Here is a 113,419-nt window from a genome sequence, read left to right on the forward strand (position 1 = left end):
GCCGCGCCGGAACTCCAGCACGCCGGCGACGAACTGCGCGAGCCCGCCGTAGAACAGGGCGAGCGGCAGGACGACGGCGGACAGGGCCGCGTTCGCGACCAGTCCCGAGTTGAAGAGGCTGAGCACGAAGGTGGTGAGAGCGAACGCGGCCAGCCCGAGGGGGCCCGGGTTCGCGAGCCGCGGCGCGGCCGCGGCGGGGGCGGCCGCGGCGTCGGGGACGTCGGGGACGGTCACCGGCGGCGCGGCGGGGGCGGCCAGGGTGGAGCTAGGCATGGCTGTGTGCACTTTCGGTGGGGGGTATACCGAATATATCGGACCTTCGGGGTGGTTTAGACCACCCCGAAGCCCCCCGCCCGCGCCTCACACGTACCGCTTCAGCTCCCGCCGCGCCAGCGAGCGCTGGTGCACCTCGTCCGGACCGTCCGCCAGCCGCAGCGTCCGCGCCGCCGCCCACAGCTCGGCCAGCGGGAAGTCCTGGCTCACCCCGCCCGCACCGTGCAACTGGACGGCCTGGTCCAGGATCGACACCACCGCGCGCGGGGTCGCGATCTTGATGGCCTGGATCTCCGTGTGCGCGCCCCGGTTGCCCGCCGTGTCCATCAGCCAGGCCGTCTTCAGCACCAGCAGCCGCAGCTGCTCCACCGTGACCCGGGCGTCCGCGATCCAGTTCTGCACCACTCCCTGGGCGGCCAGCGGCTTGCCGAAGGCCGTCCGCTCCACCGCCCGGCGGCACATCAGCTCGATGGCCCGCTCCGCCATGCCGATCAGCCGCATGCAGTGGTGGATCCGGCCCGGCCCGAGGCGTGCCTGGGCGATGGCGAAGCCGGTGCCCTCCTCGCCGATCAGGTACGAGGCCGGGACCCGGGCCCCGTCGAACACCACCTCGGCATGGCCGCCGTGGTCGTGGTCCTCGTACCCGTACACGGTCATGGCCCGGCGCACCTCGACCCCCGGGGTGTCGCGCGGGACCAGGATCATCGACTGCTGGCGGCGCGGATCGGCGCCCTGCGGGTCGGTCTTGCCCATCACGATGAAGACCGCGCAGTCCGGGTTCATCGCGCCCGAGATGAACCACTTGCGCCCGGTGACCACGTACGCGTCGCCCGCACGCTCGATCCGCGTCTCCACGTTGGTCGCGTCCGAGGAGGCCACCTCGGGCTCGGTCATCGCGAACGCGGAGCGGATCTCCCCGGACAGCAGCGGCTCCAGCCAGCGCTTCTTCTGCTCCTCGTCGCCGAACTGGGCGAGCAGCTCCATGTTCCCGGTGTCCGGCGCCGCGCAGTTCGTCGCCATCGGAGCCAGGTGCGGACTGCGGCCGGTGATCTCGGCGAGCGGCGCGTACTGGAGGTTGGTCAGCCCGGCGCCGTACGCGGCGTCGGGCAGGAAGAGGTTCCACAGGCCCTGACGGCGCGCCTCGGCCTTCAGTTCACCGAAGACGGCCGGGGTGTCCCAGGGCGAGGCCAGCCGCGCGCGCTGCTCGGCGGCGACGGGCTCCGCCGGGTACACGTACTGCTCCATGAACGCGAGCAGCCGCTCGCGGAGTTCCTCGGTCCGGGCGTCGAATGCGAAGTCCATGGGGTGAGTGCCTCAGCCTTTCCGGAGGTCCTGAAGGGTGGTCAGTCCGTGCTCGATGAAGACCGGGACCAGCTCGCCGATCCGGTCGAAGCCCGCGCCGACGGTCTGCCCGAGCGTGTAGCGGTAGTGGATGCCTTCGAGGATCACCGCGAGCTTGAACCAGGCGAAGGCCGTGTACCAGGCGATGGCCCCGGTGTCCCGCCCGGACCGGGCGGCGTACCGCTCGATCAGCTCCGCGGGCGTCGGATGCCCGGGCGCCCCGCTCGTCGTGCTGACCGCGGACTCGGCCAGCCCCAGGTCCGAGCTGTACATCACCAGCAGCCCGAGGTCGGTCAGCGGATCGCCGAGCGTGGACATCTCCCAGTCCAGCACCGCCCGGATCGTGTCGTCCGGCCCGCCGATCAGCACGTTGTCCAGCCGGAAGTCGCCGTGCACCACGGTCGGTGCGGGCGACGCGGGCAGCGCCCGGCCCAGCGCGCCGTGCAACTCGTCGATCCCGGCCAGCTCCCGGCCGCGCGAGGCGGCCAGCTGCTTGCCCCAGCGCCGCACCTGCCGGTCGAGGAACCCCTCCGGCCGGCCGAAGTCGCCCAGGCCCACCGCCTGCGGGTCCACCGCGTGCAGCTCGACCAGGGTGTCGACCAGCCCCAGCACCGCCCGCCGGGTCCGCTCCGGCCCGAGCGCCGCCAGCTCGCCGGCCGTCCGGTACGGCACGCCGTCCACGTGGTCCATGACGTAGAACGGCGCCCCGAGCACGGAGTCGTCCTCGCACAGCAGCACCGTCCCGGGCACCGGCACGGCCGTGCCGTGCAGCGCCGCGATGACGCGGTGCTCGCGCCGCATGTCGTGCGCGGTCGCCAGGACGTGGCCGAGCGGCGGCCGCCGCACCACCCAGCGCGAGACGCCGTCGGTGACCTCGTACGTGAGGTTCGAGCGGCCCCCCTCGATCAGGCGGCCGCGCAGCGCCCCGGCGACGAGTCCCGGCCGCGCGGCGTCGAGATGGCCGCGCAGCCGCTCCAGATCGAGGCCCCGGGGGCCGGCCGAGGGAGCGGCCGAAGCGTGGGACATGGTGCGCACCTCCGTACGGAGTTGACGGTGTCGGACGGAACGATGCCATCATGCCGACCAGTCGGTATGCCGTCCAGAGCGCGAGCCGAATGAACCCCTTCCGCCCCGCGATGTCACCTGGCTCCCCGGCCGGGCCTGCGGGCGGCCGGTCAGGCGTGACAGAGGATCGGGGTCCCGCCGTTCATCACCGTCATGTCCCGCAGCACGCCGAGGATGTCCAGCGGACCGCCCTCGGGCTCGCCGGCCAGTTCCGCGTACGCCCGGTGCACGTTGGCCACCAGCCGCTCGCTCTCCCGCCAGGCCGCGAACTCGCCCAGGTCGGCCCGGCGCGCCGTCTCCAGCGGGGTCAGCCCCTGCTCCCGTCCCTCGCGCGCCAGCTCGGCGACGTACCGCAGGTACCGCTCGGTGTCCTCGTAGGCCGAGGGGTCGGTCAGCGGCCCGTGGCCCGGTACGACGGTCTCCGCGTCCAGCGCGCGCAGCACCTCCAGCGCCCGCAGCGAGCCGGCCAGCGAGCCCATCGCCAGGAACGGGGTCCCCCCGGCGAAGACCAGGTCGCCGGTGAACACCACCCGCTGCCGCGGCAGCCACACGATCGAGTCCCCGATGGTGTGGGCCGCGCCCGGATGCAGGACCCGCACCTCCGTCCCGCCGACGTGCACCGTGACGCGGTCGCCGTAGGTGAGGTCGGGAGCGGTGATCTCCACCGCGCCGAAGTCCGTCTCGGGCCAGATCGCCTCCAACTGGTGCCCGGCGGCGAGCTGCTCGACCCGCGCGTTCTCGTGCGCCAGGATCAGCGCCCCCGGCGCGAAGACCGCGTTGCCGTAGGTGTGGTCGCCGTGGTGGTGGGTGTTGACCACGGTGCGCGGGAGCGGCGCCCCCGCAGCCACGACCGCGTCGCGCAGGGCGAGCGCCCGCCGTTCGGTGGCGGCGGTGTCCACCAGGAGGGTCCGGCCGCCGTCGGTCACGAAGCCGGCGTTGTTCAGGCACCAGCCGCCGTCCGGCTGTATGTACGCGTACACCCCGGGCGCGGGCTGGACGAGGTACGGCTCGGTGATGGTCATGTGCGTGCTCCCCGGGAGGCTCTGACAGGCGGTCAGCATCCTGCCAGGCGCCGCCACGCCGGGGGAGGGCGGGGTGCCGCCGTCCGGGGTCGGGCGGGGCCGTCCGGCCGGCGCGCCGTCAGTGGTCGTCGTAGTGGCCGTCGTGCGCCGCGTGGCGGTGGCCGTCGTGCACGTAGTCCACGTGGTCGCCGTGCGGTACCGCTTCGTGCCCGCAGTCCGCGCCGTGCTCGTGCGCGTGGCCCTCGTGGGCGGCGTGGCCCGCGGGCTCGCACTCGTCCCAGTGCCCGGCGTGCTCCCGGTGCAGGTGGCCGTCGTGCGCGTAGTCGACGTGGTCGCCGTGCGGCACCGCCCGGTGGCCGCAGTCGGCGCCGTGCGCGTGGGTGTGCGTCGCGTGTTCGTGGTGCAGGGTCGTCATGGCGCCGAGGCTAGACCGGATGCCCCGGAATCAACCGTCATCGTCCGCAGTGTCCCGAGAGCGAACGAAAGCCCGATGATCACACCGAAGCCGAAGCCGAAGCCGAAGCCGAAGCCGAAGCCGAAGCCGAAGCCGAAGCCGAAGCCGAAGCCCGCCCCGCCACGGTCCGCCGGCTCCCGCTCAGAGCACCGACGGCAGCGTGAGCGCGGCCATCGCGAAGACCGCCAAGGCCACCGTGCAGGCCACCACCGCCACCGCCGCCCGCGGCGCGAGACCGGGCGGACGGGCCGTCGCCAGCGAGCGCATCCGCCGGTGCGCCACCCACAGGAACGCCACCCAGACCAGCACGATCGCCGCCGCCCAGACCGCCCCGCCCACCCCGGACGGGTCCGCCGCCGTGCCGGAGCCGCGCCACGCCTGGCGCAGTCCCAGCACCGACGCCACCGAACAGGCCAGTGTCGTGCGCCGCCAGGCCAGCCGGGTGCGCTCGGGCTGGAGCCCGGCGTCGCGGGCCGCCCGGTGAGCGCTCACCGCCCCCGCGTCCAGCCCAGCAGGACGACCGCCGTCATCGTCACCGCGACCAGCCCCACCCCCGCCGTCAGCACCACCGGGAACCGCGACAGCGGCAGGTCCTCGCCCCGCCGCATCGCCCGCTCGCACCGCACCCAGTGGTTGACCGCCCGCACCGCGCAGGCCGCCCCCACCGCGAGGAGCGCCACGGCCATCCCGACCCGCACCGCCCACCGCAGGTCCGGCAGGAACTGGTCCACCGCGAAACCGCCGCCCACCAGGGCCAGCGCGGTCCTGATCCAGGCCAGGAAGGTGCGCTCGTTGGCCAGCGAGAAGCGGTAGTCGGGGGTCTCGCCCTCGTCCCTCAGCCGCGAGGGCGCGAACCAGAGGCGCACGTCCTTGACGAAGTCGATCACGTGCCCAATCTACCGGCCCGCACCCCGCACCCCCCGGAAGCCCTGCCTCCACCCGTGCTCCGACGACCGCCGCGCCTCCTACAGCCGCTACGCCCCCGACGGCCGCCGCGCCCGGTACGCCTCCAGCCGCCGGTACGCCTCCAGCCCGTCCGGCACCCACGGCCAGGCGCCCTCCGCCACCCGCCGCGCCAGCTCCTCCCGGGGGAGCCAGGCGTGCCAGGCCACCTCCGAGGGCTGCGGGTCGACCGGCAGCTCGCACCGCACCTCGTGCACGTACGACCACCAGGCCCCGCCCGGCCCCTCGTAGAGGAACTTGAAGAGCGGCTCCGGCTGCGGCAGCCCCCGCACCCCCAGCTCCTCCTCGGCCTCCCGCAGCGCCGCGCCCGCGTAGTCCTCGCCCGCACCGAGCACCCCGCCCACGAACATGTCGTAGTGCGCGGGGAAGACCAGCTTCGTCGCGGTCCGCCGGTGCACGAAGATCCGCCCGGCCGCGTCCCGGGCCCGCACGAACACGCAGCGGTGGATCAGCCCCCGCGCGTACACCTCGCCGCGCGGGGCGCGTCCCGTCACCCGGTCGTCCCGGTCCACCACGTCCAGCACTTCATCAGCGGCACTCACACGGTTCATCCAACCACCCCTGTTGACGGGTTACCGGTCCGTAGCCAAGGATCGCCCCACCACCGACGGAGGACGGGTTTCCCATGACGTACGACGCAGACGTGATCGTGATCGGGGCCGGGCTCGCGGGCCTGGCGGCCACCGCCGAGCTCGTCGACGCCGGCCGCAAGGTCATCCTGCTCGACCAGGAGCCCGAACAGTCCATCGGCGGCCAGGCGCACTGGTCGTTCGGCGGCCTGTTCTTCGCGGACTCGCCCGAGCAGCGCCGCATGCGGATCAAGGACAGCCACGACCTCGCCCTCCAGGACTGGCTCGGCACCGCCGGGTTCGACCGCACCGAGGACGCCTGGCCGCGCCGCTGGGCCGAGGCGTACGTCGACTTCGCGGCCGGCGAGAAGCGGTCCTGGCTGCACGCGCAGGGCGTCCGCTTCTTCCCCGTCGTCGGCTGGGCGGAACGCGGCGGCTACGACGCCGGCGGCCACGGCAACTCCGTCCCCCGCTTCCACATCACCTGGGGCACCGGGCCCGGGCTCGTCGAGCCCTTCGAGCGGCGCGTGCGCGCCGGGGCCGCCCGCGGCCTCGTCCGGTTCGCCTTCCGCCACCGGGTCACCGGCCTCTCCCGTACGGCTGGCGCCCTGGACACCGTCACGGGCGAGGTCCTGGAACCCTCCGGCGCCGTACGGGGCTCCGCGAGCAGCCGTACGGCCACCGGCTCCTTCTCCCTGCGGGCCCAGGCGGTGATCGTGACCAGCGGCGGCATCGGCGGCAACCACGACCTCGTGCGCGCCCAGTGGCCGCAGCGCCTCGGCACCCCGCCGCAGCGGCTGCTGTCCGGGGTCCCGGCGCACGTGGACGGCCTGATGCTCGGCATCGCCGAGGCCGCCGGCGCCAGCCACATCAACAAGGACCGGATGTGGCACTACACCGAGGGCATCGAGAACTGGAACCCGATCTGGTCCCGGCACGGCATCCGCATCCTGCCCGGACCGTCCTCGCTCTGGCTGGACGCGACGGGCCGCCGGCTGCCCGTACCGCTCTTCCCCGGGTTCGACACCCTCGGCACCCTCGACCACATCATGCGGACCGGCCACGACCACACCTGGTTCGTGCTCAACCAGCGCATCATCGGCAAGGAGTTCGGGCTCTCCGGCTCCGAGCAGAACCCGGACCTCACCGGCAAGTCGGTCCGGCAGGTCGTCGACCGGGCGCGCCAGGCCGTGCCCGGCCCGGTCAAGGCCTTCATGGACCGCGGCGCGGACTTCGTCGTCGAGCGCGACCTGTCCGCCCTGGTGCGCGGGATGAACGCGGTGACCGAGGAGGACCTGCTCGACGAGGCCGTCGTGCGCGAGCAGGTCGTGGCCCGGGACCGGGAGATCGCCAACCCGTTCGGCAAGGACCTCCAGGTGATGGCGATCCACGGCGCCCGCAGGTACCTCGGCGACCGGCTGATCCGCACGGCCGCCCCGCACCGCATCCTGGACCCGGCGGCCGGCCCGCTGATCGCCGTCCGGCTGTCGATCCTGACCCGCAAGTCGCTCGGCGGCCTGGAGACCGACCTCTCCTCGCGGGTCCTCGCGGCCGACGGCGAACCGCTGCCCGGCCTGTACGCGGCGGGCGAGGCGGCCGGCTTCGGCGGCGGCGGGGTCCACGGCTACCGCGCCCTGGAGGGCACCTTCCTCGGCGGCTGCCTCTTCTCGGGCCGGGCGGCGGGCCGCGCCGCCGCGACGGCGGTCGCCTGACGCCGGTCGCCCGGGGGCGGTCGCCCCGAGGCCAGGCCCACCCGGCCCCGGCCCCGGCCGGAGGTCCTCGTGCGAGGAGCGTCATTCGGCCACCGACGCCCACCGCCCGTCCCCGGCGGACGCCCGCTCCGGGTCCGCCCCGGCCGGCCGCGGACCCGTACGCCGGCCACCTCCCGAGCCACCGCCGGACCCCCTGCCCGGCCCTGCGGGGCGGAGCGCCGCACCGCCCCGGACACCCGGCCGCCCCCGGCCCCCGCACGCGGCGGGCAGACCTTCCGGCGAGGCCTTCGCGCCGCTCAGCGCGGCCCCGGACACCAGGGCGCACACCGGTGCGCAGCGGTCCCGGCGGGGCGGGGGAGTGCGTCGCGGGCCGTCGTGGCGCGCCCCCGGCGGACCGGAACGCCGACCTCCCCGAACCGTCACAACCCTCCCAACTCACACCGCGCTCAAACCAGTTGGAATGCGCCACGCAGTGGACTGGACCTTGACTCGGAGCTGTGCATACCGCTTTGCTGTCGGTGATCAAAGGTTCGCTCACCGGCACGATCTTCCGGTCCGCGGACCGTACCGGGCACGTGCACCGTGCACGTTTTCCGGCCACCGACCCGCCCGGCCCCGCTCCGCCCGCACCACCCCGTCCGACCCTTGCCCGACCCCCGTCCGACCAGCCCGGGGCCACCCCCGGCCCACCCGCTCCGACCGCCCGCGTCCTGTCCTGGAGGGAACCCCGCGGATGTCCCCGCCTCCGCCGCCCCTCGGCCGCGCCCGCAAGCGGGACGCCCAGCTCTTCGACCCGGCACTGTGCGACGCCGAACTCGTCGACGTCCGGGCCCGGTTCAGTCAGGGCCGCTGGTCCAAGGCCCGCTCCCTCCTCGTCGGCACCGGCGACGACTGGGACCGCCGCGGCCACCGCGTCGTCGTCCTCGCCGAGACCCCGGCCGCCACCGCCTGGTCGCGCGAATGGCTGCTCGCCGAACCGGAGAGCCCCGACGCCGCCACCCTCCTCGCCTGCGCCACCGTCTTCGCCGCGCTGCGCCGCAAGGCCGCGCCCGCCGCCGCCGAGGAGGCCTGTCGCCGGGCCGCCGCCCTGCTGCCCGCCGACCCCACCCCCTGGCTCGGGCTGCTCATGCTCTCGCGCGCCTTCGGCACCGAAGAGGAGTTCAGCCGCCACTTCGACCAGGTCCGGGCCCGCCACCGCGAACACCACCACGCCCACCACCTGATGGTGGCCCGGCTGGCCGAGCGCACCCCCGCCTCCGGCCAGGACCCGCTGCACGAGGTCTACGACTTCGCCGCCTGGGCCGCCGAGGAGTCCCCGGCCGACTCCCCGCTCGCCGTCCTCCCCGTCATCGCGCACGCCGAGCGCTACCGCGTGCTCGCCGCCGTCCACGGACACGGCCCCGGCCGCGCCGCCGACCACTGGTCCGGCCGCCGGGCCCGGCAGGTCCTGCGCTCCGCCTTCGACTGGTGGCTGGAGTGGGAACGCGAGGACCACCCCCGCAACCGGGTCGACCTCAACTTCCTCGCCCACGCCAAACTCTGCGAGGGCCGCCCCGCCGAGGCCGCCGCCCTCTTCCACCGGATCGGCAGCCACGCCACCCCCGCCCCGTGGTCCTACCCCGACGTCGACCCGCACAAGGCCTTCCTCGCCGCCCGCAGCGCCGCGCTCGGCACCGCCTGAGCCGCGGCCGCGCGCCGGCCCCGCTCCGGCCCGCACGGCCCCGCCCCGCTCCCGAAGCCGCAGACACCCCCGACCCGAAAGGACCCGCCATGCCCACGGGCAGATCCACCACGCTCCAGCAACCGGCCGAGATCCGCACGTACAAGGGACAGGACCGCGCCCTGCGCGCCGACCGCCTCGGCACCGCCGGCCTGCTGCTCTCCGTACTCGCCGCCAGCGCGCCCCTGATGGTCGTCGCCGGAGTCATGCCCACCACCTTCGGCGTCATGGGCATCGTGGGTCAGCCGCTGCTCTTCGTGATCCTCGGCATCGTCCTCGCCCTCTTCAGCATCGGCTACGCCGAGATGAGCCGGCACGTCCACAACGCCGGCGCCTTCTACGCGTACATCGCCCGAGGCCTCGGCCCCACCGCCGGCGCCGGTGCCGCGCTCGTCGCCCTCGTCGCGTACAGCGCCATGCAGGTCGGCGTCTTCGGCATCCTCGGCTTCGAGATCTCCGGACTGTTCGCCACCTACCTGGACATCGAACTGGCCTGGTGGATACCGGCCCTGCTCGCCGTCGCCGCCACCGGCGCCCTCGGCTGGCTCAAGATCGACCTCAACGCGAAGGTGCTCGGCGTCCTCCTCCTGATCGAATGCGCCCTCGTCGTCGTCTTCGACGTCGCCGCCCTCGGCAAGCCCGGCCCCGAGGGCCTCTCGCTCCAGGCGTTCAACCCCGAGGCCCTCGGCGGCGCCGGCCTCGGCACCGCCCTGTGCTTCTGCATCGCCGCCTTCGTCGGCTTCGAGCAGTCCCCGGTCTACGCCGAGGAGACCAGCAGGCCGCACATCGTCGTGTCGCGCGTGATGTTCCTCGCCGTCGGCTTCGTCGCCCTCTTCTTCGCCTTCAGCTCCTGGGCCCTCACCGTCGCCACCGGCCCGTCCGCGGTGGTCGCGACCTCCGCCGAAGCCGGGCCCGGCCTGCTCTTCCAGCTCACCCAGGACCGCCTCGGCGCCACCTTCACCGACGTCCTGCACGTCCTGTTCGTGACCGGCATGTTCGCGGCCATGCTCAGCTTCCACAACGTCGTCGCCCGCTACGCCTTCGCCATGGGCCGCGAGGGCCTGCTCCCGGCCTCCCTCGGCCGGACCAACCCCGGCACCGGCGCCCCCGGCACCGGCTCCCTGCTGCAGACCGGCGTCGCCGCCCTCGTCGTGATCGCCTTCGCCGTCACCGACGACGAGCCCGCCGGCGACCCCACCACCCCCGTGCTCCACCTGTTCACCTGGATGGGCAGCGTCGGCGCCCTCGGCGTGACCCTCCTCATGGCCGCCGCCTCCTTCGCCGTCATCGCCTTCTTCGTCCGCCGCGGCACCGCCGGCGCCCAGGTCTGGCGGCTCGTCGCGGCCGGCGCCGCCGGCCTGGCCCTGCTCGGCATCGCCGGCTACACCGTCAAGGACTTCGGCGTCCTGGTCGGCGCCGCCGAGGGCTCCGCCCTCAGCTGGGTCCTTCCCGGCATCATCGCCGCCGCCGCCCTGACCGGCCTGGCGTACGGAGAGGTGCTGCGCCGCCGCCGCCCCGAGGTGCACGCCCGCATCGGCCTGGGGAACGAGGCCTTCCGCCTCGACCAGGCCGCCGGCGCCAACCCCGACGACTGACCTCTCTTTCCAGCCTCAGCTAAGCCCCCGACGCCTCTTTCCAAGGTCGTCGGGGGCTTCGCTGCGCATGGAGGCGATTTTGGCGGGTAACGGGGGCCCATGGTCTCCTGGTGCGACCAAAACGCCCGGACCGCCGCACAGGGGACACCACCGACCTCCCCGCGCCCGGTCCGGACCTGCCTGCCCGATCCACGAAGGCGAAGTCATAGATGAGTGACCGCACCTTGGCCGGGGCCCCCGCCCCGGTGTCCACCCCGCATGTCGACGCCGGCGACGCGGGGTACAGCAAGGACCTCAAGCCCCGCCACATCAACATGATCGCGATCGGCGGGGCGATCGGCACGGGCCTCTTCCTCGGAGCCGGCGGCCGCCTCGCCGGAGCCGGCCCCTCCCTCGCGATCGCCTACGCGGTGTGCGGTGTCTTCGCCTTCTTCGTCGTCCGGGCCCTCGGCGAGCTCGTCCTCTACCGGCCCTCCTCCGGCGCCTTCGTCTCCTACGCCCGCGAGTTCATGGGGGAGAAGGGCGCCTACACGGCCGGCTGGCTCTACTTCCTGAACTGGTCCACCACCACCGTCGCCGACATCACCGCCGCCGCGACCTACGCCCACTTCTGGTCGCTGTTCACCGACGTCCCCCAGTGGGTCCTCGCCTTCATCGCCCTGGCCGTCGTCCTCACCGCGAACCTGATCTCCGTGAAGTACTTCGGCGAGATGGAGTTCTGGTTCTCCCTGGTCAAGGTCACCGCCCTGGTCGTCTTCCTGGCCGTCGGCATCTGGCTCGTGGCCACCGGCCACCCGATCGACGGCCACACCCCGGGCCTGTCCTCCGTCACGGACAGCGGCGGCCTCTTCCCCGTCGGCGTCCTGCCGATGCTCCTGGTGATCCAGGGCGTGGTCTTCGCGTACGCCTCCGTCGAGCTCTGCGGCGTCGCCGCGGGCGAGACCGAGAACCCCGAGAAGATCATGCCCAAGGCCATCAACTCGATCATGTGGCGCGTGGGCGTCTTCTACGTCGGCTCCGTCGTCATGCTGGCCCTGCTGCTCCCGTACACGGAGTACTCCGCCGACCAGAGCCCCTTCGTCACCGTCTTCGACAAGCTCGGCGTTCCCGGCGCCGCCGGCATCATGAACCTCGTCGTCCTGACGGCGGCCCTCTCCAGCCTGAACTCCGGCCTCTACTCCACCGGCCGCATCCTGCGCTCGATGTCCCTCGCCGGATCCGCCCCGAAGTTCACCGGCGTCATGAACAAGGGCAAGGTCCCCTACGGCGGCGTCCTGTTCACCGCCGCCTTCGGCGTCGCGGGCGTCGGCCTCAACTACTTCATGGCGGAGGAGGCCTTCGAGATCGTCCTGAACTTCGCCTCGCTCGGCATCCTCGGCACCTGGGCCATGGTCATGCTCTGCTCCCTCCACTTCTGGCGCCGCGCCCGGCAGGGCCGCGTCGAGCGCCCCGCCTACCGCCTGCCCTGGGCCCCCTACACCCAGCTCGTGACGCTCGCCTTCCTCGTCACGGTCCTGGTCCTCATGTGGTCCGACGGCGGAGTGGGCCGCACCACGGTCATGTTCGTCCCGGTCATCGCCGCGGCCCTGGTCGGCGGCTGGTTCCTGGTCCGCCGCCGGGTCGCCGCCCTTGCGGCCCCGCGCCCCTGACCGACCCGGGCCGACGAGACGAAAGGAGGACCCCGCCGAAGCGGGGTCCTCCTCGTTCCGCCCCGGTGTCCAGGGGGTCGAACGATCCGGTGCGACCACTGCCGCGGGTCCGACTTCGAGCAGTGCCGCATGCGCGAGCCGGGCCGCCACAGCCCGGAAAAGCAGAAAACCCCACGTGAAGTGGGGTCTCAGCTGGTGTCCGAGGGGGGACTTGAACCCCCACGCCCGATAAAGGGCACTAGCACCTCAAGCTAGCGCGTCTGCCATTCCGCCACCCGGACAAGGTGTCTGTCTCGCGTCCCTCGCGGGCCGTTCCGACGTGGAAAACATTACCAAACAATCCGGGGTCCTCGATCACACCCCCGGCGGCCGGGGAGCGCCCTTGGGCGAAGCGGCCTTGAGCGGGAGGATGGGAAGCGTTCGGTACTGATCAGTGGGAGGAACAGCGTGAGCGAAACGAGCGCGGGCAGGACCGTCTCGGGCCAGGACGAGGTCGTCGACCTCTGCCGGGATCTCATCCGGATCGACACCAGCAACTACGGGGACCACTCGGGCCCCGGCGAACGCAAGGCCGCCGAGTGGGTCGCCGAGAAGCTCGCGGAGGTCGGGCTGGAGCCCCAGATCTTCGAATCGCACAAGGGGCGCGCCTCCACGGTGGCGCGGATCGAGGGGGAGGACCCGTCCCGCCCCGCCCTGCTGATCCACGGGCACACCGACGTGGTCCCGGCCAACGCCGCCGACTGGACCTACGACCCCTTCGCCGGTGAGATCGCCGACGGCTGCCTCTGGGGCCGCGGCGCCGTCGACATGAAGGACATGGACGCGATGACGCTCGCCGTCGTCCGCGACCGCATGCGCAGCGGCCGCAAGCCCCCGCGCGACATCGTGCTCGCCTTCCTCGCCGACGAGGAGGCCGGCGGAATCTACGGGGCCCGGCACCTCGTCGACAACCACCCCGAGCTCTTCGAGGGCGTCACCGAGGCCATCGGCGAGGTCGGCGGCTTCTCCTTCACCGTCAACGAGAACCTGCGCCTCTACCTGGTGGAGACCGCGCAGAAGGGCATGCACTGGATGCGGCTCACGGTGGAGGGCACCGCGGGCCACGGCTCCATGACCAACAACGACAACGCCATCACGGAGCTGTGCGAGGCCGTGGGCCGGCTCGGCCGCCACCAGTGGCCGGTGCGGGTGACCAAGACCGTACGGTCGTTCCTGGACGAGCTCTCGGACGCGCTCGGGACCCCGCTGGACCCGGACAACATGGACGCCACCCTCGCCAAGCTCGGCGGCATCGCCAAGATGGTCGGCGCGACGCTCCGCAACTCCGCCGCCCCGACGATGCTCGGCGCCGGCTACAAGGTCAACGTCATCCCCGGCCAGGCGACGGCCCACGTGGACGGGCGCTTCCTGCCCGGCTACGAGGACGAGTTCTTCGCCGACCTCGACCGGATCCTCGGACCGCGGGTGAAGCGCGAGGACGTGCACGCGGACAAGGCGCTGGAGACGGACTTCGACGGGAAGCTCGTCGACGCCATGCAGGGCGCGCTGCGGGCCGAGGACCCCATCGCGCGGGCGGTCCCGTACATGCTCTCGGGCGGCACGGACGCGAAGTCCTTCGACGACCTCGGCATCCGCTGCTTCGGCTTCGCACCGCTCCAGCTCCCGCCGGAGCTGGACTTCGCCGGCATGTTCCACGGCGTGGACGAGCGGGTGCCGGTGGAGGGGCTCAAGTTCGGCGTGCGGGTCCTGGACCGTTTCATCGACCAGGCCTAACGCCCGGAAATCGGGAAGGTGTGCGCATACCACTGAGAAGAGTGAATGCGCTCATACGCTCGTAGCCCCGGTGATCCCTCCTCGTTACAGGTGGTGCGGTCCGCGGCTGGGACCGCATTGCCTACTAGGAGGAACAATGATCAAGAAGGTTGTGGCCGCTGCGGCTGCCACTGGTGGCCTGGTTCTCGCGGGTGCGGGTCTGGCCGTCGCCGACGCGGGTGCACAGGGTGCGGCCATCGGCTCCCCCGGTGTCCTGTCCGGCAACGTCATCCAGGTCCCCGTCCACGTTCCCGTGAACGTGTGCGGCAACACGATCTCCGTGATCGGCCTGCTGAACCCGTCCTTCGGCAACACCTGCGTCAACGCCTGACGCGTCTGAAGTCTTTGGCCCCGGAGTGCGTTCCTGCGCTCCGGGGCCGCCGGGCTTTCCGGCCCGGCCCACCGAACTTCGGCATGCCGGGCGGGGGAGCCTGAATGACCCGGCCGCCGACGTTTTCACCCGAAAACGTACACAGCAGGGGACGATCAACGATGCGACGACCGGCACAGGTCACCAGGAAGACCCTGATCACCATGGCGGCCGCGGGAGGTGTCCTCGCCCTGGGCGGGGGCTACGCGCACGCGGACGCCGGCGCCTCGGGACAGGCCGCGAACTCGCCCGGGCTGCTGTCCGGGAACCAGCTCCAGGCACCCGTGGACGTTCCGGTGAACGCCTGCGGCAACAGCGTGAACGTGGTGGGGCTCCTGAACCCGGCCTTCGGCAACCGCTGCACCAACGCCTCGACCGCCAAGCCGAACCACCCCGGCCAGCCGGGACACCCCGGTACCCCCGGCCAGCCGGGACACCCGGGCAACCCCGGCACCCCGGGCAACCCCGGCACCCCGGGCAACCCCGGTACCCCGGGACATCCCGGTACCCCGGGACACCCGGGCAACCCCGGCACCCCGGGACACCCGGGCAACCCCGGTACCCCGGGGGGTCACAACCCGGGTACGCCCGGTGGTCACAACCCCGGTACGCCCGGAACCGGCACCCCCGGGGGGCAGACGCCCGGCATCCCCGGTACGGGTACCCCCGGCACCCCCGGTACGGGCACCGTCACCCCGGTCACGCACCCCGGCACGGGCGCCGGCAAGCCGTCCGGCGGGACCGCCGGGCTCGCCGCCACCGGTGCGGGTGACGTCCTCACCGCCGGCCTCCCGCTCGCCGGCGGCCTGCTGCTGGCCGGCACCGTGCTCTACCGACGGGCCCGCAGCGCCGCCTGACGGCCGCGTCCGGCGCGGGCCCCGCCCCCGGGGCCCGCGCCGTCCACCTCACCAGGTCGCGCGTACCTGGCGGATGATCCGCCGGCGCAACCGCACCCGGCGGCTGCCGTCCCGGTGCAGGGTCAGGCGGTCGAGTTCCCAGTTCCCGTACTCGGCATGATCGGTCAGCAGGCGGGTCGCTTCCTTCCGAGGAACCCCGCGGGGCACGTACACGTCGATGAATTCGTATTCCGGCATCGCATCTATTGTGCGGGCAGAGCCCCGCTACGGATAGCGTCTGCCCTATGTCTGATGCCGCTCTGCCCACTGTTGCCGAGGTACGCGCCGCCGCCGAGGCGGTCAAGGCCGCGCTCGACCGCCACCTCGCCGCGGTCGAGCGCAGGACCGGGGACGAGGATCCCGACGTCTACGCCGCGTTCAACGAACTCGCCGCCGCCGCCGAGGAGTACGACGAACTCCTCTACGACCGGTACGACGAGGTCACCCCCTTCGAGATCCCCACGCCCGACGACGGCGTGCCGTACACCGGCCCCGCCGAGCCCGCCGCCTTCAGCGTGCTCATCCGCCGGGACTACGCCGTCGTCGAGCCGCCGCGACTGATCGCCCAGGCCGAGCGTGTCGCCGCCCACGACCGGGACGCCGACCTGCTCCACGACGGCGGGACCGCCGGAGCGCTCGGGGTGCTCTTCGGCGAGTACGAGCCCGACGAGATCGCCTCCCGCTACAAGGAGTTCGGCTTGGAGGAGGGCGACTCCACCCTCTGGATCGCGGCCTCCGAGGAGGCTCCGGAGCCGGGGGAGTGGCTCGATTCGCCGTTCGGGCACACCGGCCCGGAGGACGTGCTGCACCGCTTCGACGTCAGCGCCGTCTTCGACGAGGAGACCGACGGGTTCGACGAGGACGAGGACGGAGAAGAGGGCGAGGACGAGGTCGAGGGCGCCCGTCCGGGCCTGACCCCCGCCTAGGTTGTCCGGGCCGTCTCCTCCCGCACCGCACACCGCGGCTCCCGCCCGTCACGGGCGGGAGCCGCGCCGTGCTCCCGGACGCGCTACTCGGGCCGGGGGCGGGCCTGCGCCGCCAGGGCCGTCAGCAGGCCCGTCAGCCGGGTCGTACGGGGCTTCGGCAGCCCCTCCGCCACCGCGCGCGGCAGGGCCTGGTCCACGCCGTGCACCACGGACAGGTGCCGTTCGGCGCGGCCGAACGCCGTGTACACCCAGTCCCGCGACAGGGCCTGCGCCGCGTCACCGGGCAGCACGACCACGACCGCCGGCCAGCGGGCACCCGCGGCCTGGTGGGCGGTCACCGCCCAGCCGTGCCGCACCTGTGCCTCCACCAGCTCCTGCGGCACGACCACCGGCGCACCCGCGCGGTCCAGGTGCAGTCCCTGCGCGTCGGCCGACACCACCCGGGCCGGCAGGGCGCGACCGGGCGAGGGGACGTGGACGACCCGGTCGCCGGGGTCGAAGCCGCCGAACCGGCCGGGGCCCGGGTTCAGCCGCTCCTTCAGGGCGCTGTTCAGCGCCCGTGTCCCGGCCGCGCCGCCGTGGCCCGGGGTGATCACCTGCACGTCGTCCGCCGGTACGCCGAAGGCCCGCGGCACGGACTCGGCGACCAGCTGCACCGTGCGGTGCACGGCCTCGCCGGCGTCGCGCACGGGGACGATCACGACTTCCTTGCCGGGGGCGTCGACCTGGAGCAGCTCCCCGATCCCCACCCCCGAGACCAGCTCGCCCAGGGGGCCCGGGTCGGGCACGCGGGAGGCCAGCCGCGGGCAGGTGCCGGCCGCCAGCACGTCGCCGAACACCCGGCCCGCCCCGGCCGACCCCAGCACGCCCGGGTCGCCGGACAGGACCAGCCGGGCCCCGTCCGGGACCGACTCGACCAGTGCCGCCGCCGTCTCCACGTCCAACTGCGGCGCGTCCAGCACCACGAGCAGGTCCAGGGCGAACTGCCCGTCGGCGTCCCGCCCCGGCCCCTCCGCCCCCGACAGCAGCCCCGCCACGGTCACGGAGGGGGGTCCGGCCGGGGCGTGCGCGGCCAGGCAGGCGCGCAGGCCCAGCCGCCGGGCGGCCGCCAGCAGGGCCAGCGGTTCGGCGCGGGCCGCCTCGCCGCCGGTGTGGGCGACCAGGCCGTTGCCCGCGACCGCCCGGATCAGGTCGGCGCCCGGACCCGTCGCGGCCGCGGACCAGTCGGCCGGGTCGCCGGCGGAGCCGTCGAAGGTGCTGGCGATGCGGGCCAGGCCGTCGGCCAGGCTCTCCTCGGCCATCGCGGGCCCCTCCAGCCCCACGAGCACCCGTACCGGCTGCTCGGCGTCCTCCTCGGCCGGAGGCGGGCCCAGCGGCTCGTGGAACACCAACACCGAGCCCTCGGCGACGCTCCGCTCCACTGCGGCCGCGCCGTCCGTCACGCCGTACTGCGCCAGCGCCTTCTCCAGGACCGGGACCTCCAGCGCGGTGTGCCCCTTCAGCCCCGCCTGCACCAGCAGCCACCCCACCAGGGCGTGGGTGCGGCGCTCGTCGTCGGGGCCGGCGCCAGAGTCCAGCAGGGCCCGCGCGAAGCCGTCCGCCTGGGCGGGGCGGACCGAGGGGACCGCCAAGAGGCGCCAGGGGTCCTCCGCGAGCTCCTCGGCGGCGGCCTCGCCGAGCGCGGCCGCGGCCGGCGCGGCGAGGGCCTCGGGGGCGCCGCCGCGGGCCAGCACGGCCCGTACGCCGTCCACCGCGTCGGCGGAGGGGGCGGGGACGTCCGTCCGGGGCGCGTGCGCCGGAGTGCGCTGCTGCGGGGGAGCGGCGGCCGCCCGGCGGGGCTCGGCGGGCGCCTCGTCGAAGTAGGGCGAGGGCGCCTCGGCCCCGCCCTCCACGGCCCGTACGGCGGCCAGCAGGTCGGCGGCCTTCCCACTGAGCTTCGCCCCCGCCTCGACGGGCCCGGCCCGCTCGGCCTTGCGCCGCGCGATGCGCTCGCGCTCGATCTTCTGGGCGGCCAGCTCGGCCTGCGCCTCGCTCAACCCCGGCGCGGCCCCGCCGGCCGCCGCGTCACCGGTCGCCGCCGGGGTGCCCGCGTCCTCGGACGCGTCCGCCTCCGGCCCGGCCTCCGGAGCCTGCGCCCCCGCGTCGTCCGCCTCCGCGTCCGCCGACGCGTCCGCGGCGTCCGCCTCCGCGGGTGCCGCGCCCGTGACGGCCGTCCCCGAGGCGTCCTCGCCGCTCTCGCCGTCCTCGGCGGTCTCCGTCGGGGGTGTCGCGGGCGGGGTGTCCGGCGCGGTGGCCGTGGCCGATTCCTGCCCGGCGGGGGCCCCGGCTGCCGTGTGACCCTCCGGGCCGACGGTGCCGTCGGCGGGCTCCTCGGGGGTGTCCGTGGCGGGGTCCGTGCTCACAGCGTGCTCCAGTCCTGGTCGGGATAGCGGTGCACGGGCGCCGAAACATCGTCCAACGCCCGGCAGATCTCCTCGGGAAGACTAAGGGCCTCCACCGACAGCGCCGCCGCGAGCTGCTCCGCCGTGCGCGCGCCGACCACCGGTGCGACCACCCCCGGCCGGTCCCGCAGCCAGGCCAGCGCGACCTGGAGCGGGGTCACCGCGAGCCCCTGGGCCGCGGTCACCACCGCGTCCACGATCCGCCCGGACGCCTCGTCCAGGTACGGCTCCACCAGCACGGCCAGGGACGCCGACGCCGCCCGGGAATCGGCCGGGGTGCCGTCCCGGTACTTGCCCGTCAGCACCCCGCGGCCCAGCGGTGAGGACGGCAGCAGGCCGATCCCGAGGTCCAGGGCGGCCGGCAGGACCTCCCGCTCCACGCCCCGCTGGAGCAGCGAGTACTCCATGTGCGCCGACGCGATCCTGGTGCGCGCACCGGGGGCCGCGAGCTGCCAGGTCGCCGCCTTCGCGAGCTGCCAGCCGCAGAAGCCCGCCACCCCCGCGTACCGGGCCCGGCCGCTGCTGACGGCCAGGTCCAGCGCCTGCAGCGTCTCCTCCAGGGGCGTCGCCGGGTCGAAGGCGTGCAGCTGCCACAGGTCCACGTAGTCGGTGCCCAGCCGGTCCAACGAGGCGTCGAGCGCCGCGAGCAGGTGGCCGCGCGAGCCGTCGAAGCGCCGGTCCGGATCGGGGACGCTCCCGGCCTTGGTGGCGATCACCAGGTCCCGGCGGGGGACGAGCCCGCCGATCAGCTGCCCGAGCAGGTACTCCGCCTCCCCGCCGCCGTACACGTCGGCGGTGTCGACGAGCGTGCCGCCCGCTTCCCAGAAGGTCTTCATCTGCGCGGCGGCCGCTTCCTCGCCGGTGTCCCGGCCCCAGGTCAGGGTGCCGAGGCCGATCCGGGAGACGCGCAGTCCGGTGCGGCCGAGATGCCTCTGCTCCATGAGCGCTGAGACTACTGGGGCCCTGCCCCGGACGGGCTTGGCGCGCTAGAGTCCCCCGCAGACCCACGTTACTCATCGGTACAACGGCAATCCGTAAGGGGACGACATGCGGCTCGGCATCAATCTCGGCTACTGGGGTGCGGGCATGGACGCCGACAACCTCGCCGTCGCCCAGGAGGCCGACCGCCTCGGCTACGACGTCTGCTGGGCCGCGGAGGCCTACGGCTCCGACGCCCCGACCGTGCTCGCCTGGGTCGCCGCCCAGACCGAGCGCATCGACGTCGGCTCGGCGATCCTCCAGATCCCGGCCCGCCAGCCCGCGATGACGGCCATGACGGCGGCCACCCTGGACTCCCTCACCAAGGGCCGCTTCCGGCTCGGCCTCGGCGTCTCCGGCCCGCAGGTCTCCGAGGGCTGGTACGGCGTCACGTTCGACAAGCCGCTCGCGCGGACCCGCGAGTACGTGGAGATCGTCCGCAAGGCGATGACCCGCGAGCGGCTCTCCTACGAGGGCGAGCACTGGACCCTGCCGCTGCCCGGCGGCCCGGGCAAGCCGCTCAAGCTCACCGTGCACCCCGAGCGCGAGCACATCCCGCTCTACATCGCCGCCATCGGGCCGAAGAACCTGGAGCAGACCGGCGAGATCGCCGACGGGGCCCTCCTCATCTTCCCGGCCGCCGCACACCTGGAGGCCACCGCGCTCACCCACATCCGGGCGGGCCGCGCGAAGGCCGGACTCACCATGGACGGCTTCGACGTCTGCCCCACCGTGCCGCTGGCCGTCGGTGAGGACGTGCCCGCGCTCGCCGACATGTTCCGCCCGTACACCGCGCTGTACGTCGGCGGCATGGGCAGCCGCAAGCAGAACTTCTACAACCGGCTGGCCCAGCGGATGGGCTACGAGAAGGAGGCCGCCGAGATCCAGGACAAGTACCTGGCCGGCGACAAGACCGGCGCGGCCGCGGCCGTCCCGCACTCGCTGATCGACTCGACCACCCTGCTCGGCCCCGTCGAGCGGATCGCCGACGGGATGCGGGCCTACGCGGAGGCCGGGGTCACCACCCTCACGCTGGCCCCGGCCGGCTTCACCCGCGAGGAGCGCCTCGCCGCGCTGCGCGCCGGCACCGAAGCCCTGGAGCTCGCCGGTCTCGCCTGACGGGCCCGGCGGAAGTCTGCGGCCGTGGTGGGGGCTCGGGGGTCTTCCCCGCCACGGCCGACACCGCCAACAACGCCCGAGGCGCCCACCGGGTTACGCCCGCGGGCCCGGCCCGCGGGTTCGTTCATTCGGACGAGCCCGGCCGCTCCTCGGTTGCCCGCCCCGGTGAGCGGCGGTTGACTCGGTGCATGCTCTCTGCCCGCAGCCTGTTCCAGGAGATCGTCGACCACGACGACTCCTTCCAGCTGTTCTGCTCCATCGCCGCCAGCGGGGAGTCCCAGGGCGGCTGGGAGAACGCGCGGATCGCGGCCCTGGTACCGGACGGCATGCGCGACCTCGCACCCAAGATCACCCGGCACGGCGCCGACGAGGACAAGCACGGGCGGATCTTCAACGCCCTGCTGCGCAAGCGCGGACTGGCGCCCGTCCCCGTGCCCCCCGAGACCGACTACACGATGCTGCTGGAGCGGCGCGGCATCGGGCTGGCGCACGACAAGCTGCGCCGCGAGGAGCGGCTCACCGAGCGGGACGTCCTCGTCTACCTCGCCCACAGCCGGGTCACCGAACAGCGGGCCGCCGACCAGATGGCCCTGCTGGTGCGCCACTTCGGCGACCACCCCGAGGTCGGCAGGGCCGTCCGCATGATCTGCAACGACGAGGACAACCACCTCGCCTACTGCCACGAGGAACTGCTGCGCCTGGCCCGGGCCGGCCACGGGCCGGCCATCCGGGGCGTGCTGCGCGAGAGCGCGCTCGCCGAGATCGCCGTCCACCGCGACGTCAGCCTCGCCGTCATGGGCCGCATGGGACGCCTGCTGCGCTGGCCCGCGCCGAAGGCGGCCGCGCTCGCCGCGGGCATCCGCGCGGTCCACGCCCACGAGCGGTTCGCCGGCTGGCACCGGATGGTGGACCTGCGCGAGCCGCAGCGCCGCGACGCACTGGGCGGCCCGCCGGTGACCGCGCCCGAGTTCGCGTAGCCGGCGGACGGGCCCGCCCTACAGCCAGCCGCGCCGCTTGAACAGCCGGTGCAGGCCCAGGCACACGCCGACCATCAGCGCGACCACCGCCGGATAGCCCCAGGTCCAGGTCAGCTCGGGCATGTGGTCGAAGTTCATCCCGTAGATCCCGGCCAGCATCGTCGGGACCGCGGCCATCGCCGCCCACGCCGAGATCTTGCGCATGTCGTCGTTCTGCCGGACGCCCATCTGCGCCAGGTGCGCGGACAGCGCGTCCGACAGCAGCCGGTCCAGCCCCTCGATGTACTCGTTCGCCTTCGTCAGGTGGTCGGCCACGTCGCGGAAGAACGGCCGGGCGTGCTCGTGCACGAAGGGCACGTTGCCGAAGGCCAGCCGGTCCATGGGCTGGAGCAGCGGGCTCGTCGCCCGGCGGAACTCCAGCACCTGCCGTTTGAAGGCGTAGATCCGCGAGGCCGTGTTCTTGCTGTCCGGGGTGTTCGGGGCGAAGACCTCGGCCTCCAGCTCCTCCAGGTCCGCCTGGAGCTCGGCCGCCACCTCGATGTACTCGTCCACCACGGCGTCGGACACCGCGTACAGCACCGCCGTCGGACCGTGCCGCAGCACGTCGGGCTCGTGCTCCAGCCGGCGCCGCACCGCGGCCAGCGGCGACTCCTCGCCGTGCCGGACGGTGACCACGAACGAGTCGCCCATGAACACCATCAGCTCGCCGGTGGTGACCGTGTCGCGGTCGTCGTCGTACCGCACCGGCTTCAGGACGACGAACAGGGAGTCGTCGTACACCTCCAGCTTCGGGCGCTGGTGCGCGGTCAGCGCGTCCTCCACGGCCAGCGGGTGGAGCCCGAACTCGCGCCGGACGTGGTCGAACTCGGCCTCGCTCGGCTCGTGCATGCCGACCCAGAGGAAGGCGTCGCCGGTGGCCCGCGCCTCGGCCAGGGCCTCCGAGAAGTCCTCGGGCGCCTCGGAGCGCCGGCCGTCCCGGTACATCGCGCAGTCCACAATCACGGGGGCATTGTCGCCCGCCACCGGCCCGCCCGCACACCGGCGCCACCGCTTAGGCTTGCGCCATGGCCACGCTGATCCTCGTACGACACGGGCGGTCCACCGCCAACACCGCAGGGCTGCTCGCCGGATGGACGCCGGGAGTGGCGCTCGACGAGCGCGGCGCCGAGCAGGCCGCCGCGCTGCCCGGACGGCTGGCGGGGGTGCCGCTCGCCGCCGTCGTCACCAGCCCGCTCCAGCGCTGCCGGGAGACCCTCGCACCGCTGCTGGCGGCCCGGCCGGAGCTGGAGCCGCACACCGACGAGCGGATCGGCGAGTGCCACTACGGCGACTGGTCCGGCCGCAAGCTCTCCGAGCTCTCCGACGAACCCCTGATGAAGATCGTCCAGCAGCACCCCTCGGCCGCCGCCTTCCCCGGAGGCGAGTCCATGCGGGCGATGCAGTCCCGCGCCGTGGAAGCCGTCCGGGAGTGGAACGCGCGGATCGAGGAGGAGCACGGCCCCGAGGCCGTGTTCCTGATGTGCTCGCACGGCGACATCATCAAGTCCGTCGTGGCCGACGCTCTCGGCATGCACCTCGACCTCTTCCAGCGCATCCACGTCGACCCGTGCTCCGTCACCGCCGTCCGCTACACCCCGACCCGCCCCTTCGTCGTCCGCCTCGGCGACACCGGGGACCTCGGCGCGCTCGCCCCGCGCCCCGCCTCGCCGGACGCCGGGACCTCCCCGGCCGGGGACAAAGGCACCGAAGGCGCCGGGAACGCCGTCGTGGGGGGCGGCGCGGGCGCGGCGTGATCCAACGGCGCAGTAGGGTGGACGGGCACCACGCGCCGATCTGCCCCCGCCGCCGACACTTGGAGACTGGACGTGCCCCGTCAGGTGTTCCTCTACGACCCGCCGGACCGCTTCGTGGCCGGCACGGTCGGTCTGCCGGGACGCCGTACGTTCTTCCTGCAGGCCTCCTCCGGTCCCCGGGTCACCAGCGTCTCCCTGGAGAAGACCCAGGTGGCGGCGCTGGCCGAGCGGATGGACGAGCTGCTGGACGAGGTCGTACGGCGCACCGGCGGCAACGCCCCGGTCCCGGCCGTGGCCCCGACCGAGGCGGCCGACACCGCGCCCCTGGACGTCCCGGTCGACGAGGAGTTCCGCGTCGGCACCATGGCCCTGGCCTGGGACGGCGAGGAGCAGCGGATGATCGTCGAGGCGCAGGCCCTGGTCGAGCTGGAGGCCGGCTCGGACGAGGACCTCGCCGAGGCGGAGGAGCGGCTGCTCCAGGACGAGGAGAACGGGCCGCCGATGCTGCGCGTGCGCCTCAGCGGCGCCCAGGCCCGGGCCTTCGCCAAGCGGGCCCTGGACGTGGTCAACGCGGGCCGCCCGCCGTGCCCCCTGTGCAGTCTGCCGCTGGACCCCGAGGGCCACGTCTGCCCCCGCCAGAACGGCTACCGGCGCCAGGCGTGAGCACCACGGGGGAACGCGAGGAACTGCTCGCCCGGGGCGAACTGACCGTCGTCGGACAGATCCGCGAGGCGTCCAACGCGGTCCTGCTGTGCACCGTCACCCATGCGGGGGTGAGCGCGGACTGCGTGTACAAGCCGGTCAAGGGCGAGCGGCCGCTGTGGGACTTCCCCGACGGGAACCTCGCCCGGCGCGAGGTCGCCGCCTACCTGGTCTCCGAGGCCACCGGCTGGGGGCTCGTACCGGAGACCGTGCTGCGCGACGGCCCGTACGGCGAGGGCATGGTGCAGCGCTGGATCGAGTCGGCGGCGCCGGAGGGCGACGGCGACGACGCCCCCGAGGGCGGGCTGCTGGCCCTGGTCGAGGGCGAGGAGGCGGGGGAGGGCTGGAAGCCCGTCGCCCTGGCCGAGGTCGGCGAGGGCCGCACCGCGCTGCTCGTGCACGCCGACGACCCGCGGCTGCGCCGGATGGCGGTGCTCGACGCGGTGATCAACAACGGCGACCGCAAGGGCGGCCACCTGCTGCCCGCCCCGGACGGCCGCCTCTACGGCATCGACCACGGGGTGACCTTCCACACCGAGGACAAACTGCGCACCCTGCTGTGGGGCTGGGCGGGGGAGCCGCTGACGGACGAGGCGCGCGAGGTGCTCGCCTCGCTGGCGGCCGGCCTGGCCGACGGGGCGCCGCTGGCCACCCGGCTGGCCGAACTGGTCACGGCGGTCGAGCTGATGGCCGTACGCGACCGGGTGGCCCAATTGCTGCGCACCGGGACGCATCCGGAGCCCTCGGGGCAGTGGCCGTCGATCCCGTGGCCACCGGTCTGAACCGGCCAGTCGGCATACGCATAGAACCGGCCAGACCGCAAGAGTGCCGATCAGGACAACAGTGCAGGTCCGGTTCGTTTCCGGAACACCTGTCCGGTTAGGCTCGAACCATGCATGCCTGGCCCGCTTCCGAGGTCCCCGCCCTGCCTGGCAAGGGCCGCGACCTCAAGATCCACGACACCGCGACCCGGGGGACGATCACCCTCGCCCCCGGTCCCGTCGCCCGTATCTACGTCTGCGGCATCACGCCGTACGACGCGACCCACATCGGTCACGCGGCGACCTACAACGCGTTCGACCTCGTACAGCGCGTGTGGCTCGACACCAAGCGGCAGGTTCACTACGTCCAGAACGTCACGGACGTGGACGACCCGCTCCTGGAGCGGGCCCAGCGCGACGGCCAGGACTGGACCGAACTGGCGGAGCGCGAGACCGCGCTCTTCCGCGAGGACATGACCGCCCTGCGCATGCTGCCGCCGCAGCACTACATCGGTGCCGTCGAGGCCATACCCGGCATCGTGCCGCTCGTCGAGCGGCTGCGGGACGCGGGGGCCGCGTACGAGCTGGACGGGGACGTCTACTTCTCCGTCGAGTCGGACCCCCACTTCGGCGGGGTCTCGCACCTCGACGCCGAGGCGATGCGGCTGCTGTCCGCCGAACGCGGCGGCGACCCGGACCGGCCGGGCAAGAAGAATCCGCTCGACCCGATGCTGTGGATGGCCGCCCGCCCGGGCGAGCCGAGCTGGGACGGCGGCTCGCTGGGCCGCGGCCGGCCCGGCTGGCACATCGAGTGCGTCGCCATCGCCCTGGACCACCTGGGCATGGGCTTCGACATCCAGGGCGGGGGCTCCGACCTGGCCTTCCCGCACCACGAGATGGGCGCCTCGCACGCGCAGGCGCTGACCGGCGAGTTCCCGATGGCCAAGGCGTACGTCCACGCCGGCATGGTGGGCCTGGACGGCGAGAAGATGTCGAAGTCCCGGGGCAACCTGGTCTTCGTGTCCGCGCTGCGGCGCGCCGGGGTCGACCCGGCGGCGATCCGCCTGGCCCTGCTGTCGCGGCACTACCGCGCCGACTGGGAGTGGACGGACGCCGTGCTCGCGGAGGCGGTGGCCCGCCTGGAGCGCTGGCGCGCGGCCGTGTCCCGGCCGGACGGGCTGCCCGCGGACGCCCTGGTCGAGGAGGTCCGCGAGGCCCTGGCGAACGACCTGGACGCCCCCGCCGCGCTCGCGGCCGTCGACCGCTGGGCGGAGCTCCAGCTGGCCTCGGGCGGAGACGACGCGTCGGCTCCGGGTCTGGTCTCCCGGACGGTGGACGCCCTGCTGGGCGTCGCCCTGTAGCCCGGCCGCGGCCCCTCCGGGGCCCGTGCCCGGAACGCCGGTGGGGCGGTGACCGCGTATCACGCGGTCACCGCCCCACCGGCGTTCCCGCCCTCCCGGGCCGGACCCGAAAGAGACGGCCTAGGCCTCCGGCGGCCCCGGCTCCGGCGGAGCGTCCTCCGGCGGGCTCGCGGCCGGCGGCGGGGGCTCCTCCCCGGCGACCTCCGGCTTGCGCTTCGGGGCGCGCGGCAGCCCGCCGGACGGGTCCCGCAGGTACGAGGCGTCACCCGGCTCGGCCGCGGCGGACGGGTCCCGCCGCCGCAGATACCGTTCGAACTCCCGTGCGATCGCGTCGCCGGACGCCTCGGGGAGGTCGGCGGTGTCCCGCGCCTCCTCCAGCGTCTGGACGTACTCCGCCACCTCGCTGTCCTCGGCCGCCAGTTGGTCCACGCCCAGTTGCCAGGCCCGCGCGTCCTCGGGCAGCTCGCCCAGCGGAATGCGCAGGTCGATCAGGTCCTCCAACCGGTTCAGCAGGGCCAGCGTCGCCTTCGGGTTGGGCGGCTGCGACACGTAGTGCGGCACCGCCGCCCACAGCGACACCGCCGGCACGCCCGCGTGCGTACAGGCCTCCTGGAGGATGCCCACGATGCCCGTCGGGCCCTCGTACTTCGTCTCCTCCAGGTCCATCGTCCGCGCCAGGTCCGCGTCCGAGGTGACCCCGCTCACCGGCACCGGCCGGGTGTGCGGGGTGTCCCCGAGCAGCGCGCCCAGGATGACCACCATCTCCACGCCCAGTTCGTGCGCGAAGCCGAGGATCTCGTTGCAGAACGACCGCCACCGCATGGACGGTTCGATCCCGCGCACCAGCACCAGGTCGCGCGGCTTCGCGCCGCCGATCCGGACCACCGACAGCCGGGTCGTCGGCCAGGTGATCTTCCGTACCCCGTTGTCCAGCCAGACCGTCGGCCGGTTGACCTGGAAGTCGTAGTAGTCCTCGGCGTCGAGTGCCGCGAAGACCTCGCCCTTCCACTCCCGGTCCAGGTGTGCGACCGCCCCGGAGGCGGCGTCACCCGCGTCGTTCCAGCCCTCGAACGCGGCCACCATGACCGGGTCGATCAGCTCGGGCACGCCCTCAAGCTCGATCACCCAGGTCTCCTTCCGAAGTTCCCTTGCGTACGTGGGCCAGCCTAAGCCTTGAGGGGACGTCGGCCACAGCCCACGACGGAGGGGCGGTTCCCCTCGGAACCGCCCCTCTTCCCCACCTGCGCGGGAGCTATGCCTTGCCGCCCAGCATCTCCTCGACGCGGGCCCGCACGGCCGCGTCGTCCAGACCGCGGATCGTCACCGTGGTACGGCGCCGCAGCACGTCGTCGACCGTCTCGGCCCACTCGTTGTCCCGGGCGTAGGCGACCTGCGCCCAGATCTCCGGGCCGTCCGGGTGGATCCGCTCGGCCAGCGCCGGGTCCTCGTTGGCGAGGCGGGCGATGTCGAAGGCCAGCGAACCGTAGTGCGAGGCCAGGTGGCGCGCGGTCAGCGGGTCCATCCGGGTGCCGGGCTCGCGGTCCACGAGCAGCCGGTGCGCGACCGCGTTCGGGTTCGCGACACCGGGCAGCGCGATCCGGCGGACCAGGGACTTGACCGGCTCCATGTCCTCGGTCAGCGGGCTGCCGGGGAGCTTGGCCAGCTTGTCCATGACCACCCGGCCGATGTGGCGGTAGGTGGTCCACTTGCCGCCGGCCACCGACAGCATGCCGCCGGCGCCCTCGGAGACGACCGTCTCGCGCTTGGCCTTCTCCACGCCGCCGGGGCCGCCGGGCAGCACCCGCAGGCCCGCGAAGGCGTAGGTCATCAGGGAGCGGTCCAGGTCGGCGTCCTTCACCGAGAAGGCCGCCTCGTCCAGGATCTGCTCGATGTCGGACTCGGTGGCGCGCACGTCGCCCGGGTCGCCCTCGTACACCTCGTCGGTGGTGCCGAGCAGCAGCTGGTCCTCCCAGGGGAGGGCGAAGGTGATGCGGTACTTGTCGATCGGGGTGGCCATGGCGGCCTTCCACGGCGACGTGCGCTTCATGACGATGTGCGCGCCCTTGGAGAGGCGGATCGACGGCAGTGCGTGCTTGTCCTCCATGCGCCGCAGGTGGTCCACCCACGGGCCGGTGGCGTTGAGCACGACGCGCGCGTCGACACCGAACTCGGTCCCGTCGAGACGGTCCTTGAGCTCGGCGCCGGAGACCCGGCCGCGCGTCATGCGCAGGCCGGTGACCTCGGCGTGGTTGAGGACGACCGCGCCCGACTCGACGGCCGCGCGGACCGTCATGACGGCGACGCGGGAGTCGTTCATCTGGTGGTCGTAGTAGACCGCGACGGCCTTGAGGTTGTCCGTCTTCAGGCCCGGGTTGTCGGCGACGGCGCGGGCCGGCGATATCACCTTGCCCATGCCGTCGCCGAAGGCCGAGAGGGCGGAGTAGGCGAAGACGCCCGCACCCAGCTTGGCCGCGCCGACCGGGCCGCCCTTGTAGACCGGCAGGTAGAAGGTGAGCGGGTTGACCAGGTGCGGGGCCACGTCCTTGGCCAGCACCCGGCGCTCGTGGTGGTTCTCGGCGACCAGCTTGACCGCGCCGGTCTGCAGGTAGCGCAGACCGCCGTGGACCAGCTTGGAGGAGGCGGAGGAGGTGGCGCCGGCGAAGTCGCCGGCGTCCACCATGGCGACCCGCAGCCCCGACTGCGCGGCGTGCCAGGCCACCGAGGTGCCCAGGATTCCACCGCCGATGACCAGCAGGTCGTACGTGGCCTTCGCCAGCTGCTCACGGGTCTCGGCGCGGCTCGCGTTCGAACCGGCGGTCGGGTGCGCGCCCAGTGCGGGGACGCTCTGCGGGCTGCTCATGTCGTTGACTCCTACTTGCTCGTCGCTTGCGCCGGCCGTGCGGTCAGCTGGCGTCTTCGTCGTCGACCCAGCCCATGGACCGCTCGACGGCCTTGAGCCAGCTCTTGTACTCGCGGTCCCGCTGTTCGGCGGACATCCGCGGGGTCCACTCCGCCGCGCGGCGCCAGTTGGCGCGCAGGGCGTCGGTGTCGGGCCAGAAGCCGACGGCCAGGCCGGCGGCGTAGGCGGCGCCGAGGCAGGTGGTCTCGGCGACCATCGGGCGCACCACGGGGGCGTCCAGGAAGTCCGAGAGCGTCTGCATCAGCAGGTTGTTGGAGGTCATGCCGCCGTCGACCTTGAGGGCGGCGAGCTCGACGCCCGAGTCCTTGGTCATGGCGTCGGTGATCTCGCGGGTCTGCCAGGCGGTGGCCTCCAGGACGGCACGGGCGATGTGCGCCTTGGTGACGTACCGGGTGAGGCCGGCGATCACACCGCGGGCGTCGGAGCGCCAGTACGGGGCGAAGAGGCCGGAGAAGGCGGGCACGAAGTACGCGCCGCCGTTGTCCTCGACCGAGGAGGCCAGCGTCTCGATCTCGGCCGCGGACTTGATCAGGCCCATCTGGTCGCGCATCCACTGGACGAGCGAGCCGGTGACCGCGATGGACCCCTCCAGCGCGTAGACCGGCTTCTGGTCGCCGATCCGGTAGCCGACGGTGGTCAGCAGGCCGCTGTAGGAGTTGATGATCTGGTCACCGGTGTTCATCAGCATGAAGGTGCCGGTGCCGTACGTGGACTTCGCCTCGCCCTCGGCGAAACAGGTCTGGCCGAAGAGCGCGGCCTGCTGGTCGCCGAGGGCCGAGGCGACCGGGACGCCGGCGAGGACGCCGTCCTTGACGTGCCCGTAGACCTCGGCGGAGGACTTGATCTCCGGGAGGACGTTGGTCGGGACGCCCATGGACTCGGCGATGCGCTCGTCCCAGGCCAGGTTGTGCAGGTTCATCAGCATGGTGCGCGAGGCGTTGGTGACGTCGGTGACGTGCACCCCGCCCTCGGCGCCGCCGGTGAGGTTCCAGATGACCCAGGAGTCCATGGTGCCGAAGAGGATGTCGCCCGCCTCGGCGCGCTCGCGCAGGCCCTCGACGTTGTCGAGCAGCCAGCGGGCCTTCGGGCCGGCGAAGTAGCTCGCCAGCGGCAGGCCGGTCTCGCGGCGGAAGCGGTCCTGGCCGACGTTGCGGCCGAGCTCCTTGCACAGGGCGTCGGTACGGGTGTCCTGCCACACGAGCGCGTTGTGCACGGGCTCACCGGTGTGGCGGTCCCACATCACGGTGGTCTCGCGCTGGTTGGTGATGCCGACGGCCTTGACGTCGGCGGCGGTGATCTCGGCCTTGGCGATGGCCCCGGCGACGACCTCCTGGACGTTGGTCCAGATCTCGGTGGCGTCGTGCTCGACCCAGCCCGGCTTCGGGAAGATCTGCTCGTGCTCCTTCTGGTCGACGGCGACGATGCGGCCGTCGCGGTCGAAGACGATGCAGCGGGAGGAGGTGGTGCCCTGGTCGATCGCGGCGATGAAGGGGCCGGTGCTGCTGGTCATGTGGCTGCTCCTGGCAGGTCTCTGAGTAGGCGAATCAGGGGGCGGTGCGGATCTTGCGATACGTGCCGGTGCTGATCAGGCGAACGCGATGTTGTACAGACCACCGGCGAGGGCGGCACCGGCGAGCGGGCCGACCACCGGGATCCAGGAGTATCCCCAGTCGGAGCCGCCCTTGTGCGGAAGCGGCAGCAGGGAGTGGACGATGCGGGGGCCGAGGTCGCGGACCGGGTTGATGGCGTAGCCGGTCGGACCGCCGAGCGAGAGGCCGATGCCGACGACCACGAACGAGGTGATCAGGACGCCGATGACGCCCAGGCCCTTGCCGTCGTCCTGGAGCCCCTGGGTCAGGATGGCCAGGACCAGGACGAAGGTGCCGATGATCTCGGTGACGAGGTTCTGGACGGTGTTGCGGATCTCGGGGCCGGTGGAGAAGATCCCGAGCACCGGGCCCGCCGTGTCGTGCGGGTGCGGGTCCTCCGGGCCGAGCGTGGCGTCGCGGATGTGCTCCGGGTCGGCGAGGTGGGCCCGGAACTGGCCGTAGTACGTCGCCCACATCAGGACCGCGCCCAGCATGGCGCCGAGCAGCTGGCCCGCGAAGTAGACCGGCACGTCCCCCCACGCGCCGGTCTTGACGGCTATGCCGACGGTGACGGCCGGGTTGAGGTGCGCGCCGGAGAGCGGTGCGGAGACGTACGCGGCGATCATGACGGCGAAACCCCAGCCGAAGGCGATCACGAGCCAGCCCGCGTTGCGGGCCTTGGAGCTCTTCAGCGTGACGGCGGCGCAGACGCCACCGCCGAGCAGGGTGAGCAGGGCGGTACCGATGGTCTCGCCGATGAAGATGTCGGAGCTGGACACCCGCGACTCCTTTGTCATACGTCCAGGGGTGGGCGGACACCGGGTCCCGCCGGTGGGTCCGCGCACTCGGTGAGTGCTGCACCGATCCGTGGTCTTGCCACACCCTAACGCGTATTGCCGTTAGGTGTTCGACAATGCCGACCGGTGAACGGCAGTTTTCCGCCCGGAGGAAGAAGGCGTCAAGGGGTGGCCAGGCCACAATGTCGGATCGTTACCACTCGGTACGATCGCCCAAATCTGGCCATCCGATGGCCGGGATATGACGAAAAATGGGCAGGGAGCGGTCAGGCTCCGGCCCGAAAGGCCGTGAAGGGGCCCGGAAGGGCCTAGAACCGGCCTGCGCCGAGATCGCGTGAAACGGCCCGCGCGCAGTCCCGCACGGACGCCACGAGCGTGCCGCGCGGCTCCCGGGACTCCCCGCAGACCCGCTCCACGGCGCCCGCGACCGCCACCGCGCCGACCGGCATCCGGCGCCGGTCGTGGATGGGGGCGGCGACGGAGGCGACGCCGTCCCAGGTCTCCTCGACGTCGGACGCCCAGCCGCGCGCCCGGGTCAGGGCGAGGACCTCCTCGAAGCCGGCGGCGTCGGTCACCGTCCGCGGCGTGAACGCCTCCCGCTCCACCTCCACCACCTGGGTGTGCGCGACCGGGTCGTACGCCGACAGCACCTTGCCCAGCGCGGTCGAGTGCAGCGGCTGCATCGCCCCGACCTCCAGCACCTGGCGGCTGTCGTCCGGCCGGAACACGTGGTGCATGATCAGCACCCCGCTCTTGTGCAGCACGCCCACGTAGACGCTCTCGCCGCTGGCCCGGGCCAAATCGTCCGTCCAGACCAGGGCGCGGGCGCGCAGCTCGTGCACGTCGAGGTAGCTGTTGCCCAGGCGCAGCAGCTCCGCGCCGAGCTGGTAGCGGCCGGAGGCCGGGTCCTGCTCCACGAAGCCCTCGGCCTGCAGGGTGCGCAGGATGCCGTGCGCCGTCCCCTTGGCCAGGCCGAGGGAGGAGGCCACGTCCGACAGGCCCAGCCGGCGTTCCCCGCCGGCCAGGAGCCGCAGCATCGCAGCGGCTCGTTCGAGCGACTGGATGTTCCGTGCCATCGCGCAGCCTCCTGCTGACCTTGCCGTCATTGCTGACCGTGCAAATGTGGTTCGACAATGCTGAACAGTATCGGTCGATGCCGACCTTTTGCATGGTTGGCCTGCTGTTCGCCGCGATGCGGCCCGGAACACCCCCGGCAGACTCCCCGACACAGAATGCAGTCCGCCACATGGGACAAGCCCACCGGGGCCGGGTGCGCCCGGTTACCCTGACCGCGTGCACCCTGGACGCAGAGGGGGTGCAAAGCCGACAGCCGTCGCATCCCAGGGAGCTGAACCATGGCCTCGTTGCCGAATCCGCCCGCTGACACCCAGACCCGGGCCGATGCCCTTCGGGAGGCGCTGGCCACTCGGGTGGTGGTCGCCGACGGGGCGATGGGGACGATGTTGCAGGAGCAGGATCCGACGTTGGAGGACTTCCAGCAGTTGGAGGGCTGCAACGAGGTGTTGAACGTGACGCGGCCGGACATCGTGCGCACGGTCCACGAGGCGTATTTCTCGGTGGGTGTGGACTGTGTGGAGACGAACACGTTCGGTGCGAATTTCGCGGCGTTGGCGGAGTATGACATTCCGGAGCGGAATTTCGAGCTGTCGCAGGCGGGTGCGCGGATCGCGCGGGAGGTTGCGGACGAGTTCACGGTGTCGACGGGGCGGCAGCGGTGGGTGCTGGGGTCGATGGGTCCGGGGACGAAGCTGCCGACGTTGGGCCATATCGGCTACGCGAGGATCCGTGATGCGTATCAGGTCAATGCGGAGGGTCTGATCGCGGGTGGTGCGGATGCGCTGCTGGTGGAGACGACGCAGGACTTGTTGCAGACGAAGTCGTCGATTGTCGGTGCGCATCGGGCGATGGCGGCGTTGGGTGTGTCGGTGCCGTTGATCTGCTCGGTGACGGTGGAGACGACGGGCACGATGTTGTTGGGGTCGGAGATCGGTGCGGCGTTGACGGCGTTGGAGCCGTTGGGCATCGACATGATCGGTTTGAACTGTGCGACGGGTCCGGCGGAGATGAGCGAGCATCTGCGCTATCTGGCGCGCAATGCCCGCATCCCGCTCTCGTGCATGCCCAATGCCGGCCTGCCGGTCCTGACGAAGGACGGGGCGCATTATCCGCTGGGTGCTCCGGAGCTCGCGGACGCCCAGGAGGGTTTCGTCCGGGAGTACGGGCTGTCGCTGGTCGGCGGGTGTTGCGGTACGACGCCGGAGCACTTGCGGCAGGTGGTGGAGCGGGTGCGGGGCAAGGAGATCGTGTCGCGGTCGCCGCAGCCGGAGCCGGGTGCCGCCTCCCTGTACCAGACGGTGCCGTTCCGGCAGGACACCTCGTACATGGCGATCGGTGAGCGGACGAACGCGAACGGGTCGAAGAAGTTCCGCGAGGCGATGTTGGAGGCCCGCTGGGACGACTGTGTGGAGATGGTGCGCGACCAGATCCGTGAGGGCGCGCACATGCTCGACCTGTGCGTGGACTACGTGGGCCGTGACGGTGTCGCGGACATGACCGAACTCGCCGGCCGGTTCGCGACCGCCTCCACCCTGCCCATCGTGCTGGACTCCACCGAGGTCCCGGTCATCCAGGCGGGTCTGGAGAAGTTGGGCGGCCGGGCGGTCATCAACTCGGTGAACTATGAGGACGGGGACGGTCCGGAGTCGCGTTTCGCGAAGGTGACGTCGCTGGCGCGGGAGCACGGTGCCGCGTTGATCGCGTTGACGATCGACGAGGAGGGGCAGGCGCGGAGCGTCGAGCACAAGGTGGCGATCGCGCAGCGGTTGATCGGGGACCTGACGGGGAACTGGGGGATCCGCGAGTCGGACATCCTCATCGACACGTTGACGTTCACGATCTGCACGGGGCAGGAGGAGTCCCGCAAGGACGGGATCGCGACGATCGAGGCGATCCGTGAACTGAAGCGGCGTCACCCGGACGTGCAGACGACCCTGGGCCTGTCGAACATCTCGTTCGGTCTGAACCCCGCCGCCCGCATCCTCCTGAACTCCGTCTTCCTCGACGAGTGTGTGAAGGCGGGTCTGGATTCGGCGATCGTCCATGCGAGCAAGATCCTGCCGATCGCCCGTTTCGACGAGGAGCAGGTGACCACCGCTCTGGATCTGATCTACGACCGGCGTGCGGAGGGCTACGACCCGCTGCAGAAGCTGATGGCCCTGTTCGAGGGTGTGAACACGAAGTCGTTGAAGGCCGGCCGGGCCGAGGAACTCCTCGCCCTGCCCCTGGAGGAGCGGTTGCGGCGGCGGATCATCGACGGGGAGAAGAACGGTCTGGACGCGGACCTGGCGGAGGCGTTGGAGACGCGTCCGGCGCTGGACATCGTCAACGACACCCTGCTGGAGGGGATGAAGGTCGTCGGTGAGTTGTTCGGTTCGGGTCAGATGCAGTTGCCGTTCGTGCTGCAGTCCGCCGAGGTGATGAAGACCGCGGTGGCCTATCTGGAGCCGCACATGGAGAAGACGGACGCGGACGGGAAGGGCACGATCGTGCTGGCCACGGTCCGTGGCGACGTCCATGACATCGGCAAGAACCTCGTCGACATCATCCTGACGAACAACGGCTACAACGTGGTCAACATCGGCATCAAGCAGCCGGTCTCGGCGATCCTGGAAGCGGCGCAGGAGCACCGGGCGGACGTGATCGGCATGTCCGGCCTCCTGGTCAAGTCGACCGTGATCATGAAGGAGAACCTCCAGGAGCTCAACCAGCGCAAGCTGGCCGCCGACTACCCCGTCATCCTCGGCGGCGCCGCCCTCACCCGCGCCTACGTCGAACAGGACCTCCACGAAATCTACGAAGGCGAAGTCCGCTACGCCCGCGACGCCTTCGAAGGCCTGCGCCTCATGGACGCCCTCATCGCCGTGAAGCGCGGCGTCCCGGGCGCCACGCTGCCCGAGCTCAAGCAGCGCCGCGTCGCCAAGCGCGCCGCCCCCGCCCTCCAGGTGGAGGAGCCGGAGGAGCCCGGCGGCCGCTCGGACACCGCCGTCGACAACCCGGTGCCCACTCCGCCGTTCTGGGGCACCCGCGTCGTCAAGGGCATCCCGCTCAAGGACTACGCCTCCTGGCTCGACGAAGGCGCCCTCTTCAAGGGCCAGTGGGGCCTCAAGCAGGCCCGTGCGGGCGGGGCGACGTACGAGGAGCTCGTCGAGAGCGAGGGCCGTCCGCGCCTGCGCGGTCTCCTGGACAAGCTGCACACGGAGAACCTGCTGGAGGCGGCCGTGGTCTACGGCTACTTCCCGTGCGTGTCCAAGGACGAGGACCTGATCATCCTCGACGAGCAGGGCAACGAGCGGACCCGCTTCACCTTCCCCCGCCAGCGCCGCGGCCGCCGCCTGTGCCTCGCCGACTTCTTCCGCCCCGAGGAATCCGGCGAAACCGATGTCGTCGGCCTCCAGGTCGTCACCGTCGGCTCGAAGATCGGCGAAGCCACCGCCAGACTCTTCGAGGCCGACGCCTACCGCGAGTACCTGGAGCTCCACGGCCTCTCCGTCCAGCTCGCCGAGGCCATGGCCGAGTACTGGCACGCCCGCGTCCGCTCCGAGCTCGGCTTCGCCGGCGAGGACCCCGCCCAGGTCGAGGACATGTTCGACCTCAAGTACCGCGGCGCCCGCTTCTCCCTCGGCTACGGAGCCTGCCCCGACCTGGAGGACCGCGCCAAGATCGCCGACCTCCTCCAGCCCGAGCGGATCGGCGTCCACCTCTCCGAGGAGTTCCAGCTCCACCCCGAACAGTCCACCGACGCCATCGTCATCCACCACCCCGAAGCGAAGTACTTCAACGCACGCTGACGCGGTCCGTCGTACACTTGTCGGTCCCAACAGGCCGGTCGCCTGTTCCCCGGGTCACACGCCCGAGGGAAGAGGTGACCGGCCTTCTTGTCCCTACCGAGAGGCTCGCGCATGACGAGTACCGTTCCCACCGCCGTCGCCCGTACGGCCGACGGCTCGGCCCTCCAGGCGGTGCTGCTCGACATGGACGGCACCCTCGTCGACACGGAGGGCTTCTGGTGGGAGATCGAAGCCGAGATCTTCCGCGAGCTCGGCCACCTGCTCGACGACTCCTGGCGCGACGTGGTCGTCGGCGGCCCCATGAGCCGCAGCGCGGCCTTCCTCATCGAGTCCACCGGCGCCGCCATCGAGCTCGCCGAGCTCAGCGTCCTGCTCAACGAGCGCTTCGAGGCGCGCATCGCCGACCAGGTGCCGCTCATGCCCGGCGCGGAGCGGCTGCTGTCCGAGCTGGCCCGGCACAACGTGCCCACCGCCCTGGTCTCCGCCTCCCACCGCCGGGTCATCGACCAGGTCCTGCTCACGCTCGGTCGCGACCGCTTCACGATGACCGTGGCCGGCGACGAGGTGCCGCGCACCAAGCCGCACCCCGATCCCTACCTGTTCGCCGCCCGGTCGCTCGGAGCCCATCCCTCGCGGTGCGCGGTCATCGAGGACACCGCCACCGGAGTGGCCGCCGCCGAGGCCGCCGGCTGCCGCGTCGTGGCCATCCCCTCGGTCGGCCTCATCGCGCCCGCGCCCGGGCGCACCGTCGTCCGCTCATTGGAGGACGTGGACCTGGCGTTCCTGCGCTCCCTGATCACCCCCATGAACTGAGCGCACACAGCGCCGCACGCTCCGTACCGAACGGAAAGCCGTGAGACCGAGGTCTCACGGAAGGATCTTCCGTTGCACGCCCCGGAGGCTGAAATTCCATCCCTCTCGGGGCAGTTGTTCCGGGTGACGTTCATCACCCGCGAAAGGCCCGGTGTCCCCGTCCCGGGCCCCCGCCGCCTTCCCTTGTGTCCGGATTGATCAGCTCCTGACCGAATCCGCGGCGACTGCGGCATGAACAGCCGGTCCGCTCCCATCACGGTGCGATTACGTCCCAAGTCCGGCCAGTTCCAGCCATCCCGCCCGGGGCCACTAGTGTCGACGCGGGCACTGCGCCGCACCTCAGCCGTCCCCGGCACGACACCCCTGTGCCGGGACCGCGTGGACCGATCGTCACTACACCGGCCCGATCGTTCCGCCCTGAACGGGCGACCGCCGCGCCGTGCCCCCCACACCGCTTTGAACCCGTGCCGGTCACAGGGAGTAACTCCAGCATGAACCGCAAGACCATGGTGCTGACGGCCGCGGCCGGACTGCTCACCCCCGCGCTCACCGCATGCGGCAGCGCGAGCGGCGGAGGAGCAGGCTCCGGAGCGATCGTCGTCGGGACCACCGACCGGTTCGAGGCGGCCGACTTCGCCCCGGCACCGTTCGACCCGGCCCACGCCTACGACGCCGGAGCCTGGAACGTCCTGCGCCAGACCGTGCAGACCCTGATGCACACCCCGCGCGGCGGCGGCCAGCCCGTCCCCGAGGCCGCCTCCGACTGCCGCTTCACCGACACCGGCAACGAGAGCTACCGCTGCACCCTGCGCCCGGGCCTGCAGTTCGCCGGCGGCGACCCGCTCACCGCCAAGGACGTCAAGTTCTCCATCGACCGGGTCCTCGCCATCAAGGACGAGAACGGCCCCTCGTCCCTGCTCTCCACCCTCGACACCGTCGAGGCCAAGGGCGCCGACACCGTCGTCTTCCACCTGAAGACCGCCGACGCGACCTTCCCGTACAAGCTCTCCACCCCCGCCGCGGGCATCGTCAGCGAGAAGCACTACGCCGCCCGCGGCCTGCGCTCCGGCTTCGAGATCGACGGCTCGGGCCCGTACACCATGAAGCCCGAGGTCAAGAACAACCAGCTGGTCCGCGCGGTCTTCACCAGGAACCCCCGCTACAAGGGCGACCTGAAGCTCCAGAACGACAAGGTCGAGCTCCGCACCTTCGCGGACTCCGCCGCCATGGGCCGGGCCCTCACCGACGGCTCCGTCCAGATGGTCTCCCGCACCCTGTCGCCCGCCCAGATCACCGAGTTCGCCGACAAGCCGCCCAAGGGCGTCAAGCTGGTCCCGCTGCCCGGCCTGGAGATCCGCTACCTCGGCTTCAACACCAACGCGCCCGTCGTGAAGGAGAAGGCCGTACGCCAGGCCCTCGCCGCCGCGGTCGACCGCAACGCGGTCATCTCCAAGGTCTACGGCAAGGCGGTCACGCCCCTCTACTCGCTGGTCCCCGCCTCCGTCCCGGGCCACGTCAACTCCTTCTTCAGCAAGTACGGCGAGGCCAACACCGCCAAGGCCCAGGGCCTGCTGAAGGACGCCGGCATCAAGACCCCGGTGAAGCTCACCCTGAACTACACCAAGGACCACTACGGCGACGGCACCGCGGCCGAGTTCGAAGCCCTCAAGACCCAGCTGAACGCGACCCAGCTCTTCGACGTCACCGTCCAGGGCAGCGACTGGGCCGACTTCCGCCCCGCGCAGAAGAGGGGCGACCACGCGGCCTACGGCCTCGGCTGGTTCCCCGACTACCCGGACGCCGACAACTTCCTCGCCCCGTTCCTGGAGCAGGACAACTTCCTGGGCACGCCGTACGCCAACGCCGGGGTCCGCACCAGGCTCATCCCCGAGTCCAGACGGGCGGTCGACCGCGGCGTCGCCCTCCCCGCGATCACGGAGATGCAGGACATCGTCGCCGAGGACGTGCCCGTCCTGCCCCTGTGGCAGGGCAAGCAGTACGTCGCCGCACGCGACGGGATCACCGGAGCGGAGTGGTCGGTCAACGCCATCTCCGACCTCCAGCTGTGGGAGCTCGGCCGGGGCGTCAGCGGCTGAGACCGGCAGGAACCCGGCGGCGGGCGTCGCAGGCCGGAGCAACGCACCAGTTCGACTGTGAAGGATTCGCGTGATGAGACGTAACCAGTGGTTGGCGGCCCCGCTCGGCGCGGCCACCGCCGCCGCGCTGCTCAGCGGTTGCGGTGCGGCCGACGGCTCCAACGCCGGCAGCGGCAAGGGCGTGGTCATGGGCATATCCGACAAGGTCAAGGCCACCGACCCCGCGTCCGGCTACGACCCCGGCTCCTGGCTGCTCTTCAACAACGTCTACCAGTCGCTGCTCAGCTTCCCCAAGGGCGGCACCACGCCCGAGCCCGACGCCGCGCAGTCCTGCGCCTTCGAGGGCGCCGACAGCAAGGTGTACAAGTGCACCCTGCGCAGCGGCCTGAAGTTCAGCAACGGCAACAGCCTCACCTCGAAGGACGTCAAGTACTCCTTCGACCGCACGCTGAAGATCAACGACGACGACGGCCCGGCCGTCATGCTCGCGTCGATCGCCGGCATCGACGCCCCCGACGACAAGACCGTCGTCTTCCGCCTGAAGACCTCCGACGCGACCTTCCCCAGCAAGATCGCCTCGGGCGCGGGCGCCATCGTCGACCACCGCGAGTACCCGGCGGACAAGCTGCGCACCGACGACAAGGCGATCGGCTCCGGCGTCTACAAGCTGGACTCCTTCAGCGACAAGAGCGCCTCCTTCTCGGTCAACCCGTCCTACAGCGGCAAGGCCAAGGCCAAGAACACCGGCGTCACCCTCAAGTTCTTCAACGGAGACCAGGCCGCCCTGAAGGCCGTCCTGGAGAGCGGCGACGTGGACTTCGCCTTCCGCGGACTCGCCGCCAAGGACATCGCCGGCCTCGCCGCGAGCAAGACCGGCGACAGCAAGGTCGACGTCGTCCAGGGCACCGGCGCCGAGGTCGAGCACATGGTCTTCAACGTGCACGACCCCGTCGTCGGCAAGCTCCCCGTCCGCAAGGCCATCGCGTACCTCGTGGACCGCGAGGCGCTCGTCAAGGACGTCTACGCCGGCACCGCCTCCCCGCTCTACTCGATCGTCCCGGCCGGCATCGCCGGACACACCACGCCGTTCTTCGACCGCTACGGCGGCACCCCCCAGCCGGAGAAGGCCAAGGCGGTGCTCAAGGCCGGCGGCGTCACGGGCAAGGTCAAGGTGACCCTGTACTCCACGCCGTCGCGCTACGGGCCCTCCACCGACCAGCAGTTCCAGGTCATCGCCAAGCAGCTCAACGACAGCGGGCTGTTCGAGGCCGACATGAAGTCCGTCGACTACGACCAGTACGAGAAGGACATCGCGGCCGGCAAGTACGGCATCTACATCAAGGGCTGGGTACCGGACTACCCGGACGCCGACAACTTCACCCAGCCGTTCTTCGGCCCGGGCAACGTGCTCCAGAACAACTACGAGAACAAGGAGATCAACGGGACGATCATCCCGTCGACCTCCGCCAAGGCCGACCGTACGGCGGCCAACGTGGACTACGACCGTCTCCAGGACATCGTCGCCGACGAGGTACCGCTGCTGCCCCTGTGGCAGGGCAAGCAGTACGCCGTCACCCGCGAGAACGTCAACGGCCTTCAGTGGTCCCTCGACGCCTCCACCGTGTTCCGCTTCTGGGAGATCAGCAAGGGCTGACGGGCACGCCCCGCACCACGCGCGACGGGCCGGCGACCGCACCACGCGGCCGCCGGCCCGTCGCCGTCCGATCCCTGCCGGGCGGGCCCGCCTACTGGGCCCCCGGCCGCACCAGGCCGCTCTCGTACGCGTACACCGCCGCCTGCACCCGGTCGCGCAGCCCCAGCTTCGTCAGCACGTGGCCCACGTGCGTCTTGACCGTGGTCTCGCTCACGAACAGGTCCGCGGCGATCTCGGCGTTCGACAGCCCCCGGGCCACCAGCTTCAACACCTCGACCTCGCGCTCCGTCAGCGTTCCCAACGCGTCCGGAACGCTGTCCTCACCCGACGGCAGGTGCCCCGCGTACTTGTCCAGCAGCCGCCGCGTGATGCTCGGCGCGAGCATCGCCTCGCCCGCCGCGACCACCCGGATCGCCTGCACCAGCTCGTTGGCCGGCGCGTCCTTCAGCAGGAACCCGCTCGCCCCCGCCCGCAGCGCCTCCACCACGTACTCGTCCAGATCGAACGTGGTCAGCACCAGCACCTTCGCCGGACCGTCCCGGCCCGGCCCGGTGATCTGCCGGGTCGCCTCGACCCCGTCCATCCGCGGCATCCGGATGTCCATCAGCACCACGTCGGGCTGGAGCGCCCGCACCTGGTCCAGCGCCTGGAGGCCGTCCCCCGCCTCACCCACCACCGCCAGTTCCTGCTCGGCCTCCAGGATCATCCGGAAACCGGTGCGCAGCAGTGGCTGGTCGTCGACCAGCAGGACGCGGATCGCCACGGGGTCTCCCTCGTATTCGTTCGGACGGCTCGGCGGACCCCGCCCATTCTGCCCTGGCCCCGGGATCAGCCCTCCGCCGGGCGCACCGCCCCCTCCCGCGCCACCGCCGCGCCGTCCGCCGGGCCGTCCTCCCCGCCGGCCGACCGCGCCGCGGGCACGGACAACGCCAGCGGGTACACCGGGGGAGTGCCGCCGAACTCCGGACACACCGCACGGTGATCGCACCAGCCGCAGAGCTTCGTCGGCCGAGGCCGCCAGTCACCCGTCTCCGTCGCCTCCCGGATGGCCTCCCACAGCGCGAGCAGCTTGCGCTCCACCCGCTCCAGGTCCTCCACCACCGGGTCGTACGTCAGCACGTCCCCACTGCCCAGGTACACCAGCTGCAGCCGGCGCGGCACCACCCGCTTGAGCCGCCACACCACCAGCGCGTAGAACTTCATCTGGAACAGCGCGCCCTCCGCGTACTGCGGCCGCGGCGCCTTGCCCGTCTTGTAGTCGACGATCCGCACCTCGCCCGTCGGCGCCACGTCCACCCGGTCGATGATCCCGCGCAGCCGCAGCCCCGACTCCAGCTCCGTCTCCACGAAGAACTCCCGCTCCACCGGCTCCAGCCGCGTCGGGTCCTCCAGCGTGAACCAGCGGTCCACCAGCGCCTCGGCCTCCGTCAGCCACTGCGCCAGCCCGGCCCCGCCGTCGTCCCGCGGGAACAGCTCCGACAGCTCCGGCTTCGACTCCAGCAGCCGCTCCCACTGCCCGGGGACCAAGGCCTTCGCCCGCGGCGCCGTCCGCTCCTGCGCCGGATGGTCGAAGAGCCGCTCCAGCACCGCATGCACCAGCGTCCCCCGGGTAGCCGCCGCACTGGGCTTCTCCGGCAACCTGTCGATCACCCGGAACCGGTACAGCAAGGGACACTGCATGAAATCGCCGGCCCGCGAAGGGGACAGCGAGGTGGGCGCCGCGGCCACCCGCACCGCGTCGGCATCGGCTGCGCCTGGCACGGCACCGGAGCTCGTCGTCATGCACGAAACCCTACGACCCGCCGCCGACAGCACGCGCATACCATCGACGCCAAGCCCCCTCGCACTGCATGATCGGAGCACCACCCCGCGCCCCGGCGCGACCACCACCCCACCGGACACACCGGACAGCACGCCCCCCGCACCCAGCCCGGGGGGACCCCCTGAACGAAGGACAGTCGTGGCAGACACCGACGAAACCGGCGAGCGCCGAGGCCGGCGCTCCGGACCGGGCGGCGGAATCCTCATGGGCCGCCCCTTCGGCGTACCCGTCTACGTCTCGCCCAGCTGGTTCCTCGTCGCCGCCCTCATCACCTGGGTCTTCGGCGACCAGCTCGACCGGATCCTGCCCGACCTCGGCCCCGTCCGCTACCTCGTCTCGCTCTTCTTCGCCATCGCCTTCTACGCCTCCGTCCTGGTCCACGAACTCGCGCACACCGTCGCCGCCCTGCGCTTCAAACTTCCCGTGCGCCGCATCCAGCTCCAGTTCTTCGGCGGAGTCTCCGAGATCGAGAAGGAGTCCGAGACCCCCGGCCGCGAATTCGTCCTCGCCTTCGTCGGCCCGCTGCTCTCGCTCGTCCTCGCCGGCGTCTTCTACCTCGGCATGAAGGCCGTCGACCCGGCCAGCGTCCCCGGCGTCCTCCTCGCCGGACTGATGATCTCCAACCTGCTCGTCGCCGCCTTCAACCTGCTCCCCGGCCTCCCCCTCGACGGCGGCCGCATGCTGCGCGCCGTCATCTGGGGCATCACCGGCAAGCCCATGGCCGGCACCGTCGCCGCCGCCTGGATCGGCCGCGGCCTCGCCGTCGCCGTCCTCCTCGGCCTCCCCCTCCTCACCCAGACCGGCGTCGTCGGCAACCGCCCCGAGTCCATCGGCGGCATGGACACCGTGATGGACGCCCTGCTCGCCGCCATCCTCGCCGCCATCATCTGGACCGGAGCCGGCAACAGCCTGCGCCTGGCCCGGCTGCGCGAACACCTCCCCGCCCTGCGCGCCCGCACCCTCACCCGCCGCGCCATCCCCGTCGAGAACGCCACCCCCCTCTCCGAGGCCCTCCGCCGCGCCAACGAGGCCGGGGCCCGCGCCCTCGTCGTCGTCGACGGACACGGCGACCCCCTCGCCATCGTCCGCGAGAGCGCCATCGCCTCCGTCCCCGAGCACCGCCGCCCCTGGATCGCGGTCAGCACCCTCGCCCAGGACCTCACCGACGGCATGAAGGTCTCCGCCGACCTCACCGGCGAGGAACTCCTCGAACACCTCCGCGCCACCCCCGCCAGCGAGTACCTCGTCCTGGAACCCGGCGGCGAGATCTACGGCGTCCTGTCCACCCTCGACGTCGAGAAGGCCTTCGTGAAGGCCATGGCGCGGCCCCAGTCCTGAAGCCAATACACTGGTCACATGTCCGAACCGACCGGTGCCGCCCGCCGACGCGGGCCCTTCGAGGTCGGGGACCAGGTTCAGCTCACCGACCCCAAGGGCCGCCACTACACGTTCACGCTCGAAGCCGGGAAGAATTTCCACACCCACAAGGGTTCCTTCCCGCACGACGAGCTGATCGGTGCTCCCGAGGGCAGTGTTGTCCGTACCACGGGCAACGTCGCGTACCTCGCGCTGCGTCCCCTGCTCCCCGACTATGTCCTGTCCATGCCCCGCGGTGCCGCCGTGGTCTACCCCAAGGACGCGGGCCAGATCCTGGCCTTCGCCGACATCTTCCCCGGCGCCCGCGTCGTGGAGGCAGGTGTGGGCTCCGGCTCCCTGAGCAGCTTCCTGCTGCGCGCCATCGGCGACCAGGGCATGCTCCACAGCTACGAGCGCCGCGCGGACTTCGCCGAGATCGCCACCGCCAACGTCGAGCGCTACTTCGGCGGCCCGCACCCGGCGTGGCAGCTGACCGTGGGCGACCTCCAGGACAACCTGTCCGACACGGACGTCGACCGCGTGATCCTCGACATGCTCGCCCCCTGGGAGTGCCTGGAGGCCGTCTCCAAGGCCCTGGTCCCCGGCGGCATCCTGTGCTGCTACGTGGCCACCACCACCCAGCTCGCCCGCACCGTCGAGTCCATCCGCGAGTTCGGCTGCTACGCCGAGCCGCAGCCGTGGGAATCGATGATCCGCAACTGGCACGTCGAGGGCCTCGCCGTCCGTCCGGACCACCGGATGATCGGCCACACCGGCTTCCTCGTCACCGCCCGCCGCCTCGCGGACGGCGTCGAGCCCCCGCTGCGCCGCCGCCGCCCCTCCAAGGGCGCGTACGGCGAGGACTACGACGGCCCCGGCAGCGACCGCTCCGCCTAGAGCGCCCCTCCGGCAGCCGGCCCGGCCGGTGCAACGCCTCAGCGCCGTGGCGCAGTTCCCCGAGCCGATCGGGAACTGCGCCACGGCGCCTTTTCGTTGTCACCACGAGGATCCGGTTCCGTCCGGACCCGGCCGTTCCACCCCCGTGTGAGGTGTGGCACGATGCTGGCTCCCCGTCACCCGTCGCACAGGAGACACCCCGCGTGCTGCACAGCCCCGCCGAGCTGACGCCCCCACCGGAAACCCTGGCGCACAGCCATGCCCGGGCCGTCCACTGGCTGGCCACGGCCACCGCCATGGCCGCGGTCGTCGCCCTCGCGGGACTCCTCCAGCCGGCCGCCGGCACCCCCGCCGCCGCGGCGGCCGCGGGCAGCGGCCCGGCCGCGGCGGACGGGCCGCGGGCCGCGGCCCCCGACGCGGCGGCGGTGACCTACCCGCTCGACTGCAAGGGCGCCCCGCAGACCGTCACGGCCACCGCCGAAGGCGACCTGGACGGCGACGGCCGCCCCGAGACCGTGGCGGCCGTGCGCTGCGACGCGGGCTCGGGCACTCCGCCGCACGCGCTCTACGTCCTCACCCGCGACCCCGCCGAGGGCGCCCGCCCCCGGGTCGTCGCCACCCTGCTCGAGGCCGCGCAGCGGCAGACCGCGACCGACCTCACCGTGCGCGACGGAGAGGTCACCGCGACCCTCCTCGGGTACTCCTCGCCCGAGGTGCCCCGCTACAGCCCCGACGTGAAGAAGCTCGCCAAGTGGCGCTGGACCGGCGGAAAATTCCGCCAGGAGCTGACGGACTCGGCCGCCATGCGTGTTTGAAGCGTCACTCGGCGTCGGGGCCGAACACTTCCACCCTGTCCGAAACGCGCCTTACGTGAATGCAGTCGCCCGGACATTCCTTCGCCGAGTCCACCACGTCCTGGAGCAGCGTCAGCGGAACCGGAGTCGTCGCCCCCGCCTCCTGCAGCAGCTCGTCGTCCCCGCTCTTCACGTACGCCAGACCGTCGATGTCCAGCTCGAACACCTCCGGCGCGTACTGCGCGCAGATGCCGTCCCCGGTGCAGAGGTCCTGGTCGATCCAGACCTCAAGCGGCTCGCCGGTCCCACCGGCGGTGCCCGTCGGAGCCTCGTGCTGCACGGTCATATCTCCTGCCGTTCCCTGCGCTGAGTGATCCATCCCGGTCACAAGTCGCAGCAAGTCGCGCGAGCTCGGACGGGTGTTGAACACTTCGACCTTACAACCGGCTGCTTCCCGAGTTTGATGGGTGGGTATTTCCTTGGCGTGAGGGAGTACGCAAGGGTGAAGATCGGACACACCTCTACCGTCTTTGTGATCTAGGGGTTTCAATCACCACCAGCCCAGGTAGGGTCAGGAAGCGTCCAGCTCCCCTTGGAGGAGGTGAGGACCGTGGCAGCCCACGACGACGACATCAACCGCGGCATCCGGCCCGGGCGAGGGTCTGAAGACCCCGCTGGCCAGGTTGCCTTTCTCGAGCAGGAAATCGCCGTCCTGCGACGTAAGCTCGCCGACTCTCCGCGACACACGAGGATTCTCGAAGAGCGGATCGTCGAGTTGCAGACGAATCTGGCCGGCGTCTCCGCACAAAACGAACGACTGGCGAACACGCTCCGTGAGGCCCGCGACCAGATCGTGGCCCTCAAGGAGGAAGTCGACCGGCTCGCGCAGCCGCCGGCCGGCTTCGGTGTCTTCCTGCAGGCGAACGAGGACGGCACCGTCGACATCTTCACGGGGGGCCGCAAGCTCCGCGTGAACGTCAGCCCCAGCGTCGAACCGGAAGAGCTCCGGCGCGGCCAGGAGGTCATGCTCAACGAGGCCCTCAACGTGGTCGAGGCCATGGCGTACGAGCGGGCCGGGGACATCGTCACCCTCAAGGAGATCCTGGAGGACGGCGAGCGCGCCCTGGTGGTCGGGCACACCGACGAGGAAAGGGTGGTGAGGCTCGCCGAGCCGCTCCTGGACGTCACCATCCGCCCCGGCGACTCCCTGCTGCTCGAACCCCGCTCCGGCTACGTCTACGAGATCGTCCCGAAGAGCGAGGTCGAGGACCTCGTCCTCGAAGAGGTCCCGGACATCGACTACGACAAGATCGGCGGCCTGGGCGACCAGATCGAACTGATCCGCGACGCCGTCGAGCTCCCCTACCTCTACCCGGACCTCTTCAAGGAGCACGAACTGCGGCCCCCCAAGGGCATCCTGCTCTACGGCCCTCCCGGCTGCGGCAAGACGCTCATCGCCAAGGCCGTGGCCAACTCCCTTGCCAAGAAGGTCGCCGAGGTGACCGGCCAGCCCGCCGGGAAGTCCTACTTCCTGAACATCAAGGGCCCCGAGCTCCTCAACAAGTACGTCGGCGAGACCGAGCGGCACATCCGCCTCGTCTTCCAGCGTGCCCGGGAGAAGGCGAGCGAGGGCACCCCCGTCATCGTCTTCTTCGACGAGATGGAATCCCTCTTCCGCACCCGCGGATCCGGTGTCAGCTCGGACGTGGAGAACACCATCGTCCCCCAGCTGCTCGCCGAGATCGACGGTGTGGAGGGCCTGGAGAACGTCATCGTCATCGGCGCCTCCAACCGCGAGGACATGATCGACCCGGCCATCCTGCGCCCCGGCCGCCTCGACGTGAAGATCAAGATCGAGCGTCCCGGCGCCGAGGCCGCGAAGGACATCTTCGCGAAGTACCTCAAGGCCTCGCTGCCCCTGCACACGGACGACCTGTCCGAGCACCAGGGCTCCACGGCCGAGACCGTCCACGGCATGATCCAGACCGTCGTCGAGCAGATGTACGCCGAAACCGAGGAGAACCGCTTCCTCGAGGTCACGTACGCCAACGGCGACAAGGAAGTCCTCTACTTCAAGGACTTCAACTCGGGCGCGATGATCCAGAACATCGTGGACCGGGCCAAGAAGATGGCCATCAAGGCCTTCCTGGAACACGACCAGAAGGGCCTGCGGGTCGCCCACCTGCTCCAGGCCTGCGTGGACGAGTTCAAGGAGAACGAGGACCTGCCCAACACCACCAACCCGGACGACTGGGCCCGCATCTCCGGAAAGAAGGGCGAGCGGATCGTATTCATCCGCACGCTCGTCACCGGAAAGCAGGGTGCGGACACCGGGCGCTCCATCGACACGGTGGCGAACACCGGCCAGTACCTCTGATCGAGCGGAGAGGCTGCGGATGCCCCTCCGGGCATCCGCAGCCGACTGCTTTACCGACTGCTTTTCAGCCGGTGACAAGGTAAAGCCAAAGACGGAAATGATCTCCCCACGAGCGCTCAGTGGTTCTAGGCTCATCCGTACCGCCGGACGCGCAGTGCGGGGACGGGCACCGCACAGACACACGCACCGGAGCACCAGCGGTACTTGAGCGCCGCTCCCGAAGGGGGGCGCCGCCGGGCAAGGAGGGCCGCATGACCGTACGGCGAGTAATGGGGATCGAGACGGAGTACGGGATCTCCGTCCCCGGGCACCCGAACGCCAATGCCATGCTCACCTCGTCCCAGATCGTCAACGCCTACGCGGCGGCGATGCACCGGGCGCGACGCGCCCGCTGGGACTTCGAGGAGGAGAATCCGCTGCGGGACGCCCGCGGCTTCGACCTCGCCCGCGAGGCCGCAGACAACAGCCAGCTGACCGACGAGGACATCGGCCTCGCCAACGTGATCCTCACCAACGGCGCCCGGCTCTACGTGGACCACGCCCACCCCGAGTACAGCTCGCCCGAGATCACCAACCCGCTCGACGCCGTGCTCTGGGACAAGGCCGGCGAGCGGATCATGGCCGAGGCGGCCGTACGGGCGGCCCAGCTGCCCGGCGCCCAGCCGATCCACCTCTACAAGAACAACACCGACAACAAGGGCGCCTCCTACGGCACGCACGAGAACTACCTGATGAAGCGGGAGACCCCCTTCTCGGACATCGTGCGCCACCTCACGCCCTTCTTCGTCTCCCGCCAGGTGGTCACCGGCGCGGGACGCGTGGGCATCGGCCAGGACGGCCGCGAGCACGGCTTCCAGATCAGCCAGCGCGCGGACTACTTCGAGGTCGAGGTGGGCCTGGAGACCACCCTCAAGCGGCCCATCATCAACACCCGCGACGAGCCCCACTCCGACGCCGAGAAGTACCGCCGGCTCCACGTGATCATCGGCGACGCCAACCTCTCCGAGATCTCCACCTACCTCAAGCTCGGCACGACGGCGCTGGTCCTGTCCATGATCGAGGACGGGTTCATCAACGTCGACCTGGCCGTGGACCAGCCCGTCCGCACCCTGCACCAGGTCTCCCACGACCCCGACCTCGGTCACCTGATCACCCTGCGCAGCGGGCGCACCCTGACCGCGGTGCAGCTCCAGATGGAGTACTTCGAGCTGGCCAGGAAGTACGTCGAGGAGCGGTTCGGGTCGGACGTGGACGAGCAGACCGCGGACGTGCTCACCCGCTGGGAGGACGTGCTGGGCCGGCTGGAGACCGATCCGATGAGCCTGTCCGGCGAACTGGACTGGATCGCGAAGCGGGAGCTGCTGGAGGGCTACCGGCGCCGGGACGGCCTGGAGTGGGACGCGGCCCGGCTGCACCTGGTGGACCTCCAGTACGCGGACGTGCGCCCCGAGAAGGGCCTGTACAACCGTCTGGTGGCCCGCGGCAAGATGAAGCGGCTGCTGGACGAGCCGGCGGTCGAGCGGGCCCGGAGCAAGCCGCCGGAGGACACCCGGGCCTATTTCCGCGGCCGCTGCCTGGAGCAGTACGCGGACGACGTGGCGGCGGCCTCGTGGGACTCGGTGATCTTCGACCTGCCGGGCCACGACTCGCTCCAGCGGGTCCCCACGCTGGAGCCGCTGCGCGGTACGCGGGCCCACGTGAAGGAGCTGCTGGACCGGTGCCGCACGGCGGAGGAGCTGGTGCAGGTGCTTTCGGGCCGCTGAACGCGGCTGAAAGGGCCCCGGTCCGGGAATCATCAGGAAAACCGGACTTGCGAAAGTGCGGGGACGAATGCCGAGCCTCCTTGTAGGGTCCGGCGTAGGGTCTGATCTTGAGGGATCCCGATCCGGGATCTCTCGTTGTGAGCGTGCGAACCGAGCGGGGTGAGGTAGACATGGCGACCAAGGACACCGGCGGCGGACAGCAGAAGGCGACGCGCTCGACCGAGGAGGTCGAGGAGGCGGCGGTCGAGGAATCGACCGACCTCAAGGAGCGCCAGGAGAAGCTCTCCGACGACGTCGACTCCGTACTCGACGAAATTGACGACGTCCTTGAGGAAAACGCCGAGGACTTCGTTCGAAGCTTCGTGCAAAAGGGCGGTCAGTAGCCTTCGGCACCGAACGGTCGCACGGGGCGGACCGCCGCGACCGCCGCGACCGTACGGCCGCGCGTTGCCGCGAGCGTCGGATTCCACCCGGGGCGGAAGGTTCCGCCCCGGGTGGGCCGGACCGGAAGGCCGCGGACTGCGGCTCCGTCGTGACGGGGTCGAGCCGCGCGCGGCCGGGCCCGGAACGCGACCGCTCCGTACGAAGGGCGGGCGGGCCCTCGAACGCGCCGCGGCGCGACGAGACGACCGCGCGCCGGACGGACCCCGACGTACCCGTCCCAAGGCTCCGGCCGTACAGGTGGATCACCGCCACGAGGCGGGTAGGGTCCGGGCGTACGGTGCTTCAACTGCAATGCGGCCATCGGCACGTCGGGAGACGATCCCGGCGCTCTGCGGCGGGCCGTCTCATACCTGGAGGGACACGCGTGGAAGCCAACAATCTTGGCACGGGGCGTCTACCGGCAGCCTTCCTGACGCCGGGGTCGTCGTCGTTCATGGACTTCCTGGGCGCGCACTCGCCCGACATGCTCCCGGGCAACCGCAAGCTGCCCGAGGGCGTCGTCGAGGCGCCGCACGGGACGACCATCGTGGCCGCCACCTTCCCCGGCGGGGTCGTGCTCGCCGGTGACCGGCGGGCGACCATGGGCAACATGATCGCGCAGCGGGACATCGAGAAGGTGTTCCCGGCCGACGAGTACTCCGCCGTGGGCATCGCCGGCACGGCCGGCCTGGCCGTGGAGATGGTCAAGCTGTTCCAGCTGGAGCTGGAGCACTTCGAGAAGGTGGAGGGGGCGACCCTTTCGCTGGAGGGCAAGGCGAACCGCCTGTCCACCATGATCCGGAGCAATCTGGGCATGGCGATGCAGGGCCTGGCCGTCGTCCCGCTCTTCGCGGGGTACGACGAGGCGAAGGAGAAGGGCCGGATCTTCTCCTACGACGTGACCGGCGGCCGCTCCGAGGAGCACGGCTACGCGGCCACCGGTTCCGGTTCGATCTTCGCCCGGGGCTCCATGAAGAAGCTCTACCGTCCCGACCTGACGGAGGAGCAGGCCACCACCCTGGTCGTGCAGGCGCTGTACGACGCCGCCGACGACGACTCGGCGACCGGCGGCCCGGACCTGTACCGGCACATCTACCCCATCGTCACCGTCATCACCGACGAGGGCTTCCGCAGGCTGACCGACGCGCAGTCGCAGGAACTGGCCCGTACGGTCACCAACCGCCGCCTGGAGCAGCCGGACGGCCCGCGCGCCGCCCTGCTCTGACCATCCGCCGCCCCGTAGGAGCCCAGAAGAAAGGGACGGACAGCCGGTGTCGACTCCGTTCTATGTGTCACCCCAGCAGGCCATGGCCGACCGGGCGGAATACGCCCGGAAGGGCATCGCGCGAGGTCGCAGCCTTGTCGTGCTGCAGTACGCCGACGGCATCGTGTTCGTCGGCGAGAACCCGTCCCGCGCGCTGCACAAGTTCAGCGAGATCTACGACCGGATCGGCTTCGCGGCCGCCGGCAAGTACAACGAGTACGAGAACCTGCGGATCGGGGGTGTGCGCTACGCGGACCTGCGCGGGTACACCTACGACCGCGACGACGTGACGGCCCGCGGGTTGGCGAACGTCTACGCCCAGACGCTGGGCACCATCTTCTCCTCGGCCGGCGAGAAGCCGTACGAGGTGGAGCTGGTGGTGGCGGAGGTCGGGGCGACCGCCGCGGGCGACCAGATCTACCGGCTGCCGCACGACGGGTCGATCGTGGACGAGCACGGTTCGGTCGCGGTCGGCGGGAACGCGGAGCAGATCAGCACCTTCCTCGACCAGCGGCACCAGGACGGGATGACCCTGGCCGAGGCGCTGAAGCTGGCGGTGCAGGCGCTGTCGAGCCAGGCGAACGGCGCGGAGAAGGCGATTCCGGTCGAGCGGCTGGAGGTGGCGGTGCTGGACCGGACGCGTGCGCAGCAGCGGAAGTTCAAGCGCATCCGGGGCCGGCAGCTGGCCCGGCTGCTGGAGGCGGACGTTCCGGCGGCCGCGCAGGCGGACGCGGTGTCGAACGACGAGGCGCCGGAGGACGACGCCGAGTAGGACCGCGGCGGCCGTACGGGCCCCGGTCCGCCCTTTCGGGGGCGGGCCGGGGCTCCGTCGTGTCCGGAGGGGCGGGGCGGTCAGGCGGTGGTGGGGGCGGGGCCGGAGGACTCGCGGACGACGAGGCGCACGGGGATGTCGGGGGCGTCCCAGGGGGCGCCGTCGAGGACGGCGAGGAGGGCGGACATGCCCTGTTCGCCGACCTGTTCGGCGGGGAGGTGCACGGTGGTGAGCTCGGGTTCCACGGCCGTGGCCAGGGCGAGGTCGTCGAAGCCGGTGACGGAGAGGTCCTCGGGGACGCGCAGGCCGAGGCGGCGGGCGGCCTTGCAGGCGCCGGCGGCGAGGATGTCGTCGTCGCAGATGACGGCGGTGGGCCGGTCCCGGGGGGCCGCCAGGGCGGCCTCCATGGCCGTACGGGCGCCGTTCACGGTGAGGGGGGCCCGTACGGTGCGCAGCCCGGCGGAGGGGCCCAGGAGGGCGCTGAGGGCCTCGGCGCGGACGTCGAAGGTCCAGGAGTCGACGGCGGAGGCGAGGTGCAGGAAGCGCCGGTGGCCGTGGGCGAGGAGGTGTGCGGTGACCTGGCGCATGCCGTCGGCCATGGCGAGGTTGACGTGGGCGGCCGCGGCGCCGGAGGCGGGGTCGCTGTCGAGCATGACGAGGGGCAGTCCGTCGCCGCCGAGGGCGTCGAGGGCGTCGGCGGCCATGGAGGAGGCGATGACGCCGTCGAGGGCCGCGCGGGCGGAGGCGAAGGGGTCGCGGGCGGGGCCGGTGCCGTCGGGGGAGGGGTAGAGGACGACGCCGAAGCCGTGGGCGGCGGCGACGCGGGCGGCGCCGGTGTAGACGCGGGCGAAGAACTCGTTGGTGAGGGCGGGGACGACGAGGAGGGCGGTGCGGGTGGAGCCGAGGCGCAGGTTGCGGGCGGCGAGGTTCGGCCGGTAGCCGAGGGCGGCGGCGGCCTCGCGGACGAGTCCGGCGGTGCGTTCGGAGACGCGGCCGCGCCACTTGTCGCCGAGCACGAGGGAGACGGTGGCCTGGGAGACCCCGGCGGCGGTGGCCACGTCCCGGCTGGTGGGTCTCGTCACGCGGTGCTCCCGGGGTGCTGGTCGGCGGGGGTGGAGGGGGCGCGGCGGCGGTCCGGGGGCGGGGCCCGTCTGGACTGCCGGTCGGTGGCCATGGTACGTATGACCCGTCGAGTTATACGTATTACTCCGGCAGGGGCCGGGCGGAAAGGGGCGGACATGGCCGCGGGATACGCGGAGCTGCTCAGGACCCGGCACGCCGCGAGGCTGCTGGTGGGCACGCTCTTGGGCCGGCTGCCGAACGCCGTGGCCCCCATCGCCATCGTGCTGTTCACCCGCGCCGAGGGGGGCAGCTACAGCCTGGCGGGCGCGCTGGCGGCCGTGTACGGCGTGGGCAACGCGGTGGGTCAGCCGTTGCTGGGCCGGGCCGTGGACCTGTTCGGGCAGCCGCGCGTGCAGCTGCCCGCGGCCGTGGTCTCGGCGCTCGCCATGGTGTGGCTGGCCGCCGCCGGCACCGGGTCCGCGCCCGCCGCGTACACCGCGGTGGCCCTGGCCGGGCTCTGCACGCCGCCGCTGGAGGGCGGGTTGCGCGCCCTGTGGCCCGGCGTGCTGGGCGGCAAGGAGGACCGGGTGCACGCCGCGTACGCGATGGACGCGGTGGCCCAGGAGGTCATGTTCACCGTGGGGCCGCTGCTGGTGACGCTGTGCGCGGCGCTGTGGGACCCGGCCGCGGCCCTGCTGGTGATCAACGCCATAGGCGTGCTGGGCGCGCTGTCGGTCGTGGTCAGCGAGCCCTCGCGGACCTGGACCTCGGAGCCCCGGGAGGCGCACTGGCTGGGCGCCCTGCGCTCGCGCGGGCTGCTGGCGCTGCTCGGCGCCTTCTTCTTCGTGGGCACGGCCCTGGGCTCCATCACGGTGGCGGGCGTGGCCTACGCCGACGACCACGGCGACCAGGCGGTGTACGGCTGGCTGATGGCCGCCCTGGGCCTGGGCGCCCTGATCGGCGGGGTCTGCTACGGCGCGCGCCGGTGGGGCGGTACGCCGGAGGGGCGGCTGCGGCTGCTGGTCGCGCTGCTGGCCGTCTGCTACCTGCCGCTGATGCTGACGCCGGGACCCGTCGCGATGGCGGGGCTGGCGGCGCTGGCGGGCGTGTTCCTGGCGCCCTCGCTCGCCTGCGCGTTCATCGTGGTGGACCGGCACGCTCCGGTCGGCACCGTGACGGAGGCGTTCTCCTGGCTGGTGACCTTCTTCGGGGTGGGCGCGGCGATCGGTACGGGCGCGGCCGGGCCCGCGGTGGAGCTGGGCGGTACGGCGGCGGGCTTCGCGGTGGCCGGTGCGGCCGGCGCCGCCGCGCTGCTGGTCCTGACGCTCACTCAGCGGGCGCTGGCGGCCCCGGCCCGCGGCGCGGCGGCGGCGCCCGCGCCCGAGGGGGCGTCAGAGGCCGCCCCGGAGCCGGGATCCGGGGTCCGTCCGGCGGGCTGAGGGGAGGGCGGTGCGGCGGGTGTGCGGGGGACTCATCCGAAAATGATCGAAACGGCGGCGGCGAACCCGGTTTCAGAAGAGTGCTGGAGGCGTAATGTTCAGTCATGGACCGCCGCATTTTCGGGCTGGAGAACGAGTACGGCGTCACGTGCACGTTCAGGGGACAGCGCCGACTGTCTCCTGACGAAGTGGCGCGCTACCTCTTCCGCCGTGTTGTGTCATGGGGCCGCAGCAGCAATGTCTTCCTGCGGAACGGCGCCCGCCTGTACCTCGATGTGGGTTCGCATCCGGAATACGCCACACCGGAATGCGACAACCTGACCGAACTGGTCACCCACGACAAGGCCGGCGAGCGCATTCTCGAAGGACTGCTCGTCGACGCCGAACGCCGCCTGCACGAGGAGGGAATCGCGGGCGACGTCTATCTCTTCAAGAACAACACCGACTCGGCGGGCAATTCGTACGGCTGCCACGAGAACTACCTGGTGGCCCGGCACGGAGAATTCTCCCGCCTGGCGGACATCCTCATTCCGTTCCTCGTCACGCGGCAGCTGATCTGCGGCGCGGGCAAGGTGCTGCAGACGCCGCGGGGCGCGGTCTACTGCGTGAGCCAGCGGGCCGAGCACATCTGGGAGGGCGTCAGCTCCGCGACGACCCGCTCCCGGCCGATCATCAACACCCGGGACGAGCCGCACGCCGACGCCGAGCGCTACCGCCGGCTGCACGTGATCGTCGGGGACTCGAACATGTCCGAGACGACCATGCTGCTCAAGGTCGGGGCGACCGACCTGGTGCTGCGCATGATCGAGGCGGGCACGGTGATGCGGGACCTGACCCTGGAGAACCCGATCCGGGCCATCCGCGAGGTCAGCCACGACATCACGGGCCAGCGCAAGGTGCGCCTGGCCAGCGGCCGCGAGGCCTCCGCGCTGGAGATCCAGCGCGAGTACTACGACAAGGCGGTGGACTTCGCCGAGCGCCGGGGCATCCGCACCGGCGTCGTGGACCAGGTGCTGGAGCTGTGGGGCCGGACCCTCGACGCCATCGAGGCGGAGGACCTGGACCGGATCGGGACCGAGATCGACTGGGTCATGAAGTACCAGCTGATCGAGCGGTACCGGGCCAAGCACAACATGACCATGTCGAACCCGCGGGTCGCCCAGATAGACCTCGCCTACCACGACATCCACCGCCGGCGCGGGCTCTACTACCTGCTGGAGCGCAAGGGGCAGGCCGCGCGGATCTGCAACGACCTCAAGATCTTCGAGGGCAAGTCGGTGCCCCCGCAGACCACGCGGGCCCGGCTGCGCGGCGACTTCATCCGCCGGGCGCAGGAGCAGCGCCGGGACTTCACGGTCGACTGGGTGCACCTGAAGCTGAACGACCAGGCCCAGCGGACGGTGCTGTGCAAGGACCCGTTCCGGTCGGTGGACGACCGGGTGGAGAAGCTGATCGCCGGGATGTAGTACCACGGTGTGACATCGCGCTGATCTTGTCCGGGGCCCCGTACTCATCTCGTACGGGGCCCCGCGCACGCCTTAGAGTGGCGGCGACCGCCTTGTCGTCTGAGATCTGAGGAACACGTGCGCCGACTTGCCGGCCTGCTGGTCGTACCCCTTCTGCTGCTGTCGACAGCGGCCTGTGGCGATGACAGCGGCTCCGACTCCACCCAGATGAAGAACGGGGTGCCCGCGATCACGAAGGGCGCCAAGTTCGGGGAGACGCCCTCCCTGTCCCAGGGGAAGGGCACGCCGCCCAAGGAGCTGAAGGTGGAGACCATCAGCGAGGGCAGCGGCCCGGCGCTGAAGAAGGGCGACATCGCCCAGGTCAACTACCTCGGCCAGGTGTGGGACGGCAAGGAGCCGTTCGACCAGAGCTTCGGCAAGGGCGCGCCCTTCGACGTGACCATCGGCGCCGGCGCGGTCATCAAGGGCTGGGACCAGGGCCTGGAGGGCCAGAAGGTCGGCAGCCGCGTCGAGCTCGTCATCCCGCCGGAGCTCGGCTACGGCGCCCAGGGCTCGGGCGAGAAGATCAAGCCGAACGCCACGCTGGTCTTCGTCGTGGACATCGTCAAGGCCGCCAGCGTCCCGGTCTCGGCCACGGGCAAGGAAGTCGCCCAGGACAACAAGGGCCTGCCCAAGGTCGGCACCAACACGGACGGCAAGGAAGTCGCCGTCACCGTCCCGAAGGACACCGCCGAGCCCGCCAAGCTGGTCTCCAACTACATCCTGGAGGGTGACGGGGCGGCGGTGACGGACAAGAACAACGTCGTCGTCAAGTTCAACGGCAAGACGTGGAAGGACGACAAGACCTTCGAAAGCACGTACGCCACCGACACGACCGTCACGTGGCCGATGGAGCAGCTGTCCGTCAAGGGCCTGAAGGACGGACTGGTCGGCAAGAAGGTCGGCAGCCGCATCCTGCTGGTCATCCCGCCGGACATGGGCTTCGGCGACAAGGAGCAGGGGTCCATCCCCGCCAAGTCGACGCTGGTCTTCAGCCTCGACATCCTCGCGGTGATGTAACACTGTTCCGGTTGACCGGTTCGTACGTATGAGGAGCAGTTCCGTGAGCGACAAGCTCGAAAAGCCCGAGATCGACTTCCCCGACTTCCCGGTCCCGGCCGACCTGGTGATCGAGGACATCTGGGAGGGCGAGGGCGCCGAGGCCAAGGCCGGCTCCCCGGTCTCCGTCCACTACGTGGGCGTGGCCTACTCCACGGGCGAGGAGTTCGACGCGTCCTGGGGCCGCGGCGCGCCGCTGCAGTTCCAGCTCGGTGTCGGCCAGGTCATCACCGGCTGGGACCGCGGTGTCCAGGGCATGAAGGTCGGCGGCCGCCGCAAGCTGGTCATCCCGGCCCACCTCGCCTACGGCGACCGCGGTGCGGGCGCCGCCATCAAGCCCGGCGAGACGCTGATCTTCGTGTGCGACCTGATGGCCGCCTGATCGCCGCTCGCGACAGCCGAGGGGCCCCCGCCGGACGGCGGGGGCCCCTCGCTTTTGTCCGCGCGCGCCGGGACGGTACGGTCAACGGTCACGAGGGTGTGTCGAGAGCGGGGGAACGGCGTCGATGGCGATTGCCAAGGCCGAGCGGCTGATGAATCTGGCGCTGTGTCTGCTGGGGACCCGCCGTCCGCTCAGCAAGCGCGAGCTGCGCGGCTCCATCGAGGCCTACATGGAAGCCGGCAACGACGAGTCCTTCAACCGCATGTTCGAGCGGGACAAGGACGACCTGCGGGAACTGGGCCTGGTCATCGAGACCGTGGAGAACCTGGACGGCGACACCGGCTACCTGGCCCGCCGCGACAGCAACCGGCTCCCCGCCGTCTCCCTGGACGCGGAGGAGGCCGCCGCCCTGGGCCTGGCCGCCAAGGTCTGGCAGCAGGCCCGCCTCGCGGGAGCCGCCAGCGGCGCCCTGCAGAAGCTGCGCGCGGGCGGCATGCCGGAGGCCGGCGACCCGTACGCGGGCCAGCACAGCGCCATCGAGCCGCGCATCCCGGTCCACGAGGCGGCCTTCGAGCCGCTGATGCTGGCCTGCCGGGACCGCCGTCCGGTGACCTTCGACTACCGCAAGTCCAACGCCGCCCGCCCCGAGGCCCGCCAGGTCGAGCCCTGGGCCCTGGAGTGCTGGCGCGGCCACTGGTACCTGGCCGGCTACGACCGGGACCGCGGGGCGGAGCGGGTGTTCCGGCTCTCCCGGATCACCGGCAAGGTCCGCTCCAAGGCCGCGAAGTACACCGCCGAGGTGCCCGACGTGGTGACCGTGCGGGAGACCGTCGCGAGCTGGGCCGGGGAGGGCGGGGACCGCTCCGCGCTGATCCGGCTGCGCGCCGGGGCCGGCTATCCGCTGCGGGCCAGGGCCACCGCCGTGCGCGAGGGCGCCGACGGCTGGGACGAGCTGGAGATCCCGTACGGGCACGGGCTGGACGCCTGGCTGGTGGAGTTCGGCCCCGACGTGGTCGTCGTGGAGCCCGCCGACCTCCGGGCCGACGTGGTGGACCGGCTCCGCGCCGTCGCCCAGGGCTGACCCGGCCGCCGCCGGACCCGCCGCCGCACGCACCAACCGCAACCGCGCCGTACCGCGCGCGTGCCCTGAGGGGGAGACGTACCAGCATGGCAGCCAACGCCATCGACCAGACCCGCCGGATGCTGTCCCTGGTGACCTACCTGCGCGAGCGCCCCGGAGCGCACGTCGCCGACGTCGCCCGCGCCTTCGGCATCACCGAGGACGAGCTCATCTCCGACCTCGACGTCCTCCCCATGTGCGGCACCAGCTTCCGCGGCGGGGACCTGCTCGACATCGACACCGACGGCGAGCGCATCTGGTGGCGCAACCCCGACGCCTCCGGCGAGTCCACCGCCGAGCCGCTGCGGCTCGCCGCCGACGAGGCCACCGCCCTGCTGGTCGCCGCGCGCGCCGTGGCCACCCTGCCGGGACTGCGCGAGAGCGACCGGGACGCCCTGCTGCGGGCCACCGCCAAGCTGGAGGCGGCCGCAGGCGAGGCCGCCGGGGCCAGCGCCCGCCTGTCGGTGACCTTCGAGTCCGAGGGCGGGGTCTTCGCCGACGTCGACCGGGCCATCGCCGAGCGCCGCCGGGTGTGGCTGCGCTACTACTCGCCGGCGCGCGACGAGCTCACCGAGCGCACGGTGGACCCGATCCGGCTCTTCGCGGTGGGCCACACCTACCTGGAGGGCTGGTGCCACCTCTCCGAGGCGCGGCGCACCTTCCGCCTCGACCGGGTCGCGGAGATCCGGCTGCTCGACGAGCGCTCCGACCCGCCCGCCATCGAACCGCGCGACCTGTCCGAGGGGCTCGTGCAGCCGGCCGCCGAGGATCCGGAGGTCGTCGTCGAGGTCGGCCCCGGCGGCCGCTGGGTCGCCGAGTACTACCCGCACGACAGCGCCGAGGAGCTGCCCGGCGGCGGACTGCGGATCACGCTGCGCAGCCCCGACCCGGCCTCGCTGCGGCGGCTCGCGCTGCGCCTCGGCCGGGAGGGCCGGATCGTCGCTCCCGCAGAACTGGCGGAGAGCGCGCGGAGCGCCGCTCGAGAAGCGCTCGCGGGGTACGGGGAACAGGTCTGAGGGGAGCAGCGGTCGATGTCGCTCATGTCCGGGTCCGTCGCGTTCAAGGCGGCCTGTCCTGATTGCCGGGGCCGCTTCGAGCTGGAGGCGGCCGCGCTGCGGCTGGCCATCGGGGGCAGCCGGCGGACCACGTTCTACTCGTTCACCTGTCCCGAATGCGGCGCCGCCGTCCGCAAACCGGCTGGTGAACGCATCGTGGAACTGCTCACCGGCGGTGGCGTGAGCACCCTGCGCAGCGTCTGACCGTTCCGTGGCCTAGGCTCTGGCCCATGCTGTGGCCGATGATCGCAATTGCCCTGGGTTTTCTGGGGATCGCCGTCCTGGGCGTCCTGGCGCTACGGGTGTACGTGGAGGTCCGGAGGCTGTCGGGCCAGGTCGCGCGGGCGAGTCGGCGGATCGCCGACGCCTCGCGGGACCTGGAGCGGGCGGCGGAGGACCTGGCCCGGACGGGCCGCACCGTCCGTCCGTAAGACGGCGGCCGACAACCGGGACGAACCGGGACGACAGGGGAGTGAACAAGCGCCCGGCACGCAAGCGGAGCGACCCCGGGGGATTGCCGGGCGTTTACCCCCGGGGGTTACGATCCTTGTCTGAGCGGTTACCGGATCGCGTCCGAGCCGTCCGGAGCCACCACAACCAGCCGTTTCGGTGAGAAGGAAGACACACATGATCGGCAATCTGAAGCCCCTTGAGATCCTTCTGATCATCGCTGTCATCGTGTTGCTGTTCGGTGCCAAGAAGCTCCCCGAGATGGCCCGCTCCCTCGGCAAGTCGGCCCGCATCCTCAAGAGCGAGGCCAAGGCCATGAAGAAGGACGGCGAGGCGGAGGACGCGGCGACCGCGGCCACCGTCGCGGACCAAGCCCCGCAGCAGCCCGTCGCCCCGCGCACCATCCAGGCCGCGCCCGGTGACGTCACCAGCTCCCGGCCCGTCTCCGAGCCGAACCACACCGCCAAGGGCTGACGCGCGCCGTACACGCCAGTCATCTGCAACGAGACAAGGGACGTGGGTTGCTCAAGTCTGCCCGCAAGCAGGAGAAAGCGGACAAGGACGCCGAAGGGCGGATGCCTCTTGTCGAGCACCTGCGTGAGCTGAGAAACCGTCTGCTGAAGTCGGTCCTGGCGATCCTCGTGATCACCATCGTCGCGGCCTTCTTCTACAAGGACCTCATCGACTTCATGCTGAAGCCGATGCTGGACTCCGTCGGCTGCACCGACGGGGTGGTCTCGCAGCGCAACGGCCGGCCCTGCGCCGACATGACCGTCAACGGCCTCATCGCGCCGTTCTCGATCGCCCTCAAGGTCTCGCTCACCGCCGGCGTGGTGCTGTCCGCGCCGGTGTGGCTCTACCAGCTGTGGGCCTTCACCGCCCCCGGGCTGCACAGCCACGAGAAGAAGTACGCGATGAGCTTCGTCGCGGTCGGAGCGCCGCTGTTCGGCGCCGGCGCGGTCCTCGCGTACAAGGTCCTCCCGCAGTCCGCGACCATCCTGCTCGAATTCACCCCCGAGCACGCGCGCAACCTGCTCCCCGTGGACGACTACCTCGACCTCGTCACGCGCATGGTCATCGTCTTCGGCCTCGCCTTCGAGCTGCCGCTGCTGCTGATCCTCCTGAACTTCACCGGCGTGCTCACCGCCAAGCGGCTGGCGAGCTGGTGGCGCGCCATGGTCCTCGGCATCACGATCTTCGCCGCGTTCGCCACGCCCACCGGCGACCCGCTCACCATGATGCTGCTGGCCGGCCCGATCGTGGCGCTCTACCTGATCGCCCTCGTCATCTGCCTCGCCAACGACCGCCGGCGCCGGCGCAACGACCCCGACGCGGCCCTCGACGACGACGAGGCCGCCGAACTGGACCTCACCCCGGCCCCGATCGGCGCGATGGACGCGGTCGCCCCGCCCGCCGCGCTGCCCGGCCAGGCGGACGGCGGACGGCAGCGGATCAACGGTTACGACGACGCCACCTGACAGGTACATTCCGGTGGGTGTCCTCCGAGATCACCCTCTTCGTGAATCCCACCGCCGGACGCGGCCGGGGCGCGCACGCCGCGCAGCCGGCCGCTTCCGCGCTCCGGGCCGCCGGGTTCTCCGTGCGGACCGTCGTCGGCGCGGACGGCCCGGACGCGCTGGCCCGGCTGCGCACCGCGGTCCGGGAGGGCGCCGGCGCGGTGGTGGCCGTCGGCGGTGACGGGCTGGTCTCACTGGCGCTGCAGGCCCTGGCCGGGACCGCGGTGCCCCTCGGTGTGGTCGCGGCGGGCACGGGCAACGACTTCGCGCGGGCCCTCGGACTGCCCGTACGGGATCCCGCCCGGGCGGGCCGGCTCGCCGCCGAGGCCCTCAAGGAGGGCCGGGTCCGGGAGGTCGACCTGGGCCGGGTGGCCGCGCCCTCGCGGGCCGCGGGGTCCCCGGGGACCTGGTACGGGACCGTGCTGTGCTCCGGCTTCGACGCGCGGGTCAACGACCGGGGCAACCGGATGCGGCTCCCCGTCGGCCGCTTCCGGTACGACCTGGCCCTCGTCGCCGAGCTGGCCGCCTTCCGGCCGCTGCCCTACCGGATCACCCTGGACGACGGGCCGGTGATCGAGACCGAGGCCGCGCTGGTCGCCGTCGGCAACGGCTCCTCGTACGGCGGCGGGATGCGCATCTGCGCGGACGCCGTCCCCGACGACGGGCTCTTCGACGTCACGGTGGTCGGCGACTGCGGCCGCGCCACCCTGCTGAGGGTCTTCCCCCGGGTCTACCGGGGGACCCATATCGGCCACCCGAAGGTGAGCGTCCACCGCGCCGCCAAGATCACCCTGGAGTCCCCGGACGCCACCGCGTACGCGGACGGCGAGCCGCTCGGGCCGCTGCCGGTGACCGCCGCGTGCGTGCCCGGCGCCCTGCGCCTCCTCGCATAAATGACCGAGACTGTTGTCGGAGGCGACGGGTAGGCTCGATCACAAGATGACCGAAGAACTCTCACCCGCCGAGCGGTACGCCGCTGCCCGGATCCGCGCCGCCGAAGAGGCCACCGCGCTGCACCCCTTCCGGGAGATGTACGCCTTCGACCTGGACCCCTTCCAGATCGAGGCCTGCCGGGCACTGGAGGCGGGCAAGGGCGTGCTGGTCGCCGCCCCCACCGGCTCCGGAAAGACCATCGTCGGCGAGTTCGCCGTGCACCTGGCGCTCCAGCAGGGCCGCAAGTGCTTCTACACGACGCCGATCAAGGCCCTCTCCAACCAGAAGTACGCCGACCTCGTCAAACGCCACGGCGCGGACAAGGTGGGCCTGCTGACCGGAGACAACAGCGTCAACGCCGACGCGCCGGTGGTCGTGATGACCACCGAGGTGCTCCGCAACATGCTCTACGCGGGCTCCCAGTCGTTGCGCGGCCTCGGCTACGTCGTGATGGACGAGGTGCACTACCTCTCCGACCGGTTCCGCGGAGCCGTCTGGGAAGAGGTGATCATCCACCTCCCCGCGTCGGTCACCCTGGTCTCGCTGTCGGCCACCGTCTCCAACGCCGAGGAGTTCGGCGACTGGCTGGACACCGTGCGCGGCGACACCGAGGTGATCGTCTCCGAGGAGCGGCCCGTCCCGCTGTGGCAGCACGTCATGGCCGGCCGCCGGATCTTCGACCTGTTCGAGGAGGAGTCCGACCACGGCGGCCGCGGCTCCGCCCGCCGCGAGGTCAACCCCGACCTGCTGCGCATGGCGCGGGAGGAGAACAGCCGCACGTACAGCCCCAAGGACCGGCGCCGCGGCAAGATGGTCCGCGAGGCCGACCGGGAGCGCGAGCGGCGCTCGCGCGGCCGGATCTGGACTCCCTCCCGGCCCGAGGTCATCGCCCGCCTGGACAACGACGGGCTGCTGCCCGCCATCAACTTCATCTTCAGCCGGGCCGGCTGCCAGGCCGCCGTCCAGCAGTGCCTGTACGCGGGCCTGCGGCTCAACGACGACTCCGCGCGCCTGCAGGTCCGCGAGATCGTCGAGGCGCGCACCGCCTCCATCCCCACCGAGGACCTGCACGTCCTGGGGTACTACGAGTGGCTCGAAGGACTGGAGCGGGGCATCGCCTCGCACCACGCGGGCATGCTGCCCACCTTCAAGGAGGTCGTGGAGGAGCTGTTCGTCCGCGGTCTGGTGAAGGCCGTCTTCGCCACCGAGACCCTGGCGCTGGGCATCAACATGCCCGCCCGCACGGTCATCCTGGAGAAGCTCGTCAAGTGGAACGGCGAGCAGCACGCCGACATCACCCCCGGCGAGTACACGCAGCTGACCGGCCGCGCCGGCCGGCGCGGCATCGACGTCGAGGGCCACGCGGTGGTGCTCTGGCAGCGCGGCATGGACCCGGTCGGGCTCGCCGGACTGGCCGGCACCCGCACCTATCCGCTGCGCTCCAGCTTCAAGCCCTCGTACAACATGGCCGTCAACCTGGTGAGCCAGTTCGGCCGGCACCGCTCGCGCGAACTGCTGGAGACCTCCTTCGCGCAGTTCCAGGCCGACCGCTCCGTCGTCGGGATCTCCCGGCAGGTGCAGCGCAACGAGGAGGGCCTGGAGGGCTACCAGGAGGGCATGACCTGCCACCTGGGGGACTTCGAGGAGTACGCGCAGCTGCGCCGCGACCTCAAGGACCGCGAGACCGACCTCGCCAAGCAGGGAGCGGCCCAGCGCCGGGCCCAGGCGGCCGGTTCGCTGGAGAAGCTGAAGCCCGGCGACATCATCCACGTCCCGACCGGCAAGTTCGCGGGGCTGGCCCTGGTCCTGGACCCGGGCGTGCCGGCCGGACGGGTCAACGGGCACCGCGGACACGAGTACACCGAGGGGCCGAGGCCGCTGGTGCTCACCGCCGAGCGGCAGGTCAAGCGGCTCGCCTCGATCGACTTCCCGGTCCCGGTGGAGGCGCTCGACCGGATGCGCATCCCCAAGACCTTCAACGCCCGCTCGCCGCAGTCCCGCCGGGACCTGGCCTCGCAACTGCGCACCAAGGCCGGGCACCTGACGCCCGACCGGCACAAGCGGGGGCGGGCCGCGGCCGCCGACGACCGCGAGATCACACGGCTGCGGGCGGCCCTGCGGGCGCACCCCTGCCACGGCTGCGACGAGCGCGAGGACCACGCCCGCTGGGCGGAGCGCTACCACCGGCTGAAGCGGGACACCCAGCAGCTGGAGCGGCGGATCGAGGGCCGGACGAACACCATCGCCCGCACCTTCGACCGCATCCACGCCCTGCTGACCGACCTGGACTACCTCCGCGAGGACGAGGTGACCGTGCACGGCAAGCGGCTCGCCCGGCTGTACGGCGAGCTCGACCTGCTGGCGTCGGAGTGCCTGCGCGAGGGCGTCTGGGAGGGGCTGAGCCCGGCCGAACTGGCCGCCTGCGTCTCGGCGCTGGTCTTCGAGGCGCGCCAGTCCGACGACGCGGTCGCCCCGAAGGTGCCGGGCGGGGCGGCGAAGGCGGCGCTGGGCGACATGGTGCGGATCTGGGGCCGGCTCGACGCGCTGGAGGAGGAGCACGGCATCAGCCAGACGGAGGGCGTCGGCCAGCGCGAGCCGGACCTCGGCTTCGCGTGGGCGGCCTACCAGTGGGCCGGTGACACGTCCCTGGACGAGGTGCTGCGGGAGGCGGAGATGCCGGCCGGCGACTTCGTGCGCTGGTGCAAGCAGGTCATCGACGTGCTCGGCCAGGTGGCCGCGGCGGCGCCCTCGGCCTCCGGGACCAGCGGGAGCACGGTGGCGCGAAATGCCCGTAAGGCCGTGGACGCCCTTCTTCGGGGCGTAGTGGCCTACAGCTCGGTCGGCTAGGCGCTTCTGGGGCTTCCTCCGAGAGCGGGGATGGCCGGATCTGATCTCTTGCCATGATCGGATCGGCGTGCGCTGTGCGACGATCGGGCCATGAGCGCGGGAGCGGACGAAGGTCCGAGACGGGTCGGCCGGCCGCGCGCCGACCGGCTGAGACGGCAGAGCGGGCGGCCGCCGCGCGAGGAACTCCTCTGCGCGGCGGCCGAACTGTTCACCGACCTGGGGTACGCGGCCACCACGACCCGGGCGGTCGCGGAGCGGGCCGGGATGCGCCAGGCCACGATGTACCACCACTTCGGCGGCAAGGAGGACCTCCTCGCCGAACTGCTGGAGTCCACGGTCGCGCCCTCGCTGGCGCTGGCCCGAGAGCTGCTCGCCGACACCGCCCGGCCCGCCGCGCGGCGGCTGTGGGAGCTGTGCCGCTCCGACGTCCTGCTGCTGTGCGGCGGACCGCACCACCTGGGCGCGCTCTACCTGCTGCCCGAGCCGGCCGGAGCGCGCTTCGCCCGCTTCCACCACATGCGCGGGGAACTGCGCGACGCCTACCGGGAGTTGCTGGCCGGTACCCGCGCCGGGGCCGAGCTGGCCGGGGACGGGGCCGGGCTGGCGCTCCGCAACGACCTGGTCTTCGGCCTGATCGAGGGCGTCATGCTGATCCACCGGGCCGCCCCCACCCGCCCGGTCCACGTCTTCGCCGAGGCCGCCGCGGACGCCGCGCTGCGGATCGCGGGGGTCCTGCCGGACGCGGCCTAGGGTGCGTCCCGGGGCGCGTCCTCCGGGGTGGTGCCCGACTCCCAGGACGGGCGGTCGTGCCAGGCGGCCAGGGTGCGGGCGCTCTCGAAGCGGTGGGCGGCGCCGGTGACCGGGTCGGTGAACTCCAGTACGCGGGCCAGTAGTTGCAGTGGCCTGCGGTAGTCGTCCGACGCCGGGTCGGTGACCCGGGGGTAGACCGGGTCGCCGAGGATCGGCAGGCCCAGGCCGTTCATGTGCACGCGCAGCTGGTGGGTCCGGCCGGTGCGGGGGGTCAGCCGGTAGCGGCCGAGGCCCCCGCGGACCCCGGTGAGTTCGACCAGGGTCTCGGCGTTGGGCTCGCCGGGCACCTCGACGGCGGCGATGACCCCGCGGGTCTTCTCGATCCGGCTGCGGACGGTGCGCGGCAGGGCGAGGGCCGGGTCGTGGGGCGCGAGCGCCTCGTACTCCTTGTGCACCCGGCGCTGCTGGAAGAGGAGCTGGTAGGCGCCGCGGTCGGCGGGCCGGACGCTGAACATGACCAGTCCCGCCGTCAGCCGGTCCAGCCGGTGCGCCGGGCTGAGGGCGGGCAGGCCGAGGTCCGCGCGGAGCCGGGCGAGGGCGGTCTGCGTGACGTGGCCGCCGCGCGGGGTGGTCGCCAGGAAGTGCGGCTTGTCCACGACCAGCAGGTGCGGGTCCCGGTACAGGACGCGGACCGGGAAGGGCACCTCCGGTTCGGCGGGCAGGTCGCGGTGGAACCACAGGTAGGCGCCGGGCTCGTACGGGTCCCGGGCCCGCAGCACCCGGCCGCCCTCGCCCAGGACCTCGCCGGCGGCCAGCAGCCGGGCCACGGCCGGGGCGCCGGGTCCGCCCGCGTAGTGCGCGGCGAGGTAGCCGCCGAGGTCCGTCCAGGCTCCGTCCGGGTCGGGCGGCAGGCGCAGCCGGACGGGGTCGATGCCCGAGCGCTGCGGGAGGGGGGCGGGGGGCGGCTGGGCTCTGCGTCTCATCGGCTCCAGGCTATGCCGGGCGGCTACCGCCGGGTGAACGTGCCCAGGTGGTCCGCGTCCAGGTACTCGACGCGCACCGAGCCGCCGGAGAAGGTGACGCCGGTGCGTCCGACCGCGTTCTCGCCGGTGGTCGGGAAGCTGAAGACGTCCCCGTCGTAGTGGGTGAGGGGGAAGCGCAGCGGCTTCGGGCCGAGGGCGAGGGTGAGGGCGCCCGAGGCGTCGGCCGTCACGGTCAGCGGGCCGTAGTACGGGTTGTCGTAGGTCCCGGTGTACGCGGCGCTGTCCCGGGCCGGCCGGGGGGAGGCGGGCGGCTTCGCGTAGTCGGTGGGGGAGCGGCCCGCCCCGTCCATCTGCGCGTACAGCGAGCCGGCCAGGGTCAGCCAGTCGGTGGAGGCCTTGCCGTGCTCCGCGACGTCGAAGAAGTCGAGGGCGACGGCGTCGGCGAGGCCGACCGGGGCGCCGTTGGTGAGGACGACGATGCCGAGGCGCTCCAGCGGGAGCAGGGTGGTGTTGGTGTTGGCGCCGAGGGAGAAGGCGCCGGAGTGGCTCAGCCGCAGCCGGCCCGCGTCGTCGTACGAGACGTTCCAGCCCAGCCCGTAGAAGCCGGCGCGGCCGGCGGGCGCGGAGGGGGGCTGGGAGACGATCTCCGGCACGTGGGTGCGGGCCAGGGTGTCGGCCGGGACGATCCGCTTGCCGTCGAGGGTGCCGCCGGAGAGCTGGAGGCGCATCCAACGGGACAGGTCGCGGGCGGTGGAGCTGACCCCGCCGGCCGGGGCCTGGGCGTCGGGGTCGCGGACGGAGCGGGGGCTCCAGGTGCCGTCGGGGTCGCGGACGTGGGTGGCGGCGCGGTCGGGGGCGTGCGCGAAGGCGGAGAACTCGGTGCTCGTGCGGGTCATGCCGGCGGGCCGGAAGAGGGTGTCCTCGCTGAGCTTCTGCCAGCTGGTGCCCTTGGCGCGGGCGACGGCCTCGGCGGCGGCGGTGAGACCGAAGTTGGTGTAGGCGTAGCTCGCGCGGAACGGGGCGAGGGGGACGTGGCGCAGGTGGTCGAGGATGTACGCCCGGTCGTAGCCGAGGTCTTCGAGGAGGTCGCCGGCGTGGTCGGGCAGGCCGCTGCGGTGGGAGAACAGGTCGGCCGTCGTGACGTGGTCGGTGACCCACGGGTCCTTCAGGGCGAACCCGGGCAGGGTGGTGCGGCGGTCCCACTGGTCGGGGGAGGTGAGGGCGCCGGCGACGACCGTGGAGGAGATCGGCTTGGAGAGGGAGGCCACCTGGAAGACGGTGTCGGGGTCGACGGCGGCGCTCTCGCCGACGCGGCGCACGCCGAAGCCCTTGAGGTGGACCACCTTGTCGTCGTGGACGACGGCCACGGAGACGCCCGGGACGCCGGTGCGGCGCATCATCTCCCGGACCGTTCCGTCGAGGCGGGCCACGGCCTGGGCCACCTGGGCCTCGGTGATCTGCGGCTTCGGGGCGGGTGGCGGGGCCGGGGCCGGGGCCGCCGATACGGTTGTCTCGGCCGTCGCCGCCGAGGTCGCTGCTGCCGTCAGCGTGAGCAGGAGGGCGGAGCCGGCCGCGCCGAGAACGCGGAGCGTGCGCATGGGGACAGTGTCCCGCCGTACGGGCGACCCCGCGCGCGGGAGCGTCACCCGTACGGGCCCGGTGCGGCGCCGTCGCGGGGCTCCGCACCGGGCCCCGCGCCTCCCACGCCGACGGGGCCGGGAGGGCACGGAGCCCCTCGCCGCAGGCGCCGGCGGGGCTGCTCGTGCCCGGGGCCCCGGCGGGGCCGGACGTCCCGGGGCCGGGAGTGGCCCCGCCGGGGTTCGGAGGGTCAGGCGGCCGCGGCGTGGTCCTGTTCGGCTTCCACCGCGGCGTTCCAGTCGCGCTTGATCGCGCGCCAGCCCTCGTCCGTCTCGCCCAGGCGCCAGTAGCCCGAGATCGACAGCCGCTCGCGCGCGACGCCCCGCTCCAGGCGGAGGTGGCGGCGCAGGTCCTTGACGAAGCCCGCTTCGCCGTGGACGAAGGCGTGCACGTCCTTGGACGGGAACTCCAGGGAGGTCACCGCCTCCACCAGGGCCTCGCCGACCGGCCGGCCGCCGCGGTGCAGCCAGACCGGGGCCACCCCGTCCGGGGTGGTGATCGGCTGCTCGTCGGCCGGGCCCTCGATCTCCAGGAACGCGTGCACCCGGGCCCCCGCCGGCATCCGCTCCATCGCCGCGGCGATGGCCGGCAGCGCGCTCTCGTCGCCCACCAGCAGGTGCCAGCCGGCCGTGCGGTCCGGGGCGTACGCGCCGCCCGGCCCGAGGAACCGTACGAGTTCACCCGGTCGGACGCGCGCGGCCCAGGGGCCGGCCAGACCCTCGTCGCCGTGGACGACGAAGTCGAGGGTCAGTTCGAGGCGGGCCCGGTCCCAGGCCCGTACGGTGTACGCCCGCTGCCGCGGCCACTGCGCGCGCGGGAAATCGGCGCGGATGCGGTCGAGGTCCCAGGGCGCCGGATAGGTGACGCCCTGGGGCGGGAACAGCAGTTTCACGTAATGGTCGGTGAACTCGCCCGCGCCGAATCCGGCCAGTCCGTCACCACCCAGCACGATGCGCACCATGTGCGGCGTGAGCCGCTCGGTGCGTACGACGACGGCGGTGCCGACTGCGCGGGCGCGTCCTTCTGCCACGGTGTCTCCCCTGACTCCCCTGAAACTTAGGATTACCTAAGTTAGCACCTCAGGGGCGGAGTGCGCTTCCCAGGCGCGACACGGCGCCTCCGAGGCCCCACCGATGGGCCAGCGCGTCGACCAGATCCGGCTGCGCCGGGGCCGTGGGAAGGGCGGGGTCGAAGGGGGGCAGAGGGACGTCCGAGGCGACCTGGACCACCTTCGGGGCCACCGCCAGATAGGGCCGTGACGCGTCCAGGCGCGTGCGCTGGGTGGGCGTCAGCTTCGACTTCGGGTCGTCGATCGCCGCGATGATCCCGGCCAGCGAGCCGTAGGCGTCGAGCAGCTTCGCCGCCGTCTTCTCGCCGATCCCGGGGACGCCCGGCAGGCCGTCGCTCGGGTCCCCGCGCAGCAGGGCCAGGTCGGCGTAGCCCGGCCCGTCGACGCCGTACTTCTCGCGCAACCAGGCCTCGTCCGTCACCTGGAGAGTGCCCACGCCCTTGAGCGGGTACAGCACCCGCCGCCGCTTCGCGTCGTCCACCAGCTGGTACAGGTCCCGGTCGCCGGTGACGATGTCCACCGGGCCGGTCGCCCGGGCCGTGAGCGTGCCGATCACGTCGTCCGCCTCGTACCCGGCGACCCCCACACGGGCGATCCCGAAGGCGTCCAGCGCCGCCTCGATGATCGGCACCTGCGGGGCGAGGGTGTCCGGCGTGTCCTCCACGTCGGGGCCGGTCGCGGTCTCCACGGCGACCCGGTGGGCCTTGTAGGAGGGGATCAGCTCCACCCGCCACCGCGGCCGCCAGTCCGCGTCCATGCAGGCCACCAGGTCGTCCGGGCGGTGGTCCTGGACCAGGCGGCCGATGAAGTCGAGCAGTCCGCGCACCGCGTTGACCGGGGTGCCGTCGGGGGCCTTCACCGAGTCCGGCACACCGAAGTAGGCGCGGTAGTAGAGGGAGGCGGTGTCCAGGAGCATCAGGCGTCGTGTCGTCACGGGGACGATGATGCCGCAACGCGGCCGGCCGCCGACGGCCCCCGGCCCCGCCCGCGCACCGCGGCCCGGGCCGTGGCCGCGCACCGGCTCCGGCGGGACTCCGGCGGTCCTCGACCGGGCCGTGGTCGGGTGGGGGATCGCGCCCGGTCCGCCGCCCTCCCGTACCGGGAGCGGACGGTGACCGGGCGGGTACGGGACATCACCGGTGAGGGGGCCAGTGCTCCCGTGCGCGCGAAACCGGAGGCGGTTGCTGCGTAAGGTGCTTACAGCACACCGATGTGCGACGGACATGGGGAGGGCAGCCCCGACATGAACCACAGGGACGGCACGGACGACAAGCCGCACGTGAAGGACGACAAGGACGACCACGGCAAGGACAAGGACGGCAAGGAGCCCCTCAGAGTGGGCGTGGCCGTGCGCAAGCGGCGCCGCGCGCTCCAGCTGACGCTCGCCGTCGTCTCGGCGCGCAGCGGCCTGTCCGTGCCCTTCCTGAGCCAGATAGAGAACGAGCGCGCCCGGCCCAGCATGCGCTCCCTGGAACGGGTCGCCGACGCCCTCGAAACCACCGCCGTCGAACTGCTGGCCGCCTCCGACACCGCCCGCACCGTGGACCTCGTACGGGCCGGCGACGCGTCCGCGATGACCCCGGTCGCCGGGGTCCGGGCCCTGGTGCGCGGCCACCACCAGCTGCACGCCCTGGAGTTCACCGGGGACCAGGACGCCGGGCGTGAGTACCAGCACCGCAACGACGAGCTGATGTACGTGGTCTCCGGCGCCTGCCAGGTGGAGGCGGAGGGGCGGGCGTACCGGCTGGAGAGCGGCGACGCGCTGTTCCTGTCGGGCGGCGTGCGCCACCGGTGGCGGGCCGTCACCGAGGACACCCGGTTCCTGGTCGTCGCGGTCGGCGAGCACATCCACGCGACCTCCGAGCCGCCGTCCCCCGGACGCTGAGCGGCGTGGGCGGGGCCGTGCGCCGGGTCGTCTCGCTGGTGCCGTCGCTGACCGAGGCGGTCGCCGTCAGCGCCCCCGGACTGCTCACCGGGGTGACGGACTGGTGCACGCACCCGGCCGACCTGGGCGCCGCGGTGCGGATCGGCGGGACGAAGAACCCGGACGTGCGGCGGATCGCGGAGCTGCGCCCCGACCTGGTCATCGCCAACGAGGAGGAGAACCGGGCCCCGGACCTCGCGGCGCTGCGCGCGGCCGGCCTGGAGGTGCTGGTCACCGAGGTGCGCGACCTCCCGCAGGCGCTGCGCGAACTCGACCGGGTGCTGGTGGGGGCGCTGGGCCTGGAGCGGCCGCAGTGGCTGGCGGACGCGGAGGCGGCCTGGGCCCGGGCGCAGCCGCTGGGTCCGCTGCGCGCGGTCGTGCCGATCTGGCGCCGGCCGTGGATGGTGCTGGGCCGGGACACCTTCGCCGGGGACCTGCTGGCCCGGCTGGGCGTCGTCAACGCGTACGCCGGGCACGCGGAGCGCTACCCGCGGGTGCCGGTGGCGGAGCTGGCCGGGAGCGGCTGCGACCTGGTGGTGCTCCCGGACGAGCCGTACCGCTTCACGGCCGCGGACGGCCCCGAGGCCTTCCCCGGGCTGCCCGCCGCGCTGGTCTCCGGCCGTCACCTCACCTGGTACGGCCCCTCGCTGGCCGAGGCGCCGGCGGTCCTGGCCGCGGCGCTGCGGGCCGCGTCCGCGGTCTAGGCGGTGCGCGGTGCGGCCAGGAGGCGGCCGGTGGACAGTCCGCGCAGGGTGTGGGCGGCGGCCAGGAGCCAGGCCGTCACCAGGGCCAGGAAGAGGGCCGCGGCCAGCCAGGCGAAGGCGGCGAGGCCGGTGTGGCGGGCCAGCCCGGCGGCGCCGGTGACGCAGGTGCCGACGGGGAAGGTCAGCGCCCACCAGGTCATCGCGAAACCCATGCCGCGGCGGGCGGCGCGCACCAGCATGGCGGCGGAGAGGGCCAGCCACAGCAGGGCGAAGCCCATCACCGGGACCCCGTACACGACGGCGAGGGCGCCGAGCGCGCCCGCGTAGGGGGCGCCGATCGACAGGGGCGCCATGTCGGCGAGCTGGTTCACGGCGGTGGTGGACTGGCCGAGGGGGCCCAGGACCAGGAACAGGGTCGGCGTGAGGAGCAGGGGGAGCGGGCCGTGCGCGATCAGCCGGCCGAAGACCAGGGGAAGCATCAGCAGGGTGGCCAGCAGGCTCAGGCCGAACAGCGCGTAGCAGGCCAGCAGCATCGCCTCGCGGGGCGCGCCGGGGGGCAGGTGCGGGATGAGCAGCGGGCCGAGGGCGGCGGAGACCATCGGGGCGACCAGGGGGAGCAGCCAGACGGGGGTGGCCTGCGCGGCCTCCACCTTGTGGCGGACCACCATCAGGTACGGGACCACGACGGCCATCAGCAGGCCGATCGCGGTGCCGGCGGTGAAGAGCACGGCGTCGACCGCGACGGCGGCGCGCTGGCCGACGAGGTCCCTGCCGACGAGGAGGGTGCCGCCGCCGACGGCCAGCAGGGCCATGGAGAGACAGCCGTAGAAGGGGGCGACCGCGGGGTCCAGGAGGTGGGCGCGGGCCTGGTCGCGGTGGTGGATCCAGTGGCCGGCGCGGGCCGCGAGCAGGACGGCGAGGGCGGCGGCGGACAGCGCCCACAGCAGCTGGCAGACCACGCGCTGGCCGGGGAGCTGGTAGGGGAGGGTCGCGCCGGCGTTGGCGATGATCGCCGTGCCCATCACGGAGGCGTACCAGTTCGGGCCGAGGTGCCGCAGGGCCTCGTGGGCCCGGGGAGCGGTCCGCTCGGCGGGGGCGGTGCGGGGGCCGGTTCCGCTTCCGGGGTGTGCGGCGGTGCGGAGGGCGGCGGGGGCGGCGGTGGTGACCATGGCTCCAGCCTGCTGCGGGGCCGGGCCGGGTGGCAGGGGGCATCTCCCTATGAGGCCATAAACTGATGTTATGGGTAATGAGGAGTGGGTTCCGCTGGCGCACCGGGTGCCCGACCTGGGCGCTCTGGAGCTGCTGCTCGCGGTCGCGCGGATCGGCAGCCTGAGCGGCGCGGCCCGCCGGCTGGGCATCACGCAGCCCGCGGCGAGCAGCCGCATCCGGGCGATGGAGACGCGCCTGGGCGTGGCCCTGGTGGACCGTTCGCCGCGCGGTTCGACGTTGACCGCCGAAGGCGCGCTGGTCACGGACTGGGCGCGGCGGGTGGTGGAGGCGGCGGAGGCCTTCGACGCGGGGGCGCAGGCGCTGCGCGGCCGGCGGGACTCGCGGCTGCGGGTGGCCGCCAGCATGACCATCGCGGAGTACCTGCTGCCGGGCTGGCTGATCGCGCTGCGCGGCCAGCGCCCGGACACGGCGGTGTCCCTGCACGCGGGGAACTCGGCGGTGGTCGCCCAGCGGGTGCTCGCGCACGAGGCGGACCTCGGCTTCGTGGAGGGACTGACCGTGCCGGAGGGGCTGGACTCCGCGGTGATAGCGCAGGACCGGCTCGTCGTGGCGGTGGCGCCCGGGCACCCGTGGGCCCGCCGTACCAAGGGTGTGGCCGCCGCGGAACTGGCCGCGGCCCCGCTGATCCTGCGCGAGCGCGGTTCGGGGACGCGGCAGGTGCTGGACGCGGCGCTGGCGGGCTGCGGCGGGCTGGCCGAGCCGCTGCTGGAACTGGCGTCGACCACGGCCGTGAAGGCGGCGGCGCTGAGCGGGGCCGGGCCGTGCGTGCTGTCGGAGCTGGCCGTGGTGGACGAACTGGCGGCGCGCCGGCTGGTGGAGGTCCCGGTGGCCGGGGCGCCGCTGGACCGCGCGCTGCGCGCCGTCTGGCCGGCGGGCTCGCGCCCGGCGGGCCCGGCCCGCGACCTCCTGTCGCTGACCCGCCGGCCGGCGGCGTAGCCCGCCTGTGCTGTCTCAGCCGTTCCTGCGGCCCCCGCGGCCCCTGCGGCCCCCGCGGCCCCTGCGGCCCCCGCCGTCCCTGCCGGACCGCGCCGGAAGCGCCGGGAGGGTCGGCCTACGCCACCGGGAGCGGGGTGCGCCGGGCGGCGCGGGTGGTGGCGGCGGCGACCAGGGCCGACATCACGCGGGTGTCCGTGTCCCGTTCGGGGTGCCACTGCACGCCCAGCACCCACCGGACCGGGTCGGCCAGTTCGACCGCCTCCACGGTGCCGTCGAGCGCCCGGGCCGAGACGACCAGCCCCCGGCCCAGCCGGTCCACCGCCTGGTGGTGGTAGGTCGGCACCTCGGCGTCCCGCGGGACCAGCGCCCCGTAGCGGGTGCCCGGGACGGGGCGGACCGGGTGGCTGCCCATGACGCCCGGCACGTCGACGTGGCCGTCGAGGTGCTGGGTGAGGGTGCCGCCCAGGGCCACGTTCAGGGCCTGCATGCCCCGGCAGACGCCGAGCAGCGGTACCTCCGCCGTCAGGGCGGCGCCGATCAGGGCGAGCTCCCAGTGGTCGCGGACCGTGGCGGGAGGGCCCGTACGGGGGTCGCGGGCGGCGCCGTAGTGGACGGGGTCGAGGTCCGGTCCGCCCGCGACGACCAGGCCGTCCACCCGGCCGAGCACCTCCGCGGCCCGCTCCGGCTCGTCCGGGGGCAGCAGGACGGCCGCGCCGCCCGCCGCCTGGACGAGTTCGTAGTACCCGGCGGGCACGAGGGCCGTCGGGACGTCCCACACCCCGTAGCGGGTGGAGTCCTCCACGTAGGTGCTGATGCCGATGAGCGGCCTGGGCACGTTCTCTCCCTCCGGTGCGGGCGGTGCGGTCGTACCGTACGAGGATCTCAGCCGCGCGCGAGTTCCGCCTCGGCTTCGGCCAGCGCCGCGAACTCCTCCTCGGGTGCGGACGCCACCAGGCGGCGGCGGCTGTAGAGGGCGAAGTAGCCGAGTGCGACGGCGTACACGGCCAGCGCGATGAAGGCCGCCTCCCGGTCCACCAGGAAGGTGGCGACCAGGGCCGAGAGGGCGAGGACGAAGGCCACCGAGGAGGTCAGGACGCCGCCGGGGGTGCGGTACGGGCGCTCCAGGTGGGGCTCGCGGCGGCGCAGCACGATGTGGGAGAGGGCCATCAGGGCGTACGAGATGGTCGCGCCGAACACCGCGATGTTGAGCATGCGCGCACCGTCGCCGGTCAGCGCGGCCAGCCCGAAGCCGATCGCGCCGGGGATGACGAGCCCGAGGTACGGGGCCTTGCGGCGCGAGGTCAGGGACAGGAAGCGCGGCAGGTAGCCGGCCCGGGAGAGGGCGAAGAGCTGGCGCGAACCGGCGTAGATGAGGGAGAAGAAGGAAGCCACCAGGCCGGCGAGGCCCGCGTAGTTCACGAACCGGCTCAGCGCCGTCGGGCCGTCCTCCCCCTCCAGGGCCACGACCAGCGGGTTGCCGGCGGACTTGATGGCGTCGGCGCCCTGCGCGCCGGTGGCGGCGAAGAACGTGATCAGGGCCAGCGCGGCGAGGACGGCCATGGAGATGGACAGCGCGCGGGGCATGGAGCGGACCGGGTCCTTGGCCTCCTCGGCCGCCAGCGGCACCCCCTCCACCCCGAGGAAGAACCACATGCCGAACGGGAAGGCGGCCCAGATGCCGAGGACGCCCAGCGGCAGCCAGGAGTTCGAGCCGAAGGCGCTCGCGTCGACCGGGATGTCGTCGAGGCCGCCGGCCTCGAAGCCGGTGAAGGCGCCCACCGCGAAGATCAGCAGGGCGGTGACGGCGATGGCGGTGACGACGAGGCTGAAGCGCAGGGCCTCGCCCACGCCCCAGAGGTGGACGCCGATGAAGACGACGAAGCAGCCCAGGTAGACCGGCCAGCCGGAGGTGAGGCCGAAGAGCCCGAGGGACTCGACGTAGTCGCCGATGAAGATCACGATCGCTGCCGGGGCCAGGATGTACTCGATGAGGATGGCCGTACCGGTGAGGAAGCCGCCCCAGGGGCCCAGCGCGCGCCGCGCGAAGCCGTAGCCGCCGCCCGCCGTGGGCAGGATGGTGGACAGCTCGGCGAGCGAGAAGACCAGACAGGCGTACATCGTGCCCATGAGGACCGTGGCGATCGCGAGGCCGCCGAACCCGCCCTTCGCCAGGCCGACGTTCCAGCCGGAGAAGTCGCCGGAGACGACGTACGCGACGCCCAGGCCGGTGAGCAGCAGCCAGCCGGCGCTGCCGCGGCGCAGGGTCCGGCGCTTCAGGTAGTCGTCGCCGTCGGGGGATCCGGGGGAGGGGGGTACGGCCGTCAGCCGTGCCCGATTGTCGTCGGCCATCGTGCGCTCCTGCCTCGGGGCAATGGTTGTGGGGCGTACCTTTGCTCCAGTCGAGTGGCCCGCGCAAGACCCCTGCGTGAAACGGACGTGACGAATCGCTCCGGGCGGCCGGTCGCCGGCCGGCGCCGGGACCGCGTTCAGGCCCGCGCCGGGCCCGCGCCGGGCCCGCGCCGGGCCCGCGCCGGGCCCGCGTCAGGCCAGGAAGCCGCGCAGCAGGGCCGCCGTGCCGCAGCAGTGCTCGCGCATCGTGGCGCGCGCACCGGCCGCGTCGCCCTCCAGCACCGACTCCACCAGGGCGGTGTGCTGCTGCTGCGAGTGCTCCAGGTTGCGCACCAGCAGCGGGATGCAGTCCAGCAGGTCGTTCACGGTGGCCCGGACCGCCGCGTACTGGGCCGTCAAGGTGGCCGATCCGGCCAGTTCGCACAGGGCCAGGTGGAAGAGGGTGTCCTGCCGGCGGTAGTCCCGCAGCGGCGCGTCGTGCGTCGCCGCCAGGGCGGCGAGCAGTCGTTCGGTGCCCTCCTCGGTCAGCCCGTGGGTGGCGCACAGCCCGGCCGCGCCCACCTCCAGCACCTCGCGGAAGCGCAGCGCGTCCTCGATGTCCACCCCCGCCACGCGCCGGCGCAGCTCCTCCTCGGCGCCGCCCGCCGGGGTGTCGCGGCGGGGCAGGACGAACGTTCCGCCGTAGCGGCCGCGCCGCGCCTCCACCAGCCCCTGGTCCTGGAGCACCTTCAGCACCTCGCGCAGGGTGACCCGGCTGATCCCCATCCGCTCCGCGAGCTCGCGCTCGGGCGGCAGCCGCTCCCCGCCGGCCACCAGGCCGAGCCGGACCACCTGGAGGATCTGCTCCAGGGCCTCCTCGAAGCCGTTGCCCGCCCGTACCTGCCGCAGCACGGGATTGAGCCGCGCGACGGCGTCACCCCCGCCCGCCGTGTCGGTCATCTTCCCGCCACCCCTTCCCAAGCAATGGTTCTATTCAATACCTTAGGCCCTCTCGGCTCACCGAAGGAGAGATTCCCGTGGTAGACCGCAAGCCGCCGCTCGCACCCGAGGAGCTCCGCGCCCTCGTCGCCAGCGGTGAGATCGACACAGTCGTCATGGCCTTCCCCGACATGCAGGGCCGCCTCCAGGGCAAGCGGTTCGCCGCCCGGTTCTTCCTCGACGAGGTCCTCGCGCACGGCACCGAGGGCTGCAACTACCTCCTCGCCGTCGACACCGACATGAACACCGTCGACGGCTACGAGATGTCCTCCTGGGACCGCGGCTACGGCGACTTCGCCATGCACCCCGACCTCGCCACCCTGCGCCGCGTGCCCTGGAACCCGGGCAGCGCCTTCCTCGTCGCCGACCTCGCCTGGAACGACGGCACGCCCGTCGTCGCCGCGCCCCGGCAGATCCTGCGCCGCCAGCTCGACCGCCTCGGCGAGCTCGGGTACACGGCGATGGTCGGCACCGAGCTGGAGTTCATGGTCTTCCAGGACACCTACGAGCAGGCCTGGAACGCCAACTACCGCGGCCTGACCCCCGCCAACCAGTACAACATCGACTACTCCGTCCTCGGAACCGGCCGCGTCGAACCCCTGCTGCGCCGCATCCGCAACGAGATGCAGGCCGCGGGCCTGACCGTCGAGTCGGCCAAGGGCGAGTGCAACCTCGGCCAGCACGAGATCGCCTTCCGCTACGACGAGGCGCTCACCACCTGCGACCAGCACGCCGTCTACAAGACCGGAGCGAAGGAGATCGCCGCCCAGGAGGGCGTCTCGCTCACGTTCATGGCCAAGTACGACGAGCGCGAGGGCAACTCCTGTCACATCCACCTCTCCCTCGGGGACTCCGACGGACACAACGCCATGGCCGGAGACGGGCCGGGCGGAATGTCACCGCTGATGCGGCACTTCCTGGCCGGCCAGCTGGCCGCACTGCGCGACTTCTCCCTTCTCTACGCCCCCAACATCAATTCGTACAAGCGTTTCCGGCCGGGATCCTTCGCGCCGACCGCGGTCGCCTGGGGCGTGGACAACCGGACCTGCGCCCTGCGGGTGGTCGGCCACGGCCGCTCGATGCGCTTCGAGAACCGCCTCCCCGGCGGCGACGTCAACCCCTACCTCGCCGTCGCCGGCCTGGTGGCCGCCGGGCTCTACGGGGTCGAGCACAAGCTGGAGCTGCCCGACGCCTGCGCGGGCAACGCCTACGCCGCCGACTACGCGCACGTCCCGACCACCCTGCGCGAGGCCGCCGAGCTGTGGGAGAACAGCGAGATCGCCCGGGCCGCCTTCGGCCCCGAAGTGGTCGCCCACTACCGGAACATGGCCCGCGTCGAGCTCGACGCCTACGACTCCGCCGTCACCGACTGGGAACTGCGCCGCTCCTTCGAACGCCTCTGACCCGACCGCACCGCACCGCGCGCACCGCCCGACCGCACCGCACCGCACCGCACCGCACCGCACCGAACCGAGAGTCTGCGAGGCACCCACGTGTCCGATGTGCTGGAAGTCCTGAATCCGGCCACCGAGGAAACCGTCGCCGTCGTCCCGGCCGCCACACGGGACGACGTCGACGCCGCCGTCGCCCGGGCCGCCGCCGCCCAGCGCTCCTGGGCCGCCGCGTCCCCCGCCGACCGGGCCCGGCTGCTGCGCCGCTTCGCCGCCGCCGTCGACGGCCACGTCGAGGAACTGGCCGCCCTGGAGGTCCGGGAGGCCGGCCACACCATCGGCAACGCCCGCTGGGAGGCCGGCAACGTGCGCGACCTCCTCGACTTCGCGGCCGGCGGCGTCGAACGGCTCTCCGGCCGCCAGATCCCCGTCGCCGGCGGCATCGACGTCACCTTCCTCGAACCCCTCGGTGTCATCGGCGTGATCGCCCCCTGGAACTTCCCCCTGCCGATCGCCGCCTGGGGCCTCGCCCCGGCCCTCGCCGCCGGCAACGCCGTCATCCTCAAGCCCGCCGAGACCACCCCGCTCACCGCCCTGCGCCTCGCCGCCATCGCCCTCGAAGCCGGCCTGCCCGAGCACCTCTTCCAGGTGCTCCCCGGCCGCGGCGCGGTCGCGGGCGACGCGCTCGTCGAACACCCCGGCGTGGCGAAGATCGTGTTCACCGGCTCCACCCGCGTCGGCAAGCAGATCATGGCCAAGTGCGCCGACCGGGTGAAGCGCGTCACCCTCGAACTCGGCGGCAAGAGCCCCAACATCGTCTTCGCCGACGCCGACCTCGAAGCCGCGGCCGCCGCCGCCCCCATGGCCTTCCTCGACAACACCGGCCAGGACTGCTGCGCCCGCACCCGCATCCTCGTCCAGCGCACCGTCCACGACCGGTTCCTCGACCTGCTCGCCCCCGCCGTCGAAGCCGTGGTCGTCGGCGACCCGGCCGACGAGAAGACCCAGATGGGGCCGCTGATCTCCCGGGCCCAGCGGGAACGCGTCCGCTCCTACGTCACCGACGACCTCACCACCGTCCGCGGCGCCGCACCGCAGGGCCCCGGCTTCTGGTACCCGCCCACCCTCGTCACCGACGTGGACCCGGCGGCGCCCGTCGCCGTCGAGGAGGTCTTCGGGCCCGTCGCCGTCCTTCTGCCCTTCGAGGACGAGGAGGACGCCGTACGCCTGGCCAACGCGACCGCGTACGGCCTCTCCGGTTCCCTGTGGACCCGCGACATCGGCCGCGCCCTGCGCGTCTCGCGGGCCGTGGCCGCGGGCAACCTGTCGGTGAACTCCCACTCCAGCGTCCGCTACTGGACCCCCTTCGGCGGCTACAAGCAGTCCGGACTCGGCCGCGAGCTCGGACCCGACGCCCTCACCGCTTTCACCGAGACCAAGAACGTCTTCATCAGCACGGAGGCCTGAACCACCATGACCGACCGCACCGAAGAGACCATCTGCCGCCGCCTCGTCGGCCGCACCGCCGTCATCACCGGAGCCGGCAGCGGCATCGGCCTGGCCACGGCCCGCCGGCTCGCCTCCGAAGGCGCCCACGTGGTCTGCGCCGACATCGACCCGGTCGCCGGCAAGGCCGCGGCCGAGGAGGTCGGCGGGCTCTTCGTCCAGGTGGACGTCACCGACAAGGACCAGGTCGACGCCCTCTTCAAGACGGCCCACGACACCTACGGCTCCGTCGACATCGCCTTCAACAACGCCGGCATCTCGCCCGCCGACGACGACTCGATCCTCCTCACCGAGCTCGACGCCTGGAAGCGCGTCCAGGACGTCAACCTCACCTCCGTCTACCTCTGCTGCAAGGCCGCCCTGCCCTACATGCGGGCCCAGAAGCGCGGCTCCATCATCAACACCGCCTCCTTCGTGGCCCTGATGGGCGCCGCGACCTCCCAGATCTCCTACACCGCCTCCAAGGGCGGCGTCCTTGCGATGTCCCGCGAACTCGGCGTGCAGTTCGCCCGCGAGGGCATCCGCGTCAACGCCCTGTGCCCCGGGCCGGTCAACACCCCGCTGCTGCGGGAGCTGTTCGCCAAGGACCCCGAGCGCGCCGCCCGCCGCCTCGTGCACATCCCCGTCGGCCGGTTCGCCGAGCCCACCGAGATCGCCGCCGCCGTCGCCTTCCTCGCCAGCGACGACTCCTCCTTCGTCAACGCCGCCGACTTCGTCGTCGACGGCGGCATCGCCGGCGCGTACGTGACCCCCCTGTAGGCCCTCTCCCCCCGATCGTGCCGGGCCCCCCGGCACCCCCCCCGCACCCTCCCGCCGGCCGGGCGTCGCACGACGCCCGGCCGACGCGTTCCCGTACCCCCACGCCCACAGGAACCACTACGACCAGCGGAAGGACCTGATCGCCACCCTGCGGAAGGCCGGCTTCGACGTCTGGATCACCTCCGCCTCACCGCAGCCGGTCGTCCGCGACGCCACCGCCCTGCGCCTCGTGCTCAACCGGAACGAGAACGAGGTGATGTGCCGGGCGTACGACGACAGCGACGGCGAGTGGATCGTGAACCCCATGTCCATCGAACCGAAACCGCGCAAGACCGACCCCTACCCCTGCTCCACCACCGGCCGCATCGGCCGCGACGGCGCGCCCGGCCCGGTCCGCCGGGACGACGCCGGCGTCATCCCCGACCAGGCCGACCGGGTCCACCCGCCCGCCCGACGCGACACCGCCGGGCAACGGCCTTGAACCTCCAGTGACTGGAGGCGGCAGAGTGGGGGACATGGACGCCACGACCCTCCACTCGATCGGGGAGCTCTCCCGGCGGACCGGCCTGTCCGTGCGGACCATCCGGTTCTACTCCGATGCGGGGGTGGTGGCGCCGACCACCCGCAGTCCCGCCGGCCACCGGCTCTACGACCCCGACGCACTGCTCCGTCTCGAACTCCTGCGCACCCTGCGCGAGCTGGGCATGGACCTGGCCACGATCCGACGGGTCCTCGACCGGGAGCTCGCGGTGGCGGACGTCGCCGCGGCGCACGCCGAGGCCCTGGACCTCCGGATCCGGGTCCTGCAACTGCGCCGGAGCGTCCTGCGCGTCGTGGCCGGCCGCGGATCCAGTACCGAGGAGGCCCAGCTCATGCACAGGCTCACACAGCTGACCGGCGCGCAACGCCGAGCTCTGATCGACGACTTCACGGACGGCACCTTCGGCACGGCGGACGCCGACCCGGCCGCGGCGGCCATGGTGCGCGCCGCCACCCCCGACCTCCCCGATGACCCGTCACCCGAGCAGGTCGCCGCGTGGGTGGAGCTCGCCGAGCTGGTCGGCGACGAGGACTTCCGCGCCCGGATGCGCCGGACGGCCGGGTACCGGGCCACCGGGCGCCCGCTCGGCATCGAGAGCGCCGTCGGCGGGGAACTGGCCGAGTTCACCCGCCGGACGGTGGCCGAGGCCATGGAGTCCGGCATCGACCCGCTCGGCGACCGGGGCCAAGCCGTCGTCGACGACCTCGTGCGGCGCTTCGCCGAGGTGCTCGCGCGCACCCCCGACACCGCGTTCCGGGACTGGATGGCCCGGCGGTTCGGCGAGGCGCACGACCCCCGGGTGGACCGGTACTGGCGGCTGGTGTGGATCGTCAACGGCTGGCAGACGGTGGCGGACCTGTACCCGGTGTACCCCTGGCTCGTCCGGGCCCTGCGCAACGACCGGGACGCCGGACCGCCGCGGTGAGCGCGGGGCCGGAACCCCACGGCCTGGGTCGTGGCGTCCGCCCGGAGGCCACGAACCCGACGACACTCCCTAGAGGAACGTGCGGCCCTCGCCCCGGTAGGTCGGGGCGGTGGCCGTCACCCGGTCGCCCTCGACCAGGTGCAGCGCGTCGAAGCGTTCGCACAGCTCGCCCGCCTTGGCGTGCCGGAACCACACCCGGTCCCCGATCAGCAGGTCGTCCGCCGGCGCGCCCAGCAGCGGGGTCTGCACCTCGCCCGCCCCCTCCTGCGGGTCGTAGCGCAGCCCCTGCGGCAGGTAGGGGACCGGCAGCCGGTCCGGGCCCGGGGCGCCCGACGCCGGGTAGCCGCCGCCCAGCACCGTCACGACCCCGACCCCGGGCCGCCGGACCACGGGCTGGGCGAACAGCGCCGCGGGCCGGCCCCGGAAGGAGGTGTAGTTGTCGAACAACCGCGGCACGTACAGACCGGAACCGGCGGCGATCTCCGTCACCGCCTCCTCGGCCGCGGTCTGCTGCACGCTGCCCGTCCCGCCGCCGTTGACGAACTCCAGGTCCGGCACCACCGCGCGGACCGCCCGTACCGCCTCCGCGCGCCGGGCCGCGAGCTCCCGGCGAGCCGCGCCCTGCATCAGCCGGATGGCCCGCGAGCGCAGCGGCCGCCCGGCCAGCGCGTCCCCGACCCCCGCGACGTGCCCCTCGTACCCCATCAGCCCCACCACCCGGAAGCCGGGCCGCGCCGACACCTGCCGGGCCAGCGCGGCCAACCGCTCCGGCTCGCGCAGCGGCGACCGGCGGGCACCCACCCGCACCCGGCCGCCGAACAGGTGCAGCGCCGTGTCCAGTTCCAAGCAGACCCGCACCTCCTCGGCGCCGCCCGCACGCGCCCCGTCGATCAGCTCCAGCTGGGCCGGATCGTCCACCATCACCGTCACCGCCGCCGCCAGCTTGGGATCGCCCGCCAGCTCGCCGAAACCGGCCCGGTCCGCCGACGGATAGGCCAGCAGGACGTCCTCGAAACCGGACCGGGCCAGCCACAGCGACTCGGCGAGGGTGTACGACATGATGCCGGCGAACCCCGGCCGGGCCAGCACCCGTTCCAGGAGCGCCCGGCACCGGACGGACTTGCTCGCGACCCGGACCGGCTTCCCGCCCGCGCGGCGCACCAGGTCGTCGGCGTTGGCGTCGAACGCGTCGAGGTCGACGACGGCCAGCGGCGCGTCGAGGTGCGCGGTCGCCCGGTCGTACCGGGCCCGGTCGGCAGCGGGGGAGTTCATGGGCGGCAGCTTGCCAGAACGCGCTACCCGTGGGTAGGGGGGAACGGCGGCCGCCCCGGAGAGCCCCGGCACCGGCGCGCGCCGGTGCCGGGCCCGGACGAGCCCGTAGAGTACGGGCAGGCAGCCGTACGGAACGGGGGGCGGAGCCGCCGGATGACCACGACGACACCGCGGACCGCGCTCCTCGGCGAGCCGGAACCGCCCCCGCAGCCGCCGGTCCGGCCGCGCCGCCGCCCCGGCCGCGTCCTCGCCGCCGCACTCTGCGCCCTGCTGGGCACCGGACTCACCGTCACGGCCGCCACCGGCGCCTGGAGCCAGTACCGCGCCGCGCACCGCCCGCTGCCCCCCGACGCCGCCTACCGCCAGGCCGGATCGCTGTGGCGGTCCACCCCCGTCGACACCCTCTTCCCGCCCGTCCTCACCGGCCCCGCCGCCGGCCCCGGCGGCGCGGACCGGAGCTGGACCCGGGTCGCCCTCGCACCCGACTCCGACTGCCCGGCCGCGCTCTCCGCCGAATGGCGGGCGGCGCTCGCCGCCACCGGCTGCACCCGCGTCCTGCGCGCCGCCTACACCGACGCCACCCGCTCCTCGCTGATCACGGTGGGCATGGTCTTCACCCCCGGCGACGCAGCCGCGATGGCCACGGCCGGCGCCCGCCTCGGCGTGCCGCCCGCCTACGGCTTCGCCGACGGCCACCGCGCGGCCTGGACCGCGTCCGTCCTGCCCGACGCCCCCGTCGTCGTCTACACCGTCTCAGCCTTCGCCGACGGCCGCACCGTCGACGCGCCCCGCCCCGCCGCCGAGGCCACGGCGAAGGACGCCACCGGCGCCGTGGCGCAGGCGGGCCTCGGCCACGAGGCCCGGGCCGTCGCCGACCGGTTCGCGGCCGCCCTGCGCGCCCTCGCCCGCCCGGTGGCCGCCCCCGACGCGCAGGCCACCGGATGAGCCGCCGCGACCGGCCCGTCCGCCGCCCCCGCCCCGCCGCACCCGTACCCGGGCCCGCACCCCGGCGGATCACCGGGCGCGCCGCGGCCGTGCTGGCCGCCGGGGCGCTCCTCGCGGTCGCCGCCGCGGCCCCCGCCGCCGCGGACGGCATCCGGGACCGCCAGTGGGGCCTGCTGACCCTGCGCGCCGAGGAGGCCTGGGGCACCACCCGGGGCGACGGGATCACCGTCGCCGTCCTCGACACGGGCGTCGACGACTCCCACCCCGACCTCGCCGGCCAGGTCCTCGCCGGCACCGACCTCATCGGCGCCGGCGCGGGCCGGGGCGACCGGGCCTGGGCCCGCCACGGCACCGCCATGGCCGGGATCATCGCCGGCCACGGGCACGGGCCCCAGCGCGGCCAGGGCGTTCTCGGCGTCGCACCGCAGGCCAGGATCCTGCCGGTCCGGGTGATCCTGGAGGAGGGCGACCCGGGCCGGGCCAAGGCCCGCGAGAGCAAGGGCGGCGCGCTCGCCGAGGGCATCCGCTGGGCGGCCGACCACGGCGCCGACGTGATCAACATGTCGCTCGGCGACGACAGCGACTCCGCCCACCACGAGGCGGGCGAGGACGAGGCCGTCCAGTACGCCCTCGCCAAGGGCGTGGTCGTCGTCGCCTCGGCGGGCAACGGCGGCGGATCGGGCGACCGCGTCTCCTACCCCGCCGCCTACCCCGGGGTGATCGCGGTCACCGCCGTCGACCGCCGGGGCCGCAAGGCGCCGTTCTCCACCCGCAACTGGTACGCCACCGTCAGCGCCCCCGGCGTGGACGTGGTCATCGCCGACCCGGACCGCTCCTACTACGAGGGCTGGGGCACCAGCGCGGCCGCCGCCTTCGTCTCCGGCGCGGTGGCCCTGATCCGGGCCGCGCATCCGGACCTCTCCCCGGCGCAGGTCAAGAAGCTGCTGGAGGACACCGCGGCGAACAGCCCGGAGGGCGGCCGCGACGACGCCCGCGGCCACGGCACCGTCGACACCGCGGCCGCCCTCCAGGCCGCAGAGTCACTGCGGCCCGAGCCGCCGGTGCCCGCGCCCGCCCCGGCCGGGCAGCCGTACTTCGGCCCGGGCCCGGAACCGGTCCGCCCGCCCGAGCGCGGCGCCCGGCTCGGTCCCCCGGAGGCCGCGGTCGGCGGGGCGGCGCTGCTCGCGCTGGCGGCCGTACTGGCCCGGCGCCCGCGCCGGGGCCCCAGGGGCGGGGACGGTGCAGCGTTCGAGCACAGTAGGGTCGGGTAACTGTGGCGAACATGGCGAACATGGCGAACAAGAACATTCCCGACCCCGGCTTCTCCGACGACGACGGCTCGGCCGATCCCCGGCTGACCGCGGCCCTGGCCGCCTGGTCCCGGGACCGCGGCGCCGAGCCCGAGGTGCTGGCCGCCCTGCGCGGCGCCCGCCTGCTGGTGCCGGTCGTCGCCGTCCTCGGCGAGGTCGAGACGGACCCGGAGACGGGCCTGCGGCGCGAGAAGACCAGCGACATGGCGGTCCCGACCCTGCGGGCGGGCGACCGGCGGGCCCTGCCCGCCTTCACCTCCACGGCCGCGCTGGCGCTCTGGGACCCGGCGGCCCGGCCGGTGGCGGTGCCCCTGCACCAGGCGCTGGCCGCCGTCGCGCACGAGAAGGCCGACACCCTGGTCCTGGACCTGGCCGGCCCGGTCACCTACCAGCTGACCGGCTCCGCCCTGCTGGCGCTGGCCGAAGGCCGCGCGGACGCCGGTCCGGCGGCCGACCCCGCCGTACGGGAGGCCGTACGGGCCGTCGTGGCCGCGGACGGCGCGGTGCTGCGGGCCCACCTCGGCCCGGCCGGCGCGGACGCCGACGGCACCCTCGCGGTGGTGCTGGCGGGCGGTCCGGCGCAGGCTCCCGCGACGGCCCGCCGGGTCGCCGAGGCCCTCGCGGCGGACGAGACGCTGCGGGCCCGGCTGGTGCGCGGGCTGGACCTGGCCGTCCTGCCCGAGGACGCCCCGGCGCCGTCCGGCGAGCCGCTGTTCAGCCGCTGACCGAACGCGGCAAGGGGAGCCGGCGGGACGTTTCCGCGGGCTCCCCCTCCTCCGTGCGTACCGGGATCAGCCGAAGACCGGCCCGGTGTACTTCTCGCCCGGGCCCTGACCCGGCTCGTCCGGGACGATCGAGGCCTCGCGGAAGGCGAGCTGGAGGGACTTCAGGCCGTCGCGCAGCGGGGCGGCGTGGAAGGAGCTGATCTCCGTGGCGCTCGCGGTCACCAGGCCGGCCAGGGCCGTGATCAGCTTGCGGGCCTCGTCGAGGTCCTTGTGCGGGGAGTCGGGCTTGTCCAGGCCCAGGTTGACCGCCGCGGCGCTCAGCAGGTGCACGGCCACCGTGGTGATCACCTCGACGGCGGGCACGTCCGCGATGTCGCGGGTCATGGCGTCGTAATCGGGGGCGCCGTCGGCAGCGGGGTCGAAGGAAGGTGTCGCGTCAGTCATGCGGCCCACGATATGCCGTGCGGCGGGCTTGCAACGCGGGTGCTAGTATGTACATCGACCGGCCGGACACAGCTGTGCCCGGCCCACAAGTGGAGGCTCCGTTCTCCCACCTGACCGCCCTCCGGGGCGTCGGGTCATCCGGTCAGGCGGTATCCATCGTTCCGTACGGACGATGGAAAGCTGCCCGAGTCTGCGCCCCGCGGTTCGCACGCGGCGGTGCTCCGGTTGTTTTGGAGCCCCTGCCTGTGCCCGGCGGGGCTTTTTTTCATTCTCCCGCCGCGGTAGGTCTGACGGAAATACACGTCAGCGGCTGTCTGCCAGGCAGCCGTGTGGTGCTACCGAGGAGGATCCATCAGCACCGAGCCCCGCATCAACGACCGGATTCGCGTTCCCGAGGTACGACTCGTCGGTCCCAGCGGCGAGCAGGTCGGCATCGTGCCGCTTGCCAAGGCGCTTGAGCTCGCGCAGGAGTACGACCTCGACCTGGTCGAGGTCGCGGCGTCCGCACGCCCGCCGGTCTGCAAGCTCATGGACTACGGCAAGTTCAAGTACGAGTCGGCCATGAAGGCCCGTGAGGCGCGCAAGAACCAGGCGCACACGGTCATCAAGGAAATGAAGCTCCGGCCGAAGATCGACCCGCACGACTATGACACCAAGAAGGGTCACGTCGTTCGGTTCCTCAAGCAGGGCGACAAGGTCAAGATCACGATCATGTTCCGCGGTCGCGAGCAGTCCCGGCCGGAACTCGGCTACCGACTGCTGCAGCGCCTGGCTTCGGACGTCGAGGACCTCGGGTTCATCGAGTCGAACCCGAAGCAGGACGGCCGAAACATGATCATGGTTCTCGGTCCGCACAAGAAGAAGACCGAGGCGATGGCCGAAGCCCGCGAGGCGCAGGCCGCCCGCAAGGCCGAGCGCCAGGGTGTCGCCCCGACCGACGACGAGGCTCCTTTCGAGGACGCTCCGGCCGAGGTCGAGGCCGCCGAGGCCACCGAGGCCGCCGCCGACGAGGCGCCTGCCGACGAGGCGAACGCCGAGGCCTGATTCCGAGGCAGCCCGTCTCGGATCACCGACACAACATGACGCTCCCCCGAGCCGGTCCGGAAGCGGACCGGTGGGAGCGCCACCGACGAGGAGATAACGGCGCTATGCCGAAGAACAAGACGCACAGCGGTTCCAAGAAGCGCTTCAAGATCACCGGCTCCGGCAAGGTGCTCCGTGAGCGCGCCGGCAAGCGCCACCTGCTCGAGCACAAGTCGTCCCGTGTCACCCGCCGCCTGACCGGCACCGCGGAGATGGCCCCCGGCGACGCCGCGAAGATCAAGAAGCTTCTCGGCAAGTGACGTCCTCCGCTCCCCCTCCGCGGGAGCGGGACGTCAAGACCGGGACCCCATCGAATTCGGGCCGCGTGAAGACAACCACGGCCCCGCTACAAGGAGTTAAAAAGTGGCACGCGTCAAGCGGGCAGTAAACGCCCACAAGAAGCGCCGGGCGATCCTCGAGGCGGCCTCCGGCTACCGCGGTCAGCGTTCGCGCCTGTACCGCAAGGCCAAGGAGCAGGTCACCCACTCGCTGGTCTACAACTTCAACGACCGCAAGAAGCGCAAGGGCGACTTCCGTCAGCTGTGGATCCAGCGCATCAACGCCGCTGCCCGCCAGAACGGCATGACGTACAACCGCCTCATCCAGGGTCTGAAGGCCGCCAACATCGAGGTGGACCGCAAGATCCTCGCGGAGCTGGCCGTCAACGACGCCAACGCGTTCGCCGCGCTCGTCGAGGTCGCGCAGAAGGCGCTCCCGGCCGACGTCAACGCCCCCAAGGCCGCTGCCTAAGGGCTAGCCGGCCGCCCCGCGCGGCCGGCCCCCACGGACCCGCAGGCGATTCGCCTGCGGGTCCGTGTGCTTTCCCCTTCCCGCCGCTTCCCGCCGCGCGGCACGCGCCGCACCGCACGCCGCCGCTCCCGGACCCGAGAGAGAACCGCAGACACCATGGGCACCCCCGCCGAGCTGATCTCCCCCCGTTCCCCGCGGGTGGCCGCCGCCAGGCGACTGGCGCGGCGCAACTTCCGCACCAAGGAGCGCCGGTTCATCGCCGAGGGCCCGCAGGCGGTCCGCGAGGCCGTCGAGCACCGCGGCTCCGGCGGCGGGACGACCCTGATCGAGCTGTTCGCGACCGTCGAGGCCGCCGAGCGCCACAGCGGGATCGTCGACGCGGCGCTGGCCGCGGGCGTCCGGGTGCACCACGCCTCCGACGAGGTGCTCGCCGAGGTCTCGCAGACCGTCACCCCGCAGGGGCTCGTCGGCGTCTGCCACTTCCTGGACTCGCCCTTCGAGGAGATCCTCGCGGCCCGGCCCCGGCTCGTCGCCGTCCTCGCCCACGTCCGCGACCCCGGGAACGCCGGCACCGTGCTGCGCTGCGCGGACGCGGCCGGCGCGGACGCTGTGGTGCTGACCGACGCCTCCGTCGACCTCTACAACCCCAAGTCCGTACGGGCCTCGGTCGGCTCCCTCTTCCACCTCCCGGTCGCCGTGGGCGTCCCGGTGGAGCAGGCCGTCGCGGGCTTGCGGGCGGCCGGCGTGCGGATCCTCGCGGCCGACGGGGCGGGCGAGGACGACCTCGACGCCGAACTGGACGCGGGCACCATGGGCACCCCCTCGGCCTGGGTCTTCGGCAACGAGGCCTGGGGCCTGCCGGAGGAGACCCGGGCCCTCGCCGACGCCGTCGTGCGCGTCCCGATCCACGGCAAGGCGGAGAGCCTGAACCTCGCCACGGCCGCCGCGGTGTGCCTGTACGCGTCCGCGCGAGCACAGCGGGCGCCCGGAGGGTGCCGCTCCGTGACCCCCAGCTAGTAATGTGGCGGCCCGGGGGCCCACGGCGCCGCTCGGAGATGTGGGGTACGGGGACATGACCGTCGGTACGAACAGCTCGCGCGGGGACGCGGACGCCGCGCCCGCGGCCGGGGAGCGGTTCCGGGCCGAGCCCGAGTCCCGGCCAGAGTCCGGATCCCGCCCCGAGTCCGCGTCCGGGTCCGGCGCCCGTACGCGGCTCCCCGCGCCGGCGAGTGGGGAACCGTCCGCCGAGGGGACCGCCGCGCCGCACGGCGCGGGTCCGGAGGCCGGCATCGACCCCGACGACCTGCCCGACGGACTCGTCGTCGCCGACGCCGCCGGCCGCGTCATCTGCTTCAACCGGGCCGCGGCCCGCATGACCGCCATCGACCCGGCCGGCGCGCTCGGCACCCGCATCGACCGGGCCCTGCCGCTGGAGGACCTCGAAGGCCGCCGCTGGTGGGCCCTGACCGACCCTTACGGCGGGCTGGCCACCCGGCGCGGGCAGCCCGAGCGGAACCTGCTGCTGCCGGGCGGCCGCGAGGTGCTCGTCTCCGCCCGCTACGTCCGCACCCACCCCACCGGCCCGCTGCGCCGGCTCGTGGTCACCCTGCGCGGCACCGAGGCCCGGCGGCGCACCGAGCGCAGCCACGCCGAGCTGATCGCCACGGTCGCGCACGAGCTGCGCTCCCCGCTCACCTCCGTCAAGGGGTTCACCGCGACCCTGCTCGCCAAGTGGGAGCGGTTCACCGACGACCAGAAGCGGCTGATGCTGGAGACCGTGGACGCCGACGCCAACCGCGTCACCCGGCTGATCACCGAGCTCCTCGACATCTCGCGGATCGACTCCGGGCGGCTGGAGGTGCGCCGCCAGCCGATCGACGTCGCCACCGCCGTCGGCCGCCACGTCCAGGCCCTGACCGCGAACGGCCAGGCCCCCGAGCGGTTCCTCGTCAGCGTCAGCCGCCCGCTGCCCGACCTGTGGGCCGACCCCGACAAGATCGACCAGATCCTCGGCAACCTCCTCGAAAATGCGGTGCGCCACGGTGAGGGAACCGTCACCATCGACGTATCGCCGCACGAGAAGGGAACCGCCGTCACCGTGTCCGACGAAGGCCCCGGGATTCCCGAGGAGTCGATGGGCCGCGTCTTCACCCGCTTCTGGCGGGGCAGCAAGCGCGGCGGCACCGGGCTGGGCCTGTACATCGTCAAGGGCATCGTGGAGGCCCACGGCGGCACCATCACGGTCGGCCGCGGCCCCGGTGGCGGCGCCGAGTTCCGATTTATCCTGCCCGTGAGCGCCCCGGCCTACCTCACGCAGTAGCCCTGCGGAGCGTCTCGCCAGGCGGCCCACGGGCTCCTCCACCCCCGGCGACCTTTAGACTCGTCCTTTGGCACCCTTGTGTCCTTGTGCCGATCGAGTCGTACGGGGACCCACCAGCCAGCCATCGGAAGTACGGGAAGAGATGTCGGCACCGAACAAGTCGTACGACCCTGTCGAGGTCGAGGCACTGAAACCGGAAGAGATCGAGCGCATGCGGGACGAGGCGCTCGCCGCCTTCGCGTCCGCCGGCGACCTCGACGCGCTGCGGGAGGCGAAGACCGCGCACATGGGCGACCGCTCGCCCCTGGCGCTCGCCAACCGCGAGATCGGAGCCCTGCCGCCCCAGGCCAAGGCCGAGGCGGGCAAGCGCGTGGGCCAGGCCCGCGGCGCCGTGAACAAGGCCTTCGGGGCCCGCACGGTCGCCCTGGAGGCCGAGCGCGACGAGCGGGTGCTGGTCGAGGAGGCCGTGGACGTCACGCTGCCCCACGACCGCGTCCCCGCCGGCGCCCGGCACCCCCTGACCACGCTGATGGACCGCATCGCGGACATCTTCGTGGCCATGGGGTACGAGGTCGCCGAGGGTCCCGAGGTGGAGGCGGAGTGGTTCAACTTCGACGCCCTCAACTTCACGCCCGACCACCCGGCGCGCCAGATGCAGGACACCTTCTTCGTCCGGGGGCCGGAAGGCACCGAGGGCGACGAGTCCGGCGTCGTGCTGCGCACCCACACCTCCCCGGTGCAGGCGCGGACGCTGCTGGAGCGCAAGCCCCCCGTCTACGTGGTCTGCCCGGGCCGGGTCTACCGCACCGACGAGCTCGACGCGACGCACACGCCGGTCTTCCACCAGGTCGAGCTGCTCGCCGTGGACGAGGGCCTGACCATGGCCGACCTCAAGGGCACCATGGACCACATGGTCCAGGAGCTGTTCGGCGAGGGCACGACCACGCGCCTGCGCCCGCACTTCTTCCCCTTCACCGAGCCGTCCGCCGAGATGGACATGCAGTGCTACGTGTGCCGCGGCGCCTCGGTGGGCAACCCCGACCGCCCCTGCCGCACCTGCTCGTCCGAGGGCTGGATCGAGCTCGGCGGCTGCGGCATGGTCAACCCCAAGGTGCTGACCGCCTGCGGCGTGGACCCCGAGAAGTACAGCGGGTTCGCCTTCGGCTTCGGCATCGAACGGATGCTGATGTTCCGTCATCACGTAGAAGACATGCGAGACATGGTCGAGGGCGACGTTCGCTTCACCCGGCCGTTCGGGAGTGAGATCTGATGCGCGTCCCGCTTTCCTGGCTGCGGGAGTACGTCGACCTCCCCGCGGGCGAAACCGGCCGTGACGTGGCCGCCAAGCTGGTCGACGCCGGCCTGGAGGTCGAGACCGTCGAGCAGCTCGGCGGCGGCCTCAAGGGCCCGCTCGTCGTCGGCAAGGTGCTGACCATCGAGGAGCTGGAGGGCTTCCGCAAGCCGATCCGCTTCTGCACGGTGGACGTCGGCGCGGCCAACGGCACCGGCGAGCCGCAGGAGATCGTCTGCGGCGCCCGGAACTTCGCCGTCGGCGACAAGGTCGTCGTGGTCCTGCCCGGCGCGGTGCTGCCCGGCGACTTCGCGATCGCCTCGCGCAAGACGTACGGCAGGACCTCGCACGGCATGATCTGCTCCGGCGACGAGCTGGGCATGGGCGACGACGGCACGCACGGCATCATCGTGCTGCCGCCCGAGCACGAGGTCGGCACCGACGCGATCGAGCTGCTCCAGCTCGTCGACGAGGTCCTCGACATCGACATCACCCCGGACCGCGGCTACTGCATGTCGATGCGCGGAGTGGCCCGCGAGGCCGCCACCGCGTACCGCCTGCCGCTGCGCGATCCGGCGCTGCTCGACGTCCCCGCGCCGAACGCGTACGGCCACCCCGTCAAGGTCGACGACCCGGCCGGCTGCGACCGCTTCACCGCCCGCACGGTGACCGGCCTCGACCCCGACGCGCGCTCCCCGATCTGGCTCACCCGCCGCCTCCAGAAGGCCGGCATGCGCCCGATCTCGCTCGCCGTCGACATCACCAACTACGTGATGCTGGAGCTCGGCCAGCCGCTGCACGCCTACGACCGCTCGCGGATCGACGGCCCCATCGGCGTCCGCCGGGCCGAGCACGGCGAGAAGTTCACCACCCTCGACGGCGTCACGCGCACGCTCGACGCCGAGGACCTGGTGATCACCGACGGCAGCGGCCCGATCGGGCTCGCCGGCGTCATGGGCGGCGCCGACACCGAGATCGCCGACTCCGTCACGGACCCCGAGACCGGCCACGTCACGGGCACCACCGAGGTCGTCGTCGAGGCCGCGCACTTCGACGCCGTGTCGATCTCGCGGACCGCCCGCCGCCTGAAGCTCTCCTCCGAGGCCTCCAAGCGCTTCGAGCGGGGCGTCGACCCGCAGGCCGCCGCCGCGGCCGCCCAGCGGACCGTCGACCTGCTCGTGCTGCTCGCCGGAGGCACCGCCGAGGCGGGCGTCACCGAGTTCCTCGCGCCCGGTGCCCCGCGCACCATCGCGATGAGCGCCGACCACCCCGACCGGGTCGCGGGCATGGAGTACGGCCGCGAGACCGTCGTGCGCCGCCTCCAGGAGGTCGGCTGCGACGTCTACGGGCAGGACGAGCTCGTCGTCACCGTCCCGTCGTGGCGCCCCGATCTCGCCGAGCCCAACGACCTCGCCGAAGAGGTCATCCGGCTGGAGGGCTACGGGAACCTCCCGTCCACCCTCCCGCAGGTGCCCTCCGGCCGCGGTCTGACCGCCCGGCAGCAGCTGCACCGCCGGGTCGGCCGCGCACTGGCCGGCGCGGGCTACGTCGAGGCGCTGAGCTACCCGTTCATCGGCGCGCAGGTCCTCGACCGGCTCCAGCTCCCCGCGGACGACCCGGCCCGCCGGCTCGTCACCCTCGTGAACCCGATCTCCGACGAGGAGCCGGCGCTGCGCACCACGCTGCTGCCGGGTCTGCTCGGCGCACTGCGCCGCAACGACAGCCGGGGCAGCCACGACCTGGCCCTCTTCGAGACCGGTTCGGTCTTCCTCGGCTCCGGCCGTCCCGGCGTGGCCGTCCGGCTGCCCGTGGACCGCCGTCCCACGGACGAGGAGGTCGCCACCCTGGACGCGGCCCTGCCCGCCCAGCCGCGGTACGCCGCGGTCGTGCTGGCCGGTGCGCGCGAGCAGGCCGGCTGGTGGGGCAAGGGCCGTCCGGCCGACTGGGCGGACGCGGTCGAGGCCGCCCGCGCGCTGGCCGTCGAGGCCGGCGCCGAGCTCGTCGTCCGCCAGGGCCGGTACGGCCCCTGGCACCCGGGCCGGTGCGCCGAACTCGTCGTCACCGTCGACGGGGCCGAGCAGGTCGTCGGCCACGCCGGCGAGCTGCACCCGCGCGTGGTCAAGGCCCTCGGCCTGCCCGCCCGCACCAGCGCCATGGAGCTCGACCTGGACCGCCTCGCGGCGGCCGGCGGCGAGGCCGTCCAGGCGCCCCGGATCTCCTCCTTCCCGGTGGCGACCCAGGACGTCGCGCTGATCGTGGACGCGTCCGTTCCGGCCTCCGCGGTCGAGGCGGCGCTGCGCGAGGGCGCGGGCGAACTGCTCGAATCGCTGCGGCTGTTCGACGTGTTCACCGGTGAGCAGGTCGGCGGGGGCAAGAAGTCCCTCGCGTACGCGCTGCGCTTCCGCGCGGCCGACCGCACCCTGACCGCCGAGGAGTCCACGGCCGCGCGCGACGCGGCGGTGGCCCTGGCCGGGGAGCGGACCGGGGCGGCGCTCCGGGGCGCGTAGCCACCCCGCAGGGCCGATGAGGGGCGTGTCCGGACCACCGGGCGCGCCCCTCACTCGTTCGGGTGAGAAGGCGGACGACCCCGGTGCGCCCCGGGGGCCGGTCGGCACAATCGTTGCGGCCGAGGGGGGAGTCCATGCGGAGCATCGGCGACCGACGACAACGCCGCAGGCGCGTCCCGCCGGCAGCCGGGCACGGACCGGCGGACCGGGTCCCGCGCGCCCGGCGCGCCCCGGGCGCGATCGTCGTGCCGGGCCGCAGGCGGGGCCGGGCCCGCCGGGCCCGCCGGGCGGGCGTCGTGGCCTGGGGCGGCGTCGCGGTGTGCTGGGAGCTGTTCACCCCGGGACGGCTGGTGTCGAGCCTGGCCAGCTGCGCGGCCTTCCTGCTGCTGGCCACCGGCTGCACCCTGCACATGCGGCGCGGCCTGCGCGCGGAACTGCGCCGCTCGCAGGAGATCGCGTGTGCCGCGCAGCGGGCCCTGCTGCGGCCCCTGCCCGAGCGCATCGACGGTCTGGCCGTGGCCGCCGCGCAGCTCTCCGCGAGCCGGGGCGCGGCGGTGGGCGGCGACCTGTACGAGGCGGTGTCCACGGCGTACGGGCTGCGGGTGGTCATCGGCGACGTACGGGGCCACGGGCTGCCCGCGCTGGGCGCCGCGGCGGCCGTGCTCGGCGCGTTCCGCGAGGCCGCCCACGACGAGGTGTTCCTGGTCGGGGTGTTGCGCCGGATGGAACGGGCCCTGGGCCGCCACGTGCGCGACCGGGCCAGGGCCGAGCACCAGCCCGTCGGCCCGTCCGGCCCGGGCGGGCCGCAGCCGTCGGCGGCCGAGGAGTTCGTGACGGTCCTGCTGCTCCAGATCGGCCGGGACGGCTCCCTGCTGGCCCTCAACTGCGGCCACCCCTGGCCCTACCTGCTGTACCCGGCGCCGGTCCGCGAGCCGTGCGGGGCGGTGCCCGCGGCGGTCGGCGCCGCCGGTGGGCGGTCCGGGGCCGGGCGGCCGCCGCCGGGGAGGAGGCCCGTACGTCCGCGCATGCGCGTGACGCAGCTGGACGGCGGGGAGACCATGCCGCCGCTCGGGGTGCTGCCCGTGCCGCCGGACGCCCGGGCGCGGGCGTGCGGGGAACTGCGGCCGGGCCAGACGCTGTTCCTGCACACCGACGGCGCGGAGGACGCCCGGGACGCGGCGGGGCGGTTCTTCCCGCTGCGGCGCGTCCTGGCCGCGGCGCGGCCGGCGCTCACGCCCGCGCGGCTGGTGGCGGGCGTGCACACCGCTCTGCTGCGGCACACCGGCGGCCGGCTCGCCGACGACGTCGCCCTGCTGGTGCTCCGCGACGACCGAGCCTGACGGGCCCGTCCAACGCCCCCCGCCCGGCCGGAGCCGCCGGGCCCGGTGACCGACCGGGCGCCGGCGGAACCGGACGCACCGCCCGCCCTGCCGTGGAGTGTCGGGCAGACAGCAGGGCGGGCGGTGCGGTGACGGGTCGTCGCACTGTACGAGGGGGAGCCGACGACCCGGGCCGCCTCTTGGCGAGGCCCTTAAGTGAAGCGCCCCCGGGCCTCTCGTCGGCAGCGTGTGGATCGCATTTATGCGCGTACGAAGTTCACACCCCGTGTGAATCGGGCACCGCACACCCCGGGTGAAGCGGACCCCGCGCACCGCGTGCGGAGGGAGCACGGCCCGCCCCGGCCGAATTGGCCGCACCGCCCCGTGCGCGGGCCGCGCAGCCACTAGCCTGTGTCCGACGAGCCCCGGGAGCGGCCCATGCAGCCCAATGTCCTGCTCGACGCACTCCTCGCGGAGGCGGGCCTGTCCCACGCCGGACTCGCCGCGTACGTGAACCAGGCGGGCCGCGCCCGCGGGCTCGCCCTGCGCTACGAACACACCGCCGTCGCACGGTGGTTGAAGGGTCAGCGCCCGCGCGGCCAGGTGCCCGACCTGATCTGCGAGGTGATCGGTGGCCGGCTCGGGCGGCCGCTCGCGCTCGACGACATCGGCCTGGGCCTGCCCGGTCTGCCCGCGTCGCCGGACGGTTCGCCGCTGAGCGGGTTCGTCGACCGGGCCGCCGCCCTGTGGCGTTCCGACGTACAGGCCCGGCCCCAGCTGCTCACCGCCGGGGCCGTCACCGGGACGCCCGCCGTCATCCCGGTCTGGGAGTGGGAGAACCCGCCCGAGGACGCCGACGTCTCGCGCGAGGGCCCGCGCCGGATCGGCCCCGAGCACATCGAGATCCTGCGGGCCGCCCGCTCGCACTACGAGCTCATGTACCGCCGGGCGGGCGGTGTGGCGACCCGGGACCGCATCGTCCGCTTCCTCGGCAGCGAGACCGCGCCCCTGCTGCGCGGGAGCTACTCCGACGGAGTCGGCCGCCCGCTGCACCGGGCCACCGGCTCCCTCGTGGCGGTGGCCGGGATCTGCGCGTACGACTCGGACGCGCACGGGCTGGCCCAGCGCTACTTCCACCAGGCACTGCGCCTGGCCAAGTCGAGCGGGGACCGCGGGCTCGGGGCGTACGTCATCGCCCTGATCGTCAACCAGTCCCTGCACCTGCGGGAGTACCGCCAGGCCGTGGCCTTCGCGGAGGCCGCGCTGCGCGCCGCGGGCCGGCACACCACGCCCGCGCTGGCCGCCGACCTGTACGCGATGCAGGCCAAGGCGTACGCCCGGCTCGGCGACGACCGGGCGGCGCTGGAGTGCATCCGGCGGGCCGAGGCGGCCGCGGAGCGCATCCGGCCGGGCACCGAGCCGGACGAGACCGGCTACGTGCAGCCCGGGCTGGTCAACGTCCAGGTCGCCGAGGCGCTGCTCAGCCTGGGGGAGCTCGACGCGGCGCACGAGCAGGCGACCGCGGCCGTCGGCACTCCGGCGCACGACCGGGGCCGGGTGCACCGGCTGGCGATGCTGTGCGAGATCCAGCTGCGGCAGGGGGAGGCGGACCGGGCGGTCGCGGCGGCGGCCGAGATGGCCGAGCGCGCGAAGGGGATGGAGTCGCTGCGCCTGCGCGACCGACTGCGAACGGTCCGCGCACAGCTTCTGACCAGCGGTTGTTCCGACGCGCGGGAGACCGCGCTGCTCATCGACGGGGCGTTGCGCGTTCCCCTGTGACCGGCCGAGCTGCTGCCATGTTGCCACCAACCGATCGGAAGGTGGCAGAAACGTGCAGTGGATGAACCTGAGTGAGCAGACCGTGTACAAGAACCGCTGGTTCGATGTGAACCTCGCCGATGTCGAACTCCCCGACGGCCGGCACTTGGACCACTTCGTGATCCGGCTGCGCCCGGTGGCCGTCGCCACGGCCGTCAACGAGGCCAACGAGGTGCTGCTGCTGTGGCGGCACCGCTTCATCACCGACAGCTGGGGCTGGGAACTGCCCGCCGGGGTCGTCGAGGACGGCGAGTCCGTCGAGACGGCGGCCGCGCGGGAGATGGAGGAGGAGTCGGGCTGGCGGCCCGGACCGTTGCACCACCTGATGACCGTGGAGCCGTCCAACGGGCTGACCGACGCCCGCCACCACCTCTACTGGGCGGACGGGGCGACCTACACGGGCCATCCCGAGGACGACTTCGAGTCCTCGCGCAGGGAGTGGGTGCCGCTCACCCTCGTCCCGGACCTGATCGCGCGCGGGGAGGTCCCGGCCGCCAACATGGCGGCCGGGCTCCTCCTGCTGCACCACCTGCGGCTGGGTCAGCCGTACGGGTAGAAGCCCGAACCGGTCTTGCGGCCGAGGCGGCCCGCGTCGACCATCCGCTGGAGCAGCGGGGGAGCGGCGTACAGCGGCTCCTTGAATTCGGCGTACATGGAGTCCGCCACCGAGGCCACGGTGTCCAGGCCGATCAGGTCCGCCAGCTTCAGCGGGCCCATCGGGTGGGCGCAGCCCAGCTCCATGCCGTTGTCGATGTCCTCGCGGCTCGCGATGCCCGACTCGAACATCCGGATCGCGGACAGCAGGTACGGGATGAGCAGCGCGTTGACCACGAAGCCGGAACGGTCCTGGGCGCGGATCGCGTGCTTGCCCAGCACGTCCCGCACCAGGGCCTCGGCGCGCTTGACGGTCTCCTCGCCCGTGGTCAGCGCGGGGATCAGCTCGACGAGCTGCTGCACCGGGGCCGGGTTGAAGAAGTGGATGCCGATGACCTGGTCGGGCCGCGAGGTGGCCACGGCCAGCTTGACCAGCGGGATCGAGGAGGTGTTGGACGCGAGGATCGCGTCCGGCCGGGTGATCACCTGGTCGAGGACCTGGAAGATCTCCGTCTTGACCTGCTCGTTCTCGACGACGGCCTCGATGACGAGGTCGCGGTCGGCGAACTCGCCGAGGTCGGTGGTGAAGGTGAGGCGGGCCAGGGTGGCGTCCCGTTCCTCTTCGCTGATCTTGCCGCGTTCGGCGGCCTTCATCAGGGAGTTGTGCAGCCGGGTGCGCCCGATCTCCAGGGCCTCGCCGGTGGTCTCGGCGACCATCACCTCAAGACCGCTGCGGGCGCACACCTCCGCGATGCCCGCGCCCATCTGGCCGCAGCCCACTACGCCGACGCGAGCGATGTCGGTCGGGAGGGTAGAGAGGTCCGTCACATCGTGCCTTTCGCTGCTCATCCATCGCGGGTCCCCCGTGCTCGGCAGTGGTCACTGCGTCCCGGCGCCCGCCACGCCCCCCGACGTTACCCCCGACCTTGCCCCCGGTGGCGGGCCGGGGCGGGCATGCTGGGCGGACGCAGAGGGATGTCACGCAACGGAACGGAGTCGTCACATGAAGCACATCGGACGGCGGGGGCTGCTGGCGGGAGCCGCGGCAGTGGTGGCGGCGTCGGTCGCGGGCGCGGGGCCGGCCCGGGCGGCGGGGCGGGCGGGCGGCGCCGAGTTCCGGGGCATGTGGGTCGCCTCGGTGCTCAACGTCGACTTCCCCTCCGCCCCCGGACTGCCCGCCGCGCAGCAGCGCGCCGAACTGCTGTCCCTGCTCGACACGGCGGTCCGCCGGCGCCTCAACGCCGTGGTCCTCCAGGTCCGTCCGGCGGCCGACGCGCTGTGGCCCTCGCCGCTGGAGCCCTGGTCGCAGTGGCTGACCGGGCAGCAGGGCGCCGACCCGGGCTGGGACCCGCTGGGCACCGCCGTCGCCGAGGCGCACGCGCGCGGCCTGGAACTGCACGCCTGGTTCAACCCGTACCGCGTCGCCAACCACACCGACCCCGCCCGGCTGGTGTCCTGGCACCCGGCCCGCCGCAACCCCGGCTGGACCGTCGCCTACGGCGGGAAGCTCTACTACAACCCCGGCCTGCCCGAGGTGCGCCGCTTCGTCCAGGACGCGATGCTCGACGCCGTCGCCCGCTACCCCGTGGACGCGGTGCACTGGGACGACTACTTCTACCCCTACCCGGTGGCCGGCCAGCGCTTCGACGACGACGACGCCTTCCGGCGGTACGGCCCCGGCTTCGCCTCGCGCGCCGACTGGCGCCGGCACAACACCGACGCCCTGGTCCGCGAGATGTCCGAGCGGCTGCGCACGGTGCGGCCGGCGACCCGCTTCGGCATCAGCCCCTTCGGCGTCTGGCGCAACTCCGACCGGGACCCGGCCGGTTCGCCGACCCGGGCCGGCGTGGCCACGTACGACGACCTGTACGCCGACACCCGCAAGTGGGTCACCGAGGGATGGATCGACTACATCGCGCCGCAGGTGTACTGGCAGATCGGGCACCCGACCGCCGACTACGCGGCCCTCGTCCCCTGGTGGGCGGGCGCGGTCCGGGGCACCGGCGTCGACCTGTACGTGGGGGAGGCGCTCTACCGCTCCGACGCGAACAGCCCCACCGAGGCCTGGCGCGCCCCGGCCGAGCTGTCGCGGCACGTGAGCCTCGCCCGCCGGTACCCGGAGGTCCGCGGCCACGTCTGGTTCTCGGCCGGCCAGGTGGTCGCGGACCCCAACGGGGCGATGGCCCGGGTGGTCGCCGACCACTACCGGACGGCGGTTCCCCCGCGCTAGCGCGGGTGTCCGCCGGGGTGGCGGACCGTGCAGTCGGGTCCGGGGGCCATCAGCGCCTCGTGCCCGTCCTGGAAGCGCACCCGGTACGGAGGCGTTCCGTCGTCCCCGAGCACCTGGGTGATCTCTCCCACCTTGTCCTGCTGTCCGACGATCCTGCCGTGCTGCACCAGCTGGTCGCCCTCGGTCGCTCGCATGACTGACCTCCTCGGTGGCGGTCCGATCCGGTACTGGAAGTTTAGGACGGTGCGCGGCTATTTGACCCGCTGGGTCAGGGCGATGCAGACCAGCACCGCGCAGGCCGCCACCGGTGCGGCGGGGGACAGGCGTTCGCCCAGCAGCGCCACCGACCAGACCAGCGTCAGCAGCGGCTGCGCGAGCTGGAGCTGACTGGCCCGCGGGGCGCCGATCTCCGCCATGCCGCGGTACCAGACGTACAGGCCGAGGAAGGTGGAGCCGGCCGCCGCCCACACCAGTCCGATCAGGCCGTGGGCGCCCAGGCGCACCGGCTCGTACGCCAGCCCCAACGCGGTGCCGGCCAGGCTGAGCGGCAGGCACAGCACCAGCGCCCAGCCGATCACCTGCCACCCGGGCAGCACCCGGGCCAGCCGCCCGCCCTCCGTGTACCCGGCGGCGCACACCAGCAGCGCCCCGAACAGGTACGCGTCCCCGGCCGACAGCGCACCGCCGCTCTGCGCCACGGTGAAGCCGAGCACCACCGCGGCCCCGGCGACGGCCGCCCCCCAGAACCGGCGCGAGGGGCGGGCCCCGGTGCGCAGCGCGGAGAACACGGCCGTGGTCAGGGGGAGCAGGCCGACGACGACGGCGGCGTGCGAGGTGGTGGAGGTCGTCAGGGCGAGGGTGGTCAGCAGCGGGAAGCCCACGACCACCCCGGCGGCGACGACGGCCAGACCCGCCCAGTGCGCGCGGTCGGGCAGCGGGACCCGTACGGCCAGCAGGAAGGCGCCGGCGATCACGGCCGCCAGGACGCTGCGCAGGGAGACGAGGGACCAGGGGCCGAAGCTCTCCAGGCCCCAGGCGGTCGCGGGGAAGGTCAGCGAGAAGGCGACGACCCCGAGCGAGGCCAGGACGGTGCCCCGGCGTCCCCCGGCTCCGCTCGCGGAGACGGCCGCGGAAGTGTTCGCGGAGGCGTCCGCGGTCGCGGAGGTGTTCGCGGGCGGGCTCGTGGACGCGGTGGTGGAACCGGTCGCCGGGTTCTGCGCGGAGTCCTCGACCGCTATCGAAGCCGGGAGGGTAGCGCTATTATCTGCTGTCATGTACGAGCGTAGCAGTGTGGTGGACCTGGCCGAATCCCTGCGGTCGGAGCTCGACCGCTACTCGGTAGGTGGAAAGCTCCCGTCGAGCAGGGCCCTGGTCGAGCGCTACCGGGTCAGCCCCGTCACCGTCTCCCGGGCGCTCGCCCAGCTCGCGGCCGAGGGCCTCGTCGTCACCCGGCCCGGCTCCGGCGTCTTCCGCGCCCGGCCGCGCACGGCCGCCCCCGCGGCCGGGGACACCTCCTGGCAGGAGGTCGCCCTCAGTGCGGAGGGGGCCGGCGAGGTCGTCCCCCGCTCCGTCGACGCCACCGGAGTGCTGAGCTCGCTCGCCACCGCGCCGTCCGGGGTGATCGAACTCAGCGGCGGCTACCTGCACTCCTCCCTCCAGCCCGAGCGCGCCATGGCGGCCGCGCTGGCCCGGGCCGGGCGGCGACCCGGGGCCTGGGGCCGGCCGCCCGTCGAGGGGCTGCCCGAGCTCCGCGACTGGTTCGCCCGCGAGATCGGCGGCACCCTCGGCGCCGCCGACGTCCTGGTCACCGCGGGCGGGCAGAGCGCGCTGGCCACGGCCCTGCGGGCGCTCGCCCCGCCCGGGGCCCCGATCCTCGTGGAGTCGCCCACCTATCCCGGGCTGCTGGCCATCGCCCGCGCCTCGGGCTGCCGGCCCGTACCCGTACCGGTGGACGCCGAAGGGGTCAGGCCGGAGCTGCTGGCCGCGGCCTTCGAGGCCACCGGCGCGCGCGTCTTCGTCTGCCAGCCGCTGTTCCAGAACCCGACCGGGACGGTGCTGGCCCCCGGGCGCCGGGCCGAGGTCCTGCGGACCGCCCGCGCCGCCGGCGCCTTCGTGGTCGAGGACGACTACGCCCGCTACCTGGGCCACGAGGACGCGGGCCCGCTGCCCGCGACCCTGGCCGCCGAGGACCCCGACGGGGTCGTCGTCCACGTGCGGTCGCTGACCAAGTCCACCTCGCCCAGCCTGCGGGTGGGCGCCCTCGCCGCGCGCGGTCCCGTCGTCGACCGGCTGCGCGCCATCCAGGTCGTGGACAGCTTCTTCGTGCCCAGGCCGCTCCAGGAGGCCGCGCTCGAACTGGTCGGCGCCCCCGCGTGGCCGCGCCACCTGCGCACCGTCGCCGCCGAGCTGCGCCACCGCCGGGACGTCCTGACCGGGGCGCTGCGCCGCGAGCTGCCCGGCCTGGAGCCGCCCCACCCGCCCTCCGGCGGCTTCCAGCTGTGGGTCCGCTCCGCCGGCGGGGGAGACGACACCGCGCTGGCGGCGGCCGCCCTGCGCGCCGGGGTCGCGGTCGCGCCCGGACGGCCCTACTTCTGCGCGGAACCGCCCGCTCCGTACGTACGGATGAGCTTCGCCGGGGTGGCCGGCCCGGCCGATCTGGTGGAGGCCGTACGGCGGCTGCGGACCGGCCCGGCGGGGACGAAACCCTCGTGAAGCGCCCGTCCGTACCGCTCCGGGTCGCCCGCGACGTGGAGCGGGGCTGCGGGGCGTACGTCGACCCGGACGCCCGGGTCGGCCACCCGCTGCGGGAGGCGGACACGGAGGCGGACACGGAGGCGGACATGAAGAAGGGCAAGGAGGTCAGCCGCTCCTTGCCACTTTCAAGGTATAGCGGGCAGGGGGCCTTGCGGCAAGGCCCCGGGGGTGGTGAAGAATCTCCGACCGAGGCGGGAACCTGGCGAAATCAGGCGTTCGCGCGATAGCTGCGGTTTCGTCGCGCCACGGGTGGATCGTCCCTGGGCGGCCGGCGCTGCCACGACCTGGTGGAAGGGACGTCATGAGGGACGTGATCATCGCCGGCGGCGGTCCGACCGGCCTGATGCTGGCCGCCGAACTGCGGTTGCACGGGGTGGGCGTGCTCGTACTGGAGAAGGAGGCGCGGCCGCCGGAGCGGTCCCGGGCGCGCGGCCTGCACGCGCGCAGCGTCGAGGTGATGGACCAGCGCGGCCTGCTGGAGCGGTTCCTGCCGCTCGGCCGGCGGGTCGCGGCCGGCGGCTTCTTCGCCGGGATCGGCAGGGAGTGGCCCGCCCGGCTGGACACCTCGCACGCGTACGTCCTGGCCGTCCCGCAGCTGGTCACCGAGCGGCTGCTGACCGAGCACGCCACCGAACTCGGCGCCGAGATACGGCGCGGCAGCGAACTGGCCGCGCTCGACCAGGACGGGGAAGGGGTGGACGTGGTGCTGGCCGACGGCACCCGGCTGCGCTCGCGCTACCTCGTCGGCTGCGACGGCGGCCGCAGCACGGTGCGCACGCGGCTCGGCGTCGGCTTCCCCGGGGAGCCCTCCCGGGTCGAGACGCTGCTCGGCGACATGGAGCTGGGCGTACCGCCCGAGACGCTGGCCGCCGTGACGGCCCAGGTCCGCCTGACCGAGCGCCGGTTCGGCGCCATCCCGGAGGGGGACGGGGTGTACCGGGTGATCGTGCCCGCCGAGGGGGTGGCGCGGGACCGCACGGCCGCGCCGACCCTCGACGAGTTCAAACGGCAGTTGCGGGCGTACGCGGGCACCGACCTCGGCGTCCACTCCCCGCGCTGGCTCTCCCGCTTCGGGGACGCGACCCGGCTGGCGGAGCGCTACCGGGTCGGCCGGGTGCTGCTGGCCGGAGACGCGGCGCACGTCCATCCGCCGACCGGCGGGCAGGGGCTCAACCTCGGCATCCAGGACGCGTTCAACCTCGGCTGGAAGCTGGCCGCCGAGGTCAACGGCTGGGCGCCCCGGGGACTGCTGGACAGCTACCACGAGGAACGGCACCCGGTGGCCGCCGACGTGCTGGAGAACACCCGTGCGCAGATGGAGCTGCTCTCGACCGGGCCGGGGCCGCGGGCCGTGCGCCGACTGCTGTCGGAGCTGGTGGAGTTCGAGGAGGTCAACCGGCACCTGATCGAGAAGATCACCGCGATCTCGGTCCGCTACGACTTCGGCGAGTCGGGTGACTCGGGCGAGTCGGGTGAGTCGGGCGGGTCCGGGCACCCCCTGCTCGGCCGGCGGCTGCGCGACGTGGAGCTGGACCGGGGCCGCCTCTACGGGCTGATGCACGGCGGCCGCGGACTGCTGCTGGACCAGACCGGCCGGCTCTCGGTGGCGGGCTGGGCGGACCGGGTCGACCACGTCGTGGCCGTCAGCCGGGAGCTGGAGGAACGGGGCGCGCCCGCGGTGCTGCTGCGGCCAGACGGCCACGTGGCCTGGGTCGGCGACGACCAGCGGGACCTGCGCGCCCGCCTGCCCCGGTGGTTCGGCGCAGCCACCGTCTGAGCGCCCGCGGTCCGCCGCCCTGCCGCGCCCGTACCGGCGCCGGGCCCGGCCGCCGTCTTCGCTTCTCCAGGCCGCCCGCCGGATCGGGAGACATCTTTGCATAAACCTGCAAGGGTACGTATAGTCATGCCATCGACGAGGAGGGTCCGATGGCAGTACGTGTAGCGGTGGCCGGAGCGAGCGGGTACGCGGGCGGGGAAGTCCTGCGTCTGCTGCTCTCGCACCCCGAGGCGGAGATCGGCGCGCTGACCGGGAACTCCAACGCCGGGCAGTCGCTGGGCTCCCTCCAGCCGCACCTCGGCCCGCTCGCCGGGCGGACCCTGGAGGCGACCACGCCCGAGGTCCTCGCGGGACATGATGTCGTATTCCTCGCCCTGCCGCACGGCCAGTCCGCCGCCGTCGCCGCGCAGCTCGGGGACGACGTGCTCGTGATCGACATGGGCGCGGACCACCGGCTGCGCGACTCCGCCGACTGGGACCGGTTCTACGGCGCCCCGCACGCCGGGACCTGGCCCTACGGCCTCCCCGAGCTGCCCGGCGCCCGCGCCGCGCTGGCCGGGTCCAAGCGGGTCGCCGTACCCGGCTGCTTCCCCACCGCCGTCTCCCTCGCCCTCTTCCCCGCCTACGCGGAACACCTCGCCGAGCCCGAGGCCGTGATCGTCGCCGCCACCGGCACCTCGGGTGCGGGCAAGGCCCTCAAGACCAACCTCCTCGGCGCCGAGGTCATGGGCTCCGTCACCCCGTACGGCGTCGGCGGCGTCCACCGCCACACCCCCGAGATGGTGCAGAACCTCTCCCCGGTGGCCGGGCGGCCCGTCTCCGTCTCGTTCACGCCGACCCTCGTGCCCATGGCCCGCGGCATCCTCGCCACCTGCTCCGCCAAGGCCCTGCCGGGCACCACGGCCGAGTCGCTGCGCGCCGCCTACGAGAAGGCGTACGCGGACGAGCCCTTCGTCCAGCTGCTCCCCGAAGGCCAGTGGCCGGCGACCAAGTCCGTCCACGGTTCCAACGCCGTCCACATCCAGGTCGCCCACGACCCCTCCGCCCGGCGGATCATCGCCGTCAGCGCCATCGACAACCTGACCAAGGGCACCGCCGGCGGCGCGGTGCAGAGCATGAACATCGCCCTCGGGCTCCCCGAGCAGCTCGGGCTTTCCACGATCGGAGTCGCACCGTGAGCGTCACGGCAGCACAGGGGTTCACGGCAGCGGGCATCGCCGCCGGGATCAAGGCAAACGGCAACCCGGACCTGGCCCTCGTGGTCAACCACGGGCCGCGTCTGGCCGCCGCGGGCGTCTTCACCTCCAACCGCGTCAAGGCGGCGCCGGTGCACTGGTCCGAGCAGGTCCTGCGCGGCGGCACCGTCGGCGCGGTCGTGCTGAACTCCGGCGGCGCCAACGCCTGCACCGGCCCCAAGGGCTTCCAGGACACCCACGCCACGGCCGAGAAGGTCGCCGAGGTCCTCGGCGCCCACGTGCCGGGCGGGGAGTTCAACGCCGGCGAGATCGCCGTCGCCTCGACCGGCCTGATCGGCGTCCTGCTGCCGATGGACAAGCTGCTGCCGGGCATCGAGACCGCCGCGGCCGCCCTCTCCGCCGACGGCGGCGAGGCCGCCGCCGTCGCCATCAAGACCACCGACACGGTGCACAAGACCGCCACGGCCTCCGGGGACGGCTGGACCGTCGGCGGCATGGCCAAGGGCGCGGGCATGCTCGCCCCCGGCCTCGCCACCATGCTCGTCGTCCTCACCACCGACGCCGACCTGGACAGCGGCACCCTCGACAAGGCCCTGCGCGACGCGACGCGGACCACCTTCGACCGGGTCGACTCCGACGGCTGCATGTCCACCAACGACACGGTGCTGCTGCTCGCCTCCGGCGCCTCCGGCCGGGTCCCGGGCCACGAGGAGTTCGCCGAAGCCGTACGGTCCGTCTGCGACGATCTCGCCCGCCAGCTCATCGGCGACGCCGAGGGCGCCAGCAAGGACATCCGCATCGAGGTCGTCGGCGCGGCCAGCGAGGACGACGCGGTCGAGGTCGGCCGGTCCATCGCCCGCAACAACCTGCTCAAGTGCGCCATCCACGGCGAGGACCCCAACTGGGGCCGGGTGCTGTCCGCCATCGGCACCACCAGGGCGGCCTTCGACCCGGACCGGCTGAACGTGGCCATCAACGGCGTATGGGTCTGCCGCAACGGATCCGTCGGCGAGGACCGCGACCTGGTGAGCATGAAGGACCGCGAGGTGCGCATCACCGCCGACCTGTCCGCCGGCACCGAGTCCGCCGTCATCTGGGCCAACGACCTGACCGCCGAGTACGTCCACGAGAACAGCGCGTACAGCTCATGAGCGCCGACGAGAAGGCCGGACAGCCCGGCAGCGACCAGCCCGGCACGGACGCGGCCGGCGCCGCCGGCACCGCGCGCAAGCACACCGCGCTGCCGAAGGCGCAGATCCTCATCGAGGCGCTGCCCTGGCTCACCCGCCACAACGGCAAGGTCGTCGTCGTCAAGTTCGGCGGCAACGCCATGATCGACGAGGACCTCAAGGCGGCCTTCGCCCAGGACGTGGTCTTCCTGCGCCACGCCGGCCTCAAGCCCGTCGTCGTCCACGGCGGCGGCCCCCAGATCAACGCCCAGCTCGACAAGCAGGGCCTGATCAGCGAGTTCAAGGCGGGACTGCGCGTCACCACCCCGGAGGCCATGGACGTCGTACGGATGGTCCTGGCCGGCCAGGTGCAGCGCGAGCTGGTCGGGCTGCTCAACGAGCACGGCCCCCTCGCCGTCGGCATGACCGGCGAGGACGCGCACACCATCACCGCCACCAAGCACAGCCCGCAGATCGACGGCGAGCTCGTCGACATCGGCCGGGTCGGCGAGATCACCGAGATCAACACCGGCGCCATCGAGGCCCTGCTGGCCGACGGCCGGATCCCGGTCATCTCCTCCATCGCCCGCAGCGCCGACGACCACCACGTCTACAACGTCAACGCGGACACGGCCGCCGCCGCGCTCGCCGCCGCGCTCGGGGCCGAGACCCTGATGGTCCTCACCGACGTCGAGGGCCTGTACGCCGACTGGCCGCACAGCGACGAGGTCATCAGCCGGCTCACCGTCAGCGAGCTGGAGAAGCTGCTGCCCGAGCTGTCCAGCGGCATGGTCCCCAAGATGGAGGGCTGCCTGCACGCCGTCCGCAACGGCGTCACCACCGCCCGCGTCATCGACGGGCGGGTCCAGCACTCGATCCTGCTGGAGATCTTCACGGACGAGGGAATCGGCACGATGGTCGTGCCGGACGCGCCGCAAGGGGGAGCGAAGTGACCGCGAACACGGGCAACCAGGAGTACGCCGCCCGCTGGCAGGGCGCCCTGACCGACAACTACGGCACCCCCGCGGTGGCCCTCGTACGCGGTGAGGGCGCGCAGGTCTGGGACGCGGACGGCGCGCAGTACACCGACTTCGTCGGAGGCATCGCCGTCAACGCCCTCGGCCACGCCCACCCGGCGATCGTCGAGGCCGTCACCCGGCAGGTCTCCACCCTCGGGCACGTCTCCAACCTCTTCGTCTCCGAACCGGTCGTGGCGCTCGGCGAACGGCTGCTCCAGCTCTTCGGCCGCCCCGGCCGGGTCTTCTTCTGCAACTCCGGAGCCGAGGCCGTCGAGGCCGCCTTCAAGATCGGCCGGCTGACCGGCCGGACCCACATGGTGGCCACCGAGGGCGGCTTCCACGGCCGCACCATGGGCGCCCTCGCCCTCACCGGCCAGCCGGCGAAGCAGACCCCCTTCCTCCCGCTGCCCGGCGACGTCACCCACGTCCCGTACGGCGACGTGGAGGCCCTGCGGGCCGTCGTCACCGAGGAGACGGCCCTCGTCGTCATCGAGCCGATCCAGGGCGAGAACGGTGTCGTGGTGCCCCCCGCCGGCTACCTGACCGCCGCCCGCGAGATCACCCGCGCCACCGGCACCCTGCTCGTCCTCGACGAGGTCCAGACCGGCATGGGCCGCTGCGGCCAGTGGTTCGAGCACCAGGCCCACGAGGGCGTCGAGCCCGACCTCGTCACCCTCGCCAAGGGGCTGGGCGGCGGGCTGCCGATCGGCGCCGTGGCCGCCTTCGGCCCGGCCGCCGACCTGCTCCGGCCCGGCCAGCACGGCACCACCTTCGGCGGGAACCCGGTGTCCTGCGCCGCCGGCCTCGCCGTGATCGACACCATCGTCGCGGAAGGACTCCTCGACCGGGTCAAGGAGAGCGGCGAGCGGCTCCGCTCCGGCATCGAGGGCACCGGGCACCGGCTCGTCTCCCACGTCCGCGGCGCGGGCCTGCTCCTGGGTATCGTGCTGACCGAGCCCCTCGCACCCCGGGTGCAGCAGGCGGCTCGGGAAGCCGGCTTCCTGGTCAACGCGCCCGCCCCCGACGTCGTACGGCTCATGCCCCCGTACGTACTGTCCGAGGCGGAGCTGGACGCGTTCCTCCAGGCCCTGCCCGGCATCCTCGACGCAGCCGACGGGGACGGATCCGGAGAATGAGACGACGATGAGTCAGGCGCAGGACACAGAGCACGGCGGCCAGGCCGTCCCGCAGACCCGCACCGCCCGCCACCGCCGGATCGTGGACATCCTCAACCGGCAGCCCGTCCGCTCCCAGAGCCAGCTCGCCAAGCTGCTCGCCGACGACGGACTGAGCGTCACGCAGGCGACCCTCTCGCGCGACCTCGACGAGCTGGGCGCCGTGAAGATCCGCAACACCAACGGCGAGCTGATCTACGCGGTGCCCAGCGAGGGCGGATTCCGCACCCCGCAGGCCCCCCTCGGGGAGTCGGCGAAGGAGGAGCGCATGCGGCGCCTCTCCGGGGAGCTGCTGATCTCGGCGGAGGCCTCCGCGAACCTGGTGGTCCTGCGCACCCCGCCGGGGGCCGCGCAGTTCCTGGCCTCGGCGATCGACCAGGCCGAACTCCAGGAGATCCTCGGCACGATCGCCGGCGACGACACGCTGATGCTCATCAGCCGGGACCCGGCGGGCGGCCAGGCCCTCGCCGACCACCTGCTGCGCCTGGCCCAGAAGGAGGGTTAGCCCGGGCGGTCCGTCGGGTCCCGGGTCCGGCGCCCGCCCGCGGGCTCAGTAGCGGGTGACCGCCAGCTCCCCCGACCCGGTGCCGATCGCGATGTGCGGGCCGCGGGCCGGGTCCGCCCAGCGCAGCAGCGCGCGCATGACCTCCTCGGGCACGGACACGCAACCGGCCGTCGCCCCCGCGCCGTTGGCGTGCAGGAAGATGCCGGCGCCCCGGCCGCGGACGGGCCGGTCGTAGTTGAAGCCGATGACCAGCGCGTGCGCGTACTGCGCCGCGTACGTCACCAGGTGCTCCGCCTCGCCCGGCGCGCAGTCCGCGGGCAGCGGCTCAACCCAGCGGTTGTAGCTCGCCGAGCCGTTGTCCTGGCACCACCAGGAGCGGTCGGTGACCCGTCGGTAGCCGTAGGCCGTCCCGGCCGGCGCCTCACGGATGCCGAAGGCGTACGGGAGGTCGTACAGGCCCGTCGGGGTGGTGTCGGTGCCCTGTGTGCGGCGCGCGCCCTCGGTGAGCCCGTTCGCCCCGAAGCGGGCCTCCGCGCTCCCGGCCTCGTACCAGCCGCCCGCGCGCCGGTCCCACCAGGTGAGCCGGCCGGTCGTGGACCCGGGCGCGGGCGCGACGGCGGTCAGCAGCTGGGTGCCGCCGCCGGTGTCGGCGAGCAGGTCGGGCAGCGGGACGCCGCGGTGCGGGGCCTGCGGCAGCAGGGCGGCGGCGATCAGGGAACCGGTGACGAGAGCGGTACGCAGCACACGTCAGACGGTACGGGGCGGAAGGGGCAGCGGCAGTGCAGGCAGGCCGTCGAGGCTCGATCCGACCTTCTTCTCGCAGTACTCCGCGAACTCCTCGTCGCTCTTGCGCCCGAAGTGCTCCGCGTGCAGGGTCCGCTCGCCGCGGTACTCCATGAACGGGACGGCGTACCCGCACACGTCGGCGATCCGGCGGGCGCGCACCACGATGACCGCCCGGGCGGACGGCCCGTCGGCGTCGCCGAACAGGGCGACCAGCCCGTCCCAGCGGGGATCGTCGCGGAAGACCGCCTCGCCCTCGCCGTGGATGCGCACGATGTTCGGCGGCCCGCTGAACGCGCACCACATCAGGGTGATCCGGCCGTTCTCGCGCACGTGCGCGATCGTCTCGGCGCCGCTGCCGCCGAAGTCGAGGTAGGCGAGCGTCTGCTCGTCGACCACGACGAGCGTCCCGGCGCGGCCCTTGGGGGAGAGGTTGACGTGGCCGTCGCCGGCGAGCGGCGCGGTCGCGGTGAAGAAGACCGGCTGCTCCTCGATGAACGTGCGCAGGCGGCCGTCGATGCGTGCGTAGAGCTTTCCCATGGGCCGATTGTCGATCGGGACCCCCCTGCCCGGCGCGCCATTCCACTCTCCGAGACCCGCCGCCCCCGAGCCCTCCCGCCGAGCCCCGCGAGACGCCCCGGAAGCCCGGGTGCAGGGAGGGGCGATTGACGAAACAT

104 protein-coding genes, 1 tRNA gene and 1 pseudogene (1 of these 106 running past the window's edge) are annotated in these 113,419 nt (G+C 73.1%); 69 read left to right on the plus strand and 37 right to left on the minus strand.

What is annotated here, in order from left to right:
- The 8 genes from CP968_RS26075 to CP968_RS26110 form a co-directional block, all read right to left on the minus strand.
- Positions 1-273, minus strand: partial view of an acetate uptake transporter gene (locus CP968_RS26075; protein WP_150520316.1) — the 5' portion only. The gene continues 375 nt to the left of window position 1, outside the view; only the first 273 of its 648 coding nucleotides appear in the window; its start codon is at positions 271-273; its stop codon lies beyond the left edge, outside the window.
- An 87-nt stretch (positions 274-360) separates the two neighbouring features.
- Entirely contained in the window at positions 361-1,575 is a 1,215-nt protein-coding gene (locus CP968_RS26080) for an acyl-CoA dehydrogenase family protein (RefSeq protein WP_150520317.1), read from the minus strand.
- Between the two features lie 12 nt (positions 1,576-1,587).
- Complete coding sequence (locus tag CP968_RS26085; protein ID WP_150520318.1) at positions 1,588-2,640, minus strand: phosphotransferase family protein; 1,053 nt, start codon at positions 2,638-2,640, stop codon at positions 1,588-1,590.
- A gap of 149 nt (positions 2,641-2,789) precedes the next feature.
- Positions 2,790-3,701 carry an MBL fold metallo-hydrolase gene (locus tag CP968_RS26090; RefSeq protein WP_150520319.1) on the minus strand — a complete coding sequence of 304 codons (912 nt, stop codon included), beginning with the start codon at positions 3,699-3,701 and terminating at the stop codon, positions 2,790-2,792.
- A gap of 118 nt (positions 3,702-3,819) precedes the next feature.
- Positions 3,820-4,116: a hypothetical protein gene (locus CP968_RS26095; protein ID WP_150520320.1), complete on the minus strand. Its 297-nt coding sequence runs from the start codon at positions 4,114-4,116 to the stop codon at positions 3,820-3,822.
- A 180-nt stretch (positions 4,117-4,296) separates the two neighbouring features.
- The gene (locus tag CP968_RS26100) at positions 4,297-4,647 is read right to left on the minus strand and encodes a DUF202 domain-containing protein (protein ID WP_150520321.1); all 351 of its coding nucleotides are present in this window, start codon (positions 4,645-4,647) and stop codon (positions 4,297-4,299) included.
- Positions 4,644-5,042, minus strand: coding sequence for a YidH family protein (locus CP968_RS26105; protein ID WP_150520322.1), 399 nt, complete (start codon positions 5,040-5,042; stop codon positions 4,644-4,646). The genes CP968_RS26100 and CP968_RS26105 overlap by 4 nt, the downstream gene beginning before the upstream one ends.
- Positions 5,043-5,129: 87 nt before the next feature.
- Complete coding sequence (locus tag CP968_RS26110) at positions 5,130-5,669, minus strand: NUDIX hydrolase (RefSeq protein WP_373304105.1); 540 nt, start codon at positions 5,667-5,669, stop codon at positions 5,130-5,132.
- 74 nt (positions 5,670-5,743) lie between these two features.
- Here CP968_RS26110 and CP968_RS26115 point away from each other — a divergent pair, with 74 nt between their 5' ends.
- The 4 genes from CP968_RS26115 (at position 5,744) to CP968_RS26130 (ending at position 12,363) form a co-directional block, all read left to right on the plus strand.
- Complete coding sequence (locus tag CP968_RS26115) at positions 5,744-7,399, plus strand: FAD-binding dehydrogenase (protein WP_150520323.1); 1,656 nt, start codon at positions 5,744-5,746, stop codon at positions 7,397-7,399.
- A gap of 733 nt (positions 7,400-8,132) precedes the next feature.
- Positions 8,133-9,080: a hypothetical protein gene (locus tag CP968_RS26120; RefSeq protein ID WP_150520324.1), complete on the plus strand. Its 948-nt coding sequence runs from the start codon at positions 8,133-8,135 to the stop codon at positions 9,078-9,080.
- Between the two features lie 89 nt (positions 9,081-9,169).
- Entirely contained in the window at positions 9,170-10,714 is a 1,545-nt protein-coding gene (locus CP968_RS26125) for an APC family permease (protein WP_150520325.1), read from the plus strand.
- Positions 10,715-10,923: 209 nt separating this feature from the next.
- The gene (locus CP968_RS26130) at positions 10,924-12,363 is read left to right on the plus strand and encodes an amino acid permease (RefSeq protein ID WP_150520326.1); all 1,440 of its coding nucleotides are present in this window, start codon (positions 10,924-10,926) and stop codon (positions 12,361-12,363) included.
- Between the two features lie 193 nt (positions 12,364-12,556).
- Here CP968_RS26130 and CP968_RS26135 read toward each other — a convergent pair.
- A tRNA-Leu gene (locus CP968_RS26135) sits at positions 12,557-12,644 on the minus strand.
- Positions 12,645-12,810: 166 nt separating this feature from the next.
- Between CP968_RS26135 and CP968_RS26140 the strand changes: the two genes are divergently transcribed.
- From CP968_RS26140 to CP968_RS26150, 3 genes are all read left to right on the plus strand, one after another.
- Positions 12,811-14,136, plus strand: a complete 1,326-nt coding sequence (locus CP968_RS26140) for a M20/M25/M40 family metallo-hydrolase (RefSeq protein WP_150520327.1) — start codon at positions 12,811-12,813, stop codon at positions 14,134-14,136.
- A 136-nt stretch (positions 14,137-14,272) separates the two neighbouring features.
- Complete coding sequence (gene chpH / locus CP968_RS26145; protein WP_150520328.1) at positions 14,273-14,506, plus strand: chaplin ChpH; 234 nt, start codon at positions 14,273-14,275, stop codon at positions 14,504-14,506.
- Positions 14,507-14,667: 161 nt separating this feature from the next.
- The gene (locus CP968_RS26150) at positions 14,668-15,402 is read left to right on the plus strand and encodes a chaplin family protein (RefSeq protein ID WP_167536852.1); all 735 of its coding nucleotides are present in this window, start codon (positions 14,668-14,670) and stop codon (positions 15,400-15,402) included.
- A gap of 48 nt (positions 15,403-15,450) precedes the next feature.
- Here CP968_RS26150 and CP968_RS26155 read toward each other — a convergent pair whose 3' ends face one another.
- Positions 15,451-15,639: a DUF5703 family protein gene (locus tag CP968_RS26155; protein WP_150520329.1), complete on the minus strand. Its 189-nt coding sequence runs from the start codon at positions 15,637-15,639 to the stop codon at positions 15,451-15,453.
- Between the two features lie 47 nt (positions 15,640-15,686).
- Here CP968_RS26155 and CP968_RS26160 point away from each other — a divergent pair, with 47 nt between their 5' ends.
- A complete protein-coding gene (locus tag CP968_RS26160; RefSeq protein WP_150520330.1) occupies positions 15,687-16,367 on the plus strand; it encodes a hypothetical protein in 681 nt (226 codons plus the stop codon).
- 83 nt (positions 16,368-16,450) lie between these two features.
- Here CP968_RS26160 and CP968_RS26165 read toward each other — a convergent pair whose 3' ends face one another.
- On the minus strand, positions 16,451-18,769 hold the full coding sequence (locus CP968_RS26165) for a helix-hairpin-helix domain-containing protein (RefSeq protein ID WP_150520331.1): 2,319 nt from the start codon (positions 18,767-18,769) through the stop codon (positions 16,451-16,453).
- Positions 18,766-19,749, minus strand: coding sequence for an aldo/keto reductase (locus CP968_RS26170; protein ID WP_150520332.1), 984 nt, complete (start codon positions 19,747-19,749; stop codon positions 18,766-18,768). Before CP968_RS26170 ends, CP968_RS26165 begins: the two co-directional genes overlap by 4 nt.
- Before the next feature lie 106 nt (positions 19,750-19,855).
- Between CP968_RS26170 and CP968_RS26175 the strand changes: the two genes are divergently transcribed.
- Complete coding sequence (locus CP968_RS26175) at positions 19,856-20,905, plus strand: LLM class F420-dependent oxidoreductase (protein ID WP_150520333.1); 1,050 nt, start codon at positions 19,856-19,858, stop codon at positions 20,903-20,905.
- A 188-nt stretch (positions 20,906-21,093) separates the two neighbouring features.
- Positions 21,094-21,882, plus strand: coding sequence for a ferritin-like domain-containing protein (locus CP968_RS26180; RefSeq protein WP_150520334.1), 789 nt, complete (start codon positions 21,094-21,096; stop codon positions 21,880-21,882).
- Positions 21,883-21,900: 18 nt separating this feature from the next.
- Here the strand turns inward: CP968_RS26180 and corA are convergent, their stop codons facing one another.
- Positions 21,901-22,866 (minus strand): magnesium/cobalt transporter CorA, encoded by a 966-nt coding sequence (corA, locus tag CP968_RS26185; RefSeq protein WP_150522139.1) that lies wholly within the window; start codon positions 22,864-22,866, stop codon positions 21,901-21,903.
- Positions 22,867-22,946: 80 nt separating this feature from the next.
- Here corA and CP968_RS26190 point away from each other — a divergent pair, with 80 nt between their 5' ends.
- The 4 genes from CP968_RS26190 to mshC all read left to right on the plus strand — a co-directional run bounded on the left by CP968_RS26190 (position 22,947) and on the right by mshC (position 26,499).
- The gene (locus CP968_RS26190) at positions 22,947-23,675 is read left to right on the plus strand and encodes a histidine phosphatase family protein (protein WP_150520335.1); all 729 of its coding nucleotides are present in this window, start codon (positions 22,947-22,949) and stop codon (positions 23,673-23,675) included.
- A gap of 72 nt (positions 23,676-23,747) precedes the next feature.
- Positions 23,748-24,338, plus strand: coding sequence for a DUF3090 domain-containing protein (locus tag CP968_RS26195; RefSeq protein ID WP_150520336.1), 591 nt, complete (start codon positions 23,748-23,750; stop codon positions 24,336-24,338).
- The gene (locus CP968_RS26200) at positions 24,302-25,159 is read left to right on the plus strand and encodes an SCO1664 family protein (protein ID WP_150522140.1); all 858 of its coding nucleotides are present in this window, start codon (positions 24,302-24,304) and stop codon (positions 25,157-25,159) included. Before CP968_RS26195 ends, CP968_RS26200 begins: the two co-directional genes overlap by 37 nt.
- Positions 25,160-25,269: 110 nt before the next feature.
- Positions 25,270-26,499 (plus strand): cysteine--1-D-myo-inosityl 2-amino-2-deoxy-alpha-D-glucopyranoside ligase, encoded by a 1,230-nt coding sequence (gene mshC / locus CP968_RS26205; protein WP_150520337.1) that lies wholly within the window; start codon positions 25,270-25,272, stop codon positions 26,497-26,499.
- Positions 26,500-26,619: 120 nt separating this feature from the next.
- Here mshC and CP968_RS26210 read toward each other — a convergent pair whose 3' ends face one another.
- From CP968_RS26210 to CP968_RS26230, 5 genes are all read right to left on the minus strand, one after another.
- A complete protein-coding gene (locus CP968_RS26210; protein ID WP_150520338.1) occupies positions 26,620-27,624 on the minus strand; it encodes a PAC2 family protein in 1,005 nt (334 codons plus the stop codon).
- Between the two features lie 127 nt (positions 27,625-27,751).
- Positions 27,752-29,359 (minus strand): glycerol-3-phosphate dehydrogenase/oxidase, encoded by a 1,608-nt coding sequence (locus tag CP968_RS26215; protein WP_150520339.1) that lies wholly within the window; start codon positions 29,357-29,359, stop codon positions 27,752-27,754.
- Positions 29,360-29,402: 43 nt separating this feature from the next.
- Positions 29,403-30,929: a glycerol kinase GlpK gene (gene glpK, locus CP968_RS26220; protein ID WP_150520340.1), complete on the minus strand. Its 1,527-nt coding sequence runs from the start codon at positions 30,927-30,929 to the stop codon at positions 29,403-29,405.
- Between the two features lie 75 nt (positions 30,930-31,004).
- Positions 31,005-31,787: an MIP/aquaporin family protein gene (locus CP968_RS26225; RefSeq protein ID WP_150520341.1), complete on the minus strand. Its 783-nt coding sequence runs from the start codon at positions 31,785-31,787 to the stop codon at positions 31,005-31,007.
- Positions 31,788-32,113: 326 nt separating this feature from the next.
- Positions 32,114-32,881: an IclR family transcriptional regulator gene (locus tag CP968_RS26230; protein ID WP_150520342.1), complete on the minus strand. Its 768-nt coding sequence runs from the start codon at positions 32,879-32,881 to the stop codon at positions 32,114-32,116.
- 279 nt (positions 32,882-33,160) lie between these two features.
- On the opposite strand from CP968_RS26230, the gene metH reads away from it, so the two are divergent.
- From metH to CP968_RS26250, 4 genes are all read left to right on the plus strand, one after another.
- Positions 33,161-36,673 (plus strand): methionine synthase, encoded by a 3,513-nt coding sequence (metH, locus tag CP968_RS26235; protein WP_150520343.1) that lies wholly within the window; start codon positions 33,161-33,163, stop codon positions 36,671-36,673.
- A gap of 111 nt (positions 36,674-36,784) precedes the next feature.
- The gene (locus CP968_RS26240) at positions 36,785-37,486 is read left to right on the plus strand and encodes an HAD family hydrolase (protein WP_150520344.1); all 702 of its coding nucleotides are present in this window, start codon (positions 36,785-36,787) and stop codon (positions 37,484-37,486) included.
- A 491-nt stretch (positions 37,487-37,977) separates the two neighbouring features.
- Positions 37,978-39,582 carry an ABC transporter substrate-binding protein gene (locus tag CP968_RS26245; protein ID WP_150520345.1) on the plus strand — a complete coding sequence of 535 codons (1,605 nt, stop codon included), beginning with the start codon at positions 37,978-37,980 and terminating at the stop codon, positions 39,580-39,582.
- 70 nt (positions 39,583-39,652) lie between these two features.
- Entirely contained in the window at positions 39,653-41,236 is a 1,584-nt protein-coding gene (locus CP968_RS26250; RefSeq protein WP_150520346.1) for an ABC transporter substrate-binding protein, read from the plus strand.
- A 91-nt stretch (positions 41,237-41,327) separates the two neighbouring features.
- Here the strand turns inward: CP968_RS26250 and CP968_RS26255 are convergent, their stop codons facing one another.
- Together CP968_RS26255 and CP968_RS26260 are read right to left on the minus strand one after the other, a co-directional pair.
- Positions 41,328-41,999 carry a response regulator gene (locus CP968_RS26255; RefSeq protein ID WP_150520347.1) on the minus strand — a complete coding sequence of 224 codons (672 nt, stop codon included), beginning with the start codon at positions 41,997-41,999 and terminating at the stop codon, positions 41,328-41,330.
- Positions 42,000-42,064: 65 nt separating this feature from the next.
- On the minus strand, positions 42,065-43,018 hold the full coding sequence (locus tag CP968_RS26260; RefSeq protein ID WP_150520348.1) for a RecB family exonuclease: 954 nt from the start codon (positions 43,016-43,018) through the stop codon (positions 42,065-42,067).
- Between CP968_RS26260 and CP968_RS26265 the strand changes: the two genes are divergently transcribed.
- The 3 genes from CP968_RS26265 to CP968_RS26275 all read left to right on the plus strand — a co-directional run bounded on the left by CP968_RS26265 (position 42,915) and on the right by CP968_RS26275 (position 46,126).
- Positions 42,915-44,396 (plus strand): site-2 protease family protein, encoded by a 1,482-nt coding sequence (locus tag CP968_RS26265; RefSeq protein ID WP_150520349.1) that lies wholly within the window; start codon positions 42,915-42,917, stop codon positions 44,394-44,396. The genes CP968_RS26260 and CP968_RS26265 overlap by 104 nt on opposite strands.
- Before the next feature lie 18 nt (positions 44,397-44,414).
- Positions 44,415-45,311, plus strand: a complete 897-nt coding sequence (locus CP968_RS26270; RefSeq protein ID WP_150520350.1) for a tRNA (adenine-N1)-methyltransferase — start codon at positions 44,415-44,417, stop codon at positions 45,309-45,311.
- Between the two features lie 203 nt (positions 45,312-45,514).
- The gene (locus tag CP968_RS26275) at positions 45,515-46,126 is read left to right on the plus strand and encodes a hypothetical protein (protein WP_373304111.1); all 612 of its coding nucleotides are present in this window, start codon (positions 45,515-45,517) and stop codon (positions 46,124-46,126) included.
- 4 nt (positions 46,127-46,130) lie between these two features.
- On the opposite strand, the gene CP968_RS26280 is transcribed toward CP968_RS26275, so the two are convergent.
- Complete coding sequence (locus tag CP968_RS26280; protein WP_150520351.1) at positions 46,131-46,451, minus strand: ferredoxin; 321 nt, start codon at positions 46,449-46,451, stop codon at positions 46,131-46,133.
- A gap of 264 nt (positions 46,452-46,715) precedes the next feature.
- Here CP968_RS26280 and arc point away from each other — a divergent pair, with 264 nt between their 5' ends.
- The 6 genes from arc (at position 46,716) to prcA (ending at position 52,704) form a co-directional block, all read left to right on the plus strand.
- Complete coding sequence (gene arc, locus CP968_RS26285; RefSeq protein ID WP_150520352.1) at positions 46,716-48,482, plus strand: proteasome ATPase; 1,767 nt, start codon at positions 46,716-46,718, stop codon at positions 48,480-48,482.
- Positions 48,483-48,733: 251 nt separating this feature from the next.
- The gene (dop, locus tag CP968_RS26290; RefSeq protein WP_150520353.1) at positions 48,734-50,245 is read left to right on the plus strand and encodes a depupylase/deamidase Dop; all 1,512 of its coding nucleotides are present in this window, start codon (positions 48,734-48,736) and stop codon (positions 50,243-50,245) included.
- Positions 50,246-50,415: 170 nt separating this feature from the next.
- The gene (locus CP968_RS26295; protein WP_030016348.1) at positions 50,416-50,628 is read left to right on the plus strand and encodes a ubiquitin-like protein Pup; all 213 of its coding nucleotides are present in this window, start codon (positions 50,416-50,418) and stop codon (positions 50,626-50,628) included.
- Positions 50,629-50,988: 360 nt separating this feature from the next.
- Positions 50,989-51,102, plus strand: coding sequence for a hypothetical protein (locus tag CP968_RS35590; RefSeq protein WP_306419942.1), 114 nt, complete (start codon positions 50,989-50,991; stop codon positions 51,100-51,102).
- Positions 51,054-51,893 (plus strand): proteasome subunit beta, encoded by an 840-nt coding sequence (gene prcB, locus CP968_RS26305; protein WP_150520354.1) that lies wholly within the window; start codon positions 51,054-51,056, stop codon positions 51,891-51,893. The genes CP968_RS35590 and prcB overlap by 49 nt, the downstream gene beginning before the upstream one ends.
- A 46-nt stretch (positions 51,894-51,939) precedes the next feature.
- Positions 51,940-52,704 (plus strand): proteasome subunit alpha, encoded by a 765-nt coding sequence (gene prcA, locus CP968_RS26310; protein ID WP_150520355.1) that lies wholly within the window; start codon positions 51,940-51,942, stop codon positions 52,702-52,704.
- A gap of 80 nt (positions 52,705-52,784) precedes the next feature.
- On the opposite strand, the gene CP968_RS26315 is transcribed toward prcA, so the two are convergent.
- The gene (locus CP968_RS26315) at positions 52,785-53,786 is read right to left on the minus strand and encodes a LacI family DNA-binding transcriptional regulator (RefSeq protein ID WP_150520356.1); all 1,002 of its coding nucleotides are present in this window, start codon (positions 53,784-53,786) and stop codon (positions 52,785-52,787) included.
- Between the two features lie 156 nt (positions 53,787-53,942).
- Here CP968_RS26315 and CP968_RS26320 point away from each other — a divergent pair, with 156 nt between their 5' ends.
- The 13 genes from CP968_RS26320 to CP968_RS26380 all read left to right on the plus strand — a co-directional run bounded on the left by CP968_RS26320 (position 53,943) and on the right by CP968_RS26380 (position 66,823).
- Entirely contained in the window at positions 53,943-55,205 is a 1,263-nt protein-coding gene (locus tag CP968_RS26320) for an MFS transporter (protein ID WP_150520357.1), read from the plus strand.
- Between the two features lie 104 nt (positions 55,206-55,309).
- Entirely contained in the window at positions 55,310-56,671 is a 1,362-nt protein-coding gene (pafA, locus tag CP968_RS26325; protein WP_150520358.1) for a Pup--protein ligase, read from the plus strand.
- Between the two features lie 117 nt (positions 56,672-56,788).
- Entirely contained in the window at positions 56,789-57,730 is a 942-nt protein-coding gene (locus tag CP968_RS26330; RefSeq protein WP_150520359.1) for an FKBP-type peptidyl-prolyl cis-trans isomerase, read from the plus strand.
- A gap of 28 nt (positions 57,731-57,758) precedes the next feature.
- The gene (locus CP968_RS26335) at positions 57,759-58,151 is read left to right on the plus strand and encodes an FKBP-type peptidyl-prolyl cis-trans isomerase (protein WP_150520360.1); all 393 of its coding nucleotides are present in this window, start codon (positions 57,759-57,761) and stop codon (positions 58,149-58,151) included.
- 124 nt (positions 58,152-58,275) lie between these two features.
- On the plus strand, positions 58,276-59,232 hold the full coding sequence (locus CP968_RS26340) for a helix-turn-helix transcriptional regulator (protein ID WP_150520361.1): 957 nt from the start codon (positions 58,276-58,278) through the stop codon (positions 59,230-59,232).
- 86 nt (positions 59,233-59,318) lie between these two features.
- Positions 59,319-60,287, plus strand: a complete 969-nt coding sequence (locus CP968_RS26345) for a helix-turn-helix transcriptional regulator (RefSeq protein WP_150520362.1) — start codon at positions 59,319-59,321, stop codon at positions 60,285-60,287.
- 15 nt (positions 60,288-60,302) lie between these two features.
- Positions 60,303-60,530 (plus strand): CpXC domain-containing protein, encoded by a 228-nt coding sequence (locus CP968_RS26350; RefSeq protein WP_150520363.1) that lies wholly within the window; start codon positions 60,303-60,305, stop codon positions 60,528-60,530.
- Between the two features lie 26 nt (positions 60,531-60,556).
- Positions 60,557-60,757, plus strand: a complete 201-nt coding sequence (locus CP968_RS26355; protein ID WP_150520364.1) for a hypothetical protein — start codon at positions 60,557-60,559, stop codon at positions 60,755-60,757.
- Between the two features lie 196 nt (positions 60,758-60,953).
- Positions 60,954-61,250, plus strand: a complete 297-nt coding sequence (gene tatA / locus CP968_RS26360; RefSeq protein ID WP_150520365.1) for a Sec-independent protein translocase subunit TatA — start codon at positions 60,954-60,956, stop codon at positions 61,248-61,250.
- Between the two features lie 47 nt (positions 61,251-61,297).
- The gene (gene tatC, locus CP968_RS26365) at positions 61,298-62,254 is read left to right on the plus strand and encodes a twin-arginine translocase subunit TatC (RefSeq protein WP_150520366.1); all 957 of its coding nucleotides are present in this window, start codon (positions 61,298-61,300) and stop codon (positions 62,252-62,254) included.
- Between the two features lie 17 nt (positions 62,255-62,271).
- Positions 62,272-63,186 carry a diacylglycerol kinase gene (locus CP968_RS26370; protein ID WP_150520367.1) on the plus strand — a complete coding sequence of 305 codons (915 nt, stop codon included), beginning with the start codon at positions 62,272-62,274 and terminating at the stop codon, positions 63,184-63,186.
- A 46-nt stretch (positions 63,187-63,232) separates the two neighbouring features.
- Positions 63,233-66,073: a DEAD/DEAH box helicase gene (locus CP968_RS26375; protein ID WP_150520368.1), complete on the plus strand. Its 2,841-nt coding sequence runs from the start codon at positions 63,233-63,235 to the stop codon at positions 66,071-66,073.
- A gap of 90 nt (positions 66,074-66,163) precedes the next feature.
- Complete coding sequence (locus CP968_RS26380; protein ID WP_150520369.1) at positions 66,164-66,823, plus strand: TetR/AcrR family transcriptional regulator; 660 nt, start codon at positions 66,164-66,166, stop codon at positions 66,821-66,823.
- On the opposite strand, the gene CP968_RS26385 is transcribed toward CP968_RS26380, so the two are convergent.
- From CP968_RS26385 to CP968_RS26400, 4 genes are all read right to left on the minus strand, one after another.
- Positions 66,820-67,806, minus strand: coding sequence for an RluA family pseudouridine synthase (locus tag CP968_RS26385; RefSeq protein ID WP_150520370.1), 987 nt, complete (start codon positions 67,804-67,806; stop codon positions 66,820-66,822). The genes CP968_RS26380 and CP968_RS26385 overlap by 4 nt on opposite strands.
- 23 nt (positions 67,807-67,829) lie before the next feature.
- Positions 67,830-69,404: a serine hydrolase gene (locus tag CP968_RS26390; protein WP_150520371.1), complete on the minus strand. Its 1,575-nt coding sequence runs from the start codon at positions 69,402-69,404 to the stop codon at positions 67,830-67,832.
- Positions 69,405-69,634: 230 nt separating this feature from the next.
- Complete coding sequence (locus CP968_RS26395) at positions 69,635-70,474, minus strand: siderophore-interacting protein (protein WP_150520372.1); 840 nt, start codon at positions 70,472-70,474, stop codon at positions 69,635-69,637.
- Positions 70,475-70,523: 49 nt separating this feature from the next.
- Positions 70,524-71,429, minus strand: a complete 906-nt coding sequence (locus CP968_RS26400; RefSeq protein WP_189829003.1) for a 5'-3' exonuclease — start codon at positions 71,427-71,429, stop codon at positions 70,524-70,526.
- Positions 71,430-71,849: 420 nt separating this feature from the next.
- On the opposite strand from CP968_RS26400, the gene CP968_RS26405 reads away from it, so the two are divergent.
- Positions 71,850-72,398 (plus strand): helix-turn-helix domain-containing protein, encoded by a 549-nt coding sequence (locus CP968_RS26405; protein ID WP_189829004.1) that lies wholly within the window; start codon positions 71,850-71,852, stop codon positions 72,396-72,398.
- A gap of 5 nt (positions 72,399-72,403) precedes the next feature.
- Positions 72,404-73,141, plus strand: coding sequence for a helical backbone metal receptor (locus tag CP968_RS26410; protein WP_150520373.1), 738 nt, complete (start codon positions 72,404-72,406; stop codon positions 73,139-73,141).
- Here CP968_RS26410 and CP968_RS26415 read toward each other — a convergent pair.
- A complete protein-coding gene (locus CP968_RS26415; protein WP_150520374.1) occupies positions 73,138-74,310 on the minus strand; it encodes a TDT family transporter in 1,173 nt (390 codons plus the stop codon). The two genes, CP968_RS26410 and CP968_RS26415, sit on opposite strands and share 4 nt — an antisense overlap.
- A gap of 70 nt (positions 74,311-74,380) precedes the next feature.
- Here CP968_RS26415 and CP968_RS26420 point away from each other — a divergent pair, with 70 nt between their 5' ends.
- Positions 74,381-75,307 carry a LysR family transcriptional regulator gene (locus tag CP968_RS26420; RefSeq protein WP_150520375.1) on the plus strand — a complete coding sequence of 309 codons (927 nt, stop codon included), beginning with the start codon at positions 74,381-74,383 and terminating at the stop codon, positions 75,305-75,307.
- 115 nt (positions 75,308-75,422) lie between these two features.
- On the opposite strand, the gene CP968_RS26425 is transcribed toward CP968_RS26420, so the two are convergent.
- From CP968_RS26425 to CP968_RS26435, 3 genes are all read right to left on the minus strand, one after another.
- The gene (locus CP968_RS26425; protein WP_150520376.1) at positions 75,423-76,142 is read right to left on the minus strand and encodes a gamma-glutamyl-gamma-aminobutyrate hydrolase family protein; all 720 of its coding nucleotides are present in this window, start codon (positions 76,140-76,142) and stop codon (positions 75,423-75,425) included.
- A gap of 47 nt (positions 76,143-76,189) precedes the next feature.
- Positions 76,190-77,656: an ethanolamine permease gene (eat, locus tag CP968_RS26430; protein WP_229886802.1), complete on the minus strand. Its 1,467-nt coding sequence runs from the start codon at positions 77,654-77,656 to the stop codon at positions 76,190-76,192.
- Positions 77,657-77,848: 192 nt separating this feature from the next.
- Positions 77,849-78,595, minus strand: a complete 747-nt coding sequence (locus tag CP968_RS26435; RefSeq protein ID WP_150520377.1) for a FadR/GntR family transcriptional regulator — start codon at positions 78,593-78,595, stop codon at positions 77,849-77,851.
- 77 nt (positions 78,596-78,672) lie between these two features.
- Between CP968_RS26435 and CP968_RS26440 the strand changes: the two genes are divergently transcribed.
- From CP968_RS26440 to CP968_RS26460, 5 genes and pseudogenes are all read left to right on the plus strand, one after another.
- Complete coding sequence (locus tag CP968_RS26440; RefSeq protein ID WP_150520378.1) at positions 78,673-80,037, plus strand: glutamine synthetase family protein; 1,365 nt, start codon at positions 78,673-78,675, stop codon at positions 80,035-80,037.
- Between the two features lie 90 nt (positions 80,038-80,127).
- On the plus strand, positions 80,128-81,492 hold the full coding sequence (locus CP968_RS26445; RefSeq protein ID WP_150520379.1) for an aldehyde dehydrogenase family protein: 1,365 nt from the start codon (positions 80,128-80,130) through the stop codon (positions 81,490-81,492).
- Positions 81,493-81,498: 6 nt separating this feature from the next.
- A complete protein-coding gene (locus tag CP968_RS26450) occupies positions 81,499-82,290 on the plus strand; it encodes a 3-oxoacyl-ACP reductase (protein ID WP_150520380.1) in 792 nt (263 codons plus the stop codon).
- 202 nt (positions 82,291-82,492) lie between these two features.
- A pseudogene (locus CP968_RS26455) lies at positions 82,493-82,771 on the plus strand (haloacid dehalogenase-like hydrolase); the annotation flags it as partial.
- A 34-nt stretch (positions 82,772-82,805) separates the two neighbouring features.
- The gene (locus CP968_RS26460) at positions 82,806-83,756 is read left to right on the plus strand and encodes a MerR family transcriptional regulator (protein ID WP_150520382.1); all 951 of its coding nucleotides are present in this window, start codon (positions 82,806-82,808) and stop codon (positions 83,754-83,756) included.
- A 69-nt stretch (positions 83,757-83,825) separates the two neighbouring features.
- Here CP968_RS26460 and CP968_RS26465 read toward each other — a convergent pair whose 3' ends face one another.
- Positions 83,826-85,028, minus strand: coding sequence for an amino acid deaminase/aldolase (locus CP968_RS26465; RefSeq protein WP_150520383.1), 1,203 nt, complete (start codon positions 85,026-85,028; stop codon positions 83,826-83,828).
- A gap of 153 nt (positions 85,029-85,181) precedes the next feature.
- Between CP968_RS26465 and CP968_RS26470 the strand changes: the two genes are divergently transcribed.
- The 3 genes from CP968_RS26470 to CP968_RS26480 are packed head-to-tail and all read left to right on the plus strand — an operon-like array spanning position 85,182 to position 88,008.
- The gene (locus CP968_RS26470) at positions 85,182-85,973 is read left to right on the plus strand and encodes a hypothetical protein (protein ID WP_189829000.1); all 792 of its coding nucleotides are present in this window, start codon (positions 85,182-85,184) and stop codon (positions 85,971-85,973) included.
- Complete coding sequence (mycP, locus tag CP968_RS26475) at positions 85,970-87,244, plus strand: type VII secretion-associated serine protease mycosin (RefSeq protein WP_150520384.1); 1,275 nt, start codon at positions 85,970-85,972, stop codon at positions 87,242-87,244. The genes CP968_RS26470 and mycP overlap by 4 nt, the downstream gene beginning before the upstream one ends.
- A gap of 20 nt (positions 87,245-87,264) precedes the next feature.
- A complete protein-coding gene (locus CP968_RS26480) occupies positions 87,265-88,008 on the plus strand; it encodes an SseB family protein (protein ID WP_150522145.1) in 744 nt (247 codons plus the stop codon).
- 66 nt (positions 88,009-88,074) lie between these two features.
- Here CP968_RS26480 and CP968_RS26485 read toward each other — a convergent pair whose 3' ends face one another.
- On the minus strand, positions 88,075-88,452 hold the full coding sequence (locus CP968_RS26485) for a DUF1844 domain-containing protein (protein ID WP_150520385.1): 378 nt from the start codon (positions 88,450-88,452) through the stop codon (positions 88,075-88,077).
- A 327-nt stretch (positions 88,453-88,779) separates the two neighbouring features.
- Here CP968_RS26485 and infC point away from each other — a divergent pair, with 327 nt between their 5' ends.
- The 10 genes from infC to CP968_RS26540 all read left to right on the plus strand — a co-directional run bounded on the left by infC (position 88,780) and on the right by CP968_RS26540 (position 100,096).
- Positions 88,780-89,496 (plus strand): translation initiation factor IF-3, encoded by a 717-nt coding sequence (gene infC, locus CP968_RS26495; RefSeq protein WP_150520386.1) that lies wholly within the window; start codon positions 88,780-88,782, stop codon positions 89,494-89,496.
- A 104-nt stretch (positions 89,497-89,600) separates the two neighbouring features.
- Positions 89,601-89,795 carry a 50S ribosomal protein L35 gene (rpmI, locus tag CP968_RS26500; RefSeq protein WP_030387121.1) on the plus strand — a complete coding sequence of 65 codons (195 nt, stop codon included), beginning with the start codon at positions 89,601-89,603 and terminating at the stop codon, positions 89,793-89,795.
- A 103-nt stretch (positions 89,796-89,898) separates the two neighbouring features.
- Positions 89,899-90,285: a 50S ribosomal protein L20 gene (rplT, locus tag CP968_RS26505; RefSeq protein ID WP_007263143.1), complete on the plus strand. Its 387-nt coding sequence runs from the start codon at positions 89,899-89,901 to the stop codon at positions 90,283-90,285.
- Positions 90,286-90,441: 156 nt separating this feature from the next.
- Entirely contained in the window at positions 90,442-91,302 is an 861-nt protein-coding gene (locus CP968_RS26510) for a TrmH family RNA methyltransferase (RefSeq protein ID WP_150520387.1), read from the plus strand.
- A gap of 55 nt (positions 91,303-91,357) precedes the next feature.
- Positions 91,358-92,605 (plus strand): sensor histidine kinase, encoded by a 1,248-nt coding sequence (locus CP968_RS26515; RefSeq protein ID WP_150520388.1) that lies wholly within the window; start codon positions 91,358-91,360, stop codon positions 92,603-92,605.
- Between the two features lie 142 nt (positions 92,606-92,747).
- Positions 92,748-93,875 (plus strand): phenylalanine--tRNA ligase subunit alpha, encoded by a 1,128-nt coding sequence (gene pheS, locus CP968_RS26520; RefSeq protein WP_150520389.1) that lies wholly within the window; start codon positions 92,748-92,750, stop codon positions 93,873-93,875.
- Complete coding sequence (gene pheT, locus CP968_RS26525; protein ID WP_150520390.1) at positions 93,875-96,403, plus strand: phenylalanine--tRNA ligase subunit beta; 2,529 nt, start codon at positions 93,875-93,877, stop codon at positions 96,401-96,403. The genes pheS and pheT overlap by 1 nt, the downstream gene beginning before the upstream one ends.
- Positions 96,404-96,537: 134 nt before the next feature.
- Positions 96,538-97,743 (plus strand): PP2C family protein-serine/threonine phosphatase, encoded by a 1,206-nt coding sequence (locus CP968_RS26530; protein WP_373304112.1) that lies wholly within the window; start codon positions 96,538-96,540, stop codon positions 97,741-97,743.
- A 417-nt stretch (positions 97,744-98,160) separates the two neighbouring features.
- Positions 98,161-99,501 carry an NsdA family TPR-like regulatory protein gene (locus CP968_RS26535; protein WP_150520391.1) on the plus strand — a complete coding sequence of 447 codons (1,341 nt, stop codon included), beginning with the start codon at positions 98,161-98,163 and terminating at the stop codon, positions 99,499-99,501.
- 61 nt (positions 99,502-99,562) lie between these two features.
- Positions 99,563-100,096: an NUDIX hydrolase gene (locus tag CP968_RS26540; RefSeq protein WP_373304113.1), complete on the plus strand. Its 534-nt coding sequence runs from the start codon at positions 99,563-99,565 to the stop codon at positions 100,094-100,096.
- Here CP968_RS26540 and CP968_RS26545 read toward each other — a convergent pair.
- Positions 100,081-100,983 (minus strand): 3-hydroxybutyryl-CoA dehydrogenase, encoded by a 903-nt coding sequence (locus CP968_RS26545; protein ID WP_150520393.1) that lies wholly within the window; start codon positions 100,981-100,983, stop codon positions 100,081-100,083. The genes CP968_RS26540 and CP968_RS26545 overlap by 16 nt on opposite strands.
- A gap of 154 nt (positions 100,984-101,137) precedes the next feature.
- Between CP968_RS26545 and CP968_RS26550 the strand changes: the two genes are divergently transcribed.
- Complete coding sequence (locus CP968_RS26550) at positions 101,138-102,364, plus strand: glycoside hydrolase family 10-like protein (RefSeq protein ID WP_150520394.1); 1,227 nt, start codon at positions 101,138-101,140, stop codon at positions 102,362-102,364.
- Here the strand turns inward: CP968_RS26550 and CP968_RS26555 are convergent.
- Both CP968_RS26555 and CP968_RS26560 read right to left on the minus strand, forming a co-directional pair.
- Positions 102,361-102,558, minus strand: coding sequence for a DUF1918 domain-containing protein (locus CP968_RS26555; RefSeq protein ID WP_150520395.1), 198 nt, complete (start codon positions 102,556-102,558; stop codon positions 102,361-102,363). The two genes, CP968_RS26550 and CP968_RS26555, sit on opposite strands and share 4 nt — an antisense overlap.
- Before the next feature lie 57 nt (positions 102,559-102,615).
- Positions 102,616-103,638 (minus strand): DMT family transporter, encoded by a 1,023-nt coding sequence (locus tag CP968_RS26560; RefSeq protein WP_150520396.1) that lies wholly within the window; start codon positions 103,636-103,638, stop codon positions 102,616-102,618.
- Between CP968_RS26560 and CP968_RS26565 the strand changes: the two genes are divergently transcribed.
- The 7 genes from CP968_RS26565 to CP968_RS26595 all read left to right on the plus strand — a co-directional run bounded on the left by CP968_RS26565 (position 103,637) and on the right by CP968_RS26595 (position 111,959).
- Positions 103,637-105,076, plus strand: a complete 1,440-nt coding sequence (locus CP968_RS26565; RefSeq protein WP_150520397.1) for an aminotransferase-like domain-containing protein — start codon at positions 103,637-103,639, stop codon at positions 105,074-105,076. The two genes, CP968_RS26560 and CP968_RS26565, sit on opposite strands and share 2 nt — an antisense overlap.
- Positions 105,077-105,419: 343 nt before the next feature.
- Positions 105,420-106,895 carry a rifampin monooxygenase gene (rox, locus tag CP968_RS26570; protein ID WP_150520398.1) on the plus strand — a complete coding sequence of 492 codons (1,476 nt, stop codon included), beginning with the start codon at positions 105,420-105,422 and terminating at the stop codon, positions 106,893-106,895.
- A 149-nt stretch (positions 106,896-107,044) separates the two neighbouring features.
- Positions 107,045-108,073, plus strand: a complete 1,029-nt coding sequence (gene argC / locus CP968_RS26575) for an N-acetyl-gamma-glutamyl-phosphate reductase (RefSeq protein ID WP_150520399.1) — start codon at positions 107,045-107,047, stop codon at positions 108,071-108,073.
- On the plus strand, positions 108,070-109,242 hold the full coding sequence (gene argJ / locus CP968_RS26580) for a bifunctional glutamate N-acetyltransferase/amino-acid acetyltransferase ArgJ (RefSeq protein WP_150520400.1): 1,173 nt from the start codon (positions 108,070-108,072) through the stop codon (positions 109,240-109,242). Before argC ends, argJ begins: the two co-directional genes overlap by 4 nt.
- Complete coding sequence (argB, locus tag CP968_RS26585; RefSeq protein WP_229886803.1) at positions 109,239-110,213, plus strand: acetylglutamate kinase; 975 nt, start codon at positions 109,239-109,241, stop codon at positions 110,211-110,213. The genes argJ and argB overlap by 4 nt, the downstream gene beginning before the upstream one ends.
- Positions 110,210-111,415 (plus strand): acetylornithine transaminase, encoded by a 1,206-nt coding sequence (locus CP968_RS26590; RefSeq protein ID WP_150520401.1) that lies wholly within the window; start codon positions 110,210-110,212, stop codon positions 111,413-111,415. The genes argB and CP968_RS26590 overlap by 4 nt, the downstream gene beginning before the upstream one ends.
- Before the next feature lie 7 nt (positions 111,416-111,422).
- On the plus strand, positions 111,423-111,959 hold the full coding sequence (locus CP968_RS26595) for an arginine repressor (protein WP_150520402.1): 537 nt from the start codon (positions 111,423-111,425) through the stop codon (positions 111,957-111,959).
- A gap of 45 nt (positions 111,960-112,004) precedes the next feature.
- Here CP968_RS26595 and CP968_RS26600 read toward each other — a convergent pair whose 3' ends face one another.
- Both CP968_RS26600 and CP968_RS26605 read right to left on the minus strand, forming a co-directional pair.
- Positions 112,005-112,700 carry a L,D-transpeptidase family protein gene (locus tag CP968_RS26600; protein WP_373304115.1) on the minus strand — a complete coding sequence of 232 codons (696 nt, stop codon included), beginning with the start codon at positions 112,698-112,700 and terminating at the stop codon, positions 112,005-112,007.
- 6 nt (positions 112,701-112,706) lie between these two features.
- Complete coding sequence (locus CP968_RS26605; RefSeq protein ID WP_150520404.1) at positions 112,707-113,282, minus strand: pyridoxamine 5'-phosphate oxidase family protein; 576 nt, start codon at positions 113,280-113,282, stop codon at positions 112,707-112,709.
- Positions 113,283-113,419 lie beyond the last annotated feature (137 nt).

Origin of the sequence: Streptomyces subrutilus, from assembly GCF_008704535.1 — a bacterium.
Classification (GTDB): domain Bacteria; phylum Actinomycetota; class Actinomycetes; order Streptomycetales; family Streptomycetaceae; genus Streptomyces; species Streptomyces subrutilus.

Excerpts from the sequence above, each read along its gene's own strand:
- CP968_RS26265 (WP_150520349.1), top strand. The coding sequence starts at position 42,915 with ATGAAATCGCCGGCCCGCGAAGGGGACAGCGAGGTGGGCGCCGCGGCC.
- pheS (WP_150520389.1), top strand. The coding sequence starts at position 92,748 with ATGTCGGCACCGAACAAGTCGTACGACCCTGTCGAGGTCGAGGCACTG.
- CP968_RS26510 (WP_150520387.1), top strand. The coding sequence starts at position 90,442 with ATGGGCACCCCCGCCGAGCTGATCTCCCCCCGTTCCCCGCGGGTGGCC.
- pheT (WP_150520390.1), top strand. The coding sequence starts at position 93,875 with ATGCGCGTCCCGCTTTCCTGGCTGCGGGAGTACGTCGACCTCCCCGCG.
- CP968_RS26355 (WP_150520364.1), top strand. The coding sequence starts at position 60,557 with ATGCTGTGGCCGATGATCGCAATTGCCCTGGGTTTTCTGGGGATCGCC.
- CP968_RS26245 (WP_150520345.1), top strand. The coding sequence starts at position 37,978 with ATGAACCGCAAGACCATGGTGCTGACGGCCGCGGCCGGACTGCTCACC.
- CP968_RS26350 (WP_150520363.1), top strand. The coding sequence starts at position 60,303 with ATGTCGCTCATGTCCGGGTCCGTCGCGTTCAAGGCGGCCTGTCCTGAT.
- eat (WP_229886802.1), bottom strand. The coding sequence starts at position 77,656 with ATGGCCGACGACAATCGGGCACGGCTGACGGCCGTACCCCCCTCCCCC.
- CP968_RS26560 (WP_150520396.1), bottom strand. The coding sequence starts at position 103,638 with ATGACAGCAGATAATAGCGCTACCCTCCCGGCTTCGATAGCGGTCGAG.
- CP968_RS26120 (WP_150520324.1), top strand. The coding sequence starts at position 8,133 with ATGTCCCCGCCTCCGCCGCCCCTCGGCCGCGCCCGCAAGCGGGACGCC.
- CP968_RS26415 (WP_150520374.1), bottom strand. The coding sequence starts at position 74,310 with ATGGTCACCACCGCCGCCCCCGCCGCCCTCCGCACCGCCGCACACCCC.
- CP968_RS26450 (WP_150520380.1), top strand. The coding sequence starts at position 81,499 with ATGACCGACCGCACCGAAGAGACCATCTGCCGCCGCCTCGTCGGCCGC.
- glpK (WP_150520340.1), bottom strand. The coding sequence starts at position 30,929 with ATGACCAGCAGCACCGGCCCCTTCATCGCCGCGATCGACCAGGGCACC.
- CP968_RS26340 (WP_150520361.1), top strand. The coding sequence starts at position 58,276 with ATGGCGATTGCCAAGGCCGAGCGGCTGATGAATCTGGCGCTGTGTCTG.
- CP968_RS26110 (WP_373304105.1), bottom strand. The coding sequence starts at position 5,669 with ATGAACCGTGTGAGTGCCGCTGATGAAGTGCTGGACGTGGTGGACCGG.
- mshC (WP_150520337.1), top strand. The coding sequence starts at position 25,270 with ATGCATGCCTGGCCCGCTTCCGAGGTCCCCGCCCTGCCTGGCAAGGGC.
- CP968_RS26545 (WP_150520393.1), bottom strand. The coding sequence starts at position 100,983 with ATGAGCAGCGAAAGGCACGATGTGACGGACCTCTCTACCCTCCCGACC.
- CP968_RS26115 (WP_150520323.1), top strand. The coding sequence starts at position 5,744 with ATGACGTACGACGCAGACGTGATCGTGATCGGGGCCGGGCTCGCGGGC.
- CP968_RS26550 (WP_150520394.1), top strand. The coding sequence starts at position 101,138 with ATGAAGCACATCGGACGGCGGGGGCTGCTGGCGGGAGCCGCGGCAGTG.
- pafA (WP_150520358.1), top strand. The coding sequence starts at position 55,310 with ATGGACCGCCGCATTTTCGGGCTGGAGAACGAGTACGGCGTCACGTGC.
- CP968_RS26335 (WP_150520360.1), top strand. The coding sequence starts at position 57,759 with ATGAGGAGCAGTTCCGTGAGCGACAAGCTCGAAAAGCCCGAGATCGAC.
- CP968_RS26485 (WP_150520385.1), bottom strand. The coding sequence starts at position 88,452 with ATGACTGACGCGACACCTTCCTTCGACCCCGCTGCCGACGGCGCCCCC.
- CP968_RS26295 (WP_030016348.1), top strand. The coding sequence starts at position 50,416 with ATGGCGACCAAGGACACCGGCGGCGGACAGCAGAAGGCGACGCGCTCG.
- CP968_RS26470 (WP_189829000.1), top strand. The coding sequence starts at position 85,182 with ATGACCACGACGACACCGCGGACCGCGCTCCTCGGCGAGCCGGAACCG.
- CP968_RS26155 (WP_150520329.1), bottom strand. The coding sequence starts at position 15,639 with ATGCCGGAATACGAATTCATCGACGTGTACGTGCCCCGCGGGGTTCCT.
- mycP (WP_150520384.1), top strand. The coding sequence starts at position 85,970 with ATGAGCCGCCGCGACCGGCCCGTCCGCCGCCCCCGCCCCGCCGCACCC.
- CP968_RS26170 (WP_150520332.1), bottom strand. The coding sequence starts at position 19,749 with ATGGAGCAGAGGCATCTCGGCCGCACCGGACTGCGCGTCTCCCGGATC.
- CP968_RS26605 (WP_150520404.1), bottom strand. The coding sequence starts at position 113,282 with ATGGGAAAGCTCTACGCACGCATCGACGGCCGCCTGCGCACGTTCATC.
- CP968_RS26270 (WP_150520350.1), top strand. The coding sequence starts at position 44,415 with ATGTCCGAACCGACCGGTGCCGCCCGCCGACGCGGGCCCTTCGAGGTC.
- CP968_RS26595 (WP_150520402.1), top strand. The coding sequence starts at position 111,423 with ATGAGTCAGGCGCAGGACACAGAGCACGGCGGCCAGGCCGTCCCGCAG.
- CP968_RS26385 (WP_150520370.1), bottom strand. The coding sequence starts at position 67,806 with ATGAGACGCAGAGCCCAGCCGCCCCCCGCCCCCCTCCCGCAGCGCTCG.
- CP968_RS26435 (WP_150520377.1), bottom strand. The coding sequence starts at position 78,595 with ATGACCGACACGGCGGGCGGGGGTGACGCCGTCGCGCGGCTCAATCCC.
- CP968_RS26535 (WP_150520391.1), top strand. The coding sequence starts at position 98,161 with ATGCAGCCCAATGTCCTGCTCGACGCACTCCTCGCGGAGGCGGGCCTG.
- CP968_RS26175 (WP_150520333.1), top strand. The coding sequence starts at position 19,856 with ATGCGGCTCGGCATCAATCTCGGCTACTGGGGTGCGGGCATGGACGCC.
- CP968_RS26375 (WP_150520368.1), top strand. The coding sequence starts at position 63,233 with ATGACCGAAGAACTCTCACCCGCCGAGCGGTACGCCGCTGCCCGGATC.
- CP968_RS26260 (WP_150520348.1), bottom strand. The coding sequence starts at position 43,018 with ATGACGACGAGCTCCGGTGCCGTGCCAGGCGCAGCCGATGCCGACGCG.
- CP968_RS26095 (WP_150520320.1), bottom strand. The coding sequence starts at position 4,116 with ATGACGACCCTGCACCACGAACACGCGACGCACACCCACGCGCACGGC.
- rox (WP_150520398.1), top strand. The coding sequence starts at position 105,420 with ATGAGGGACGTGATCATCGCCGGCGGCGGTCCGACCGGCCTGATGCTG.
- CP968_RS26090 (WP_150520319.1), bottom strand. The coding sequence starts at position 3,701 with ATGACCATCACCGAGCCGTACCTCGTCCAGCCCGCGCCCGGGGTGTAC.
- CP968_RS26565 (WP_150520397.1), top strand. The coding sequence starts at position 103,637 with ATGTACGAGCGTAGCAGTGTGGTGGACCTGGCCGAATCCCTGCGGTCG.
- CP968_RS26345 (WP_150520362.1), top strand. The coding sequence starts at position 59,319 with ATGGCAGCCAACGCCATCGACCAGACCCGCCGGATGCTGTCCCTGGTG.
- CP968_RS26180 (WP_150520334.1), top strand. The coding sequence starts at position 21,094 with ATGCTCTCTGCCCGCAGCCTGTTCCAGGAGATCGTCGACCACGACGAC.
- CP968_RS26080 (WP_150520317.1), bottom strand. The coding sequence starts at position 1,575 with ATGGACTTCGCATTCGACGCCCGGACCGAGGAACTCCGCGAGCGGCTG.
- CP968_RS26380 (WP_150520369.1), top strand. The coding sequence starts at position 66,164 with ATGAGCGCGGGAGCGGACGAAGGTCCGAGACGGGTCGGCCGGCCGCGC.
- CP968_RS26465 (WP_150520383.1), bottom strand. The coding sequence starts at position 85,028 with ATGAACTCCCCCGCTGCCGACCGGGCCCGGTACGACCGGGCGACCGCG.
- metH (WP_150520343.1), top strand. The coding sequence starts at position 33,161 with ATGGCCTCGTTGCCGAATCCGCCCGCTGACACCCAGACCCGGGCCGAT.
- CP968_RS26280 (WP_150520351.1), bottom strand. The coding sequence starts at position 46,451 with ATGACCGTGCAGCACGAGGCTCCGACGGGCACCGCCGGTGGGACCGGC.
- CP968_RS26150 (WP_167536852.1), top strand. The coding sequence starts at position 14,668 with ATGCGACGACCGGCACAGGTCACCAGGAAGACCCTGATCACCATGGCG.
- tatA (WP_150520365.1), top strand. The coding sequence starts at position 60,954 with ATGATCGGCAATCTGAAGCCCCTTGAGATCCTTCTGATCATCGCTGTC.
- CP968_RS26130 (WP_150520326.1), top strand. The coding sequence starts at position 10,924 with ATGAGTGACCGCACCTTGGCCGGGGCCCCCGCCCCGGTGTCCACCCCG.
- CP968_RS26530 (WP_373304112.1), top strand. The coding sequence starts at position 96,538 with ATGCGGAGCATCGGCGACCGACGACAACGCCGCAGGCGCGTCCCGCCG.
- CP968_RS26390 (WP_150520371.1), bottom strand. The coding sequence starts at position 69,404 with ATGCGCACGCTCCGCGTTCTCGGCGCGGCCGGCTCCGCCCTCCTGCTC.
- CP968_RS26215 (WP_150520339.1), bottom strand. The coding sequence starts at position 29,359 with ATGAGCAGCCCGCAGAGCGTCCCCGCACTGGGCGCGCACCCGACCGCC.
- corA (WP_150522139.1), bottom strand. The coding sequence starts at position 22,866 with ATGTACCGGGACGGCCGGCGCTCCGAGGCGCCCGAGGACTTCTCGGAG.
- dop (WP_150520353.1), top strand. The coding sequence starts at position 48,734 with ATGACCGTACGGCGAGTAATGGGGATCGAGACGGAGTACGGGATCTCC.
- argC (WP_150520399.1), top strand. The coding sequence starts at position 107,045 with ATGGCAGTACGTGTAGCGGTGGCCGGAGCGAGCGGGTACGCGGGCGGG.
- chpH (WP_150520328.1), top strand. The coding sequence starts at position 14,273 with ATGATCAAGAAGGTTGTGGCCGCTGCGGCTGCCACTGGTGGCCTGGTT.
- CP968_RS26125 (WP_150520325.1), top strand. The coding sequence starts at position 9,170 with ATGCCCACGGGCAGATCCACCACGCTCCAGCAACCGGCCGAGATCCGC.
- CP968_RS26240 (WP_150520344.1), top strand. The coding sequence starts at position 36,785 with ATGACGAGTACCGTTCCCACCGCCGTCGCCCGTACGGCCGACGGCTCG.
- CP968_RS26230 (WP_150520342.1), bottom strand. The coding sequence starts at position 32,881 with ATGGCACGGAACATCCAGTCGCTCGAACGAGCCGCTGCGATGCTGCGG.
- CP968_RS26515 (WP_150520388.1), top strand. The coding sequence starts at position 91,358 with ATGACCGTCGGTACGAACAGCTCGCGCGGGGACGCGGACGCCGCGCCC.
- CP968_RS26555 (WP_150520395.1), bottom strand. The coding sequence starts at position 102,558 with ATGCGAGCGACCGAGGGCGACCAGCTGGTGCAGCACGGCAGGATCGTC.
- CP968_RS26400 (WP_189829003.1), bottom strand. The coding sequence starts at position 71,429 with ATGCTCCTGGACACCGCCTCCCTCTACTACCGCGCCTACTTCGGTGTG.
- CP968_RS26320 (WP_150520357.1), top strand. The coding sequence starts at position 53,943 with ATGGCCGCGGGATACGCGGAGCTGCTCAGGACCCGGCACGCCGCGAGG.
- CP968_RS26160 (WP_150520330.1), top strand. The coding sequence starts at position 15,687 with ATGTCTGATGCCGCTCTGCCCACTGTTGCCGAGGTACGCGCCGCCGCC.
- CP968_RS26480 (WP_150522145.1), top strand. The coding sequence starts at position 87,265 with ATGGCGAACAAGAACATTCCCGACCCCGGCTTCTCCGACGACGACGGC.
- CP968_RS26420 (WP_150520375.1), top strand. The coding sequence starts at position 74,381 with ATGGGTAATGAGGAGTGGGTTCCGCTGGCGCACCGGGTGCCCGACCTG.
- CP968_RS26460 (WP_150520382.1), top strand. The coding sequence starts at position 82,806 with ATGGACGCCACGACCCTCCACTCGATCGGGGAGCTCTCCCGGCGGACC.
- CP968_RS26190 (WP_150520335.1), top strand. The coding sequence starts at position 22,947 with ATGGCCACGCTGATCCTCGTACGACACGGGCGGTCCACCGCCAACACC.
- CP968_RS26085 (WP_150520318.1), bottom strand. The coding sequence starts at position 2,640 with ATGTCCCACGCTTCGGCCGCTCCCTCGGCCGGCCCCCGGGGCCTCGAT.
- CP968_RS26540 (WP_373304113.1), top strand. The coding sequence starts at position 99,563 with ATGAACCTGAGTGAGCAGACCGTGTACAAGAACCGCTGGTTCGATGTG.
- rpmI (WP_030387121.1), top strand. The coding sequence starts at position 89,601 with ATGCCGAAGAACAAGACGCACAGCGGTTCCAAGAAGCGCTTCAAGATC.
- argB (WP_229886803.1), top strand. The coding sequence starts at position 109,239 with ATGAGCGCCGACGAGAAGGCCGGACAGCCCGGCAGCGACCAGCCCGGC.